Source organism: Bradyrhizobium pachyrhizi, from assembly GCF_029714545.1.
GTDB lineage: Bacteria > Pseudomonadota > Alphaproteobacteria > Rhizobiales > Xanthobacteraceae > Bradyrhizobium > Bradyrhizobium pachyrhizi.
The window spans coordinates 1,701,378-1,815,244 of record NZ_CP121667.1; the positions used below are offsets into that span (position 1 = coordinate 1,701,378).

Below are 113,867 nucleotides of genomic sequence, written 5' to 3' on the forward strand. Positions count from 1 at the left end.
GATCGGCGAGCGCGTTGAAGTGCTGCGCGAGCCCGCGTTGCGAGGGCCTGATATAATAGGGGCTGGCGATCAGATAGCCGTTGATCGGCCAGTCGGCCGTATCATCCAGCGCTTCCTTCATCCGGGCGGTCGAGGCGCCGGAGAGCCCGAGACAGACCGGCAAATGGCGGGAGCTGACACTGAGCTCGTCGAGCACGACGCTCACCAGCCCCTCCAGTTCGTCCACGCTGAGCGCCATGCCCTCGCCGGAGGTTGCGCCGAGAATGAACCCGTCGACGGGGCCGCTGGCGTAGTGCTGTACGAGACGCCGCAGCGACGTGACGTCGAGCTCGCCGTTACGGAATGGCGTGATCAGAGGCAGCCAGAGGCCCTGCAATTGCTGGTGTAGATCGGTCATGTTCCATCTCCTGGGGAAGGCAAAGCCGGAGACGGGACCAACAAAAAACCCCGTCCAGGCGGCGGGGTTTCGGGATCGGTTTGAATGCGAAGGTGATCTTATCGCGCGCGATCTCGTGTCCCCAGGAGGGGAGCTTTTTTCGACGACAGAACGGCGCACGAAGTCGTGATCATGGGACAATGATGCTGCGCTGCGAGGTTGTTGTCAATGCAGATGCTGATCGGCGCGTGCGGCGCGTTTTGCGCATGACGTGGAGGTGAAAGGGCGCGGCGATGAAAAAAAGCCGGGCTCGAGTGAGCCCGGCTTAAGGTATTGGCCACGTGAGGCCGACACAATCACCTTCCAAGAGGGATTACTGAACTTCCGCGCCACTGGAGGAGGGGGACATATGCGCGACGCGAACGCTCAGCGTGTAAGCAATATGATCCCCATCGACGGCCTGCAGCAACTATCCAGGTCGCATGTCAGTCATGCGGAGACCGGGGGCAGCACGGATATCCCTATAAACCAGCCCTATAAGGGCGGCTTAATCACGACGGCCAGCGCTGCGCCTTGCTAACCACGAAGTCGCGGAACACCTGCACCCGGGCCACCGTCTTCAGCTCTTCCGGATAGACGAAGTAGGTGTCGAGCGCGATCGAGTCGGACTCGCCGAACAGCTGCACGAGGTTGTTCTGTTCGACCAGATAGTCCGGCAGCGCGGCGATGCCGAGGCCCTGCTGGCAGGCGCGCACGAGGCCAAGGATGTTGTTGACCTTGAAGTAGGGCTCGCGCGGACCGGAGCCGTTGCGGCCGGCATCGATCAGCCAGCTGCGGTTCTGCAGATGCGCCGGCACCTGCGAGTCGCCGAGCATGATGATGCGGTGCGAGTCGAGATCATCGAGCGTGCGCGGCGTGCCGAAGCGCTTGATGTATTCCGGCGAGCAATAGGCATGGAAGCCGATCGAGAACAGCTTGCGCTGGATCAGGTCCGGCTGGGTCGGCTTGCGGGTGCGGATCGCGACGTCGGCCTCGCGCATCGAGAGGTCGAGATCCTCGTCGGTGACGATCAGCGAGATCCGGATGTCGGGATAGAGCGCGGTGAACTCGTCGAGCCGCGGGATCAGCCAGTTGATGCCGAGCGCCGGCGGCGTCGTGATCTTGAGGTCGCCGCTCGGCCGCTCGCGGCTGTCGGTGAGCTTTGCGCGGGCCGCCTGCAGCTGCATGAACACGTCATGCGCGGTGCGGAACAGGAGGTCGCCCTGTTCGGTGAGGATCAGGCCGCGGGCGTGGCGGTGAAACAGCGACACCGAGAGCTCCTGCTCCAGCGCGCTGACCTGGCGGGAGACCGCCGATTGCGACAGGCCAAGCTGTTCGCCGGCATGCGTGAAGCTGCCGGCCTCCGCCGCTGCGTGAAAGACCTTCAGCTTGTCCCAATCCATATCCGTAAATCCGTCGCGAGATCGTGCCATGATTATTCCGCCGCTGCGCGATCGCTCGCGCGAAGAGCCAGGAAGCGTTCCGCCTCGAGCGCAGCCATGCAGCCGAGGCCGGCGGCGGTGACCGCCTGCCGGAAGGTTTCATCCGCCACGTCGCCCGCGGCGAACAGGCCGGGCATCGAGGTCGCGGTGGAGTTCGGCGCCACCTCGACATAGCCCGACGGTTTCAATTTGATCTGGCCTTTGACGAGCTCCGTCGCCGGCGCATGGCCGATCGCGATGAAGACGCCGTCGGTTTTGAGGTTCGTGTGCGAGCCGGTCTTGACGTTCTTCAGCCGCACATGGGTGACCTTGTTCGGGTTCTCCGATCCGCAGATCTCGTCGATCGCCGAATCCCACACCACCTTGATCTTGGGATGCTTGAACAGCCGTTCCTGCAGGATGCGCTCGGCGCGGAAATGATCGCGGCGATGCACGATGGTGACCTGGGAGGCGTGATTGGTCAGGTACAGCGCCTCCTCGACCGCGGTGTTGCCGCCGCCGACCACCACGACGTCCTTGCCGCGGTAGAAGAAGCCATCGCAGGTCGCGCAGGCCGACACGCCGCCGCCCTGGAACTTCTCTTCCGAGGGCAGGCCGAGCCAGCGCGCCTGGGCGCCGGTGGCGAGGATCACGGTCTCGGCGAGATAGACGTCGCCGGAATCGCAGGTCAGACGAAACGGGCGCTGGCCGAGTTCCAGCTTGTTGACGAGATCGGTGACGATCTTGGTGCCGACATGGGCCGCCTGCTTCTCCATCTGCTCCATCAGCCAGGGGCCCTGGATCACATCGGCGAAGCCGGGATAGTTCTCGACGTCGGTGGTGATGGTGAGCTGCCCGCCCGGCTGGATGCCCTGGATCAGCACCGGCTCGAGCATCGCGCGTGCCGCGTAGATCGCTGCGGTGTAGCCGGCGGGGCCGGACCCGATGATGACGACCTTGGCGTGGACAGGCGCGGGCATTAGCTGATCCCTCTCTTCTGGGGACTTTGACGGGGACTTGTGTGGGAAGCACCCCGGAAGCAGGTCACGGCGGTGCTAAAAGTGTCAAATCCAAGTCTAGGATATCTGGGAAGCTATGCAAGATTTGCAATCCATGGCAGCGATTTTTCCCCGGAACTGAAGTCACATTCGCGAAATCGTGCGCTGCACGCGCAATAAAATTGCGCAACGCCGGTTGGCTGCGCTATGAGAGTTGCCGGCGGACCCGCCAAGCCTTCCAAACCCCAGGGAACTGTAGTCGCGTGTCGAAGAACCTTGACGAGATCGACCTCAAAATCCTCGCCGAGATCCAGGCCGATGGCCGAATCACCAATGTGGAACTGGCCAAACGCGTCGGTATCTCGCCGCCGCCCTGCCTGCGCAGGGTCCGGGCGCTGGAGGAGGAAGGCTACATCCAGGGATACCGCGGCCTGCTCGATCCGCGCCGCCTCGGCTACGACGTCACGGTGTTCGCCTCGGTGCATCTGTCGAGCCAAGCCGACGCCGACCTCCGCGCCTTCGAGAATTTCGTGCGCGCCGAGCCGCTGGTGCGGGAATGCTGGATGCTGTCGGGTGAAGTCGATTTCATCCTCAAATGCGTCGCCCCCGACATGGCGACGTTCCAGGATTTCGTCACCCACCTGACGGCGGCGCCGCACGTGCGCAACGTCAGGACGTCACTGGTGCTGCACAATTCGAAATACGAAGCCGCGGTGCCGCTGGGCGTGAAGGTGGCGGGCTGAGGTTTGCGCTATTCCGCAGCTTGTCTGAAGTGCGGCTCCTCATCGCGCGAAGCGCGCCAGATCGCCGTGTCTACGCTCACCGGCCCACCGCCTGCCGTTGCGAGGTAAAGACAGGCAAAGCAGAACAGGATTGCAGCTGTTCCGCCGTTGTTGAGCGGCAGAAGTACCGGCTCGCCGGTCTTCAGCATATGGCCGAGGAAGTAGGCGAAGGCCATTTCACCCGAAAGGATGAAGGCAGATATCCGCGAGAGCAGTCCGATCATCAAGAGCGCGCCGAGCACCAGTTCAAGCCAGCCCGCAGCCTGGATCAACGGCGGGATGTTAGCGAAGTACGCGAGCGCCGGAAACTTGAAGATTTTTGCAACGCCGTACTGGAACAGTAGCAGGCCGGTGATGAACCGGAACAGGCTCAAGAGATACGGCTGAAAGCTCGCCGCAAGTCGGTCCACATTCATTGCGCTCTCCACCATTAGTCCCCAGCGTCAACAATGGCGGAGCTGTTTGGTTCAAGGGGTTGCGAGATCGCGAGACCGCAACCTCCTCACAATTTCGTGGATACATGCGTGGGGCGCATCTTCGCCCTCTTCGTTGCGCGCCGGCGGAATGGAACTCGAGCTGCCTGCTGCAGGTCCGTCATGTCAGCACGCTTCTGCCGCCGGCGTGCTATGGCCTGCGCTTTCGCAAGGCCTCGAGGCCGAGCGGTCCGCCGCCTGCCGCGGCGAGGTAGAGGCAGACGAAGCAGAACAGTATCGCAAGCGTGCCGTCGCTAAGCAGCGGAAAGAAGCTGACAGGCGCGTGCTCGATGAAATAGGCGAATGCCATCTCGCCGGAGAGGATGAAGGCAACGATCCGGGTGAACAGGCCCAGCATCAGCATCCCGCCGAGCACCAGTTCGAACATGCCGGCGATACCGAACAGCGAGAACGGCGTCACCTGCGCGAACATCTCGACATGCGGAAACTTGAACAGCTTGGCGACACCGAACTGGAAGAGCAACAGCCCGGTGATGAAACGGAGAATGCTCAGCAAAACGGGCTGAGCGGTTGCGCTGAGGCGGTCCAGGTCCATGCTATCCTCCAAAATGATAATGCGCGCCGTTGCCGGCGCGCATTATGGAGAACGAGGCGACGCTGTCACGCCCTCCGCGTGCAATTCATTCGGAGCGCTATGCGGTCTTGCCTTCGCGGATCGTGTCCAGGCTCAACGGGCCGGGGCCGGCGAACATGAAATAGAGGAAGACGAAGCAGTAGACCGCGGCGAGCTCGCCTCCGTTCAGGATCGGATAGAAGCTCTTGCCCGCGTGCGCCATGAAATAGGCGACTGCCGTGAAGCCCGAGAGGATGAACGCAACCGGACGCGTAAACAGACCAAGGATGAACAGCGCGCCGCCGACAAGCTCGATCAGTCCGCCGACGCCCATCAGCGAACCGATTTCGACGTTGGCAAACATCGGAACGGTCGGAAAGTGGAGAATCTTCGCGGTGCCGTGCTGCAGCAGGCTGAGCCCGACGTAGATGCGAAGGATGCTGAGAAGGCTTGGCGAATATCGCGCAGCCAAAGTGCTGATCATGTTGCTGGGTCCCCAGATAGTTATGCTCTATAACCATTCCGGGGCCGATTCATTAACAAGTTAATCAGCGTTGCCAAGTCACAATCGTGTCAGCGACCGTGAAGAGATGTCGCATATCCCATGCAGCAAAAAAGCCGCGTTGGAAAACGCGGCTCCTTTGTAGCTCCGGCTTAGGCTAAAACTACCGCCACTCGACCTTGGTGATCTCGTAGGCCTTGGCGCCGCCCGGCGCCATCACCTCGACGGTGGTGCCCTTCTTCTTGCCGATCAGCGCGCGCGCGAGCGGCGAGGTGATGGAGATGCGGCCCTTCTTGGCGTCGGCCTCGACTTCGCCGACGATCTGCCACACCGCCTTCTTCTCGGTGTCCTCATCGATCAGCGTCACGGTCGCGCCGAACTTGATGGTGTCGCCCGACAGTTTCGAAATGTCGATGATGTCGGCGCGCGCGAGCTTGTCCTCGAGCTCGGCGATGCGGCCCTCGTTGTGCGATTGCTCTTCCTTGGCGGCGTGATACTCGGCGTTCTCCGAGAGATCGCCGTGCGAGCGCGCTTCCGCGATGTGTTCGATGATGCGCGGACGATCCACCGATTGGCGATGCTTCAACTCGTCCGTCAGCGCGGCGTATCCGCCCGCGGTCATCGGAACCTTATCCATCATCTTCGTCCTTCATCGCGCGCGCCCGGCGGCCGTGCACGAATATCCAGTTCAGCTAACGCAGGAATCAGGGCGCCAACGCGCCCGGAAGCCCAGTGATATTCGGCCCCGCTAAGGGCCGTGACAACATCCAATCGCGCGGTGAGTTCCAGCCATTCGGCTAATTGACCGCTTCGGGTCTTCAGCCCGGGCAGCGGTCAGCTTTCGGAAAAGTAACTCTGAAGCGTGCGGACCTCAAGGTCCCCGGCCCGATAGGCCCGGATTCCCCGTGCGGCCGCCACCGCGCCCGAAAGAGTGGTGTAATATGGCACTTTATGCAAGAGGGCAGCCCGCCGCAGCGAGCGGCTGTCGGCCAGCGCCTGCGGACCTTCGGTGGTATTGAAGACCAGCTGGACGTCGCCATTGGTGATGGCGTCGACGATGTGCGGACGGCCTTCGAGCACCTTGTTCACCTTTTCCGTCGGCACGCCGTTGTCGCTGAGGTAGCGCTGCGTGCCCGAAGTTGCCATCACCTTGAAGCCGAGCGAGTGCAACAGCCGCACCGCATCCGCGATGCGCATCTTGTCGTCACCGCGCACCGAGACGAACACCGTGCCCTGCCGCGGCACGCGCGTGCCGCCGCCGAGCTGGCTCTTCGCGAACGCGACCTCGAAGGAGCGGTCGATGCCCATCACTTCGCCGGTCGAACGCATCTCCGGTCCGAGCACGGTATCGACGCCGGGGAAACGCGCGAACGGGAATACCGACTCCTTCACGCCGACATGGCCGAGCTTCTTCTTCTTCAGCTTGAAGTCGGCGAGCTTTTCGCCGGCCATGATCCGCGCCGCGATCTTGGCGACCGGCGTGCCGATCACCTTGGCGACGAACGGCACGGTGCGGGATGCGCGCGGGTTGACCTCGAGCACGTAGATCTCGCCGTCCTTGATGGCGTATTGCACGTTCATCAGGCCGACGACGTCGAGCCCGAGCGCGAGCTCGCGGGTCTGCCGCTCCAGCTCCTCGATGGTCTTGGCGTCGAGCGAATGCGGCGGCAGCGAGCAGGCGGAGTCGCCGGAATGGATGCCGGCTTCCTCGATGTGCTCCATGATGCCGACGATGAAGGTGTCCTTGCCGTCGCAGAGGCAGTCGACATCGACTTCGGTCGCGTCGGACAGATAGCGGTCGAACAGCAGCGGGTTCTTGCCGAGCACGGTGTTGATCTGCCCGGTCTTGTCATTCGGGTAGCGCGCCTTGATGTCGGCGGGCACCAGCTCGGGCAGCGTTCCCAGCAGGTAGTCATTGAGCTGGTTCTCCTCGCGGATGATCTGCATCGCGCGGCCGCCGAGCACGTAGGACGGACGCACCACCAGCGGCAGGTCGAGATCGGCGGCGACCAGGCGGGCCTGCTCGACCGAATAGGCGATGCCGTTCTTCGGCTGCTTGAGACGAAGCTTGTCGAGCACGCGCTTGAAGCGGTCGCGGTCCTCGGCGAGGTCGATCGCGTCGGGCGAGGTGCCGAGGATCGGCACTTCGGCGGCTTCGAGCGCGCGGGCAAGCTTCAGCGGGGTCTGGCCGCCGAACTGCACGATCACGCCGTGCAGCGTGCCGTTCTTGCGCTCGGTCGCGATGATCTCCAGCACGTCCTCGGCGGTCAGCGGCTCGAAATACAGCCGGTCGGCGGTGTCGTAGTCGGTCGATACCGTTTCCGGGTTGCAGTTGACCATGATGGTCTCGTAGCCGGCGTCCTCGAGCGCGAAGCAGGCGTGGCAGCAGCAATAGTCGAACTCGATGCCCTGGCCGATGCGGTTCGGCCCGCCGCCGAGGATGATCACCTTCTTGCGGTCCGACGGCGCGCTTTCGTCGGCAAATTCGCCGGCGAACGGCCGCTCATAGGTCGAATACATGTAGGCGGTCGGCGAAGCGAACTCCGCCGCGCAGGTATCGATGCGCTTGAACACCGGGCGCACCCCGAGCGCGTGGCGCTTGGCGGTAACGTCGGCCTCAGTGGCCTCCGTGAGCACGGCGAGCCGCGCGTCCGAGAAGCCCATCGCCTTCAGCATCCGCATCGCGAACGCATTGGTCGGCAGGCCGCTGCTGCGGACCTTGCCTTCCATCTCGACGATGGCGCGCAGCTCGGCGAGGAACCAGGGATCGATCTTGCAGGAATTGAAGATATCCTCGTTGGACCAGCCGAGCCGCATCGCCTGCGCGACCTGCAGCAGGCGGTTCGGCGTCGGCGTGCCGAGCGCCGCACGGATCGCGTTCTTGTCGTCGCTGCGGCCGAGGCCCTCGATGTCGATCTCGTCGAGGCCGGTCAGCCCGGTCTCGAGCCCGCGCAGGGCCTTCTGCAGGCTCTCCTGGAAGGTGCGGCCGATCGCCATCACCTCGCCGACCGACTTCATCGAGGTGGTCAGGGTGGAGGAGGCGCCGGGGAATTTCTCGAACGCAAAGCGCGGAATCTTGGTGACGACGTAGTCGATCGTCGGCTCGAACGAGGCCGGCGTCGCGCCGCCGGTGATGTCGTTGGCGATCTCGTCGAGCGTGTAGCCGATCGCAAGTTTGGCGGCGACCTTGGCGATGGGGAAGCCGGTGGCCTTGGAGGCCAGCGCCGACGAGCGCGACACGCGGGGATTCATCTCGATCACGACCATGCGGCCGTCGTCCGGATTGATGCCGAACTGCACGTTGGAGCCGCCGGTCTCGACCCCGATCTCGCGCAGCACCGCAATCGATGCGTCGCGCATGATCTGGTATTCCTTGTCGGTGAGCGTCAGCGCCGGCGCGACCGTGATCGAATCGCCGGTGTGAACGCCCATCGGATCGACGTTCTCGATCGAGCAGATGATGATGCAATTGTCCTTCTTGTCGCGCACCACCTCCATCTCGAACTCTTTCCAGCCGAGAACGGATTCCTCGATCAGCACCTCGTTGGTCGGCGAGGCATCGAGGCCGCGCTCGATGATGTCGAGATATTCTTCCTTGTTGTAGGCGATGCCGCCGCCGGTGCCGCCGAGCGTGAAGGAGGGGCGGATGATCGCGGGCAGGCCGATGTCGGACAGCGCCATCAGCGCTTCGGCCAAGGCCTGCTGCTGGTAGCGCTTGCGCCGCTCGTTCTCGCCGCCTTCCCACTGCCGTTCGAAGGCTTCGAGTTCGGGGCCGGACAGCTTGGCCTGATCGGCGAGGTACTTGTCGCGGTCGGACTTCTTCAGCGCCGACGCATTGGCGAGCCGGGACCTCGGCGTCTGCAGCCCAATCTTCTCCATGGCGTCGCGAAACAGCTGGCGGTCTTCGGCCTTGTCGATGGCGTCGGCGGTGGCGCCGATCATCTCGACGTCGAACTTCTCCAGCGTACCCTGCTTGCGCAGCGACAGCGCGCAGTTCAGCGCGGTCTGGCCGCCCATGGTCGGCAGCAGCGCGAAGCCGCCGGGCACGACGTGGCGTTCCTTTTCGATGATCTTGGCGACGATTTCGGGCGTGATCGGCTCGATATAGGTCGCATCCGCCAGCTCCGGGTCGGTCATGATCGTCGCCGGGTTGGAATTGACCAGGACGATCCGATAGCCCTCTTCCTTGAGCGTCTTGCAGGCCTGCGTGCCGGAATAGTCGAACTCGCAGGCTTGGCCGATCACGATGGGACCTGCGCCGATGATCAGGATGGTGGAGATGTCGGTTCTTTTGGGCATCAGCTCTCGCGGACTGGAATTTAGGCACAAAAAAAGGGCGCGCTTCCCGCGCGTCCCTCGAGCCATGCGCTACATGTTGTAGCGCTGGAAGCGCGATCCCTCGCGCGCGGGTGGTCTTTAGACCAGTTTCCGCACCCGCGAAACCCCCAAAAACGCGCAATCAACCGCGATTCTGGGGGAAAATCCGCATTCGGCATATGCCCGGTTGGGGGTGCTCGGGATGTGGGGAGGGGCTACCGGCCCGGCTTCGCGCTGCGGGCTACGCCGCGGCAGCCTTCGCTACGAGAAGGCCTGCCGAGCCGAAGCTGCGTCAGCAGCGAAGGCTGGAGGCCCGGCCTGGATTTGAACCAGGATAAACAGTGTTGCACCACTGCCGCGTCGAAGCTTCCGCCACCGGGCCGAGCGGATCATTGCTGATTATTTCAGTGGCCGCCACGTTTACTGGTGGGTAACGTTAATAGCCGGCGCAACCTGGGATCAGTGGTGCGCCACGAACGTCATCCGCCACGGATTGTGCCCGATGTTGCGCGGCGCGCGCGTAGCGCTGAACCCGGCGGCGCCGAGCTTCGCGATCATCTCGTCCTCGCGGTAGCGCTGCAGTCCGATCCTGGTGCGCAGCTGGCGGTAGTCGGACAGTGCGGTCGAAGCCAGCCCGACCAGCGCATCGCGCAGGAAGCCGTGGGTCGCCGCAAAGCGCAGCAGGGCCACGACGTCCCTCGCCATGCCGACTTCGGGCCGCAGGATATCGCCGAGCACGAACCGGCCCGAGGGCTTCAGCAGGCGGTGGATTACGTCGAACGCGGAATCGAGCTCCTGCGGCGTCATGTATTGCGCCACCGAGTTCATCACCACGAGGTCGATCGAGTCCGCGTCCATGTGCTTCAGGTCATCGAGCGAGCGGACACGGATGCGGGTGTCGGGCGCAAAGCGCGCGACCAGACGGCCGCGTACGCCGGGCGCCGGCTCCGCCAGATAGAGCTGGGCGCAGGCATTGGCGACCTTCGCCGCCGAAAGCGCCTCGCCGCAGGCATAGTCGAGCACCACGGCATCCGGCGAAGCGATGTAGCCGATGATGTCGTTTGCGATGATCTGGAAATGCAGGTCACGGTGCAGTCGGCTCGCATAGATCGTATGCGTGGAATCGTAATAATCGATCCATTCATCCATCGCGTTTGGTATCCGGCAGAACGGGTTCCTGGCCTCAGGAACGGGTGGGCTGATGATGCGTTAGCGGTCCGGCGGCCAATGTTCAATGCGCCGAAATACGGGTTCCTAACAGGAAGGTCCAACGTGAGCAAAGCCAAGACTGACAAGATCTCGCCCGATCTCGACACGCCGAGCGACCTGCCGCAGGCTGCGGTGGACACGATCTCGGTCTCGCTCAACACGCTTCTGGCTGACGCCTTCGCGCTCTACCTGAAGACCAAGAATTTCCATTGGCATGTCAGCGGCCGGCATTTCCATGATTACCATTTGTTGCTGGACGAGCAATCGGAGGCGATCTTTGCGACCACCGACCAGCTCGCCGAGCGGGTGCGCAAGCTTGGCGGCGCGACGCTGAAGTCGATCGGCGATATCGCCAAGCATCAGACCATCAAGGACAATGACGACGATTATGTGCCGCCGCGCGAAATGCTGCGCGAGTTGATGGAAGACAACAAGCACATGGCGGCTGCGATGCGCAAGGCGCACAAGCTGGCTGACGAGCAGGAGGACTCCGGCACCGCAGGCCTGCTCGAAACCTTCATCGACGAAACCGAGCGCCGTACCTGGTTCCTGTTCGAGGCCAGCCGCCAGGAAGGCAGCAACGCGGCGTAGGCATCAGCGCTTCCACAGCCGCACCAGCGGCCCGTCCTTGCCCATCACCGGATCGGTCGCGGGGATCGCGACCAGCGGGATCGTCTTCAGCGCCATGGCGTGGTTCTCCGGCGTCGGCCGCTGCAGATCCATCGGCGGGCCCGGCGGATAGGCGCCGACCACGCAGAAATCGTCGCTCGCCGACAGGCATTGATGTCCGGTGCCGGCCGGCAGGATCGCGACGTCGCCTGCCGCGATCTCCAGCGCCCGCCCATGGTCGCCGCCGAACTGCACGCGCGCGCGGCCGCGGGCGACGCCCAGCACCTCGTGCACGATGGCGTGGTAATGCGCGAAGTCGTAGACGCCGTTGCGCCACATCGCGCCCCAGCCGTTCTTGCCGAACAACTGCTCGATGGTGGCCTCAGGATTCTTGCTGACGTCGACGATGGCCTTGTAGACCAGGAACGGCATCGGGTTGTTCGGCACCAGGCCGTCGTCCTGGAAGACGATGGTCAGGGGTTCGATATCGGTGCGGACGACCGACATGGTGGCTCTCCAGCGCTGCGAGGTGCCGTGGTCTCCAGACCAACAAACCGTCGGTCCGCAAACCGTTCCAGCTAGATTTTGAACTTCAACACGTCTTCCTTGAATTTGAGCCCGTGCCCGGGCCGCTCCGGCGCGGTGATCATGCCGTTGGCGATCTCGGGCGGGTCGACCCAGAGATCGTCGATCAGCGCCATGTTCTCGCACCAGATGCCGTTCGGAATCGAAGCCAAGAGGTGCACATTGAGTTCGGGAAACAGATGCGGCGCGATGGTGATGCCGAACGTGTCCGCGAGCGCTGCGATCTTGCGCAGGTCGGTCATGCCGCCGCGCATCGGGTCGGGTTGCAGGATTGGCAGGCAGGGATTGAGAAAGAACGGCCGCAGATCGTAGCGCGTGAAATGCGTCTCGCCGCCGACGACGCGCATGTCGAGCGCGGCCGCGATCCGCTGATAGCCGGCGAAATCATCGGCCGGCACTGGCTCCTCGAGCCAGTAGATGTCGTACTTCTCGAACTTGCGTCCCATCTCGATCGCGACATCGGCGCTCCAGCCCATGTTGACGTCGATCATGATGTCGATGTCGGGCCCGAGCGCCTCGCGCATGCGGCGCACATTGTCGAGGTCCTGCGCCGGCGTGTGGACGTGCGCGACCTGCATCTTGATCGCCTTGTAGCCCTGCTTTACGAAATGCAGCGCCTTCTCGATCATCCCGTCGCCGCCGGCGCCCCGGAAGCAGCCGGAACCATAGATCGGGATTTCCGAGCGATAGTGCCCCCACAGCCGGTGCAGCGGCAGTCCGGCCCGTTTCCCCACCGCGTCCCACAGCGCGATGTCGAGCGCCGACATGGCCATCGCGGCGATGCCGCCGCGGCCGTAGGTCATCGTCGCCGTCCACAGATCGCGCCAGATCGCCTCGATCGCGGTGGCGTCCTTGCCGATGACGCGCGGGATGATGCATTCCTCGAGACAGGCCGCGATCGACTTCATCGCCGGCTTGAACACAAACAGATAGCCCATGCCGGTGACACCGCCGGACGTCTCGACGTCGCAGATCAGAATGTCGCGCGTCGCGCCGAGCGCCGCGCCTTTCAGCCAGGGATCGTCGGCCCAGGGCAGCCGCAGCATCGTCACGCGGATGTCGCGGATGGTCATGTCTGAATGGGCTGAAATCATCGGCGTTCCCTTTCCAGGCCGGATCATGTTTGCCTGATCTCGGACAGGGAAACTCAATCACAGAGCGCCGGCCGCGATCCAGCGCGCTTCGTCATGCCTCCAATGCGCGAAAACGCGATTGCCCTCAGGTATTCTTGGGCAGCTCGAACACCAGGCAGGTCGTGGTGGCATGCGCGAGCAGCTTGCCCTTGCCGTCGGTAATCCGCGCTTCCGCGGTCGTAACCCGGCGGCCGGCGTTGAGGACATGGCCCTCGGTGCGGATTTTGCCGGTGTCCTGGCTCATGCCGCGGACGAAGGAGATCTTGAACTCCAGCGTGGTGTAGCCAAAGCCCTGCGGCAGCGTGGTCTGCACCGCAAGCCCCATCGCGGAATCCAAGAGAATCGCGGCGTAGCCGCCATGCACCGAGCCGATCGGGTTGTAGTGGCGCAGGCCCGGGATGCTGTGGATCACCACATGGCCGGTCTCGGCGGAGCAGTCGAACGGCTCGACATTCTCCATGATCGGCGGCTCCGGCAGGGTCCGGGCGAAGATGCCGCGCACGAAGTCGAGCCCGGACATCGATGCCATCACCGCCATAGAGGAGACGCCGTAGACGGGCTTTGGGGGCGCGCTGTCGGTCATGTCGGCATTTCCCGTGATCTGATGCGAAGGCGCGTTGTCCATCGGTGCTCACAGCACATAACAGTCCGTCATGCCCGGACTTGATCCGGGCATCCATCTTTCTTCAAGGGATGGAATGCCGGGTCAAGCCCGGCAATGACGATCGGGCTCTAAGCCGCGCGCTTGTTCTTCCGCATCAGATCGGCAAAGCGCTGGAACAGGTAGTGCGAGTCGCGCGGGCCGGGCGAGGCTTCCGGGTGATATTGCACCGAGAATACCGGCTTGCCCTCGAGCGCGATGCCGCAATTGGAGCCGTCGAACAGCGAGATATGGGTCTGGGTCGCACCTTTCGGCAGCGTCGCCTGGTCCACGGCAAAGCCGTGGTTCATCGAGGTGATCTCGACCTTGCCGGTGGTCTCGTCCTTGACCGGATGGTTGGCGCCGTGATGGCCCTGATGCATCTTCATGGTCTTGGCCCCGACGGCAAGGCCAAGCATCTGATGGCCGAGGCAGATGCCGAAGGTCGGCGTCCCCGACGCGATCACCTTCTGGATGACGGGCACGGCATATTTGCCGGTGGCGGCCGGATCGCCGGGGCCGTTCGACAGGAACACGCCGTCCGGCTTCATCGCCAGGATGTCTTCGGCGGCGGTCGTCGCCGGCACCACGGTCACCTTGGCGCCGACGCCGGCGAGCAGGCGCAGGATGTTGCGCTTGATGCCGTAGTCGATCGCGACCACGTTGAATTCCGGCGCGGTCTGCTGGCCGAAACCGTTGCCCCACACCCAGGGCGTCTCGTCCCAGGTGAAGCGCTGGCCGGAGGTGACCATCGGCACCAGGTCCATGCCCTCGAGGCCGGGCCATTCGCGGGCTTCTTCCTTCAGGCCGTGCAGGTCGAACTCGCCGTTTCTGGCGTGCGCGATCACCGCATTGGGCATGCCCTTGGAGCGGATCAGCGCGGTCAGCGCGCGGGTGTCGATGCCGGAGAGGCCGATGATGCCGCGCGCCTTCAACCACTGGTCGAGATGGCGGGTGGCCCGGTAGTTCGAGGGATCAGTGATCGCCGAGCGCAGGATCACGCCGCGCGCGCCGGGCGTCGCCGCCATGTTCACCGTCTCGATGTCTTCCTCGTTGGTACCGACATTGCCGATATGCGGGAAGGTGAAGGTGATGATCTGGCCGGCATAGGACGGATCGGTGAGGATCTCCTCATAGCCGGTCATCGCGGTGTTGAAGCAGACCTCGCCGACGGCGTGGCCTTCCGCGCCGAGACCGAAGCCTTCCAGCACGGTACCATCGGCGAGCACAAGGAGCGCGGTCGGTTTATGGTCCGGCCAGGCGGGAGCGTTTTCGGATGTTGTCATGAGCCCTTTAAATAGACGCCGCACCCTGCGGCGTCAAAGCGAAAGGGCACGGATTCACACGGCAATACCGGCCGATTTGACAGGCCCGAACGGCCTTTTAATCTAAAGTTCCCTGAAGCGGCCGTTTGCTTGCCGAAAATGACCCGTCCGGAGCTCCCGCATGGATAATACGATGCCGATCCTGCTCGTCCCGGGCCTCATCTGCTCGCCGCGGATTTTCGCCCCGGTCATCCCGGCGCTGTGGCGATGCGGGCCGGTGACGGTCGCCAACCATGTCAGGGACGACAATATGGGGGCCATCGCCCGCCGGATCCTGGCCGAGGCGCCGCCGCGCTTTGCGCTCGCCGGGCACTCGATGGGCGGCTACATCGCCTTCGAGATCATGCGGCAGGCGCCGGACCGGGTTGCGAAGCTGGCGCTGATGAGCACCCAGGCGCGGGCCGATACGCCGGAAGCGACCGCGCGTCGCCGCGGCATGATCGAGCGCGCCAGAAGCGGCCAATATCGCAGCGTGGTCGATGAGCTTTATCCGGGCTTCGTGCATCCGTCGCGGCAGGGCGATGCAAGCCTGCGCCGGATCGTCGACGACATGAGCGAGGACGTTGGCGCCGAGGCCTTCATCCGCCAGCAGAACGCGGTGCTCAGCCGGCCGGATTCGCGGCCGAGCATGGCCTGGATCAAGTGCCCGACCTTGGTGCTGACGTCGGATACCGACAACACCGTGCCGAATTCGCTGTCGGACGAGATGGCTAACGGCATTCCCGGCGCAAAACTTGTGGTGCTCGCCAATTGCGGTCACCTGCCGCAGCTGGAACAGCCGCAGGCCTGCGCCGATGCGCTGGTCGAATGGCTGAGGAACTAAAGCGTTTTCAAGCGAAGTGGACACCGGTTCGCGCCGGAAAACGCGGCAAACAAGAGTTGTTCTGCCGGTGCAAACTGCCTAGATGAGGGGATTGCTGGTTCAAGGACAACGAAATGCTGCGCGACGACATCAATACTGCGGTCAAGGAAGCGATGAAGGCAAAGGACGAGCGCAAGCTGTCCACGCTGCGCATGGTCAATTCGACCATCAAGAACGCCGACATCGACGCGCGCGGGCAGGGCAAGCCGCCTCTCTCCGATGCCGACCTGCTCGGCCTGCTGCAGAAGATGATCAAGCAGCGCCAGGAGTCGGTCGAGCTCTATGACAAGGGCGGCCGCGCCGAGCTCGCGGCCCAGGAGCGCGAGGAGATCGCCGTGATCTCGGCGTACCTGCCGAAGCAGATGTCCGATGACGACGTGAAGGCCGCGATCTCGGCGATCATCGCCGAGACGGGTGCCGCCGGCATCAAGGACATGGGCAAGGTGATCGGCGCGCTCAAGGCGAAATACGCCGGCCAGATGGATTTCGGCAAGGCCAGCGGCCTGGTCAAGGCGGCGCTGACGGGCTAGCCGTTCGTCCCGGCTGGCTTGCGGCGCAAAGTGCCGCGGGCCGAATTGCGGGAACCTTTCTGCTGACGGAGCATCTGACGGGCATGACCTCGCGATGACTCCGCAAAGGAAAGGCCCCGATGAACCCGATTGTGCATGCGCTGGATCGTGCTAGAGCCGCTCAAACCGAATCCGACAAGCCGACCCGGGCCGAAGTCGAGGCCGCAGTCCGCACCATGATCCGCTGGACCGGCGACGATCCCGAGCGGGATGGTCTGCTTGAAACTCCGGCGCGTGTGACGCGTTCGTTCGAGGAATTCTTTGCGGGTTACGACCAACGTCCCGCGGAGATCCTGGAAAAGACCTTCGAGGAGATCGAAGGCTACGACGAAATGATTGCTCTGCGGGGCATCCGCTTCGAGAGCCATTGCGAGCATCATATGGCGCCGATCATCGGTCAGGCCTGGGTTGCCTACATCCCGAACGGCCGCGTGGTCGGCATCAGCAAGCTGGCACGGGTGGTCGACATCTATGCCAGGCGTTTGCAGATCCAGGAGAAGATGACGGCGCAGATCGCCAACACCATCAACGACGTCTTGAAGCCTCAGGGCGTGGGCGTCATCATCAAGGCGTCGCATCACTGCATGACGACCCGCGGCGTGCACAAGCCGGATACCGATCTCGTGACCAGCCGCATGCTGGGTTGCTTTCGCGACAATGCGCTAACCCGCCAGGAATTCCTCGGCATAGCGGTTTAGAGCGTCACAGGGCGATGGAGGAATGATATGGCCGATCAGCAAGCTCCTTCCGGTCCGGATCTGACACAAGGCGTTGCCCTCTCCGACTTCACGGGCGCGATGTTGCTCGGCCATGTCGGCGACGAGGACGTGCTGCTGGTGCGCTCGGGGGCGGATATCTTCGCCATCGACGCGCATTGCAGCCATTACCACGGTCCGCTCGCCGAAGGCCTCCTTGAGGGCGAGACCGTCCATTGCCCCTGGCATCACGCCTGCTTCGATATTCGCACCGGTGAAGCGACCGCCGCGCCCGCCTTCAACGCGCTCGCTGTCTGGAAGATCGAGCGCGAGGGCGATCGCATCATCGTGCGCGAGAAGCGCGCGCAGCCGAAACTCCGCGTCAAGGGCCCGGTCGATGCGCCCGGCAGGATCGTGATTGTCGGCGGCGGCGGGGCAGGGTTCGCCGCCGCCGAGATGCTGCGGCGGCAGGACTATCGCGGCAGCATCGTCATGTTGAGCGGCGAGGCCGCGGCGCCGGTGGATCGTCCGAACCTGTCGAAGGACTTCCTCGCCGGCAGCGCGCCGGAAGACTGGCTGCCGCTGAAACCGGACGATTTCTATCGTGATGCGGCGATCGATCTCAGGCTCAGGACCGAGGTCAAGTCGATCGATACCGGCCGCCGCAATGTCATGCTCGCCGGCGGCGAAACGATTCCGTATGACCGGCTGCTGCTGGCGACCGGCGCGGAGCCGGTGCGGCTGCCGATCCCGGGCGCGGATCAGCCCCACGTTCACGTGTTGCGCACCGTCGACGATTGCCGGGCAATCATCGCCTCGGCCAGCGGAGCGCGCCGCGCGGTTGTGATCGGTGCGAGCTTCATCGGCCTCGAGGTGGCGGCCTCGCTCCGCGCGCGGGAAATCGAGGTCCACGTGGTCGGGCTGGAACAGCGGCCGATGGAGCGCGTACTCGGGCCTGAGATGGGCGATTTCGTCCGCGCGCTGCACGAAGAGCATGGTGTCGTATTCCACCTCGGCGACACGGTGACTGCGATCGAGGGCAAGCGCGCCCGCTTGAAGAGCGGGCCAGTGCTCGATGCCGATCTCGTCGTGGTCGGTGTCGGCGTGAAGCCGCGGCTGGCGCTGGCGGAAGCGGCCGGGCTCGCGATCGATCGCGGCGTGATAGTCGACGCCTATCTCGAGACCAGTGTTCCCGGCATCTACGCGGCCGGCGATATCGCGCGCTGGCCCGATCCGCACAGCGGCGAGACGATCCGGGTCGAGCATTGGGTGGTGGCGGAGCGCCAGGGCCAGACCGCCGCGCGGAATATGCTTGGGCAGCGCGAGGTGTTCGACGCGGTGCCGTTCTTCTGGAGCCAGCATTACGACGTGCCGATCAACTATGTCGGCCATGCCGAGCAGTGGGACGAGATCGCGGTGGATGGCAGCATCGCCGGCAGGGATTGCGTGCTGCGCTACAAGCGCGGCGGGCGCGTGCTCGCGGTCGCATCGATCTATCGCGACCTCGATAGCCTCAAGGCCGAGGTCGCAATGGAGCGGGCGGCCGCCTGACGGCTTTCTCCTCAAGGAAGTTCGTAGCCCGGATGCAGCGAAGCGAAATCCGGGTGAGTCTGTCCACTCGATGAGAACCGCGGATTGCGCGGAGCCTGTCATCGGGCGCGCGTTCGCGCGACCGGTTGGCTCCATCCGGGCTACGCATTGTTCATCCGGGCATCACTTTCTTCGTCGGCCCGGGCTTGTCCCGGGCATCGACGTCTTTACAATCTGCCACGGCAAGACGCGGATGGCAGGGAAAAGCCCGGCCATGACGAGGGACGGAAGCAACACACACCATGCTCAAGGAAGCCGCTACTTACGACGAGCTCTATCGCAACTTCCGCTGGGACGTTCCCGCGCGCTTCAACATGGCGACCGCGTGCTGCGACCGCCATGCCGACGGCACCGGGCGGCTCGCCCTGGTCTATGTCGACGAGGATGGCGGCACCACGCGCACCTCGTTCGATGAGGTCGCGGAGGCCTCGCGCCGCTTCGCCAATGTGCTGACCGCCGACGGCCTGGCGCGCGGCGACCGCGTCGCGGTGTTCCTGTCGCAATCGCTCGAACTGCCGGTCGCGCATCTCGCGGCGTTTCGCGCAGCGATGATCTCAATCCCGCTGTTCGCGCTGTTCGGCGAGGACGCGCTCGAATTCCGCCTGTCGAATTCTGCTGCCAAGGCCGTGATCACCGATGAAGCAGGCTGGGAGAAGATCGCGAAAATCCGCGATCGCCTGCCCGAGTTGAAGAGCGTCTATATCATCGGCGAAAAGACGCCGGCGGGGACGAAACCGTTCTGGAGCGCGATCAAGTCGGCGTCTCCGGAATTTGCGACCGTCGACACCTCGGCCGACGATCCCGCGCTGATCATCTACACCTCAGGCACCACGGGCAACCCGAAGGGCGCGCTGCACGCGCATCGCGTCGTGCTCGGCCATCTACCCAACGTCGAGATGTGCCACAACTTCCTGCCCCGGCCCGGCGACCTGATGTGGACGCCGGCCGACTGGGCCTGGATCGGCGGCCTGATCAACGGCCTGTTCGCATTCTGGTACCACGGCATCCCGATGGTCGGGCACCGCGCCCGCAAGTTCGAGCCGCAGGCGGCGATGCAGATGATGGCCGAGCTCGGCATCCGCAACGTGTTCCTGCCGCCGACCGCGCTGAAGCTGATGCGGCAGGCCGACGTGAAGAATTCCGGCGTCAGGCTGCGCAGCATCTTCACCGGCGGCGAGTCGCTCGGCGGCGAATTGCTGGATTGGGTGCGCGACACCTTCGGCATCGACGCCCATGAGGTGTTCGGTCAAACCGAGTGCAATCTCGTGATCGGCAGCAATTCCAACCTGTTTCCGATCCGTCCGGGCTCGATGGGCCGCGCCACGCCGGGCTTCGACGTCCGCATCGTCAACGAGAAGGGCGAGGAGCTGTCGCGGGGCCAGCGCGGCATCATCGGCGTGCGCCAGCCGTGCCCCTGCACCATGATCGAGTACTGGCGCAATCCGGAAGCGACCGCGAAGAAATACGCCGGCGAATTCCTGCTGACCGGCGATCTCGGCGTGCAGGATCAGGACGGCTATTTCTGGTACGTCAGCCGCGAGGACGACGTCATCACCACGGCCGGCTATCGCGTCGGCCCGTCCGAGATCGAGCACACGCTGATGAAGCATCCGGCGGTTGCGATGTCGGCGGTGGTCGGCATCCCCGATCCGATCCGCACCGAATCGATCAAGGCCTGGATCGTGCTGCGGCCGGGCTACGCGCCGGGCGATGCCTTGGCGCGCGAGATCCAGGAGTTCGTCAAGGTCCAGCTCGCCGCCCACGAGTATCCGCGCTTCGTGCAGTTCGCCGACAGCCTGCCGATGACGGCGACGGGCAAGGTGCTGCGGCGGGAGCTGAGGGCGCTGGGCTAGATTCTCTCGGGCAAGTTCGTCACGATACGCACATGCAAAAGACTGCCTCGCAGGCCCCCGGCCTGCATCGCGCCTCGCTCAGGAAGCTCCACGAACTGGATACGGCGCTGGAGCTGATGTACTACGGCTGGCGCGGGATGACGCTGGCGGCTGACCAGTATCTTGCCACGGTTGGCCTCTCGCGCCCGCACCATCGCATTCTCTACGTCATTGCGCGGCGGCCCGACATTTCGATCGGCTCGCTGATCGAGGTGCTCGGCATTTCCAAGCAGGCCCTGAACCGGCCACTTGGCCTGTTGCTGGAGCGTAAGCTCGTGGCGGCGAAGCGGTCGCCCGAGCAGCATCGTTCCAAATTGCTGCACCTGACCGCAGCAGGGCGGCGCATCGAGCAGCGCGCGTCCGACCACGAGCGCGAGGTGCTCCGTGAGGCATTCGATCGTGTCGGCGCGCCCGGCACCGCCGCATGGATGGCGGTGATGGGAGTGATCGCCGACAACAACTAGCCTTCTCAAGTCAACATAGTTGACGTAAGGATCTCGCCGTGCCAATCTGCCCCGCAGTCACGCGGGGGAGGGCAGTCGCATGGGCGAAGAGATCATGGACCGGGCGGCCGCCGGACGCTTTGTCGAGGCGTGGTGCGCGAACTGGTGCAGGGTCGATATCGACGCCGTCGTCGCGCACTTCGCCGACAATGCCGAGATGCGCAGCCCGTTGGCGCTCAAACTGACGGATGCCCCCGTGGTCACGGGGGCCGAGAATATCCGCGCCTATTGGCGCGAGGCCTATGGCAGCATCGCAAGCGCGGACCTCAAGATCCTGAACTGGAGCTGGGACGAGACGATCGCGCGCCTGACGGTGTGGTGGCAACTCGGCGACACGCGCGCCAGCGAGTTCATGGACTTCGATGGCGCCGGCCGTGTGGTGCGCAGCGAAGCATTCTACGGAAAATAGCCCATGCGATTTTTGGATGTCGTCCTGCTGCTCAACGCGCTGTGGTTTGGCGCCGCATTCGTCCAGTTCAGCATCGCCCAGCGCAACACGCTGAAGATCCTGGTCCCACGCGAGGAGCGCGGAAACCCGATTGCGCCGACCTTGTCGGCCAGCGTCGCGTTTCTCGGCGGCATCAATCTGCCGATCGGGCTGCTGTCGCTGTATTTCCTGGTCGCAAGGCCGCCGTTCTTTCAGGGCGTTGAGGCGCAGCTCGCATTGTTCCTGTTTTTCGCCGCGTGTCACTTCAGCCAGTTCGCCTACAATCTGCCTGTGCTGAAGCGAGGCGGGCGCGTCGGGGTCGCTTACTGGCCGGTGCTGAAGGGCCCGATGCTCAGGATCTTCGTCATCGACGCAACCCTGTTCGTGGCGAATCTGATCGTTGCTCTGCTGCTTGTGGCGTGAGCTACGGGTGCTGGGCGCAACCTCTCCCACCGTCGTCCCGGCGAAGGCCGGGACCCATAACCACGCCCGTTTATTGTTGCGCGACGCTGCGGCCCCGGCGAACTCTAGCCGCTGAGAGCGGTGGTAATGGGTCCCGGCTTTCGCCGGGACGACGGCGGAATCTGGGGTCGCTGTATCGCCAACCTTACGTCGGCATCGGGATTCCCAATTCCTTCAGCGCGGCCATCATGCGCGCTGGCGGCTGCATCGGGATCGCCATGGCCTTGCCGGTCTCCACGAGGCTCTTCAGACTGGAGAGGATCGCCGGCCAGCCGGTGCGGCCGCCTGCGAGAATGTCGTCGCTGATCGGACGGTCATGCGATTGCAAGAGCGTCAGCTTCACGCTGTCGCCGGCCGGCTCGATCTCCCAGGTGACGAGCGTCGGCCCGAGCTTTTCGACCAGCTGCGGCCAGTTGACGTTGAAGGTGACGGTCAGCCGCTTCAAGGGATCGCACTCGATCACCTCGCCGGAGATGTGCAGCGCGCCGTCGGGCGTCCGCACGACGTAGGCGCCGCCGATCCGAAGGTCGACCTCGACCGCGTTGCCGGAGAAATACTGCCGGCTGAATTCGGCAGTCGTCAAAGCCTGCCACACCTTCTCGGGCGTGGCGGCGATGTAGATCGCGTAGACGATTGCCGGTTTGAATTTCTCGATGTTCATGTCTGTACGCACCCGTCGATAGATTTTCATTGTCATTCGAAGCCGTCGATCCCGAGCGCGGCCGGCGGGATCGTGACCGCCTTGCCGGTCTCGAGCAGGCTCTTGAGTCCCGACAGGATCGCCGGCCAGCCCTTGGAAATGCCGTCGAGCAACTTGCTGCCCGCACCGAAGCCCTCATGGGTCACGGTCAGCTTCACGATCTTGCCGTGGGCTTCGAGCGTGAAGACCACCTTGGTTGCCGGCTCCTTGCGCATGTCCTCGTCGAGCACGTGCTTGAAGGTGTAGGCGAGGCGCCGCGGCCGGTCGGCCTCGAGGATCTCGCCGGTGTCGGTGGTCTTGCCGCCCATCACCAGCGCGAGCGGCGAGCCGACCTTCCAGTCCGATTGCAGCTCGGTGTCGAACCAGTATTGCCGCGTGAACGCGCTCTTGGTCAGCGCGTCCCACAGCTTGTCCGGCGTGGTCTCGATGTAGGTGACGTAGGCGAATTCGGGCTTAGGCATGGTAGGCCTCCCTGGCGCCGCTGGTGAGCAGGTCGGCCGGCAATTCGCGTCCGGTCTCGAGGAAGCTCTTCAGGCTTGCGATCACCATCGGCCAGCCGCCGGAGATGTCGCGCAGCGTCTTCGGGCCGAGATTGTCGTGCGTCACGGTCAGCTTGACGACCGTGCCGTGCGGTTCGATGTCGAAGGACACGCGCGAGACCTGTTCGCGCTCGGCGCCTTCCTTCACCACATCCCAGCTGTAGGCGAGCTTTTTCGAGGGATCGGCGATCAGCACCTCGCCCTGCACGCTGCGGCGGCCGTCCTTGGTGAGAGAATAAAGCGAGCCGACCTTCCAGTCGGAGCTGACGCGATAGCCGAACCAGAAGCGTTCGGTGAATTCGCTCGATGTCAACGCGTGCCACAGCTTGTCGGCGGTGGTCTCGATATAGGTGACGTAGACGTAGTCCGGTTTACTCATCACGCTTCTCCAATTGTCTTTTCAACTCACTCAGCGCGGCGAGTTTCCCGCGCTCGAACTTCCTGATCCACCGCTCGCCGATCTGATGGATCGGAACCGGGTTGAGATAGTGCAACTTCTCGCGGCCATGCCTGATCGTGGTGACGAGGTTGGCCTCCTCGAGAATCACAAGGTGCTTGGTGACGGCCTGACGCGTCATGTCGAGGCCGTCGCAGAGCTCACCGAGCGTCTGCCCGTTCTGATCGTGAAGCCGGTCAAGCAGCGTTCGCCGTGAGGCATCCGCGAGGGCTTTGAAGACTTCATCCATGGGCAGGATAATAGGCAACCAAATGGTTGCATGTCAAGAGCGTGTGTTTTGGCATCGGCGGCGCCGTGCTAGCCTCGCCGGCAGCCAACGCAGATTGGCGTGGAACATTGGGTGGTGCGCATGGGCGGTCGCGTTACGGCAGTTTGCTGCACGTTGGTTCTTGTCCTGCTCGCGAATGGTGCGAGCGCCCAGCAGAAGATCGGCGATCCGCCCGAAGCCTCCAACATGAGGCTGGTTGGAACCAACGATTTGCAGGCGCGCAGCGCCTATCAGCCGACCATCCATCATCAGGGCGACAGATGGATCGCCTATATCGGTCATCACGGCGGCACCGACGACATTCCCGATCCCGTCAACCCGATGACCGGCAAGGCCGAGCCGAACGGCACCTCGATCGTCGACGTCACCGATCCCGCGCACCCGAAATATCTGCGGCACATTCCCGGACAGGAAGGCAAATACGAATCCGGCGGCGCACAGATGGTGCGGATCTGCGACGGCAAGGATTTGCCGAAGGGCGATCGCAACGCAGTCTACATGCTGCGCACCTTCGGCAGCGAGGCGCACGAGATCTGGAACGTCGCCGATCCCGCCAATCCGGCGTTCGTCACCCGGATCGGCGGGCTGAAGGACACGCACAAGAGTTTTTGGGAATGCGGCACCGGCATCGCCTTCCTGGTGTCCGGCGCGCCGGACTGGCGCACGCGGCGCATGACGCAGGTCTATGATCTCTCCGATCCCGCGCATCCCGTGAAGATCAGGGACTTCGGCCTGCCCGGGCAGGAGCCGGGCGCGACCGGCGCGGTGCCGACCGAACTGCACGGGCCGATCTCGACCGGGCCAACGGGCAACCGCGTCTATTTCGGCTATGGCACCAACAAGGGCGGCTTCCTGCAGATCGTTGACCGCGACAAGCTGTTGAACGGACCGAAGGAGCCGACCCCGGACAATCTGAAATTCCCGGAGATCGCGCGGATGCCGCTGTCCGCCATGAACGGCGCGCATACGGTGTTTCCGCTGCCCGGTATGCCGATCGCGGAATTCGCCCATGACAAGGACGGCAAGAGCCGCGACATCGTGATGATCGTCGACGAGGCGATCCAGAACGAATGCGGCGAGGCGCGCCAGATGGTGTGGTTCGCCGACGTCACCACCGAGGCGCGGCCGATGCTGATCTCGAGCTATACGGTGCCCGAGGCCTCCGGGGCGTTCTGCGAGCGCGGCGGCCGGTTCGGCTCGCATTCGTCGAACGAGAGCATGGCGCCGGTCTACTACAAGAAGCTGGCCTTCATCGCCTTCTTCAACGCCGGCGTCCGCGCGATCGACATCCGCGATCCCTATCATCCGAAGGAAGTGGGGTACTTCATTCCCTCCATCACGGCGGCGACCGACAAGCGCTGTGTCACCATCGATGGCAAGGACCGCTGCAAGGTCGCGATCCAGACCAACAATGTCGAGACCGACGAGCGCGGCTACATCTATGCGGTCGACCGCGCCAACACCGGCCTGCATATTCTCGAACTGACCGGCGCGGCGCGCGCCACCGCCGGCCTGCCGTGAGCCCGCGATGATGCGCTCCTGGCCGGTCATCGCGGCGATGTTCCTCGTGCTCGGCGGGCTCTCCGCAGTTGCGGGCTACGAGATGGCGCCGCCGCGCGCGGCCGCGTGGCGCGAGATCGGCTGGCCGTTCCCGCGCGACGGCTGGCCTGCCGGCCGCGCCTTCCGTTGCGGCGCGGCGGAGTGCGGTGACGACGTCGAGGTCTATCTCAGGCCAAAACTCGGCTTCTGCAATTGCGACAGCGGCGTCGCCGATGACGACGAGGTCGACCGCGTCGCCGATGTCGACATGATCAGCCCGCGCTTCGTGCCGCTGAAGGCGGGCGATGTCGTCTATGTCGCGGACATGCCGGGGCGGATCAGGGTCTATGATCTCGAGATGCCCAAGGGGAAGCGCACTGCGATCGGGATCGCGGTGTCACATCGCTGCGACCTGACGGCGGTCGCGGCGCAGGGCAGGGGAGATGCCGCAGGGGTGCAGCGGGCGACGTTGAAGTTTCTGGAATCGCGAGAGATCAGAGCATGGATGATTGTGGCAATGGAGGGACATTGAGGAGTCCGTCTCTCGCATGCGAAAAAGCGGGTGGCCCAGTATTCCAGAGACGCTGATGCTTGGCTGACAGGCCGCGGCGTACTGGATACCCCGCTTTCGCGGGGTATGACAGAGATGATCAGGAGCCGCTTCCTCTTCGCCCGTCCTATGTGCATAATTCAGTTTGAACGTCAGTGAGCTCCCCATGTCCCTGCAAGCCTATTTCGCCTTCGTCGCCGCCTGCATCGCGCTGGCGCTGCTGCCCGGTCCGATCGTCACGATGGTGATCGCCAACGGGCTGCGCTACGGCACGCGCGCCGCGCTCACCAATGTGCTCGGCGCGCAGGTCGGACTTGCGATCGTGATTGGCACCGTCGCGGTCGGGTTGACCTCGCTGATGGCGACGATGGGCTACTGGTTCGACTGGGTGCGCTTTGCCGGCGCCGCCTATCTGGTCTGGCTCGGCTTCAAGCTGATCCGCTCGCCGGTCGAGGGCGTCAGCACCGACGACACGCCGCCGCCGCGCGGCGGCTTCTTCCTGCAGGGCTTTCTGGTGCTGCTTTCGAACCCGAAGGTGCTGGTGTTCTTCGGCGCCTTCATCCCGCAGTTCATGGATATGGACAAGCCGCACGTTCCGCAGGTGGCGCTGCTCGGCCTCACCTTCATGGCGACTGCTGTGCTGACCGACGCCGCCTACGCCTTGGCGGCCGGCCGCGCCCGCAAATTCTTCTCCAAGGAGCGGACCCGGCTGATGTCGCGCATATCAGGCGGCTTCATGATCGGCGGCGGCATCTGGCTGGCGCTGACCCGGGCGCGATAGACCCGCTGGGATAGCCTCAAGATCGTCGTTGACAAAGCCGCCGATTTCCAGCCTGGGCTGGCAGCGCAGACGTTTGCTCTAGCCCGGAGGCCGTCAGCCGTGCTTTGATCGGCGACGAAAATTAACCCCTCGTCTGGGGGCATGTCTTTGACCACCGATAGCTTGGATCGGCGTCTGGCAGCGGTTCTGGCGGCCGATATCGCCGGCTACAGCCGGCTGATGGGAATCGACGAGGAAGGCACTCTGGCCAAGCTGAAGTCGGTCAGGCGGGCGTTGCTGGATCCAGCGCTGGCGGCGCATCGCGGCCGTGTCGTCAAAACGACCGGCGACGGAATCCTTGTTGAATTCGCCAGCGCCGTCGACGCGGTGCGCAGTGCCGTCGAAGTGCAGCGCCGAATGGCCGATCAGAATGCTGCCGTGCCGACGGAGCAGCGGCTCGAATTCCGAATCGGAATCCACGTCGGCGACATCATCTTTGATGACAACGATATCTTTGGCGACGGCGTCAACATCGCAGCGCGCCTGGAGGGGATTGCCGAGCCGGGTGGCGTCTGCATTTCCGATGACGTGCAACGGCACATTCGCGGCAAGGTCGATGCGACCTTCGAGGACATGGGGCCGCAGATCCTGAAGAATATTGCCGAGCCTGTTCGTACATGGAGAGTTCGCGTCGGCGGCGCCTCCGCAGCGGCCGCGGTCGCGAAGCACGCGTTCACTGCTCCGGCTTCCCCACCCGCGCTTGCCGAGAAAGCCTCCATCGCGGTGCTGCCGTTCCAGAATATGAGCGGCGATCCGGAGCAGGAATACTTTGCCGACGGCGTCGTCGAGGACATCATTACCGCGCTGTCGCGCTTCAGATCGCTGTTTGTGATCGCGCGCAATTCAAGCTTCACCTACAAGGGAAAGTCCGTCGACATCAAGCAGGTCGGGCACGAGCTCGGTGTGCGATACGTGCTGGAGGGATCAGTGCGCAAGTCGAGCGGCCGCGTTCGGATCACCGCGCAACTGATCGAGGCCGGCAGCGGCACGCATCTCTGGGCGGACAGGTTCGATGGCGAACTGAGGGACGTGTTCGACCTGCAGGACCAGGTCACCGCGAATGTCGTCAGCATCATAGCTCCGAAGATCCAGCAGAGCGAAATCGAACGAACCCGAACCAAGCCGACCGACCGTCTCGATAGCTACGATCTCTTTCTGAGAGGCATTGCGGCCTATGCAGATCGCTCCAGGTGGGGCGACGCCGAACTCGGCGAGTGGTTCAACAAGGCCTGCGCGCTCGATCCCAACTATGCGGCCGCTCAGGTCATGCTGGCCTATTCGTCGCTGCTGAAACAGACCACGCGCGGCACGCCTCTCGGCGCGCAGGAGTTGGCGAAGGCGCTGCAGATCGCCGGGCTCGCCTGCGCGCTGGCCAGCGACGATCCGTTCGTGCTGGCGCGCGCGGCTCACATGTTTGCCTATCTCGGCCACGACTACGATCGCGCCGAGACCATGATCGAAGAGGCGATCTCGCTCAATTCGAACGATGCTGCGGCGTGGGGATATCGCGGCTGGATTTCGCTCATGTGCGTCGAGCCGGCACGCGCGATCGAAAGTTTTGAGCACAGACTCCGGCTCAGCCCGATCGATCCCGGGCGGGCGTCCATGTGGAACGGAATCAGTTTCGCGCATTTCATGCTCGGTCAGTATGAGCAGGGCCGTGCGGCCGCCGCCAAGGCGCTGGTGATCGGCGAAGACGCACACACGCTCAGCGCGTTGATCATGAACGAAGTCGGCTTGGGGCGCCTTGACGAGGCGCGCGTCATCGCCGGCCGCCTGCTCAAACTGCGGCCCGATTTCCGCGCGTCCTACGCGCGGCAGAATTTTCCGACCAGGGCCGTCGAATGGGGCGACCGCATGGTCGCCGTGCTGTGTGAGGCCGGCATTCCGGCGTAGAAATTCCTGGATCTATGCATTCCGGCCGCGAATGGGCGCTTGATCCTACGCCACAATCCGCTCGACCACGTCGCGCACCAGGCCCGTCAGCAGCTCGAGCTTGTATCCGGTCATCGGCAGCGGCCTGGCTCCCGAGATCGCCAGCTCGGTGGCTTGCGCGATGGTCGCCGCGTTAATCTGCTTACCCTGCAGCGCCGCCGCGGCCGCGGTCAGACGCAGCGGGACCGGAGCGATGCCGCCGGCGGTGATGTGGACCTGCTGGAACGCGCCGCCGGAGATCACCGCACGCACGCAGATCTCGACCAGCGGCCATTCCGCATGCGTCCGGCTGATGGCGCGCTTGTACAGCGCGCGCTCGCCGGCCAGCGGAACGGGGAGCTCGATCCGCTCGATGCGTTCGCCCGGTGCAAGCAGATTGTCGGCCGCGCCGTTGCTGCCGTCGCCGAGCAGCTCTGAGATCGACAAGCCGCTGCGCCGATCGGTGGTGATCTTCGAATCATAGGCGAGCAGCGCCATCGCCATCGTCGACGGATGCGGCGCGACGCATGGGCCGAGATCGAACGCGACGTGGTAGAGATGGTTGCCGGATCGCGCCGGGCAGTCGGCGCCGCCCTTCTTGAGGCAGGCGATCTGCGGATTGCGGAAATACCAGCAGCGCGAGCGCTGCGCGAGGTTGCCGCCGAGCGTCGCCATGTGCCGGATCTGCGGCGTGGCGAGGCCCTGCGCGGCTGCGGCGATGCCTGGGTAAGCCTCGGCGAGCCGCGGATCGGATGCGATCGCAGCGATCGTGGTCAGGGCGCCGATGCGGGCCGAACCGTCCGCATTCCACGTAACGCCGATCGTGTCGGGACTGGCGGCGAGATCGATGATGGCGCCGCACGACAGGCCGCTGCGGCGGCGCTCCGACAGATCGGTGCCGGCGGCGCGGAATTCGGGCGCGGAGATGACGTCTGCGGTCGCGACACTCATGCGGCATCCCTCCCTTTCAGCGCGGCGACGATGCGGTCGGGCCGGATCGGAATCTCGGTGAGGCGGACGCCGATCGCGTTGTGGATCGCGTTGGCGACGGCGGCCGAGGTCGGCACCGTCGACGCCTCGCCGATGCCGACGCTGTTGCCGAGCACATGGTCGAAGCCGGCTTCGTCGAAATGGACGTCGATCTCGGGCGTGTCGGCGATCCCGGGGATGCGGTAATCCTCCATCCCCGCGGTCAGGACGTCGCCGGTCTTCGGATCAAGCTCGCGCGCCTCATAGAGTGCGTAGCCGAGGCCCTGGATCACCGCGCCGCAGGCCTGGCTGCGCGCCAGCGCCGGCGCTGCGATCTTGCCGACCGCGATGCCGGTATGCACGTTGAGCACGCGGACATGGCCGAGCCAGGTGTCGACTTCCACCTCGATCACCTGCACCGAGCTCGGCACGCCGGCGCCGACCGCGATGTTCGAGAAGCGGCGCATCATCCAGCCGAACACCATGCCGATCAGACCGACTTCGCGCAGCGGCGAGCGGATGCCGGGCGCTGTGTTCTTGCCGTCCTCGCCGCGCGTCTCCACCACCGCGATGTCGGGCGAGCGCGCGATCAGCTCGCGCCAGGGCGCGTTCGAGCCGGGCGCCGGCTTTCGCGTGGCCTGTTCGAGCATCGCGGCCTTCAGCTTCCGCACCGCCAGCAACGTCGGCGGCATCACCGAGGCGGTGACGCGGCTGCCGCCGGAGCCGGGGCCTTCGGGCAGCGAGGAATCGCCGATCCGCACATCGATCTCACCGGGTTCGAGATCGAACTCGCGCGCGATCGCGTCGGCAAGCACGCTGCGGGTGCCGGTGCCGATGTCCTGCGTCGCCGTTCTGGCGACGATGCGGCCGCCCTTGACCGCGACCTCGACCTTCACCTTGGGCTGCCACAGATAGAGCCAGTAGCCCGTCGCGACCCCGATGCCGCGGCGATAGCGCCCGTTCTGCGTCGGCTTGCGGTTGCGCCAGATCTCGAGCCCGGATGCCCAGTCGTAGAGCCGCTGACGGTTGGGATCGGGATCCCAGCGCTTGCGCAAGGCGATCGGATCGACATTGAGGCGCAGCGCGGCCTCGTCGATCGCCTGCTCCACGGCGAACGCCATCGGCGGTCCGCCGGGGCCGCGGAAGGCGGCGCCGGGCGGCAGATTGCTGATGACGTCGAAATCCGAAAGATCCTTCGCCTCGGCCGGATAGATCAGCCGCGCCAGTCCCGCGATGGTCGAGTTGGTCGCGGCGCCGGTATCGGCATGCGCGGTGACGGAGAGCGCTTTCAGGGCACCTTGCTCGGAAGGCAGCAGCGCGACCTTCAACTCCGCGGCCGGCCGATAACCGGCGACCGAGAGTTCTTCCTGGCGATCATAGGCGACCCGCACCGGCGCTTTCGCCGCGCGCGCCAGCTCGATCGCGGCAATCGCCTCGGTCCCCAGGCTCGCCTTCGAGCCGAAGCCGCCGCCGACGTGCTCGGCGATCACGCGGACCTTGTCGTGATCGAGCTTGTAGCGCTTTGCGATCTGCTCCTTCAGGTGAAACACCTGCTGGGTCGAGGCGTGCAGGGTCAGCCGGTCGCCGTCGAAGCGCGCCACCGCGGCGTGGGGCTCGAGACAGGCATGCTGCTGCGTGGCGGTGCGGAAGGTGGCTTCGACGAGCAGTTTGTTGTGGGCCTGGCGCGCCTCGTCGACCCAGTTGCGGGCCTTTTTTGCGTGTGTCGAGAACACCGCGGTCGGCCCGCGGACGTTCTGCTTCCAGGGCGCCGGTCCGCCGGCCGCTTCCGAGACGTTGCCGGCCCGCTTGCGGCTCGCCTTGTCGAACACCACGGGCGCGTCGTCCTTGCGTCCGGCGTCGAGCCCGACCACTGCGGGCAGGTGTTCGCTGATCAACCTGATCGCGGCCAGCGCGGCAAGCGCGCTCTTACGGTCCTTTGCGGCGACCGCCGCAATAGGCTCGCCGACATAACGCACAATCCGGTCGTCGCCGAGCAGCGACACCGCGGTAACGCCGGGGAGCGCGCGCGCCGGCGCGAGATCGAGCGTGGTGATGCGCGCATGCGCCTCGCGCGAGCGCAGGATCAGGCCTTCGAGCTGGCCGTCATGATGGATGTCGACGGTATATTTCGCCGCGCCCGTCACTTTGTCGCGCGCCTCGATGCGAGGCGCCGTGACGTGATCGCCGTCGAAGCGGCCGGCGCAGGCATCCGCCACCGCACGGAAGATCCCGTCATAGGCGCCGCAGCGGCAGAGATGGCCGGACAGCGCCGCGCCGATCTCCTCGCGCGACGGCACCGCCGTTCCCCTGGTCGCGCGCCAATGGTCGCAGAACGCGGTCGCTTCCACGATGAAGCCGGGCGTGCAGAAGCCGCATTGCAGGGCGTCATGCGCCATGAACGCCTTCTGCACCGGATGCAGACCGGACGCGCCGATGGCTTCGACCGTCGTCACCGATTTGCCGGTGGCGGCGTGTGCCGGCATCAGGCAGCTTGCTACCGGCGCGCCGTCGACCAGCACGGTGCAGGCGCCGCAGACGCCGGCGCCGCACACGAGCTTGGTGCCGGTGAGCTTGAGCTGGTCGCGCACGATGTCGATCAAGAGCGCATCGAGATCATCGGGCAGGGATTCGACGCGGCCATTGACGGTCGCCGTGCTCATGGATTTCCTCCGCTTGTCCTGCGTGTCGGCCTCTTGGGGATTGCCGCCTTCTTGACGGGCGGTTTTTGCGATTTTGGCAAAGGTTTCGGCTTGGCGCCGGCGCAGAGCGTCCGCACCATGATCGCCATGTCCTTCAGGAACGCATCCGCCGGCTGCATCGCCGGATACTGCGACTTCGCTGCGTACATCGCCATCTCGACCAGCCGCGCGAATTCGGCCGGCGGGAGGTCCTGCGGCAGCGCGAGCTGCTGCTTGCGCACGATCCGCGTGATCGTCGCGACCATGCGCTCCGCATATCGCGCGGCGTAGGTCTGGTAGAGGTCGCGCGCGTGCACGAGGTGCTCGGAATACAACTCCTCGAGATGCGGCGAGCCGTCCAGCGAGCCGATCATGGTCGACATCCGCGCGGTCATGCCCGCGGCGAGGATGTCGCCGAGATCACCGCCCGCGGTCTCCGCCGCGGCAACGGCGGTCTCCTCGGCCGCGATCGCGCTCTCATGCACGCGCTCGATCACGGCGCGGAACAGCGCTTCCTTGGATTCGAAGTGGTGATAGAGCGCCTGCCGCGTCAGGCCGGCCGCCTCGGCGACCTGCTCGATCGAGGAGCGGCGAAAGCCGTGCCGGCGGAACACCAGCATGGTGGCATCGAGAATGCGGGTTTTCGGTCCCATTTGACGATTTTGACAAATATAGAAGAACTGTCAAATCGCGATTTGGTGAGGAGGCTGTGCTGGGGGCTTGATCACCATTCCGCGAGGCCCGCGCCCATGTGAACCGCCTTGCGAATGGTCGCGTCGAAGAAACGTGGAGCTCCAAAGATGACCTTCTCGTCCGGAGCTTGCGAGGATACGCACATGACCCAGGTCTTCTTCCATTGCTCGACCACGCACGGGGTGCTGATGGATCGCCGCGGCACCTCGGTGACCAGCCTCTCGGAGGCATGCGAGGCGGCGACGTGCATGATGCGATCGCTGGTCGCAACGGTCAGCCTGGAAGACTGGCGCGACTGGGTCGTGCATGTCAGCGACGAGTCCGGCGAGGAGATCGTGATCCTGTCCTTCGCATCCGTGCTCGGCAAGCCGCACTGAGAGGGCGCCATGCTGTCACCGCACGCATCATTGCTCGCTCTGCGCGACGGCTGGAACGCGATCACGACGGGCTTGCAGAATCTGATCGCGCGAATTCGCGATCCCTACCGGCCCGAGCTGCACTACATGCGCGGACCGGGTCCCAAATGGCACGCCAAGCATGCCGTGCGAGCCGCGCCGGCCGGTTGAACGCGGCGCTGTTCAGCTCTCGCTTCTCGCCGGGCGGTGCATCTCGCGCCGCCACGCCGCCGGGCTGACGCCGACCACGGCAGAAAACACCCGCGTGAAGTGGCTTTGATTGGCAAAACCGGCCGTAATCGCGATCTCGGACAGCGACAGGTCGCGCGCCGCCATCAGCTGCTTGGCCACCTTCAGGCGCTGCTGAAGCAACCATTGGTGCGGCGGCAGGCCGGTGGAGATGCGGAAGGCGCGCGAGAAATGGCCGACCGAGAGACCAAACTCGGTTGCGATCTGCTGCAACCGGATTTTCCCGCCGAGGTCGGACGCAAGCCTGTCGCAGGCCTGCTTCGCCTGCCATGCGGCAAGGCCGCCACGGGCCGGCGCGGTGATGCGCCGCAATCCGCCATAGGTCTGCGCGACATGCGCAGTGAAGGCGAGCATCATGTGATCGACGAAAAGCTGGTTCGTCTCTTCCGGCCGCTTTAACGCTTCAAGCAGCGAGGCACCGAGATGTCGGATGACGCCGTCGTCGTGGCCGATGCCGGGCTCATATGCGAGCTCATCGACGCGCGGTGCGCCGGCCTGCCTGGCGACGTCGTCCAGCGCCGAACGCGGCAGATAGAAGAAGATCGAATGGAACGGTTTGTCGATCACGTAGCGCGGATCGCGCTTCAGGTCGTACAGATAGGTCGCGCCGCGGCGGATGTTCGATTTGGTGACATACCGGCCTTGCTCCCAGCATTCGCAATCGTCGTAATCGCGAAACTTGAGGCTGACGAGGTAGGCGTCGTCGGCGGGCAGCGAGCCGGACATATCCCGCACCGGGCTGTCATTGCGGGTTTCGGTCACCGCGAGCTCGGCGCTGCGCAGCGTACGCGTGATCAGCGAGGGCGCGTCCTTCAGTTGCAAGGGCTCTCCGAGCCTTCGTCCGTAGACGCCCGCCTGTGCCATTCTCGAAAATTTCCGCCTGCGAACCCGACCGGGCCTGCCGTGACCGGCATCCTGCGCGGTGATAGCTCATTAGCGAAAATCGGCAAGGCGCCGTTCGGCGCATCACGCGATGATGAACGGCCGGCCGACTCCGCCGCGGCAATTATTTCAAAATGATTTCAAGGTGTTTTGACGGTTTGATCCGTCGGGGCCACGAAATGCCGCACCTCCGGCGCGGCGCAGAAACGGACAAAGCATGGTGGTTTCAGGAAAGACGCTCGAGCCGCGTCGCGTTTAGTACGCTCCGACAGTTCCGCGCCTCATCGGTCGACGGAGCGGCCCGCAGGGAGGGAGCGCATGAGCCTTCAAACGCGAGCACGCCTCATGAGCAAGCCTGTCCTGCACCATCCTTTGCGCGAGCCTCCGCCCGCCGCGACTGGCACTTACCAGAACACCGTCCCAGTTGCCGAAGGGCGTCCAGATGTGGAGATGGCCCGCGTGCTCGGCACCACGCCCTTTCGCATGGCTCTGGATTCATCCGGAGCGGGAATCGCCCATTGGAAGCACAAGCCGTTGCACGACGTTGTCGAGCCGATGACCCATCACGTCATCATGGCCTATAGCGGCGCGATGCAGCGGATCGAGCGGCGAACGGGACGATCGGTCGCGATCGGAACCTTCCGTCCCGGCGTCGTGATCATCATCCCCGAGGGATCAAGCTCCCGCTGGGATATCCCGAAGCCCGCTGATATCGTTGTTCTCTATCTTCCCCGCAAGACGATTCAACGCGTGGCCGACCAAGCCGGCGGCGGCGCTCCGATCGATCTGCTGGAGCGGACGGCGCATCCCGATCCGATCACATCCCGCCTGCTGCTCAGCGCGGCCGACGTCCTGGATGGCAGTGCGGCGCTGGATACGCTGTTCAGACAGCAACTGACGGACCTGCTCGCCACGCGTCTCCTGGCCGCGCATACCGGCTCTCCCACCCCGATCGGGCCGACCACGGGAGGGCTCTCGCCGACGGTGCTGCGCCGCGCCATCGAGCGGCTGCGCTCGGACAGCGACGCCGATGTCTCGCTCGCGGCGCTGGCGACCGACGCCGGCCTGTCGCGCTTTCACTTCTGCCGTGCATTCAAGGAAAGCACCGGGCTCTCGCCGCATGCCTGGCTGCGCCAGCACCGGCTCGAGCAGGCCATGAACATGCTGCGCGACACCGACGCATCCGTGGTCTCGATCGCGGCCGCGCTCGGCTACGGCTCGCAGACTGCGTTCGCCGCCGCGTTCAGGAAGCTGACCGGGGAGACCCCGAGCGACTGGCGGCGGCGTCTGCGGTAGCCGCAATCGCTCTTCAGGTCGCGCAATCGCTCTGGGGCACTCGCAAATCCAATTCGCTACATCACTGCCATCCAGAGGAGACATCATATGCGAATTGTCATCATCGGCGCCGGCTTTGCCGGCATGTATGCCGCGCTCTCCGCGGCCCGCCTGCGCGACATCAAGGGCGTCTCGCCCGAGGAGCTCGAGATCGCGCTGGTCGCGCCGGAGCCGACCCTGGTGGTGCGCCCGCGGCTCTACGAGCCGAAGCCGGAGACGCTGACCGCGCCGCTGCTCGACGTCTTCAACGCGATCGACGTCGTCTATGTGCAGGGCAGCGCCGAAGCCGTCGACACCAAGGCCCGCACCGTGCAGATCGTCACCGCCAAGGACGCGCGCAAAACGCTACCCTATGATCGCCTTGTGGTGGCAACCGGCAGCCGGCTGTTCCGTCCGAACGTGCCCGGCCTCGCCGAGCATGGCTTCAGTGTCGACAATCTTGCGGACGCGATCGCGCTCGACCGTCATCTGCACGACCTCGCTAGGCAGCCGGCATCAGCGGCGCGCGACACCGTGGTCGTTGCCGGCGGCGGCTTCACCGGCATCGAGGCGGCGACCGAGATGCCGGCGCGGCTCCGGGACATCCTCGGCAGCGACACCAAACCGCGCGTCATCATCGTCGATCGCAACGTGGCGATCGCGCCCGACATGGGCGAGGGCCCGCGCCCGATCATCGAGGACGCGATGCGCAAGCTCGGCGTCGAGGGCCGCTTCGGCGCCGGCGTCGCCGAGGTCAGCAAGTCCGGCGTCACGCTTTCCAACGGCGAGCATATCGAGGCCGCGACCGTGGTCTGGGCGGCGGGCATTCGCGCCGCACCGCTGACCGAGCAGATCCCGGCGGAACGCGACAATTTCGGCCGGCTGCTGGTCGACCGCGATCTGCGGGTGCCGTCGGTCGCTGGCGTGTTCGCCACCGGCGATGCGGCGCGTGCCGCTTGCGACGATGTCGGCAATTACGCGCTGATGTCGTGCCAGCACGCGACGCGGATGGGCGCCTTTGCCGGTAACAACGCCGCGGCCGAGCTGCTCGGTGTCCCGACCAAGCCTTATCACCAGAAGGCCTATGTCACTTGCCTCGACCTCGGCGAGGCCGGCGCGCTGTTCACCCGCGGCTGGGAGCGCAAGGTCGAGATGGTCGGCGACGTCGCCAAGAAGACCAAGCGGGAGATCAACACCGTCTGGATCTATCCGCCGCGCGCCGAGCGTGCCGCGGCGCTCGCATCCGCCGATCCGGAGCACGTCACCGAAGTCTGAGGCTCGGCTCGGCGAGAGCACCGCAACTGCGATCATCGCTTCCGCGCACGGCGTCGTTCGATCGCTGTGCGCGGAAGCGACTCGAAGTATCGCGGAGCGAAACGCAGTTTAGAATCGTCCTTAGAAACGCTCGAAAAATATGAGGCGCATTGACGCAGTTTCGCTGCGTTCACGTTGCGAGCTCGCAACACCATCGGCGATAAGCCCGACACTGGACGTGTTCTAATCACCGATCGGCTGCATACGTCTTTCATCGTGTTAGTGACGGCGAAGATGAAGGCGATGTGAGTTGACGGGGGTCGGATGTTTCGTCGCACTGCGCTGGCGGCCGGGTACATGGCCGGCAGCGGTTTGTTCGTGCTGAGTGTGGTGATGCCGCGTGAAAGCGTTGCGCAATCGGCGCTGCCGCCGGTGACGGTCGAAGCGCCGAAACAACAGCAGCAGGCGCGACGAACGCAGCCAGCGCGACGCGCGGCGCGTCCTGTACGCACGACGCCGCGATCGATCGCGAACCGGGCGCCCGCGCAGAACGTTCCAGCACCGGGTGCGGGTGGCGGCGGAGAGCGCGGCAACGGGCCGGTCACCGGCTATCTCGCCAGCCAGAGCGTCACGGCAACCAAGACCGACAGCCCGGTGCTGACGACGCCGCAGTCGATCTCGATCGTCACCCAGGATCAGATCCAGGCACAGGGTGCGCAGAACATCACCGAAGCGCTGCGCTACACGCCCGGCGTGACGATCGAAAGTTTTGGCGCCAACGCGTTCTTCGACGAGTTCAAGCTGCGGGGCTTCACCGCGCCGCGTTATCTCGACGGGCTGCGGCTGCCGACCGACACCACGACCTTCGCGGTCCCGCGCATCGAGACTTATGGTCTCGAGCGCATCGAGGTCCTGAAGGGCCCGTCATCCGGCCTGTATGGACAGTCCGATCCGGGCGGCTTGTTGAACCTGGTCAGCAAGCGGCCCACCGAGACGCCGCATTACGAGTTCGAGGGCACGTTCGGCTCGTTCGATCGCTTCCAGGGCGCCTTCGATATCGGTGGTCCCGCCGACAAGGACGGCCGGGTCCTTTACCGCATCGTCGGCCTTGGCCGCGACAGCAACAGCCAGACCGACTTCGTTCAGGACAACAAGCTGTTCATCGCGCCGAGCTTCACCTGGCGGCCGACCTACGACACCAGCTTCACCGTGCTCTCGCAGTACCAGAAGGTCGACAACAAGGGTTACCAGCAATACGTCCCGGGACAGGTGTCCTTCCTGCCCAACCCCAACGGACATATTCCCTACAGTCGTTACCTCGGCGAGCCCGGGCTGGATGGCTATCATCTCGAGCAGTTCGCGGTTGGCTACGCGTTCGAGCATCGCTTCGACAACATCTTCCAGTTCCGGCAAAACCTGCGCTACACCCAGGTCAGCAACGACCTCGCATCGGTGCGGACCGAGGGCATGGTGACGGATCGTCTGGTCGCGCGCAGCTACAACTACGTCAAGGCCAATGCCGCCAATGTCGCGCTCGACAATCAGCTGCAGGCGGATTTCGCGACCGGGCCGCTGGTCCACAAGGTGCTGGCCGGTGTCGACTACTTCGATCTGTGGGCGAATACCGACTATCGCACCACGCCGATTGCGCCGATCGATGCCTATAGTCCGGTCTACGGCACCGCCGTTCCGTCAGCCAGCTCGCTGGTGCCGTTCATTCTTCGCGACGACAGGCAGTCGCAGCTCGGCGCCTATCTGCAGGATCAGATCAAGCTCGATCGCTGGACGTTGACCATGAGCGGGCGCCAGGACTGGGTCAGCTCCGGCTTCACCAGCATGGCGTTCTATCCGCCCGCCGGGCATTATTCGCGCGACGACTCGGCGCAAACCGGGCGCATCGGCCTGAGCTACCTGTTCGATATCGGCCTCGCGCCCTATGTCAGCTACGGGACCTCGTTCACACCGAATCTCGGCGCCGACAGCGCCGGCCGGTCGTTCAGGCCGACGACGGGCGAGGGCGCGGAGGTCGGCGTCAAGTTCAAGCCGAACGGCTCGAACTTCATGGCGACGGCGGCGGCGTTCGATATCCGTCAGCAGGACGTGCTGACGGCCGATCCCCTCAATCCGCTGTTCAACGTGCAGACCGATGCCGTGCGCGTCCGCGGCTTCGAGCTCGAGCTGAAGGGCAATCTCACGCGCGAGCTCGAGATCACGGCGGGATACACTCACCTCGATCCGCGGGTGACGACGAGCTTTGCCGGCTATGCCGGCAAGTACATGATGAACACGGCGCAGGACCAGATCGCGGTCTGGGGCAAGTATACCTGGTATGACGGCGCGCTCGCGGGCCTTGGGCTCGGCCTCGGCGTGCGCTATGTCGGCGAGACCTACGGCGACAACTTCAATACCTTTGTCATTCCCTCCTATGCCTTGCTCGATGCGTCGGTCAGCTACGACTTCGCTTATCTGCGGCCGGACCTGAAGGGATGGAAGGCGCAGGTCAACGTCACCAACCTGACCGACCACTTCTACGTTGCATCCTGCCTCACCGGGCTTCCCTATTGCGGCCTCGGCAATGGCCGCACGGTGCTGGGCACCATGAAGTACACCTGGAACTAAAGCATGATCCCGAAAAGTGCGAAGCGGTTTTCGGAAAGATCATGCTTCAACAAAAGCATGATCCGGAAAAGTGCGAAGCGGTTTTCCGAAAAGATCGTGCTTCAACAAGAGGCTAAAGCTCGATGACGATCCAACCTGATCTCATCGCACTTTAGGTGACGAAATTGACTGCGACGACCAGATCCTTGCGGCGATGGGGCGCTGTCCATAAATGGACCAGCCTGATTTGCACGTTGTTCATGCTGCTGCTCTGCATCACCGGCCTGCCGCTGATCTTCCACGAGCAGATCGACGATCTGCTGCACAGCCAGGTCAAGCCGGCCGACGTGCCGCCAGGCACGCCGCCGGCCAATCTGGACCGTCTGCTCGGCAACGCGCTGGCGCAGGCGCCCGGGAAGGTCCCTCACTTCCTGATCTGGGATCGCGACGATCCGAGCGCGATGTTCGTCAGCGTCGGTCCGACCATCGATGCCGATCCGACCAACAATTTGCTGATCCGGATGGACACCCATACCGGCGCCTATCTCGATGCGCCCGATGTGACCGGCCGCTTCACCTACATCATGCTGAAGCTGCACACCGACATGTTTGCCGGACTGCCCGGCAAGCTGTTCCTCGGATTGATGGGGATCCTGTTCTGCGTCGCGATCATCTCCGGGATCGTGGTCTACGCGCCGTCGATGCGGAAGCTCCGCTTCGGCGCCTACCGCGCGCAGCGGACCCGCGTCGTGCGCTGGCTCGACGTCCATAATCTCGCGGGCATCCTGCTCGTCGCCTGGACACTGGTCGTCGGTTTCACCGGGGTCATCAACACCTGGGCCGATCTCGTCCTCAAGATGTGGCAGTTCGGCCAGCTCGCCGAAATGACCGCGCAGTACAAGGACCGGCCGGTGCCGTCGAAGCTGACCTCGCTGAATGCGGCGGTCGAAGTGGCCACCCACGCGGTGCCCGGCATGACGCCGAGCTTCGTCGCCTTCCCGGGAACCCTGTTCAGCAGCAAGAGTCACTACGCGGTGTTCCTGCACGGCGATACGCCGCTGACCTCGCGGCTGCTGAAGCCGGCGCTGATCGACGCGGAAACCGGAAAGCTGACCGATACAAGGGACATGCCCTGGTATGTGACGACCCTGTTCGTCTCGCAGCCGCTGCATTTCGGCGACTATGGCGGCATGCCGCTCAAGATCGTCTGGGCGCTGCTCGACATCCTGACCATCTTCATCCTCGTGACCGGTGTGTATCTGTGGATGCGACGCCGCAGGGCCGGCGTGAGCCAGGAACGCGCGATCGCCAACGCCGCCTCCCTCGACAACCCCGCATTATCGTCGTGACGTCAGCATGGTCTCGCATCGTTCATTGACCCAGATCTTCACCGCTCCGCTCGTCATCGCGATCGTGAGCACGGTCGGATTGATCAGCGCGCTGGTCGGCGACGGCTGGTGGGATGCGGTCTCGTGGGCCGGGCTCGGCCTGCCTGTACTACTCTACGTGCACTTCATCTGGCGGCGCCAGCCGAATTGATTGGGTTGGCCTGATCGCGCCTCGAACCGGTCGCGCATTCAGCAAAGCCGATCCAATCGGAATATGCCGATCCCTGCGGTGTCTCATCCGCGGAGATGCGCGAGAAGCCGAACCGGCAATCGAACAAGCAGTCGCGGCCGCGCAGGTGCCTGCGTGTGGCGTCGCGCCGGCATTGTAAGATGACGGGTTTTCACTCCGGGAGCCCCGCCATGCGTAGCGGGTTGACCAATGCATCCAGGTCGCCCTGTCGACGATACGGCAGCAGCCTGGCCCAGCGGGCCAAGCTAAAACTGGGGTGGCCCGCCAGCAGGTCGGTTGAGATGCTGCGCGCTTCATCTTGCCGGCCGAGATTCCAGAGCGCCGCTATGAGTGTCGACTGCGCGGTCAGCCAGAGCGGCCGCTGCCTCAGGACGCGGGAGGCTATATCGTGCGCCGCCGCGAAATCTCCGAGATGAAATCTTGCGCGCGCTTCGTCCACCATGGATTCGTTGCGCTCAATCGGGCTGAGCCGTTGGGCGTGTTCCTCGTAGAGGACGGCTTTTCGGAAATTGCCGGCGTAGCCGTGGTACATGCCCGCCATGTGATGGGCGTCAGAGCTGCTGGGAGCGAGGCTGATCGCCGTTTCTCCTGCTGCCACAGCTTCATCATGACGGTGTTGATAGATACGAACATAGCCGATCACCAGGTATGCTTCCCCAAAGCTAGGGTCGGCGGCGAGAGCCCGATCAGCGCAGCCCAGTGCGGCTTGATACGCTTCATTTTCATCCTTGATCCAACCGAAGCGCGCCTGGTCAGTCAGGGTAAGACCCAACAAGTAGAGCGCCGGCATAAACGAGGCATTGATCTCGACCGCCTGTTCAAAAAGCTTCCGCGCCTGTGCGTGGGTTTGCCTTGCGAAATTAACGTACAGGGCGCGTCCCTTTAAGACATACTCATAAGCCAGTGGACTGCCCGAGCGTTTTCTCCACACCCTTGCGCGTTCGCCGACGGTCAACTGGACTTCAAGCGCTTCGACGATCTCTTGCGTAATCCGGTCCTGGAGATCGAACACGTCGTCCAGGTCTCCGTCAAAGCGATCCGCCCAGAGATGACCGCCGTCTCGACCATCAATCAACTGCGCCGTCAACCTGATGCGATTGCCGATCTTTCGAACGCTCCCCTCCAGCAGATAACGAGCACCCAGGATCTGCCCGATTTCGCGAATGTCCCTGTTCTGCCCCTTGAATGCGAAGCTCGAGTTGCGAGCTATTACCATCAATTCCTGAATCTTTGACAGGGTCGTAAGGACGTCTTCCGCGATCCCGTCCGCGAAATACTCCTGCTCGCTGTCGCCGCTCATGTTCTGAAACGGCAGCACCGCGATGGAGGGCTTTCCCGAAAACGGGCGCACGCGATGGGATTCGGCAGGAGTCGGATGGCGCTCAGCCGAAGTTCTGGCGCCAATCTTTATGCGCCAGGCGCGGATCGGTTCAGTGATGTTTTTCAGATTCTGTTGGCCCATGTCCTCGAAGGCTGCATCGACCTTGCTCCGGATCTGCCGGTAGGCGTCGTCAGACAGGCATATGCCGCCCGGGTCCGCGATGTTCTCCAGCCGCGCGGCGATGTTGACGCCGTCGCCGAAGATGTCGTCGTTGTCGATGATGATGTCGCCGACGTGAATGCCGATGCGAAATTCGATCCGCTGCTGTTGCGGTGCGGATGCATTAAGCTCCGCCATCCTGCTCTGAACCTCTACAGAGCTGCGCACTGCATCGACGGCGCTGCCGAATTCGACCAGCATGCCGTCGCCGGTCGTTTTGACGATGCGGCCGCGATGAGCGGCGATCGTTGGATCAATGAGATTCTTTCTGGCCGCCTTGAGCCGCGCGAGCGTGCCTTCCTCGTCCGTTCCCATCAGGCGGCTGTAGCCGGCGACATCTGCCGCCAGCACTGCTGCCAGTCGCCTTTCCACTCGCTCGGGCGCCACGGACTACCCTAACTTGGAAGTTCAACCCGCCAATTAAAGCACGTCGAGCTGGCTTCGGGCTAGAGGCCAGGCCCTGGCTGACCGTTAGTCGCTAGTGTGCTGAATGCGAAGTTCGTGCGATTTCGCGGCAGCCACTTTCACGAACTTCGCATTCATAAAGCACACTAGAATCATAAGTTTGCTAGTGTCCTTATCGAATCCGAAATTCGCTCCGAAGGTGCGGCAAATGATGCGAACTTCGGATTCGGGACACTAGATCAGCGCGTCCGTGCGCAGCGTCGCCTCGATCTCGCCGAGGATGCGCGCCAGTCGCTCGGCCCACGCCGTCTCGCCGGCCTGGTCGGAGATCAGGTCCTGGCGGATCTCGATGCCCGAATTCATCAGGCCGCGCGTCTCGCCATGCACGGGGATCGTGTAGTCGGTCTCGTCGCTGACCGCATAGGGCTCGTTGTCGCCGACCACGAGATCGCCCTCGGCGCGCAGATGCTTCAACAGCAGCGGCGGCAGTACCGTGTCGCGGTGGTAGAGCGTACCGATGTGCCAGGGTCGCGCGATGCCGGCGTAGATCGGCGTGAAGCTGTGCAGCGACACCAGCACCGTCGGCAGGCCCCGACGCGCACGCGCGTCGATGATCTCGTCGATGCGTTTGTGATAGGGATCGAAGATCTGCGCGCGGCGCATCTCGGCGGCCTCGCGCGACAGGCCTTCATTGCCCGGCACCGTGGTAGCCTCGCTGATCAGCGGGATCGAGCTCGCGACATGCGGCGGACGGTTGCAGTCGATCACGAGCCGCGAATAGGGCTGCGCGATCAAATGCGCGCCGAGCCGCTCCGAGAGCCGGGTTGCGACCCCGGCGATGCCGATGTCCCAGGCGATGTGCCGCACGAGCTCGCTGTCGGGCAGGCCGAGGTCGCCGAGCGGAGAGGGAATCAGCCTGCCGTAGTGGTCGCAGGTGAACAGGAACGGCGAGCAGCCGCCGGCATTGTGTTCAAGAACCGGTGAAGCGTCGGTGCTCGCGAGCAGGAACGATGGACCACCTCCGTAATTCAAGGGCTTTTTTCCTCGACTTTGCCTATTCAGGGGGCATGCTGATCTGGAATCGGGCAGCTTTCTCTATAGATTATGCGGCCCGAAATCACGATGATTGTTTGAAGATGCCGCTGCTGACTATTCATCACAAGACCGTTTATCGCTACGCGCGCCCGGTGGCGTTCGGCGAACACCGCATCATGCTGCGCCCCCGTGACGGCCATGATCTGCGCGTGCTCGACAGCGCACTCGTGATCGATCCACAGCCGATGTCGCTGCGCTGGATCCACGACGTGTTCGGCAACAGCGTCGCGATCGCCGCCTTCGACGAGCGCGCCGATACGCTGTCCTTCGTCTCGACCGCGACGGTGGAGCACAATCCGGCCGATACGTTCGCGCTGACGCCGGACGATCCCGCCTATTTCTATCCGTTCCTCTACGACGATGAGGAATTCCCCGACCTGCAGCAGTTCATCACGCCGCAATATGGCGACCCGAACGGCGAGCTGTCGGCCTGGGCGCGGCGCTTCCTCGATGTCGAGGCGCCGACGCCGACTTTCAAGATCCTCAGCGGCATGACCCACGGCATCCGCGAGGCGTTCAGCTATCGCAAGCGCTATGAGCAGGGCACCCAACATCCGCTCGACACGCTGCGCACGCAGTCCGGCACCTGCCGCGACTATGCGCTGTTCATGATCGAGGCGCTGCGCCGGCTCGGCATCGCTGCGCGCTTCGTCTCCGGCTATCTCGCCATGCCGCCCGGCAGCGCGCATGGCTATGTCGGCGGCGGCTCGACCCATGCCTGGGTGCAGGTCTATCTGCCGAGCGCGGGCTGGATCGAGTTCGATCCGACCAACGGCATCGTCGGCACGCGCGATCTGATCCGCGTCGCGGTGGCCCGCGACCCGCGCCAGGCGATCCCGCTGCACGGCGTCTATCTCGGCGTGGCGGATGCCTTTCTCGGCATGGATGTCGACATCAACGTGGTCTCGGTCGGCGAGAATGCGGAGCAGGAGACGGCCTGACGATGCAGATCAAGGTCGGCTTCGAGATCACCTACACGGCGGCGCAGTCGACCCCGATGGTGATCATGCTGTCGATCCATCCGTCGCGCTACGCCGACATCGTCGGCACCGAGCGCCTTTCGACCGAGCCGGACGTGCCGATCGGCCTCTATCGCGACGGCTTCGGCAATGTCTGCGGGCGGCTGGTTGCCCCCAGCGGTGGCGTCACCTTCCGCGGCAGCGCGCTGGTGCGCGATTCCGGACTGCCTGACATCGTCAATCCGGCGGCGCAGCAAATGCCGGTCGAGCAATTGCCCGACGACATGCTGCTCTATCTGATGCCGAGCCGCTATTGCGAGACCGACAAGCTGACCGACGTTGCCTGGTCGCTGTTCGGCAACACACCGCAGGGCTGGGCGCGGGTGCAGGCGATCACCGATTTCGTGCACCACCACGTGACGTTCGGCTACCAGCACGCCCATCACATGAAGTCGGCGCACGACGTCTATGAAAGCCGCGCCGGCGTCTGCCGCGACTTCGCGCATCTGGCGCTCACCTTCTGCCGCTGCATGGGCATTCCGGCGCGCTACTGCACCGGCTATCTCGGCGACATCGGCGTGTCGCCGAACCCCGCGCCGATGGATTTCTCCGGCTGGTTCGAGGTCTATCTGTCCGGCCAGTGGTACACCTTCGATGCCCGCCACAACACGCCGCGGATCGGCCGCATCCTGATGGCGACCGGCCGCGACGCTGCCGACGTCGCCCTCACCACGAGCTTCGGCCGCATGACCCTGACGAAGTTCGTCGTGGTGACGGATGAAGTGGTGGCGGCCTAGCGTCCCTCGGGATTTTCTGTCATTCCGGGATGGTGCGTTAGCACCAGACCCGGAATTTCGAGATTCCGGGTCTGGTCCTTCGGACCATCCCGGAATGACAACTGAACCCATGACCGACCTTCTCTTCGTCTACGGCACGCTGATGCGCGGCTTCGACCATCCGATGGCCAAGCTGCTCGCGGGCAATGCCGAATTCCTCGGGCCGGCGCAGTGCCGCGGCCGGCTCTATTTGGTGAAGCATTATCCGGGTCTGGTCGTGTCGGACGATCCGGCCGACATCGTGCATGGTGAGCTGTTTCGCTTGCGTGAGCGCGAGGCCATGCTGCGTGAATTCGACATGTACGAAGCCTGCGGCGAAGGCTTTCCGCCGCCGACCGAATATGTCCGCGAGATGCTCGAGGTCACGCTCGCCGACGGCAGCACGCGTGAGGCGTGGACCTATCTCTACAACTGGCCGGTCACCGAGCTGCCGCGGATCGCGTCAGGAAAGTTTCTCGAGCATTAGCGCTCGGACGTAACCGCATATGAGGTCATGGCCGGGCTTGTCCCGGCCATCCACGTCTTTGTTGCAGCCAGCAAGGAAGACGTGGATGCCCGGGACAAGCCCGGGCATGACGATGAAGAGGGTACGTTACACCTCCCGCACCACGCGGATATCGACCTCGCGCTCGACATAGGTCCATTCCTCGGTCGCGCGCAGCATGCCGACCAGTTCGTCGAACAGGGTGACGTGGTCGGGGGCGAACTCGAACCAGGTCAGGAAGTCGAAGGGCATGCCGAGGTCGCGCGAATGAAACAGCTGGCGGGCGATCGCGGGGAGGAATTTCAGGGTGCCTTCGATGTGGTGCGACTTGTCCTCGAAGATCTTGCGGCGCTCCTCCTGCGTCAGCTCCCACCACGCCGCGGATTTCCTGATCGGGATCAGCGCCGCGTGCGTTGCCTCGCTGCGGCCGAGCCCGGCCTGCACGGCCAAGAGCTTCTCCCGCTCCTCCTTCTCGGTGTAGCGCAGATGGCTGGCGACGCCGGCGAGCCGCCAGGAGGTCTGCGCCGGCAGCAGCGGCAGCGCGATCGACTCGCTCGCAACGATCGACAGCGCCGCGACCTTCGGCAGCGTCTCGCCCTTCACCCGTGTGATGGACGTGACCTGCCAGCCGCCGCTCTGTCCGCCTCTGAATGTCGTGAACATGGCCTATCCAATCCCGGAAGCGGGGAGGGGGCAAGGTGGCCGCACAGGCTCTCCACCGTGGATTTGGGGGTAGCCCGCTCGACGGAGCCCTGACCGGCTAGACCTGTGAATAGCCCGGAAAAGCCCCACATTGTTCGGCATGGCGGCCCGTGCCGCTATATGGCTAACCGGTTGTCCGCGATTCGCCGCCCGAGCCCAAAATCCTGACTGATGCGTTTCACGCCCGAATTCCTCGATGAGCTGCGCGCCCGGCTTCCGGTCTCGGAAGTCGTGGGCAGGCGCGTCAAGCTCAAGAAGGCCGGCCGGGAGTGGAAGGGGCTGTCGCCGTTCCAGCAGGAGAAGACGCCGTCGTTCTTCGTCAACGACCAGAAGCAGGCCTGGTTCGACTTCTCGTCCGGGCTGAACGGCAACATCTTCGACTTCCTGATGAAGACCGAGGGCGTGACTTTCCCCGAGGCAGTGGAACGTCTCGCCGCGATGGCGGGTGTCCCGCTGCCGGCGGTGACGCCCGATGCCGCACGGCACGAGCAGCACCGCCGCACCCTGCACGACGTGATGGAACTGGCGACCAAGTTCTTTGCCGACACGCTGGCCTCACGGGGCGGCGCCAAGGCGCGCGGCTACCTCGCCGACCGCGCCATCTCGCCGGCGACCCAGCTTCAGTTCCGGATGGGCTATGCGCCGCCGGACCGCTTCGCGCTCAAGGAGCATCTCGGCGCGTTAGGCATCTCCACCGACGACATGGTGGAGGCCGGGCTTCTGGTGTCCGGCGAGGACAAGCCGGTGCCGTTCGATCGCTTCCGCGACCGCGTCATGTTCCCGATCACGGATGCCCGCGGCCGCGTCATCGCGTTCGGCGGGCGTGCGCTGGAGAAGGACGTTCCGGCAAAGTACCTGAACTCGCCGGAAACCACGCTATTTCACAAGGGCGACAATCTCTACAATCTGTTCACCGCACGGCAGGCCGCGCATGATGGCGCGCAGCTGATCGTCGTCGAGGGCTATGTCGATGTCATCGCCATGGTCACGTCGGGCTTTCCCGGCGCTGTCGCGCCGCTCGGCACTGCGCTGACCGAGAACCAGCTCGGCCTGCTCTGGAAGATGGTCGACGAGCCGATCCTCTGCTTCGACGGCGACCGCGCCGGACAGAAGGCGGCTTATCGTGCTGCCGACCTTGCGTTGCCGCAGCTCAAGCCCGGCAAGAGCCTGCGGATTGCGCTGCTGCCGGAAGGGCAGGATCCCGACGATCTCGCCCGCTCCGGCGGCCGCGGCGCGATCGAGGACGTGATCTCCGCCGCGCGTCCGCTCGCCGAAATGATCTGGTCGCGCGAGATCGAGGGCGGTAATTTCGATACGCCCGAGCGCCGCGCCGCGCTGGAGGCGCGGATCGGCGAGCTCACCAACGGCATCCGCGACGAGGTGGTGCGCCGCTATTACCGGCAGGACCTGCAGGAGCGGCTGCAGCGCAATTTTGCGCCCGAGGGCGGACGCGGCGGTTATGGCCGCGGCGGCTACGGTCGGGGCAATTTCGGCGGCGGCCGCGGCGGCGAATCACCCCGCCAGTTTGCCCCCCGGGGACTTGCCCAAAACGGCCGACAGGGAGGCCCACAGGCCGGCCGGTTCGGTGCCACCCCCGGGATTTCACGGGGTCCCTATCAGGCCGCCAGCCCCCAATTGGCCAACAGCCCGATCATGCGCGGCCAGCGCAGCGCGATCTCCCGCCGCGAGGCCCTGATCCTGCAATCCCTGATCAACCACCCCTGGCTGCTGCACGACCATCTCGAGGAGGTGGCGGCGCTGGAGCTCGCCCATCCCGAGGCCCACAAGCTCAGGGCCGCCATCATCGCCGCCTTTGCCCACGACCATCACCATTCCCCCGACGCCGAGGAGCAGGCCGAGAATATGCGCGCCGACCTCGAAGCGGGCGGATTATCCCAGATTCTTCAAAGGGTTGAGCGGGCGATCACAACCCAGGCGGTGTGGGGCGCGCAGGTCGGCGCGGCGCGCGAGGATGTTTTATCAACCTGGCGTCAACTCGTTGCCTTGCATCAGAAAACCCACGCCTTACTTAGGGAAAGAAAAGATGCGGAAGCGGCTTTGGCTGAAGACTCCAGCGAGGCCAATCTGGCATGGTTGCAGGATATCCAGGCCCGGATGGCAGAAGCCGACGGGACCGAAGCCCTGATTGAAGGGTTCGGCGAATTATCGGGCCGGTTCCAGCGTAATGTCTGATAACAAAAATGCTGCGGACGGCGCTGGTCGCACCCGCAAAAAGACTCGCCAAATCTATGGTTTGGCTGCAAAAACAGGGTTAAGCGAAACTTAATAGCCTCGCGGCTATTGCAGATTGGAAACCGTCGAGACGGATGACAGGGGTGGCGAGATATTGCGCCGCCCTTTGTGCGTCGAGAGAGTAAATCTAGATTTCGTGCGGATGCGCGTGCGTGGCGCCATTTTGCATGACCGCGTTTCGGGAGCTTAGTGAATGGCCACCAAGGCAAAGACGCTGCAGGTTAAGGACAAGGAAAAAGACGACAAGGCAGCGGATGCTCCTGAGAAGGATGCCGCTGACGCGCCGTCGCCGTTGCTCGACCTGTCGGATGCCGCGGTGAAGAAGATGATCAAGCAGGCCAAGAAGCGCGGCTTCGTGACCTTCGATCAGCTCAACGAAGTGCTGCCCTCCGATACGACCTCGCCCGAACAGATCGAAGACATCATGTCGATGCTGTCAGACATGGGCATCAACGTCACCGAGGCCGACGATAGCGAAGGCGAGGACGAGAAGGACGACGGTGACGACGAGACCGACAACGAGCTCGTCGAGGTCACGCAGAAGGCCGTCACCGAGGTCAAGAAGTCGGAGCCCGGCGAGCGCACCGACGATCCCGTGCGCATGTATCTGCGCGAGATGGGCACCGTCGAGTTGCTGTCGCGCGAAGGCGAAATCGCGATTGCAAAACGCATCGAGGCCGGCCGCGAGGCGATGATCGCGGGCCTCTGCGAAAGCCCGCTGACCTTCCAGGCCATCATCATCTGGCGCGATGAGCTCAACGAAGGAAAGATCTTCCTCCGCGACATCATCGATCTCGAAGCTACCTATGCCGGACCGGAATCGAAGGGCGGCATCAATCCGAACCTGATCGGCAACAACGGCGCCGAGGGCACCGCGGCTGAAGGCAATGGCGGCGATGCGCAGGGCAGCGCGCCGGCCCACGTCGCGCCGCCGGCAGCGCCGCCGTCGCCGACCCCGTTCCGCGCCGCGCCCGCCGGTGGCGAAGCCGCCACCGAGGAGAAGGATCCCGCCGAGGCCGCCGCCGAAGGCGACATGGACGACGACGAGTTCGAGAACCAGATGTCGCTCGCCGCCATCGAGGCCGAGCTGAAGCCGAAGGTGGTCGAGACCTTCGACAAGATCGCGTCCGAGTACAAGAAGCTGCGCCGCCTGCAGGAGCAGGACATCGCCAACCAGCTGCAGAGCGAGTCGCTGTCGCCCTCGCAGGAGCGCAAGTACAAGAAGCTGAAGGACGAGATCATCGTCGAGGTGAAGTCGCTGCGCCTCAACCAGGCCCGCATCGATTCGCTGGTCGAGCAGCTCTACGACATCAACAAGAAGCTGGTCTCGTTCGAGGGCCGCCTGCTGCGCCTCGGCGACAGTCACGGCGTCGCGCGCGAGGACTTCCTGCGCAACTACCAGGGCTCCGAGCTCGATCCGCGCTGGCTCAATCGCGTCTCCAAGCTGTCGGCCAAGGGCTGGAAGAACTTCGTCCATCACGAGAAGGACCGCATCAAGGACCTGCGCCACGAGATCCAGTCGCTGGCGGCGCTCACCGGGCTCGAGATCGGCGAATTCCGCAAGATCGTGCACGGCGTGCAGAAGGGCGAGCGCGAGGCCCGTCAGGCCAAGAAGGAGATGGTGGAAGCCAACCTCCGTCTCGTGATCTCGATCGCCAAGAAGTACACCAACCGCGGCCTGCAGTTCCTCGACCTGATCCAGGAAGGCAATATCGGCCTGATGAAGGCGGTCGATAAGTTCGAATATCGCCGCGGCTACAAGTTCTCGACCTACGCCACCTGGTGGATCCGGCAGGCGATCACCCGCTCGATCGCCGACCAGGCCCGCACCATCCGCATCCCCGTGCACATGATCGAGACGATCAACAAGATCGTCCGCACCTCGCGCCAGATGCTGAACGAGATCGGCCGCGAGCCGACCCCCGAAGAGCTCGCCGAGAAGCTCGGCATGCCGCTCGAGAAGGTCCGCAAGGTCCTCAAGATCGCCAAGGAGCCGCTGTCGCTCGAGACGCCTGTGGGCGATGAAGAGGATTCGCATCTCGGCGATTTCATCGAGGACAAGAACGCGATCCTGCCGATCGACGCCGCGATCCAGTCCAACCTGCGCGAGACCACCACGCGCGTGCTGGCCTCGCTCACCCCGCGCGAGGAGCGCGTGCTGCGCATGCGCTTCGGCATCGGCATGAACACCGACCACACGCTGGAAGAAGTCGGCCAGCAGTTCTCGGTCACCCGCGAGCGCATCCGCCAGATCGAGGCCAAGGCGCTGCGCAAGCTGAAGCACCCGTCGCGGTCGCGGAAGCTGCGGAGCTTCCTGGACAACTAATATTTCCGATTGTCATTGCCGGCCTCGACCCGGCAATCCATCGAAACAACAACGGCGGGCCTGGGCCCGCCGTTTTCATTTTGATCCGTCTCCGACGTCATTGCGAGGAGATTGCTTCGCTGCGCTCGCAATGACGTGGATAGAGTTAACTGGACGCCGCTATTTCTTCTTCGCGCCGACGCGCTCGATGGACTTGATCTCGAGCGGCGGGCGGCCGCCCTTTTCGGCGATCTCGCGGTCCTGCTCGCGCAGGAAGGCGCGCACCGGCTCGTCGCCGTCGAGCCCGCCAATGAGCTCCGACGGCACGCGGCGGTTGGAGCGCTGCGAGCCGTCTTCATAAAACACGTTGAAGAAGGCGAATTCGCCTTTGGGATTGGTCCCGGGTTTTTTCGGCATGCGCGGCTTGTCCTCGATCGGGGCGCCGCTGTCAAAGCAAATCGCCTGTGCCCGCGCGCCGGTCTGCCCTGCGCGATCGGGTTGCGTGCGGCCCTTGCGCAACGCCGGGCGCAGTTCGGCCCGGCATGCGCTCGCGGCGCCCGTCCGGTCACATCAACGACATATACGGCTCAGCCCTCGAACAGCACGAACGCCGCCCACACGCTGGCGTCGCCCGCGCCCGCGACCTTGCCGTCGCGCGCATCGCGCCTCGTCCAGCGCAGCGCATCGGAATAGGTCAGGCCCTCCGCGAGGTGCTCGTAGAAGCGCACGGTGAAGTTCGCGGTGCCCTCGTCGGCGACCGGCCACAGCGTCAGCAGTGCGCGGCGCGCGCCGGCGATGCCGAGCGCGGTCGGCAGGCCGCGCAGGCCGCTGACGAAGCTCTCGTCGCCGCGGCCGGTTTCGCAGGCCGACAGCACCAGCAAGTCGAGCCCGGACAGGTCCCAGTCCATCAATTCGAAGGCATAGAGATAGCCGTCGTTCTCGTCGCGCAGCGGAAATCGGCCGTCGCCGGCGCCCGACAGCACGATGCCGCTCTGCCACAGCGTATCGAGGCCCGACGCCGTGCTGTCGTGATAGAAGCCGTGCGTCGCCAGATGCGCGATGCGCGCCTTGCCGATCGCCGCGCGCAGCGTGCCTTCGCTGACGCCGCGCCCGGTCAGCATCTCGACCGGCGCGCCGCGGGTGCGGGCGAGTTTTGCGATCGCCTCGATCTCGGTTCGGGTCGCGGGCAGCGGCATCGGCCCCGGCTCGCCATATTCGATGCCGCCGGCGAGCAGCATCGCGCCCTGCTGATCGAGCGTCTCGCGCGCATGGATCGCGATCAGCGCATCGGGGCTGGTCAGCATCCGGATCGTGAACTTGTCCTCCAGCAGGCCGCCGCCACTGCCGGGCAGCAGCGCGAACGGCACGGCGAACAGGAAGCCGTCGGGCACGACATAGAGCGTGGTCTTGTCCTGCAGCAGCGGCTCGAGCGGCGCGAACAGCCGCGCCCGGAGATTCTGGAAGCGGCCCTTGACGTCGGGCGCGTGAGCGTCGGGATCGGGCACGGTGGCCCGCGTCGCGCGCAGCCGCGCGATCTCGGTGCGCACGCCGGCGTCGACCATCCGGCCGGGATCGCCGAGATCGATCACGCGCGGCTCGCTCGTTGCAGTCTCGACGATCGCGTAGAGCACCGTCGCCGCCAGCGGCGCACTCGCCTGGCGATCCGCCTTCCATTGCCGGGTGATGAAATAGTTGACGACGGTTTCCTGCGCCGCGAGCAGCTGCGACGGACGGATCGGGTCCTGCGGCAGCTTCATGCCGATCGCATCGAGCCGCTTCTGCAGCGCCTTCTCGGCCGCGTCCTGCCGCCCCCACACCGATCGCGCCCAGTCGTCGATATTGCCCGACGAGAACAGCTCCTGCTTTTCGCCGTTGAGCCGGAGCGCCGTGCGCAGCAGCGTCGCGGTCTCCTCGTCCTTGCCGGCCATTTGCGTCTCGAGCTGGCGCAGCGCCGTGGCGTCGGCGCCGCCGAGCGTCTTCCAGCGCAGCACGGCGGCGGCAAAGGCCGGCTGCGCTACGGCGGAGCCGGCGCCGGTGGCGAAGCGGCCGAACGCGAACAAGAGATGGTCGGCATGGGCGCGGATCGCTTCGGCGACGGCGCGATCGCCCGATGTGCCGACCTCGCGCTTCATCCAGTCGAACATCTCGCGGTCGAGCGCGGCGAAGGCCTGCACCGCGCGGGTTGGATCATCAGCGATCAGCGCGGCCGCGATGCCGAGCTTGATCTCGAAGCTGATCGGATGCTGCGCCGTGAAGGCGCGGGTCGAAATCGCCAGCGCGGTCTCGCGCAGCCGCATCCCCTTGTCCCGCTCGCCGCGCTGCTCGCGTTGGCCGGCAGCCAGCACCGCGGATTTGATGCGCAGGAAATCCGCAAAATTCGCCTCATTGGCGACGATCGCCTCCAGCCGCCCCAGATCGGCCGGCGCGATCGCGGCGTCGCCGGCGGCGAGCATGTCGGTGTAGAACAGCCAGGCGTCGGCCTGTCCGGCAAAGCTCGGATCCTTCGGCGCCATCGCGGCCGCGATCGCGCGGTGGCGGCGGAAATAGCGGCGGGCGTCGTCGAAGCGGCCGAGATTGAGGAAATCCTGGCCGGCGTTGTTGACCGTCACCAGCGTGTTGAGATGGTTCTCGCCATAATGTCTGGCGCGCTTCTCGATCGCGAACAGATCGAGCTCGAGCGCCTTCGCCGGCGCGCCGATCTCGCGCAGCATGTCGGCATAATTGTTGGCGAGCTTCCAGGTGGTGCGGTGGTCGGGCCCCAGCGCCTTCTCCGCGCGCTCGAAATTGTGCCGGCCCAAATTGGTCGCCGACGCCGCCGAGCCGTTGGCGGACAGCGCGACCGCGAGCTTGTCGCTCGCGATCAGCGATTCCTCGGAACCTTCGCCCCAATAGGCGTTGAACGCCGCGATCGCCTTCATGTAGAGCGGAACGGCTTCGGCTATCCTGGCGTGGTCGGACAGCAGGATCGCGTACATCAGCAGCACGTCGGCATTGCCGGGCGGCCTCTGCGCCGCCGCCTTGCCCTGGAACGCGCGTACGAACAGCTTTTCGGCGAGATCGTCGCGCTTGATCGCGCGCAGCGTCGCGGTCGCGTCGAAATACTGCTCCATGACGAACTGGGCGTCGTCGAGCTTGTCTGCGGCATCCAGTGCTGCAAGCAGCTGTGCATAGCCGGCGTCGACCTTGCCGCCGCGCGTCAGCGCGACGGCGTTCTTCATTTGCGCGGCGATCGCCTGCGTGCTGCCGGCGCCCTGCGCCGGCGCACGCTTGGCGGGGGCGTTCTGCGCGGCGGCGGTGTCGATCGTTGCGCTCAAAACAGCACCGAGCGCGAGCACGACACCGATCGATGCGGCAACCCTGCGCGCGCGTGTAAAATCCCCGGCGATCGTCATCGACAGCACATCCTCATCCCCAAACGCGTCATCGGATGGCGTCCCCAAATGACGGCGGCGTTGCAGCCGACGTGGCTGGCTTTAGCGGCGCGACTTTGCATGAACAAGACAGCGCGGCCGGCCGCCTGGCGGCGGAGGCGGCTTGCCCAGCCCGTGCTTCTTGGTCGCGGCGGCGGCTTCGGCGTTCATGCGTTGCGTCCGCAAATGCTGCCGTGCGGTGTGTCGCTCGCCCGGGCACCGCCGCTTGCATCCCACGGGCAGTCAAGCCAACGGATGATGTTACCGCCGGTAGGCCGGCCGGCCCGCCGTTCGCGCAGAAGCGAGGGAATGGCTGGCGGCGGGGCCGCGCACGCCGGCGCACTTTCCCGGCAGCCGTCTTTCGCATCGGCGTGCAAACGAACGACGGCCGAAAGCTGAGCTTTTTTCTGACCATCGTCACTTGCGCCATGCCGTCCGATTCGCGTATGAGGCGCATCCTTCTCTTTCTACAACCATCCCATCGAGAACCCACCGCCGATGTCCAACGCCACAATCGACGCCAACAAGGCGCTCGTGCTCGCGCATTACGACGCCGTGACCAACCGCCACGATCCCGAGGCGATCCGCGCGCAGCTGGCGCCCGACTTCTTCGACCATGCGGCGGGCAAGCGGCTGAGCGCCGAGGACGTGATCGCGCATTCGGCCGCGATGCACGAGACCTTCGCCGACCTGTCGGCGGTGGCGGAATGCCTGGTGGCCGAGCGCGACATCGTCGCCGGCCGCTTCGTCTGGCGCGGCCGGCACCGCAGCCCATGGCGCGGCATTCAACCAACCGGCCGCCACGTCGAATTCCGCGGCATGACGTTCTGGCGGATCAGGGATGGCAGGATCTCCGAGCGCTGGGCGGAGATCGATTTTGTCGGGTTGGAGCGCCAGCTCAGGGATTGAGCTTCAGCTACATGCCGATCGATGGATGGATGCGCCGTGGTCATTCAGCGTGCGAACATGGATTGAGGCGCGTAGCTGCCTGCCGAGGATGGAGCGTCGTGCCGACACTTTGACTGCCTCGTTTGCTCCATGGCATGATCGGCCAATCGAAGCAGGGGGATTTTTGCATGCTCAGGTGTCGTTTGGCGGTTGTATTCGGCGCCTTGCTGCTTGCCACCCCCTCCTACGCCGCGCGCTGCGGCGGCAGTTTTCCCGGCTTCGTCCAGTCGTTCTCGCAGGAGGCGGCGAGCGCCGGCATCCCGCAGGACGTGATCTCGGCTGCGCTCGGCGGCGTGCAGCAGGATGGCGGGGTGCTCGCCTTCGACCGGCGGCAGCGCTACACCTTCAACAAGACGTTCGAGCAGTATGTCGCAACCCGGGTTGGGCCCGGGCGCATCAATGGCGGCCGCGCGATGCTGCAGCGGCATGCCGCGCTGCTGTCGAAGATCGAGCAGCAATACGGCGTGCCGCGCCAGATCCTGGTCGCGATCTGGGGGCTCGAGACCGATTTCGGCAAGGGCGACATGGGCAAGCTGCCGGTGTTCCGCGTACTCGCGACGCTGGCGCATGATTGCCGCCGCACCGACCTGTTCCAGGGCGAGCTGCTCGCCGCGCTCAAGATCGTGCAGCGCGGCGATCTCCGTCTCAACGATATGATCGGCGCCTATGCCGGCGAGATCGGCCAGACGCAATTCTTGCCGTCGTCCTACGTCAAGTATGGCGTCGATTTCGACGGCGACGGCCATGTCGACCTGCGCCACTCGGTCGCCGACGTGCTGGCCTCGACCGCGAACCTCCTGCACACCAGCGGCTTCAAGATGGGCGCGCCCTATGGCGAGGGCACCGCGAATTTCGAGGCGATGCGCGAGTGGAACAGGGCGGTGATCTATCGCAAGACCATCGGGTATTTTGCCGATCAGCTCGTGGGGCGGTGACCGCTCTGCGGTCATCCCGATGCGCAATTGCGCATCAGGGCGCGCGCCTCGGCGCGAACCCGGGATCTCGAGCCGCATATCTGCTGTCATTCCGGGGCGCGCGTAGCGCGAGCCCGGAATCCATCGGGCCGCATCACGTGTTGAGGTATGGATTCCGGGCTCTCGCTTCGCTCGCCCCGGAATGACGGGTTGAGAGTGCGGGACATCTCATGGAAACCATAGGCAGCCAAAAAATCTGGTCGTTCTTCGACCGCCGCGGATGCCAGGTCGCGAAGAACTCGGCGGTGCGGGAGGGGCCGGGCCATCGCGTCGGCTCTTATCTGGAGCTCGCCACCAAGATCGCCGAGCTGCAATTCCTCAACCGCGATCATGTGCTGCTGTTTCGCGGCCAGGGCGCCGACTACAGGAACATCAAGCGCAACTCGTCGCTGAAGCCGACGCTGTTTCGCGGCGGCCGCGGCAATCCCGATCAGGCGACGCTGGTCGGGCGGTTCGATGCGCTGCAACGCGCCGAGCGGATCCTGATCGCCGTATACGCCGGGGAAAAGCTGCTCGGGCTCGAGCGGTTGAAGCGGCATCGCATCCTGCGCTGGTCGATCCTGCAGCATTACGAGGTCTGCACCACCCCGCTGCTCGACGTCACCCATTCGATACGGATCGCCGCCTCCTTTGCCTCGCTGGCGGAGACCGGCACCGCCTTCCTCTATGTGCTCGGCGTGCCGAATTTGAGCGGCGCGATCACCGCGAGCGCCGAGGCCGGCCTGCAGATCGTGCGCCTCTCCAGCGTCTGCCCGCCGTCTGCGGTGCGCCCGCACATCCAGGAGGGCTATCTGCTCGGCGAGTATCCGGAGATGTCCGGCACCGAGCAGAAGGAGAACTACTTTCCCTACGAGATGGATTTCGGCCGGCGGCTGGTCGCCAAATTCTCGTTCACGCCGGCGTCGTTCTGGAAGAACGACAATTTCCCGCAGGTGACGAGGAGCGCGCTCTATCCGTCGGAACGGAGCGATCCGCTGTTCCGGCTGGCGCTCGCCGTGAAGAGGCAGCTGGGCGGGTAATCCCGTGTCGCGATGACGCGCAGGTGCGACTCGCAGGCATAGTATGACCCGCGGGTCGTGCAGCATCCTCAGCGTCGTCCCGGGCTTGACCCGGCAACTGTTATGTCGGCTTGGTCTGCAGGTAGGGCTTTCTGTCGCGCATCATGGCGTTGAGGACCGTTAGGAGCTTCCTGGCGACGGCAATGAGAGCGAGCTTGGCTGGTTTGCCGACCTGTCGCAGCCGCGCGTAGAAGGCCTTGAATGGATCGGCCCGACGAACCGCGTTCAGAGCCGCCATATAGAGGGCGTCACGAACGCGCTTTCGGCCGCCGGCGATCTTGCGTTTTCCACGGAAGGCGCCGCTGTCGACGTTGAAGGGGGCAAGGCCCGCGAGCGCGGCGATCTGCTTCGCTCCAACATGTCCAAGTTCCGGCATCTTCGCGATCAGCTGCATGCAAGCCACGGGACCCACGCCCGGCAGTGAGCGCATCAACCGCGCATCGTCCGCGATCTCCGGCTCGGCCTTGGTCAATGCGTTGATATCGGCCTCGATCTCGGCGATCTCGCCATCGAGAACCTCAATGAGCCGACTGATCCGTTCGGCCATGGCGCGGTCGTCGGCCTCGCTGCGCCGGTTCTTCTCCTGCGCGCGCATGAGAACCAGTTGGTCCCGCCGTTTTGCAAGCCCTGCCAAAGCGTTGCGGGCGGGATTGGCGGCCCGCTCGGTTGCCGGCTGCATGACCCGGCCAAAGGCCGCCAGCATCCGTGCATCGATCGGATCGGTTTTGGCAAGTTGGCCGCTGGCCCGCGCAAAATCGCGAGCTCGAGCCGGATTGATCCGAGCGAAGCGGACACCGGCCTGGCTTAGGGCCTCGCGAAGCGCGAGGTCATAGGCGCCCGTGGCCTCGAAGACGACCAGCGCATCGCATCGCCAACGCGCCACCTGCTGTGTGATGGCCTGTGCCGCGTTGGCGATGCGCCTGGACACGCCGTCAGCTTCATCAAAGATATCGAGATGCTTCTTGGAGACGTCGATTCCGACATAACGAGGGGGTATGATCACGGTGCCTGTCCCTGTGATGCGAGGTCTGTTGGCGCAGCCTCGTGCAACTGTTCAGGTTGGTAATGGAACGGGCGGGAGGCCGAGCCGGCTCACGGCGTCAAGCGCCAAGGACCCAACGGCTTCCCGCCCAACCCATCCTGACAGACTTCCAAGACACAGGGACCCATAACCACAAATGTCGGTTGTCGCACGACGCTGTGGCCCCCGGCGTGTCTCACCAACCCGATCCTGTGGTTATGGGTCCCGGCTTTCGCCGGGACGACGGCTGTATGCGCGTCGCCGCCGCAGGGCCTCGGGTCGCGGCGTCGTGCGTTCGCTCACTGATCGTGCAACATCCTCGGTGTCGTCCCGGCGAAAGCCGGGACCCATAACCACAAATGTCGGTTGTTGCACGACGCTGTGGCCCCCGGCGTGTCTCACCAACCCGATCCTGTGGTATGGGTCCCGGCTTTCGCCGGGACGACGGGTGATGCGCGGGTTACTCCGCGCCATTGTGCTACTGGCTCGCCCTCGCGGCATCGCGCGCGATCCGTCGCGCCGCCGTCTTCTCCATCATCCGTTGCATGGTTTTCCAGTAGGTCGCCGGGCGGAAGCGTTGTAGCAGGTCCATGAAGTATGCGTCCTTGCCGATCAGGATGCGCGGCTGGTTCTTCTCGATGCCGGCGATGATGCGCTGTGCGGCCGCGGTCGGCGTGGTCCTGGCCAGCGCGTCGAAGCGCTCGATCGATTCGGCGCGGCGGGCATTGTCGGTGACGCCGGTGCCGGCGCGCGAGTTGCGCGCGATGCTGGTGGCGACGCCGCCGGGATGCACCACGGACAGGCGCACCGGGCTGTTCGCCACCGCAAGCTCGTGGCGCAGGCTCTCCGAGAAGCCGCGCACCGCGAACTTGGCCGCGCAATAGGCGCTCTGGCCGGGCGGGGCGATGATGCCGAAGATCGAGGAGATGTTGACGATATGTGCCTCGCGCTGCCGCGAAAGCTGCGGCAGGAAGGCGCGGGTGCCGTGCACCACGCCCCAGAAATTGATGTTGAACAGCCACTCCATCTGCGCCTGATCGAACTCGCCGAACTCGCCGAGCAGCGCGACGCCGGCATTGTTGACGACGATGTTGAGCGAGGGATGCGCCGCAACGGCGGCCTCCGCGAACGCCGTGATCTGGTCCGGCTCGCTGACGTCGAGGCGATGCACGGTGACCTTGCGCGGGCTCGCTTTCGCGATCTCCGCGGCGGCGGCCTGCAGGCCGGCCTCGTCGCGGTCGGCGATCGCCAGATCGCAGCCGCGCAGCGCCAGTTCATGCGCGAGCGCGCGGCCGATGCCGCTGGCGGCTCCGGTCACGGCAGCGGCGGATCCAGGGATCGCGGTCATGTCGGGTGAGCTCCATCTCAACGGGGGTGGTGGTTGCCAAGCGAGGAACACGGCATTTCCACGCTTTTCTCAAATTGGAACTGAACCATCCAGTGATTTTGGGCATTTAATCTATGTTACGCGCTCGAACCGAAGCATTCAAACCAAGGGAGCCACACCCATGGGACAGTCAAAGCCCTATCGTGCGAAGGCCCTGGTGGTTGAGGACGACCCGATGCAGCGCGAGATGATCGGGCTGCTGCTGGAGGAAAGCGAGTTCGACGTCATCGCCTGCGAGAGCGCCGAGGCCGCCGAACTGGTGTTGCAGGGCAACGGCGACAACGTCGTGCTGATGATGACCGACGTCGAATTGGCCGGACACATGACCGGCATCGAGCTCGCTTATGCCGCGAAGAAATACAGGCCCGATCTCGACGTGATCGTCACCTCGGGCAAGCCGCTGCGGCAGCGCCTGCCCGAAGGCGCCTTGTTCTGGGCCAAGCCCTGGGCGCCGCTGGACGTGATCCGGGTCGCCGAGATGAAGGCGTCGGAGCTTTCGCATCGCGGATGGCGCAGGTCGTCATAACGGGGTGCCGGCGCCGGCGCCGGGCGGAGGCCGGCAGCCGCTTCCGCCGTCCCCGTCGCCGTGATATTGGCGGACGATGTCCCGCCCGCCGAGGATTTGAAGTGACGGACTTGAAGTGACCTGGTCCTTTCTGCTGACGTCGCTGATCGTGGTGGCCTCGCCCGGCACCGGCGTGCTCTATACGCTCGCGGTGGCGTTGACCCGGGGAGCGCGGGCGAGCGTGGCGGCGGCGTTCGGCTGCACGCTCGGGATCGTGCCGCAGATGATCGCGGCGATGCTCGGGCTCGCGGCCATCCTGCACACCAGCGCCGTGGCGTTCGCGGCGCTGAAATGGGGCGGCGTCGTCTATCTGCTCTACATGGCCTGGCAGGCGCTGCGCGAGCGCGGCGCGCTCGCCGTCGACACCGAGATCAAGCCGCGCTCGCGCCGGCGCGTGATCGTGACCGCGATCCTGATCAACATCCTCAATCCAAAGCTGTCGATCTTCTTCCTGGCCTTCCTGCCGCAGTTCATCGCGGTCGACGAGCCGCATCCGCTGGCGCGGATGGTCGAGCTCAGCTGTGTCTTCATGGCGATGACCTTTGCGGTGTTCGCAGTCTACGGGCTGTTCGCCGCCTCGGTGCGCGACCGCGTAATCACCCGGCCGAAGGTGATGGCCTGGCTGCGGCGGAGCTTTGCCGCGGGCTTTGCCCTGCTCGGCGCCAGGCTCGCCTTCGCGGAGCGCTGACGTCGCGGCCGTCAGGCCCTGATGCAGGCAATAAAAAAGCAGGCGTTGCGCCTGCTGCCATGCGCCCCGCCAGTTCGGGGCCGATCGATGTAGGGTGGTGAATTCGAGGTTGACGTCGCTGCGACCGGTCGTCCCGGTCCGGGTGCCCGGGCAGGGCGAGAGCCGCTACCCGGGCTGGAATTCGTTACTTCTTGGCGGCCTTCTTCTTGGTGGCCTTTTTCGCCTTCGCCTTCTTCGCCTTCTTCGCTTTCTTAGCCATAGTATCCTCTCAGGGTTTCATGGATTGAACGCGACTCCGAGGCATGCTTGGCGGAGGGCCAGCCTCGCAACATCCTCGATATCAAACTCAGCAGATTCGGAGGCTGCTGCCGCGTGCTGTCACGGCGCCGTCATCGTGTTATCCACAACTGTTACGCGTTTTCGCCAGCTTTTTCGCAAAGCGTTGCGCATGTCGCGCGTCGCGGCGTCGTCGCATCCGTCATGCTTAACGATGCGCAAACGGCGGATGCGCAGATCTTCATCGATTCAAAACCACAGCGCGGATTGGCACGTTGTGGGTGACGCTCCGTTAAGCGGCGCGGCCGCATGCTGTTCCGCAAGACAACGGGGATTGTCATTTGAGGAAGCGCCCGGAGGGGGCAGACGGTCATTTCAGGAGAGGCGAGGCCGATACGGCTCTCGAACAGGGGCGATGTTGAGCGTTCCGACGCTTTGGACGGTATTCATTATCAATTTTCTCGCGCTCGGGCTGATCTGGGCCTATGTCGCGCGGAGCTATCCTGCTTTCGGCGCGGCGCGGTTCTGGACCGCGTCGGCGCTCGTCGCCTCCGCCGGCGCCAGCTGCGCGATGCTTCGCGTGATGCTGACGGACTCGCTGCTGCCGCTGCTTGCGGCGGGGACCTTGATGGTGTTCGCCGCCGGCCTTGCCGCGATGGGCATCGAGCGGTTCTACGACAAGCCCGCGACCTGGCGCGCCACGTTGCTGACCACAGCGCTGGCCTTCGCCGGTCTCGGCACCTTCATCTTCGCCTATGACAGCATGCCGATGCGCATCCTGGTCTACACCATTGCCCAGGTCACGCCGTTCGCGCTGACGCTGAAGCTGTTGCTGTCGTCCGAGAACGGCCGCGTCAGCCCCGGTGCCCGGCTCGCCGGCATCGTCGCCTCCGTGCTGATCGGCATCTATGCGCTGCGCGCCGTCGGCGCGCTGCTGCAGCCCGGCGAGTTCTCCTTCGTCCGCTTCTCTGCGGGGCAGTCGCTGGTGATCCTGCTGATGGTGTTCCTGTCGATGGCGCTCAATTTCGGCTTCCTGCTGATGGCGATCGACCGGCTGCGCAACGAGGTCGCCGACCTCGCGCTGCTCGACGATCTCACCGGCGTCGGCAACCGCCGCCATCTCCTGCAGCGGCTGACCGAGGAATGCGCGCGCTCCGACCGCAACGGCGAGGCGTTCGCGCTGCTGGTGATCGACCTCGACGGTTTCAAGGGCATCAACGACACCCACGGCCACGCCGCCGGCGACGCCTGCCTGCAGCATTTCACGCTGATGGCGCAGACGCGGCTCCGCCCGGGCGACATGCTGGCCCGCACCGGCGGCGACGAGTTCTGCATCGTGCTGCCGTCCTCGAGCCTGCGCGAGGGCGCGATGATCGCGCGCCGCGTGCTCGAGGTCTGCCGCGCCGACGCCGAGCAGTGCACCGGCAGGGACATCCCGATCGCGGTCTCGATCGGCGTCGCGCAATGGACCCGCGAGATCGGCCCGCATCCCGATCGCCTGGTCGCCGCCGCCGACCATGCGCTCTACGATGCCAAGAAGGGCGGCAAGAACGGCTACGCGACCTACGAGCCGAAGCTGCCCAAGACGGTCGAGGCGAGCCTGCGCAAGCGCGCCTGAGCGTGCTAAAGCATGATCCGGAAAAGTGCGAAGCGGTTTTCCGAAAAGATCATGCTGAATAGAGAGACGACACCGGATATTCAGTGATGATGCTTCGCCTGCTCACCGCGCTCGTTGCGCTGGTCCTGTCCGCTGCCGTGTCAGCCGAAACGCCCGATCTCGCGACCATCGCGCGATCGCAAGGAACGCCCGAGATTCCCGGCTTGAAGATGGTCTGGCTGGCGCCCTGGGGCGACGTCGCCAAATCGCATCCCTGGCGCAATATCATCGTGCACCAGACCGAGGGGCCGCAAGGCTCGGCACGATACGGCGCCGAGGCGCAGCACAAGAACCCGACCCGGCGCGGCGTCATGGTCTGGGTCGAAACCGACGGCACGGTCTATTGGGCGGTCGCCGACAACCTCGTTCCGACCCACACAGACGGCGCCGATCGCAACGACAACAAATACGTCGACAACAGCAAGACCTATCACCAGGTGAACAAGGACACGTCGATCGGCGTCGAATTCGCCGGCAATTATCCCGACGTCACGACGGGCCCGACCGACGCACAGGTCGCGGCCTGGCGGGTGCTGGTGAAGCTGCTGCGCGCGCGTTACGGCATTCCGCCGGAGCGCGTCTACGCCCACAACTGGATCGACTTCAAGGATGCCCGCTACTGCGAGGGCTGCACGCTCGCCACCATGGCGCGAGAGTGGGGCGAGTAGGGCGGCGTACTCATCAAAATCCGGGACGCCGGCGTTCGGGGACGAAGCGGCAACCCGACCCGACCTCAGGGATACCGCCTTCTGACCCGAAGCGGTCATGTGGCTGTCCCAACCCCGACTCCCACCTTAAAGGTGACAAATTTTCAGACATTGAGAAGAGCAGGCGAAAGTTTGCTGCGTGACGTCGGAGTGCACCAAGATGAGCCCTTCCGGAGCTTTGATCGCGATCCTGCCGTGCAATGACCTTGATGCGTCGGAGCGGTTCTACAATCGGCTGGGCTTTGCGCGCCCGGACGGCGAAAGGCCTGCTCCGGGAGAGCCCGACACCTATCGCATGCTGTCGAACGGGAAGGGCGGATATCTACATCTGACGGACGCGGTCGAGGGATGGCTGACGCCGGGCAGAAACCCTTTTGGGCTTTATCTTTATCTCGAGAGTGTTGATGCCGCGGCCCGCGAATTTCAGCAATCGCCCGAAGACAAGCCGTGGGGGATGTACGAATTTGCGGTCTCTGATCCAGATGAAACGCTGGTCCGTGTCGGTTGGCCAACCCGCCTCCGCACCGGAGCGCAATAATTCGTCTGCTTTTGGCCCCTAGCCGACATAGCCAAGAGCGCCTGCTTTGTCCGCTTCGTCGGATGGGTGGAGCCGGCGATCGAATGTGGACGATGGGTGTTGCAGAACAAGGACTGGCGTTAACGACGCTTGGCGATTTCCAGCTTGAGCGACATCGCTTCGAAGCTTGTTAAAATTTGCCGGATACCCCTTCCGGGCATAGCGATCAGGGGAGAGGTATGGGTAAGCGAGCCAAACGTGGAAAGACCGAGACGCTCGCGCTACCGGTGGCCGGAAGAGTTGCAATCGGCGCAGTAGCCGCTGCCGCATTGGGGTACGGTTTGCTGTCGCGCCCGGCGAGCGTCCAACCGATACGGAAGCAAGCCGCGCACCAGGCCCCGGCGCCATCGACTCCTATTCACGTAGCGGCACCGGTTCAGGTTCCAGCGCAAGCTCCGGTTCCAATCCCGGTCCCCGCGCCCCGGATCGAAACACCAAACGTCGCTGACGCTCCCGGAAAATTTGTTCGGCAGGTGGTTGACTACGTCAGTCACCAGCCGCCGGGCACCGTCGTCATCGATACCGGAAACACATTCCTCTATCTCGTTCTGAACGGCGGGCAGGCGGTGCGCTACGGCATCGGTGTCGGCCGCGAAGGTTTCACATGGTCCGGTGAACAGGTCGTGGCCCGCAAGACAGAATGGCCGGACTGGCGTCCGCCGGCAGAGATGATTTCGCGCCAGCCTTATCTGCCGCGGTTCATGGCGGGCGGCCCCGGCAATCCGCTCGGTGCCCGGGCGATGTATCTGGGCGATACCGAATACAGAATTCACGGCACCAACAAGCCCGATACGATCGGGAAGCGGGTTTCGTCCGGCTGCATCCGGCTGACCAATGACGACGTCATGGACCTCTATGATCGGGTGAAAGTCGGCGCGAAAGTGATCGTGCTTCCGGCACAAGCCGCCCATCGACCATTCCCGGGCGCGCCGCCCGACGCTGCCGTCTCATCGCAGGAACCGGCGTCGCCGTCGAGCCGGCCCTCGGCAGCCAACGCGCAACCGCAGTCATCTCGACCGAAGATGGCCGACGCCCAGTAACTCAATTCCTCTGTCCCAGATCTACAACTTGAGAAGCAGCCCCTGATCAAAATGGGCTAGGTGGCCGCACCGGAACTTGCGGCATGCCAGGCGTCGGTGCGCTGTATGAGACCGTATGATCGCGTGCGTGGGGCATTGGTAGTAGCGCGCTGCAGCAACAGCGGTTTCTTGTGGATCAAATTCGGGAAAGTCGTAGCGTCGTGAGTAGAGGCTGTGCCGCTACAGCCTTCCAGCCCCGGCAGCCCCAGCTCACCCCCTGAGCTGGGGCTTGCCCGTTCCTCGTTCGATGGTCGATCGAGATGGATGACGTCGAGTACGGCCTGATAGGTCTAGCGATCGTTTTATTCGTCGTCGGCGGGGGCGCTCTTCTGCTCGGATGATCAGCGCTACAACCCCCACACCATCGCGATGGCCAAGAGCACCAGCATGCCTTATCGCATGGTCGAGGTGTGGTGGAACGTCGGCCAAATCCGCACGACTGAGCACATCGTAAATCGGCAAATGCCCGCGGCAATTGCCATCCCGAACTAGTCCTAACCAACAGACGGGCAGGCAAATCGCGTGCGCAAAAGTAGTAGCGCGCCGCAGCATTGCGGTTGGCAGTGGATAGAAACTGGGAAAAAGGCGCAATGTAGCGTCGTGGGCGGAGGGCGGCCGCCACAGCCTCCGAAGCCGCGTCAGTTCCAGCTCAATCCGCCTTCCAGCTGGGCGCACCGGACGGGGAGGGAGATCTCATGAAGGCAGCGCTCTTGGCATTATCGCTCGTTGGTCAGCCGCCCGTACAAATTTCAGACAGTGTTCCCAACTTCGATATCAACGCGCTTTGCGCGGACGTTTCCGTTGACGATAAAGCGTCGGGACTTCCCCAGGACGCGAGTAAGTGCGTGAGTGACGAGGCGGTTGCGCGGCAGCAGCTAAACTCGATCTGGCTAACTGTCCCGGCAGGACCGCGAGAAAGTTGCGAACTCGAGGCGGGGTCAGGGCAAGTACAAAGCTATGTCGAACTCCTCATTTGCTTGAAAATGATTGACTGGGACTCGCCATCGACAGTGCCCTCTCAGAGGCCCAAGCAAGGTTCGAAAACGCCAGGCAATTGAGCGCCGTTCGAAGAATTGCGGTTGAAAGAGGCCGCCAGCTGAGGCGGCGGTAGGTCAGTTTGAGAACTGCCCCCCGAGAGATTTTCCTTGGTTAAATAACGATGTTTACCAGCTAGGACGGAACGGCCCTATTCTTGGGCTGTGAAGCGTACGGAGAGGTCACCATCATGTTGGCCGATCAAACGCACGGACCGGCAAAATGAAATGGCTCCGATCTGGCGGCCAGACCGGAGCCATACGCGCGACCAAGACAATTCAGTCTTCCGAGCGCAGGGCCGCCTCGACGCGCTGGATCAGCCGCTCCCGCATCTCAGGCATGGCCCCGCCGAGCAGGAGGAAGACGCGGACGATCGGCAAATAGGGCTGCATCGCCGCCGTCAACGCCGCAGGGGCTATGCCGGCCAGCCGCGCATACTCCGCCTGCAGAACCGAATTGACCGTGGCCCGCTCCGGATCGTCGGCATGTTCCGGGGCAAGCTCGGCAATCAGGACATGGCACTGTGCAATCTCATAGGCGGCGGGCGCACGAGCCGCGCCGAGCCAGTCGATCAGTCTCGGACCCTGCGCCGTCATGATCACGTTGCCGGGGTGAAGGTCGGAATGGCACAGCACGTCATCGGGCGCGAGGTGCTCGATCAGCGCGAGGACGCCGGTGGTGATGCGCTCCGGAAGCACGCTGCCGCCGAACCGCAATCTGGCGTCCATCGCCTCGCGCAGCGAGAGTGCGTCCGGCGGCGGTCGCGTCTTGTGGACGGCACGGCAGAGCGTCGCAAGGATTTCGCCCGCTTGTTCACGCGTGATGGCGCCGGTGCGCGTAGCCTGCGTCAGGGTCGGCCCATCGAACCGCGGCAGCACGATGCCAAAGCGGCCGTCCAGGGTGACTTCGCCGAGCACCTCCGGCGCTGGGCCGCCGGCGGCGAAGACCGCGCGGGTCATTTGCGCCTCGTGCCGGACGACCCACTGCGGGATACCTGGCCTGGACAATTTGACGACCTGACCGGGTGCCCAGGCGTGGACATCAGCGAAGACGCCTTGGCCGATCTTTTCCCCCAGCGATCCCTGCATGCCCGTTCTCCGCCGTGCAGAGGAAACACCGGCGGCGAGCAAAAAGAAACCCCTCCGTCGCGGGGCCGCCGGACACCATGATCGCCTTGTAACCTGCAGAGACCTTCGTCCACTCCGCAAACTGCGACATCAAAGAGCATCGCATGCTGCGATGTCGCACGTGGTTCAGCCCTGCCAACGTAGCCGGTTAAACCGGTACGATGCCTGCTCACCCTCTTCTGCTGTGGATCAGAACTCGGCGAGCACCCGGCTGGTCGACCGTTCGTGGAGCGGCACCAAACCGTGGGCTCGAAATTCTCTGCGCTAGCGGCAAGGCTTTGGCGAATCTCGTCCGAGGCCTTTAGCTCGGTTCAATCCAATGGGAAGGATTCGAGACGTACATGGTTCCTCGCGTCAAGAAAGCGGACAATTCAAGTCCCACACCTAAAAACGGCAAGTCGAGCACAATGACGCCCGAGCCCTTGGCTGCCTCGAATCCTCCGTACAGCGTGTGGAGTGCATTTCTCACGTTCTGAAGCAAGCCAATGGCCGTAAAGGTGTTTCGCGTATTCAGCGCGGGTGCCACGTACCTGCCGTTTTTCAAGCCATCGATGAAGTACTTGCTGTTATGGATCGATTGCAGTGCCGATTTCGAGATCAGCTTTTCGGTAAATGCGACATTGACGCCCCAGTCATTCAGGGGTTCACGGTGCAACTCATACGGAACGCTGAAACCAAAGCCGATAACGGCAACGGCCCCTCCGCTGCCTCCAAGACCAAGTCCCCACCGGCTGCTAATAATCTGGAGATCGAAGGTCTCCAAATCTCCCAGGTTCACGACGTACGCGGTCGTGCTCTCGATGCCGCCGATTAACAACTGTCCGCCGGACTTGACGCCGAAGCCAAGCCAACGCTTGAAGAATTTGCGTTCCTCCGGATAAAATTGAGGTTTCGGTTGAGGCGGCGGTGGCGGCGGTGGCGGTGGTGGATTTGGCTTAGTCCAAACTGAGATGATCACACCGCGCCAGCTTTCGTTTTCCACCCCATCCATTTCACCTGCGTACTTGGCCGCGCGTTCCCCTTTCGCCACCTCGAGCGCAACTTTGAAATTGTTGGGCACTTGCTTGCGAAGCAAATCAATTACGGCCCGCAGCCTATTATGCGACAATTCCATGTTGAAATCGTCGCTGCCGGTACGACTTGCAAGTCCTATAATTGTAAGGCTTCCTCCGCTCCTCAATTTTGGAGCGACGACACTGATCAGCCAGTTGGAATGTTCCGGCTTTATGGCGAACTTGCCGACTTCAAAGTTGAATAACTTCGCCGCAATCGTATCCGGTGCCTGCGATCCGTACTCCTGGATTTTTCCGGGTGATGCCATGCTGACTATCTCCCAACGGAGAGACCGACTGCGGAACGGGTAGAACCCGGATTGAAATATCCGCGTATCAATGGGTCGCTTTGGAGTTTATGCCGGTTCATCGTCGCCCTCGGATTTCCCGTCAGCGACTTGAAGGGTGCCGTCGAAGTCGGTGAAGGCGAAGCCATAAGACACTCCGTGGTTTTCGGCGGAATGAGCGTACGGCGGCTTGGGTTTCATCGCGATGTCGCGGCATAGCGCGGCAGTGGGCGAGCAGGGCCACGTACTCCATTAAAATCCAGGACGCCTGCTTTCGGGGACGAAGCGGAAACCCGATCCGAGTTCGGGGATATCGCGTTCTGACCCGAAGCGGTCCGGCACGCGGATGGCGCGTCGTCGCGCGCGCCATCCGCTCCTACAATCTATCTCTTGCTATCCCTTGCGAAGAAAAAAGAGCCTAGGCCTTCAGGTCCGTGATCCGCATGATCGCGACCACATTCCCATCGTTGTACGCCTGCTCTTTTGTTTCCTTGTTACAGGTCCAGACAAAATTCTTCTTGCCGGTAAAGGTCTTTCCCTCCTGTTCAAGCCGAAGCTCCCCTTCAGTGATATGGCAGATCATGGCATTCATCATCGGGGGGCCCATGGTCTTCGATCCCGGCTGCATAATGACATCGCGCATTGAGACCGTCTTAAATCCTGGGATCAGGGATGGTGTCTCGCCTTCATATTCACGCACCACGACACCTGGCCAAGGTGCCGTATCCTTGTAGCCCGTGGCTTGAGCCGCGGCGGGCTTGATCATGGCAGTCGAAACCGCTGCCAATGCGATTCCCAGTGCGGACCTTCGATCGACCTTCCTCATCGCTTTTCTCCCGACGTTACCGAACGAGCGGCCGCAAATGCAGCGCGCAAGGTTCGTGGTGAACGGTGGTGCGAAACCGAAAAAAGAACGGCCTCTAAGAGAGCGTGCCTGCCGATAGCACCAGTGCTGCTCGTTTGCCCGGACGGTGATTTCGGCACGTCCCGCTTCAAGGGCCGTGACATTCTACGCCACCTGACGCATCCGGGGAACAGGTGGCGTTGCACGAAGACACTGCAGCCTGTCGGGAAGGTCCGAAACTGGCCCGTTAGCCGACATGACCGAGTGCGCCTCGCGTGTCCGCACCCGAGGGCTGATGCGGACATTCGTCGGCAGGCGGATTGATGGCGACACGCCCCGGATCGAGGTGCGTGCCGAGGACCACTTTGCAAACAACAAAAAAGCCGGCGTTGCCGCCGGCTTTCGTGTCTGTTGGCTTTATCGCTGCGCGATCAGTGCGCGGCTTCGAGCGCGGCTTCCTGCCGGGCGATCGTGCCCTTGACGGCCGACTGCACCTTCTCGAACGCGCGGACCTCGATCTGCCGCACGCGCTCGCGCGACACGCCGAACTCGGCGGCGAGATCTTCCAGCGTCATCGGCTCATCCGCCAGACGCCGCGCCTCGAAGATGCGGCGTTCGCGCGGGTTGAGCACGCCGATCGCACCGTTCAGGGCCTGGCGGCGATGATCGAACTCCTCGCTCTCGGCCATCAGGGCTTCGGCGTTGGGCGAGTTGTCGACCAGCCAGTCCTGCCATTCGCCGGCTTCGCCGTCGTCGCGGATCGGGGCGTTGAGCGACGCGTCACCGCCGAGGCGGCGGTTCATGTCGATCACGTCCTGGTCGGTCACGCCGAGGCGCTTGGCAATCAGCTTGACCTGGTCGGGGTGGAGATCACCCTCTTCCAGGGCGGAGATCTTGCTCTTCGCCTTGCGCAGGTTGAAGAAGAGCTTCTTCTGGTTCGCGGTGGTGCCCATCTTCACGAGCGACCAGGAACGCAGAATGTACTCTTGTATTGACGCCTTGATCCACCACATGGCGTAAGTGGCGAGACGGAAGCCCTTCTCGGGCTCGAATCGCTTCACCGCCTGCATCAGGCCGACATTGCCTTCCGAGACGACCTCGGAGATTGGCAAGCCGTAGCCGCGATAGCCCATGGCGATCTTGGCCACGAGCCTGAGATGGCTGGTGACGAGCTTATGCGCCGCGTCGCGATCGTCATGCTCGCGCCAACGCTTGGCGAGCATGTACTCCTGCTGGGGTTCCAGCATCGGGAACTTGCGGATCTCGGCGAGGTATCGAGAGAGGCCGGATTCTCCATTGAGGACCGGCAACGTAGCTGTACGGGCCATTTGAGCGCCCTCCAGTGGTTCAGGCCCCCGATAGCGGCGGGCCCGGCAGGTGGCCGCTGGGTTAAAGCCGGCCATGCTGCGATATTCCGCGCTGGATATTCAGCGCAGGTGCAACATACACCAAACTGTCCGTGATAGGGAAGGATTGCTGACGTCACGTCCCCGTGTGGCAGGTATAACCTGTTGTCATAACGCGGCTTTTCCGGAAGGGGTGCGTCATACCGCCGCTTCCAGCGCCCGTTGCAGGAGAAGCAAGTCCTCCGGCAAGGGCGCTTCCCAGTGCAAAAATTCCCCGGTCCGGGGGTGCTCCAATGCCAGCAGATAGGCGTGGAGGGCCTGCCGGCCGAGGGCGGTGAGTGTGTCCTTACCTTCCGCGCCGAGCTGCCCGGCCTTGGTCTTGAAGTGGGCGCCGTAAACGCTGTCGCCGAGCAGCGGATGGCCGAGATGGGCAAGGTGCACGCGGATCTGATGGGTCCGCCCGGTCTCGAGCCGGCACGCCAAGAGCGAGGCGACCGGCTTGCCGTCGCGGCCGGCAAAGCTCGAGAGCACCTCGAAATGGGTGATCGCCTCGCGGCCGCCCTGGCGCACCGCCATCTTCTCGCGGGCGTGCGGGTGGCGATCGATCGGCGCGTCGATCGTGCCGTGGGGCCGGTTCGGCACGCCCCAGACGAACGCCATGTAGCCGCGCTCCATGGGGCCGGTGCGGCCATGGTCGGCGAACTGCGCGGTCAGCGACTGATGGGCCTGGTCGTTCTTTGCGACCACCATCAGTCCGGTGGTGTCCTTGTCGAGGCGGTGCACGATGCCCGGCCGCTTGACCCCGCCGATGCCCGACAGGCTCGAGCCGCAATGCGCGATCAGCGCGTTGACCAGCGTTCCGCTGGCGTGGCCGGCGGCGGGATGCACGACGAGACCCCTCGGCTTGTCGATGACGATGATGTCGTCATCCTCGAACACGATATCGAGCGCGATGTCCTCGCCCTGCGGCTCGGCGGGCGCGGCCTCCGGTACGTCGATTATGATCGTATCGCCCTTGGCGACATGATAAGCGGGGTCGCGGACGACGGCGTCCTTGACGGTCACGGAACCGGCGAGGATCAGCGCCTTCAGCCGGGACCGCGACAGTTCGGGACTGCGCTGCGCGAGCACGCGGTCAAGCCGGGCCGAGCCCTCGTCGCCGGCGACGACGACCTCCAGCTTCCGACCGCCATTCGAAGAGACTTGTTGCGAAGACACTTGCAAAGATAGAGCCTTGTGATGACCGACACCGCTGTGACCGAACCGACCCCCGACCAGGCCGCGCTGATCGCGCGGGTGCGGCGCATGATGCTGATCGCGGGCCTGACCTCGGCACTGGCCGTGGCCGTCGTATTGATTGCCATCGGCTACCGCCTTTATCGCAGCGAGGGAAGCCCCGTTTCCGTTTCCGACGTCACTGCTGCGCTGCCGAAAGGCGCGCGCATCGTCGCCACCGGCGTCGCCGGCGAACGATTGGTCCTCACGCTTGATGTGGGCGGTGCAACAGAGATCCGCACATTTGATGCAAAGACGCTGAAACCTGTCGGCAGGCTGAACTTCGTCAACGAGCCCTGATCGCAGCGATCGCGAAGCCGGGCAGTCGATCAACCGAAAGCTGCAGCGTATTTTTTGCGCATGCATTCGCGCATCGAGAAGGTGTGCCGCCATCTTTTCGGCCGAGTTGCACGTTCAGCTTGCGCCATGTCGCGATCCAACCCCAGCGCTTCCATCGAACAGTCTGGTGAGTCCGATCTGTCGGGCTCGTGCGCCGACCCGACGCGCCGCGCGGTGTTGACCGCGCTCGCGAGCTGCGCCTGTCTCGCCGCAATCGAGCCTGCGGCCGCCGACGATGACGAACAGCCCGGCGCCAATGATCGGCCGCAAAAAGCCGATCGGCTCGTGCGCGCCGAGGGCGACAAGGCCGGCCAGGTCATCAAGTCGGAAGATCTGACCTTGGGCGGCCCGCCCATTCGCGCCTGGCCGCAGGACCCGAACACCTCGGTCGTCCGCAAAGGTTCGCGGCTGAACGAGGTCGTGCTGGTCAAGCTCGATCCGAACGAACTCGACGATGCGACGCGCGCCCGCGCCCCTGACGGCATCGTCTGCTACTCGGTCATCTGCACGCATGCCGGATGTCCGATCACCGCCTGGTTGAAGGAAGAGCAGGGCGACAAGAACGTCCTGAAATGCCTCTGTCACAACTCCGAATACGATCCGCGGCAGAATGCGCAGGTCGTGTTCGGGCCGGCGCCACGTCGCCTCGCGGCATTGCCGCTGACGGTTGCCGACGGCGCGATCACGGTCGCAGCGCCATTCGTCGGAAAGGTGGGTGCTCAGCAGGGAGGATGAGGCCACATCGGGATTTCTGCACGACCTAAAGCATGATCCGGAAAAGTGCGATGCGGTTTTCCGAAAAGATCATGCTCAAAATAAAATTGAAAAATCAAAACAGAGCAGGGAGGTAGCATCTCATGACAAGCAAGCAGTGGTTACTGTCGAGTTGTGTCGCATTCACGTGCCTCATTTCGACCTATGCCGTCGCGGGGCCGATCGAAAACTACAGTTCGGTGACCTCAGCGCGTCTCGAAAATCCCGAACCCGGCAACTGGATGCTGTATCGCCGGACCTATGACGGACAGGGGTACAGTCCGCTCAACCAGATCAACACCTCCAACGTCAAGAACCTCAAGCCGGTCTGGACCTTCTCGACCGGCGTCATCGAGGGCCATGAGGCGCCGCCGATCGTCAACAATGGCGTGATGTTCGCCGCGACCCCGATGGGGCAGGTGATCGCACTCAACGCCAAGACCGGCGAGGAGTATTGGCGCTACAAGCGGCAGCTTCCCGACGATCTGTTCCAACTGCATCCGACCAGCCGTGGCGTCGGCCTGTGGCAGGACAAGGTCTACTTCGCCACCACCGACGACCATGTCGTCGCGCTCGATGCCAAGACCGGCAAGGTGGTCTGGGACACCAAGGTCCAGGACTACAAGAAGGGTCAATACCTGACGCTGATGCCGCTGGTGGTCGACGGCAAGGTGATCGTCGGTGGCTCCGGCGGCGAGTTCGGCGTGCGCGGCTATGTGGTCGCCTACGATGCCGAGAGCGGCAAGGAGCTCTGGCGCACCTTCACCATCCCCGGCGAGGGCGAGCCCGGGCACGAGACCTGGAGCGGCGACGACTGGAAGTCGGGCGGCGGATCGGCCTGGATGACCGGCACCTACGACAAGGACAACAAGACGATCCTCTGGGGCGTCGGCAACGCTGCGCCGTGGCCGGGCTCGGCTCACGCCGGCGACAACCTCTACACCAGCTCGGTGATCGGTCTCGATCCCGAGACCGGCAAGATCAAGAAGCACTTCCAGTATCACCAGAACGATTCCTGGGACTGGGACGAGGTCGACGCGCCGATGCTGGTCGACCTGCAGCGTGACGGACGGTCGTTCAAGAGCCTGATCCACCCGGGACGCGACGCCATCTTCTGGATACTCGAGAACAAGCCCGACAAGATCAACTACGTGTCCGGCTGGCCGTTCGTGAAGACCAATGTCTGGAAGGGCATCGAGGCCGAGACCGGCCGGCCGATCGTCGATCCCGAGCACAAGCCGGTGATCGGCAAGCGGGTCGAGTTCTGCCCGTCGCTGTGGGGTGGCAAGGATTGGCCGTCGGCGGCGTACAGCCAGAGCACCAAGCTCGTCTACGTTCCCGCCAACGAGAACTTCTGCGGCGGCTTCACCGGCGAGAAGCAGCCGCTGGTGCCCGGCCAGCTCTGGCTCGGCACCAAGCCGGAGGACATCGGACTGACGCCGGCGCCGAACGCCGATCATTTCGGCGAGTTGCAGGCGTGGGATCCGGCCACCGGCAAGAAGGTCTGGCAGCACGACTTCAAGACCTCGCAGCTGTTCGGCTCGGTGACGGCGACCGCGGGCGATCTGGTTCTCGCCGGCGGCACCAACGACCGGATGTTCCGCATCTTCAACGCCAAGACCGGCGAGCTGTTGTGGGAGCAGAAGACCAACTCCGGCATCATGGCGATGCCGATGTCCTATGAGGTCGACGGAACGCAATACATCGCGGTCCAGTCGGGCTGGGGCGTCGACGCGCAACGCATCCAGGATGCCCTGGCCGGCAAGGTCAAGGGCTTCGAGAACAACGTCCCGCAAGGCGGCGTGATCTGGGTGTTCGCGCTCGACAAGAAGTAAGGCACGTGATCCGAGCTTCGGTCCTGATTGAATCAGGACCGAAGCTCCGGCTCTCATGACGCGTTTTCTGCAAGCGAAACGTTGTTCGTTCGTTCGAAAACGCTTCTTACCAATAGGGGGCGATGCGATCGGGAAGCGGCGGATGGGGAGACCGCCGCTTCCCGGTCCGCGCTTGCGCTATTTGCCCTTGGTGTCGACCTTCCGCTTCTCGTCGTCGTTCATCTGCTTGATCGTGGGATCGCGGCTGGCCTCGCCGGTGGTCTGGCCGGTGGTCGGTGGCGGGCCGCTGCTTGGAACCGAGTTCTGGTCGGGCAGCACTCGCGCCGGACGCGTCGCCGTTGCGTTTGGCGGCGAGGCGGTTTGTGCGAGTGCAGCCTGTGTCGCAAAAAGAAAGACGCCCGCGGACAAGGCTGCCGCGAGCGTCCCGAATGTCTGAGGCGGGGTTCTCATCGATCTGCTTCCTCTAAAGCGCGATCGATGAGAACGGCCCGTCTCATCTAACGTTCCTGCGTCAGGTCTCCAGCTGCTTGCCGATCGGAAGGGCGCGGATGCGCTTTCCGGTCGCGGCAAAGATCGCGTTGATCAGTGCCGGCGCGAACGGCGGCACGCCGGGCTCGCCGACGCCGCTCGGCGGGGTGTCGGCGCCGGGCGGCACGATGTGGACGTTGGTGATCGCAGGCGACTCGTCCATCCGGATCACCGGGAAGTCGTCGAAATTGCCCTGCTGCACCTTGCCGTCCTTGAAGCTGATCTCGCCGTATTTGGCGAGGCTCAGTCCCATGATCGCGGCGCCCTCGATCTGCGAATGGATCCGTTCCGGATTGACATAGGTGCCGCAATCGATCGCGGTGTCGACCCGCGGCACCGAGAACTTGCCCTTGTCGTCGACCGCCACCTCGACGATGGTCGCGATGTAGCTGACGAACGAGCGGTGCACCGCGATGCCAAGGCCGTGGCCCTTCGGCACCTTGCGGCCCCACTCGCCCTTCTCGGCGACCAGCTCGACCACCTTGCGCAAGCGCGCGGTGTCGATCGGGTAGCTGTCATAGGGCTCGCCGTAGTTCCAGGGATCCTTCACCGAGGACAGGTTGACGATCCGCGGGCTTCCGATCAGCTCCAGCAGCATCTCCTTCTGGTCGCGGCCCGTCGCATGCGCGATTTCCCCGACCATGGATTGTACCGCGAAGGCGCGCGGGATGTTGGAGACCGAGCGGAACCAGCCGATCCGCGTGAACGCGGCCGCTTCCGGATTCTCGCACTGCAGGTTGGCGATCTCGAACGGGTTGTCGATCAGGCCCATGCCGAGTTCGAACGGCGCTTCGTGATTGGCGCCGGCGGCGAAGGTCGAGGCGATGGTCGGCGCCACGCTGCGGTGCCGCCACGCAATCACCTTGCCGCTCTTGTCGAGACCGGCCTCGATCCGTTCCACCGAGACGGTGTGCAGGAAGTCGTGATGCACGTCGTCCTCACGCGTCCACTGCACCTTGACCGGCGCGCCGAGCTCCTTCGACAGCAATGCCGCCTCGAGCGCGAAGTCGCATTTCGACTTGCGGCCAAAGCCGCCGCCGAGCAGCGTCACGTTGACGGTGACATTGTCCTCGGGGATGCCGAGCGTCTTGGCGACATCCTCGCGGGTGCCGCCGGGGCTCTGCACCGGCGCCCAGATCGTGGCCTTGTCGCCCTTGACGTCGGCCACCGCGACCGGCGGCTCCATGCTGACATGGGCGAGATGCGGCAGATAGTATTCGCCCGTTATCACCTTGTCGGCGCTCTTCAAGGCCGCATCGACGTCGCCTTCCTTGCGCACCACGAGGCCGGGCTTGCGCGCGGCTTCCTCGAGCGAGGCACGATAGGTGACGGAGTCGTATTTGGCGTTGGCGCCGTCGTCCCAGACGATCTTCAGCGCGTCGCGGCCCTTGATCGCGGCGCCCGTGTTGCGCGCGATCACGGCGACGCCGCCGAGCGGCTGGAACTTGGACGGCCACGGCCAGCCCTTCACCTCCATCACCTTCTCGACGCCCGGCACCTTCTTGGCCGCGCTGTCGTCGAACGACTTGAGCTTGCCGCCGGTGACCGGCGGACGCGCGATCACGGCGTATTTCAGGCCGGGCAGGCGGACATCGGCGCCGTAATGCGCCTTGCCGGTGGTGATGTCGTGCAGGTCGACGATCGAGACCTGGCCCTTGCCGAGATAGCGGAAGTCCTTGGGGTCCTTCAGCTTGAGGCCCTCGACGCTCGGCACCGACTCCTTCGCGGCGTCGGCAGCGAGTTCGCCGAAGCCGGCCTTGCGACCGCTCGCGCTATGCACCACCTCGTGGTTCTGCGCCTTCACCTCGGTGACCGGCACGCCCCATTTCTTGGCGGCGGCGGCTTCCAGCATCGAGCGCGCCGAGGCGCCGATCTGGCGCATCGGAATCAGATAGTGCCGCGTGCTGCGCGAGCCGTCGGTGTCCTGGTTGCCGAACTTGACCTCGTCGCCATGCGCCTGCTGGACATGGACGCGCGTCCAGTCGGCCTCCATCTCCTCGGCGACGATCAAGGGCAGGCTGGTGCGCACGCCGGTGCCCATCTCGGAGCGGTGCGCCAGGATGGTGACGATGCCGTCGGGGGCAATCGCGACGAACACGCGCGGGTCGACCACGACGCCGTGCGGCATCTTGCCGGCGCCGGTCTCATAGGCGAACGCCTGGCGCGTCATCACGGGGGCGGCGAGCACGAAAGAGCCGGCGATGCCGAGCCCCTTGAGGATGCTGCGGCGCGAAACGTTCTCGACCTTCACGTGCTTCTCGAAGCCGCGAAGCTTGCTGGGGTTGGTGCGGATATTCATGTCATACCCCCGTCGATGCGAGATGGACGGCATTCTCGATCCGCTGGTAGCAGCCGCAGCGGCAGATATTGCCCGCCATGGCTTCGCGGATCTGGTCGTGGCTGGGCTTCGGATTCTGGTCCAGCAGCGCCGCGGCCTGCATGATCTGGCCGGCCTGGCAGTAGCCGCACTGCGGCACGTTGACCTGGCGCCAGGCCTTCTGCACCGGATGGTCGCCGGTCGGATGCAGCCCCTCGATGGTGGTGACCTCGCGGCCGACGACGTCGGAGACCGAGGTGATGCAGGCGCGGACCGCCTCCTTGTCGACGATCACGGTGCAGGCGCCGCACAGCGCCTGGCCGCAGCCGAACTTGGTACCCGTGAGGCCTGCTTCGTCACGGAGATACCAGAGCAGCGAAAGATCCGGGTCGCCGTCCCAATTCTGTTCCTGGCCGTTGATTTTTAGTTTGATCATGGTCTGTCCTCGCTCTGCTTAAGCTATTGACCTGTGCGGCGCGAGGTGCGGAACGTCTTCCATGGCCTGCGACCGCGCTGATGTTTGTTGTGCCAAGATATTCGTGAGCCAAATCTGCCGTGCGCCAAGGCCGTCAAGCGCTTGCGCTTTGTTCCAAGCACTCCTCTCGCTTGTCCGGCGCCGTGCGGGGCGCAGCATGGTGAAGGGCTGCGATGTTAGCAGAGACGGACGCCGGGTGACTTCACAGCCAAGTGTTTTGCATTGCCATTTGGCGAAAGCAGGGCCGTGCACGACGACGACATGACATCTCAGGGTGGCCATCATGCAATCGCGAGGGCGGTGCCACTGTCGCGTGCAGGTGCGACGCGCTCGGGCAAGGCACGCGCGGCATTGCGCCCGGCACCGTCTTCCCCGATGCGCAATTGCGCGCCTGAGGGCATCGCGCGGCGATGAACCCGGAATCCAGACGTATGGCGCCGGATGCCCCCCCGGGGGTTCGTAAAGCATGGCTGACAAAATCCCCGCCGCAATGCACAAGGCATCTTGCGGCCGCCGGATTTCGAGGCTATTGCCTTTCGTCTCAACGCTCCCTTCGTCTAGCGGTTAGGACGCGGCCCTCTCAAGGCTGAAACAGGGGTTCGATTCCCCTAGGGAGCGCCATTTGAGCCCTCATCCGCAAACCCGGAACTGACCCGCTCGGCACGCAAAAGCGGCGATTTCGAGCACGTGCCTGCGGCTCTCGATTCAAATTGCGCGGTGCCGTGGGCCGCGATCACCGGCATGAGCGATTGCGCAGGTCTTTCGGAACGGGCTCGCGCGAGAGCGTGCCCTGGTCGTTCACCCGTGCGAGCTGATCGGCGCAGACGCGATGCCTAGACTCCGCTGCAAATCCGCTGCTATACTTTCAGTTGCTCGACCGGCGTGAAGCACGCGCCGACATTTCGTTCGATTGTCATATCGCGAAAAGGAGCTCGACGATGGCGATTACGCTGACGGTCTTGGCGAGCCTGCTGCAACTGCACGGGCCGGGTGCGACAATCGAAAGCGATCATCAGGGTATCGACGCATTGCTGAGTGGTGTGCGCGAGCAGAGCCTTCAGGAACAGGGCGCTCAGGAACAGAGCTTTCAAGAAGAGAGCTTTCAAGAACAGAGTCCTCAAGACGTACAGAGCTTGCAGTTGGGGGTGGTTTCCGAACAGCCCCAGGCAACCCAGGTCTATTTCAGGCGCGGAGCCTTTGCCAGGGGGCCCTATGCGGGCGGCTTTCGCAGGGGCGGCGGCTACTATCCGGGCGCCGGCGCATTTCGCAGGGCCGGCGGATATTATCCCGGAGCAGGCGCGTTCCGACGAGGTGGCTTCGTCAGGGGCTACTAGGCCGATCGCAGCTTGCTGGTATCCGCATGTCGGTTGACGCTTCAAATTCCGTCGCGTTCCAGGAGCAGCCGATCACGCAGTTGCTGGTCAAGGTAGCGGCGAGGTGCAACATCGATTGCTCCTATTGCTACTGGTTTCGCGATGCGGCCGTCTATGACAAGCCCAAGCTGATGAGCGCGGAGGTGCTGCAGCAGCTGTTGCTGCGCCTCGAACAGCACGTCGCCAGATACTCCCTCGTCGACTTTCCCGTGATCCTGCACGGCGGTGAGCCGCTGCTTTGGGGCGTCGATAATTTTCACCGTTTTGCGGAGGGCTGCGAGGGCATTTCATCCCGGACCGGCTGTGAGATCCCCATCGCGGTGACGACAAACGGCGTCCTGATTGACGACGAATGGCTCGACTGCTTCGAGGCCCGCAATATTTCGGTGGCGATCAGTATCGATGGGCCGGCACATATTCACGACGCTCACCGCAAGACGTTTCAGGGTACCGGCACCCATGCCGCCGTGGAACGCGCCGCCCGCATGCTGGTATCGCGCGACATTGGCGTGATCGCCCTCGCAGTCTGCAACCCGGCCTACGCGCCGCAGGAGTATGCGGATTTTTTCGCGGCGTGCGGCATCGCCAACTACGACATCATGATTCCCGACGCGACGGTGGACGAGAAGCCGTCGTCCATTGCCCCGTTCTATAACGGTCTTTTCGATCTGTGGCTGGAAGCCAATCGCACGACGCCGACATCGAATGTCCGCATCATTTCCGACATGGTCGCTGCCCTGATCGGCAACAACGCGCCGACCGAAGGCGTGGGCCACAAGCCGGTCGAGCTTTGCACGGTCATGACCGACGGCACGGTGGAGGCCCACGACGTGTTGCGAATTGCGGGTGACGGCTTCACCAACACGAGGTTCAACATCTTCGATCACGCGATCGACGACGTCAGGAACGAGCCGCGCTGGAAAGCCGCACGCGATGCTTCAGTCAATCTTTGCGAGAAATGCCGGCAGTGCAAGTTCATGAACGCCTGCGGCGGAGGCTACCTTCCGCACCGCTTCTCCACGAAGAACGGTTTCGACAATCCGTCGGTTTATTGCGACGATCTCTATTCGATGTTCGAGAATATGCAATCCGTGCTGGAACGTCATCTCTACGTCCGCAAGCAGGACGGGGAACGGATTGGCGTGCGCAACGCAGCGGCGGGCGGTTAGGCAATTCGGATCAATCGGCAGCTCCGCTCTTGTAGATGACGCGACACGCGCGGTATCGTTCCATTGCGAGCAAAGCCCGACTGTCTCAAGACCACCGTCGAAACACCAGGCTGGCGTTGACGCCGCCAAATCCGAAGCCGTTCGAGATCGCGTGTTCGATTGTCATTCGCCGCGCAACGTTCGCGACGAGGTCGATGCCCTGCGCCGCGGAATCGGCGTTCTCCAGATTGAGCGTGGGCGGCGCGACCTGATCGCGCAGCGCCAGGATGGTGAAGATCGCCTCGATGCCGCCGGCGGCGCCGAGCAGATGTCCGGTCGCCGACTTGGTCGCGCTGACGGCAATTCCTCCCTCGCGCCCGAACACGCGCTTGATCGCCTCGAGCTCGGAGAGATCGCCGACCGGCGTCGATGTCGAATGCGCGTTGAGATGCTGGATCTGGTCGGGCCGCAACCCGGCCTGCTGCAGCGCCGCCTCCATCGCGCGCCGGGCGCCGTCGCCATCCTCCGGGCCTGCGGTGATGTGATAGGCGTCCGCCGTCGTGCCGTAGCCGACGAGCTCGGCGATCGGCTTCGCGCCGCGCAGCAAGGCATGTTCGAGCTCCTCGATGACGAGCACGCCTGCGCCTTCGCCCATCACGAAGCCGTCGCGGTCGCGGTCGAACGGCCGCGACGCCCGCGCCGGCGTGTCGTTGAACGACGTCGACAACGCCCGCGCCGCCGCAAAGCCGCCGAGGCTCACGGGATCGATGCAGGCTTCCGCGCCGCCGCAGATCGCGACGTCGGCTTCGCCGGATCTGATCAGGCGCGCGCCGTCGCCGATCGCTTGAACGCTGGCGGCGCAGGCGGTCACCGGCGCGCCGATCGGACCCTTGTAGCCGTAGCGGATGGTGACGTGCCCGGCCGCGAGATTGGCCAGGAAGGATGGAATGGTGAACGGCGACAGCCGGCGCAGGCCGCTCTTCTCCGCGGTGCGCACGGCGTCCGCGATCGCGGGAAACCCGCCGATCCCGGATGCGATCACGGTGGCGGTGCGCTGCTGCGCACGCGCCTCGGCCGGCATCCAGCCGGCCTGCGCCACGGCCTCGGCCGCTGCGAGCAGCGCGAACAGGATGAACCGGTCCATCTTCTTCTGGTCCTTGCGCGGGGCCGCGGAATCGGGATCGAACCCGCCCTCGGCATCCCCGGCCTTGTCAGGAACCTGTCCTGCGACGCGCCCCGGCAGCGCGGCCGCCCACTCGGGCAACGCCGTAAGCCCGGAATGCCCCGCAAGCAGCCTCGACCACACGAGTTCAGTGCCACAGCCCAGCGGAGACACCGTCCCCAGGCCCGTCACAACAATTCGACGCATGGTTCTCCTGTCGCGCCCTTGGTGCGAACCGGCATGGCCGGGATTCGAACTTGCCCGGGCGTCGGGTCGTTATATGATGATTGTCATCTATTATCTCGACCGGCCGGCCGTCAAGGGATTGACTTCGCTCTCAGCGCTCCGTTCGCCTGGCGGTGGCGACGCGGCCGTCTCAAGGCTGGAACAAGGGGTTCGAACGCCAACCGGCACTCATCTGCGAACGCGGACTGACCGTTTCGCGTCGCGAATACCGCCGCTTCGAGCCCATCCCTGCTCCCCTCGATCCGGATCGCGGTCGTCGACCTCGACTACGCTGATGAGCGACTGCAACTAGCCAGCAACGATCACGCCGGGACGACGATATGGTCCGGCGCAATGCCCGCCTGGTGACGCTCATGCATCGCGGTATAGGCGGCCTCGACATGCCGGGTGAAACGTTTGGTATCGAACAACGGTGCCGTCAGCCGGTTGGCCGCCATCCTGGTTTTGAGCGCCGCGAGCTTTTCGGGATGGGTCGCAAGATCGACCGCCATGCGCTCATAAGCCTCCGGCGATTCCGCAATAAGCTCGGGCAGGCCGATCGCATGGAGCAAGCTCGCCGCGACCCGGCTGGCAAACGTGTCGCCGAGAATGGTCAGCACCGGCAGGCCGGCCCATAGCGCATCGCTGGCGGTCGTGTGGGCATTGTAGGGAGTGCTGTCGAGGAACAGGCCGGCGAGGCGATGGCGTGCGAGATGGTCGGGTAACGACATACGCGGTGCGAACACAAGGCGCTCCGCAGCGACGCCACGCGCGACCGCCTCCTTGCGCAAATTTGCGGCAGATTCGGCATTGGCTTCGAGGAGCCACAACATGCTGCCTTCGACCCGGCCGAGAATCCTCATCCACCGGTCGAACATGTCAGGCGTGATCTTGTAGTTGTTGTTGAAGCAGCAGAACACGAAGCCCGTCGGCGCCAGCCCCACGTCGCCGCGCGTGAACAAGCGATCGGCAATGACACGTTTGTCGTCGTTGGCCTGATAGCTGTTGGGCAGGGCGACCACCTTTTCGCTGTAGAATTCGCGATGATGATCCGGGATCACGGTACGATCGGCGATGATGTAGTCGATGAACGGGGCGCCGAGTGTTCCCGGATAGCCCAGATAATTGACCTGGATGGGGGCAGGCCGGCGGCCAAGGACTCTGGTGCGGGATCCCCCGGTAAAGCCTTTCAGATCAACCAGGATGTCGATTTCCGATCGTCTGATCAGGTCGGCGACCTCATCGTCGTTGATGTCCCGGACCTCGACAAATCGATCGAACGACGCCTCCAGCCGTCGACGCATCTCCGAGGGGTCGTTGGGCGACCATGAGATTGCCACCGTCTCGAATTTCGACCGGTCGTGGCACTCGAACATCCCTGCCATCAAGAGCGATGTCGCGTGGTTGCAGAAATCCGACGAGAAATAGCCGACGCGAATTCGATCGTGATGGTAGCGCTCGCCCCGCCAGCGCTGGCTTGCAGACGGCGGATGATTCTTCGCGGTCCATCGCGTGGCGCATAGCAGTTGATCGGCGGTCGATGAAGGAACGCTACAAAACAGAAATGGCGGCGTCGTCGCGTTGCGATTCCTGATCGACTCGATAAGTCGGTCGCACTCGGCGTCAAGGTCGGCCCAGTCGCACATGTGGGATTTGGCGTGCAGACGATAGCCTTCGATGTCGGCCTGGTCCGGTTTGAGCGCGACGGCCTTGTCATAGGCGGCGAGTGCCTCGTGGTAGCGCGCCAGAGTGGATAGAACCTTGCCGCGGTTGGCGTGGGCAGCCGCATCGTCGCCCTTGTGCTGGATCGACTTGTCGATGCTGGCGAGCGCCGCCTCATGATGCCTGAGCCTGAACAGCGCCGAGCCGCGGTTGTTGTAGGCCTCGGCATAGTCGGGCCGCAACGTGATCGCTCTGTCGTAACTCGCGATTGCCTCTTCGAGACGATCCAGTTCGATCAGCACGTTGCCGCGATTGTAGCACGCGCCGGCAATTCCCGGGGCCTGGTCGTAGCTCGCGAGCGCATCATCGAACCTCTTGAGGTCGTTGAGCACGTTGCCACGATCGTTGTGTGCGCCGGCATCGTTGGGCTTGAGCGCAATCGCCTTGTCCAGGCTCGCCAGCGCTTCCTCGGGCCGCTCCAGCTTTCTCAGCGCGGTGCCCCTGTTTCGATGGGCATCTGCATGGTCGGGTACGAGCGCGATCACGCGATCGTAGCTTGCGAGCGCCTCCTCGTGGCGCCCGAGGTCCGCAAGCGTGATTGCGCGATTGTAGAGAGCCGGCGCAAGGTTTTGCTTGATCGCGACCGCCCTGTCGAAGCTCGCGAGCGCTTCGTCGAAGCGACGCAACGCGCGCAGCGCATTGCCGAGGTTGCTGTGCGCGTCCGCGACGTTGCCGTTGAGCCTGATCGCTCGCCGGATCAGGTCGACGCCGCGCTCGCTGCGGCCGGTCTGCGCGGAAATCAGGCCCAACAGATGCAGTGCATCGAAGTTGTTGGGCTGCTGTCGGAGCATGTCTTCATAGATCTTTTCTGCCGCCGCCAACTGACCCCGCTGATGCAGCGCGACAGCCTGCGCGAAGGCGCGCTGCAAGGCGGTCGAACTGGATCTTTGAAATTCACCTGTTTCGGGCATCAGACGTCTTCACGCGCTCCGTGTCCGGGTCCTGGCCTCACGCTGGCAGACATGTCGCATCCTGTGCCCACGATAAGGATCGCCCGTCTATTAAAGGTTGAAAACTGGCAGATCGTCCTCGATTGCGCAACGGCCTCCAGGAACAGCTCCGCGAATAGTCGGGCTGAAGCGGATGGTCCTCGATCTGCCCTGCGGCTGCCTCGTCGGCCGCAGCCGAACCGTGGACGGTCACGACGGAAGCGGGGGCATCGTCTGGAGCATCAAAGTCGCAGTCACGATGCGCCTGCCATTCTAGCTCGAACACGCGTCGTTGCTGAGCAGCGGCGTCGGGTTCTCTGTCGAATTTTCCCCGCCGCGATACCATGGCTTGAAACGAAACCCGGTTCTCGCATACGACCATGGCGCGGTCAGGGATCGGGCGCTGCCCTCCGTCGTATATTCTGAAGCGACGCCAGGGTCTGGATTGTAGAGCGAGAAGACTCCGCGCCAGCTGCCGTCCGGCTGCTCCTGGGCATCATGTAGGCTCGGACGCTCCGGGCCCATACACCACCTGCGCAGGGCCGATTCCGCCGGGGCCGGAAGCGTCCGACTGAACGGCGATTCCCCGCGGCATCCAGGCTCTTTCGTTCGTCGACGTCGAGAGCCGCACCTGAAACCAGCCCGCCGTATAGCGTATAGGCTGACGCGTAAAGATGCCGGCTATGTGCATTCGGGGTGTCTCGCGTCCGCCAGTTGACCAAGCGGAACGCGCGATTGGTAACGCACCCCATATTTGTGGACTTGAGATTTTAAGTCTGGTACCCCACGCCAAACTGGTGTGGACCAAGCGCAATGTGGAAGCCGTTAATCGCCTGCCTGATGACGTTTTTCGTCTCTCTTCCAATGTCCGTCGCCTCTGCTCAGACGACAAAAGCGCTCGACGTTGCGCGGAGCAACATCGTCGCCGCGCCTCGCGGCGAACGATTGCTGATGCTTCTGAACCTGCAGCCGGATCGCGACAAGCTGCGCGCGCTGTCCGCAGATGAAATCAATTCGACCTTGGTCGAAACAGGCAAGCGTTACGCCACGGAGCTGTTGAACGACGAGCGCTATCGGAGCTACGCGACCGTCGAGGTCATCTTCGCGTTCGTGACCAGCATGGATGAATACGCGCGCCCCAATTACGGGGGGATGGTCAAGATCGGAACGGTGTCCTTCAAGCGCGAAGGGGCCGATATCAGCGTGACCGCGACCAACCTCGACCCGAAGACCATCCGCTAATTCAATCTCAAAGGACCGATCAATTGGCGGAGCTCCCATCCAGAAGGTTGCGCTCACGGACGGCGCGGACGGTCACCGTTCTGCTGGTCGCTGCGGCTGCCGCCGTCGCTGTGGTCGGTCCGCTCGTCTACCCAAAGCTGCGTTACTACGCGGGCGTCCTGAGGGCGATGCCAGGGGAGCAGTTGCGGCAGTCTGCCGTGCTCGCCAACCTCCAGGCGGAGCATGCGAAGCAGACCTCTGAACTGGCCGCCATTCACGCAGCACAGTTAAAACAAAGCGCGGAGATCAAGAGCGAGATCCTGGACCTTCAAGATCGTCTTGCAGACTTGAATACGGATACCGCAGACTCCGCATCAGCGAATTCCAGTCAGGGAAGCCCGGATCAGCTCGGTGAATGGGCGTTCTTGAACGACATCGATGTCTATCAAAAGGCCGGCCTCATCGAGGTCTACGGCGGCACGCTGACGCAAAAACGGACCGGTCCGATCGGCGTGAAATCCGCGGTCCTGACCACGAGCGCTCGTAAGTCGTGGCTGGCCTGGTCGCCGGACAACACCCCCGCGATCAACGCCAAGCAGATCGAGCTCGAACTCGACGGCGACACGATCCGGGCCGGAACCCTCACCGTCGGACTGATCCTCGATGATTACACATTCACCGGATGGTCGCTGCGTCTGGGGGCGGACATGCCGGTGGATCCCGCCCTCAAGCCGGCAGATGTTCCGTCCGACCTCGCCGAAGCCGTCGGGAAAGCCGGCACGCTCAAGCAACTGCGGGGCGCCGGCAGCCGCCGCTACGTCGCGACCTTGCCAAGATCGCTGAAAGCAGCGCTCGCCGGCACCTCGGGACGCAGCGTCAGGTCATGGGTCATCATTCTGGATGGCGCCGGGCCAGGCGAGCTGGCAATTCGGCGCCTCGCCTTGACCGCATCGGATGTCGCGGGATCCGACGCCGCGCCCTCGAACATATCCGGGAAGGTCGTCGGTGGATTGGCCGCCGCCGGCAAGCGCATCGAGCTTATCCTCGAGGACAACCAGACGCGATCGACCGAGCTCGGGCTCGACGGAAGCTTTGCATTTTCGGAAGTCCCGACGCGCCTCGCCGCATCGTTGCGGTATCGGTTCGAAGGCCAGGACTATTACGCCTCGCTCGGACGCTGGTTTCGCCCGCTGGCCGGTGCCATGGTCGTCGATGTTCCGGTCCGCCCGGAGTTCGATAACCCCGGCCGCAAGGAACCGAACGCCGCGGAGACGGACATCAAGTCCGAGTTCGACACGGACGACCAGAAAATGTCGATCTTTCGATACGCGAAGCACCGCCGCACGGTATGGCCGGGTGGCCCGGGATATCCGCGGGAGTTTGCCGGCCGGGCCTTCGCCAACAATTTCGGACACCTCGACCGCGATCGCGCATTTGACAACCGCGACCGCTGCCTGCGTATCGCCGCGGTCGGCGGAAGCACCTTCGTTGCATTGCAGGTCAAGGCCTACGAGAAGTTCAACGTGGTGCTCGAAGGCGAGCTCGGACGGCGCCTCGGTCGCTGCGTCGAAGTCATTTCCGCCGGGCGCGACAATGGCGATCTTGCAGCCAACTACCGTGTCATCCGCGACTACATCATGAAATTCAGCCCCGACGTCGTTCTCATCGAACAGATGAGCGGGCTTGCCACCCAGATGGACGCGAGGATCCTGAAGAGCACGCTCGGATGGAGCTACGAACACAACGTGCTCGACGACTTCTATTTCGATGCCAATGGCGCGTTGACGTTCCGGCCATGGGATTCGAGCTGGGCGCTCGACGCAGTCGCCCCGACCAACGAGCAGCTGATCAATGGCCTCGGCATATTTGAAAGCTTCAGCATTCCGTATGCGGATTTCGCGCCGGAGGCCAAGGCATCGTTCGATCTGTTCGCGGCGATCGCGAACAAGCTGAAGGACGATTATCCAAACACGCGGTTCGTCCTGACGACCGGTCATGATCAGGCCGTCTGCCATGGCAGCAACAGTTGCGACGGCAAGTTCGCGATGCCGGATGGCCGTAGCGTGCGCAAGGGCACCGCGCAATTGCTCGAGAACTTCGCCAGGCTTTGCGAGCAGGCATCGATCGACTGTCTGCAGCCCCCGGTGCCGCCGGTGGAAGAGCACCTGACCTATCAGCATGATGCCCATTATTCGGTGCGCGGACATCAGTGGCTGGCGCGTCATTTCGCCGACCAGCTCGCCGCGTTGCTGTCCAGGGCGGGTCTTGGAAGCGGCAACTGATGCGCCGGATGCTGGCCATTTGCCTTGTCTTGATCGCGGCCGGCGCATCATCCTTTGCCGCGCAATCTCTAGCAGCGGATATCCGCCCGCTGCCTTACCCGTTCGGCAGTATGATCACGTTCTCGAGTGACGTCGACTATCAGACGCCTTGGCAGGGACATTCGATCCACCGGTACCTGAACGAAGAGCTCGGACTTCCGATCACGGACAGCTTCTGGATCAGCAGCTCGACCGGCGGCGACAACGTCAGCGCGCTGTTCAAATCCTACGCGGGTCTCAGCACGCAGCCGTCGCGTGTCGGGGAGCACTCGGTTTTCGGCTTGCTGCTGCGACAATGGCATCGCGGGAACATCGATACGATCCATTCATGGGCCGACGACATGCTGCCGCAGTTCCGCCGCGTGACGACGGATCCGTTGCCGCTCTCGGCTGGCGGAATCTCGCTGGACCTGAAGGGGGCCGGGCAGTGGACGCACGCGTTCGAAGCGTTTGGCGGCAAGGACGCGCGCGGATACCAGCAGTTGAGGATGTTCTTCGACCGGGATCCGCCGAATGATTTGGTCGTCGAGGCGCAATTCGCCGACGACGCCACCTATGTGTTTCCCAGGGAAACGACGGCACGCTTTCGGATGAGCGCAGGCAAGGCGCCGTCCGCCGGGCCGACCTCGGTCACCGTCATCCTGAATGAACCACGGCCGATCGGCGTCATGCCGGCGCGGGACGGGCCGTTTCCGGCGCTGACCGGGCTGCGCATCAAGTCGGGTTCGTGCGGCGCTTCATGTGCCGTCAACCTGGTCGCGATCGAGCGCGACAACTTCAGCCGCTGGTCGGTGTTGGCCGAGAAGAACATGGTCGATTTTCTCAACATCCGCCCGTCTTCGTTCACCTCGCATGGCGGCATGAGCTATCACCCTTCATTCGAGGGACCGGGACCGCACTACAAGCCGGACTACAAGCTTGGCGCGGACGTCCGGCAGGAGTCGATGGGGCTGGCGGGAGCGCCCGGCACTCATGGCTATTACGCCGATATCTTGAAGCAGATGGGATTCCGCAGCGTCACGTCGATCTGGAACGGTGACGAAAGCGAGACGTGGTCATTCCAGCGCGGCGTCGCCCCGCTGGTTTCGGTCTATCCGGGATTCTACGCGCTTGCGAAGACCCACGTGAATTTTGGCGAGGCCGGAGATCCGATTGACGCTTCGAAAGCCGTGCTCGTGAAACTCGACCCCCGGCTCGAAGACTTCGATCTCGAGGCCTATGTCTGCACAGTGAGCGTCTATTGCCGCTCATCCTCACAGGGCGCCACCGCGGGCGGCCAGATTGCGCTAGGCCGGCATCTGATCGCAAAGGGCGCCTCGGTTCAGTACCATTGGTATACCCATTTCGGCACGGTCTACATGGACCCGACGTTCACCGCGACACCCGAAGCGCCATTCCCTGCGGTGACCATGGAGGAGTTTCGCAACCTCGCAGGCGACTACTACAATCCAAGCGGTGAACTGCCGGAAGCAAAGCGCGTGTGGGTGCCGCCAAGCGCCGTCTGGTCGAACTACCGGATCGTGCATTCTCAGATCGCAGAGCACGTTTCGGTGAATCCGGAGACATCCGCGGTCGCCATCTCATCGTTCGTCGACCAGGTCCTGCAAGAGAAGTTACCCGACCCGAACTCCGGTACCCGCGATCTGCACGGCATCACGATCTACGTCCCGAGCTCCGATCGCGCGACCGTTTCGCTCGACGGCAAGCCGATCACGTCCTTTACGCGAAACCCCGCGGACGCAACCGGCCGGGAGAGCGTCACGATCGTCGACGACAACACCCCGACGACGTTCTTCAACCGGCTGCCGCTGGAAAGATCCGGCGAAACGCGTGTCGCGGGCGGAACGTATAATTGGCAGAGCTCGACCGGTGAGGGGGCCGAGGCGCCGCCCGGCTATGCCAGGCTCACTGCGACGTCGCGTGAAACCTCGCTCACATTCGCGCCGGGCGACCTGAAGCTTTTCAACGTCACGCATCTGTCCTGGTCCTATCGCATGCGAAGGGACGACGGCAGGGCTGCGAAGGGCAGGCTGTCGATTGTCTGGCGTACAGCAGCGGGCGCGACGGTTTCGATCGCCGAAGGTGTCGGCAGCCGGCCGCCGGATGATGCCGACACCGGACGATGGACCAAGCCATTCGAGCGGGACGGCAAATGGCACGCTGTCACCGTCGCGCAGCACGATTTTCTCTGGAAGCCAGGATTTGATAAATGGCGAGTTCTGCCGCTGGCCCTTGGAAAGATCCGCTCTGTCGAGATCAAGCTGATCGACACAGAGGCGGGAGACATCCTTGAGATAGGCGCAATGCAAGGTCTTAGACCGACCGGAAATGCAGTTGCTCCAGACCAAAGCTTGCTTATTGCAGGGCAAGTCGTTGCACCATCAGGCCGGCCGCAGCAAGGCGTCGAGATCAGACTGCACAATGAGGATGGATCGACGCGCACCACCGCGACGGATGCGGGCGGTTATTACATTCTCGGCAAGGTCAAGCGGGATTCGCTCGTCTCGGTGAGCGCCCGGGCCGCATCCGGTCCGTGCTTTCCGAAGCGCGGTGCGGAGCTGGAGCTCCGACAGGACGAGGCCGAGCTCGACTTTGATCTATCCGCCTGCACGAAGAAACAAAGTCTTGCGATCCGGCAATAGCCGGGCCATTGCAAGAGGAAACGCCCGCTCTCGATGCGTGAGCCTACAGGCGCTGTCGTTTCGGCTGTATCCGGAACGCCTCGGCCGCGAGATTTGCCAGGAAGGATGGAATCGTGAACGGCGACAACCGGCACAGACCGGCGCGCGGCACGCGCCGCTGATGCGGGTTTTGGCGCCTCAACACGGGCTCGCCAGCATCGGGCCGGTACTTCTGATCTGATCGTTCATGCCTGGGCGCCCCGCATCAGCGGAGTTCTGCCGTCGCCTTGCGCCGAAGCCTTCGGCGCATTCCGCGCCGCGGAGGCCGGGTTGTTGTCGGAGACGATCACGCTCGCATGCTGGGTGACGTTGCCGACAATGGCGTTGCCGCCGTCCTTCACCTTCACGATCTGCACGGTGATGGCGGGCTCGCCATGGCTTCGGTGGCGGTTCAGCGCGTCGATCTGGGCGGGAAAGGTGCGGGCGAGCCGCCGGCCGGTCGCATCCGGCCATCGCGACGCATTCATCCGGGCGTTAGGCGAGAACTTGCCGCGGTCGCGCCCCGGCAACGGGCCACCCGCCTGTGCTTCCGAAGCAGGTGGCCCGCTCTTCGAGGGGCGCGATTGGAGAGCCAATCCAGCCTTTCTCGCCCCCACATTAGACGGCAAGCCCAACAGGCCGGCAATGGAGAGAGAGGATTACTTCCTCAGTCGGATGCAATGAGCCCATAGCGTTGGCGCCGGCAGCTTACAGGACTAGTCCGGACGGTCTGCCCGTAGATTTACCATGATCCGGAATTCCAACTGCTCGGCGCCGGAGCGCGCGCTAGGTTGATGGCGCGGGGGCGGCGCCTTGAGGTCAGGAGGCCGCAATGGAGCGTTTGTATTTGGGCATCGCCGTTACCAGCACTTACGCGCTGGTCACCATTGCGCTGATCATGGCCTTCGTGCACTGACCGCCGGGAATCCGGATCTTTGCTGGCGGGGCCGCAACCGGGCGCGTTGTCGTCTTCGGCACGCGGCGATGTCCGCAATCAGCAGCCTTTCACTGCGTCAGCGGGTTTAATTGTCATGCCCAGACCTGTAGCGATAACCCTGATGAGTTTGGCCGTTGCAACGCTCACGGCGTTCGGCATCGCCGCCGCCCTTGTGATCCATTAGCGAGGATGGGCCACCGGGGTTTCACGCCCGGCGGCCCATTGGTCGTTGAGGTGTGTGGGCGAACGACCATCAGTTCGGCTTTGATCTACTTCTTCATGTGGTCCTTCGGCATCGTCTCATGCTTCATGGCGCTGCCGCTACCACTGCCTTCCTTCGACTTCGGATCGTTCATCGTCGCGCCCGGGTTTGCCGCACCGGGGCTGCTGGATGCACCTTGACCAGTGGTTGCAGCGGGAGAGTTGCCACCGCCTCCACCGGCACCGCCGCCTGCACCCCCACCACCGCCTTGAGCGCTCGCTGCTGCGATTGACCCGAATATGAATGCCGTTGCCAGTGCGATCTTCGCAATTTTCATTTGAACGTTTCCTTTGCTCTCGAGCTGGTGCAACACGCCTCGAAGATCGGCGTTCCTAAATGCCGTTTTTTGCGCGCGGCCATTTGCGGAACGCAATCACTTCATCCCCTCCAGCATCCTCCGCACGTCTCCCAGCAACGCCCGTATCTGCCGCCGCTCGGCGATCGCTTCCCGAGTGAACCGGCCGTGCTTGCGCGCATTCCGGTTCGCTCGTGGCGCGCCGGATCCCTTTGCGCCGCCGTGCATGCGGCAGCGCGTCTTGCCGCGCACCGCCGGCGCGCGGCACGCGCTGCCCGAGCGGGTCCTGGCGCCGCAACGCCGGCTGGCCAGCATAGGGCCGGTCGTTTGGATGTGGCCGCTCATGCCTGGGCGTCCCGCCCGACATCGGCGGAATTCCGCCGTCGCCGCGAGCCCACGGCCTTCGGCGCATTCCGCGCCGCGGATGCCGGGCTGTTGTCGGACACGATCACGCGCGCATGCTGCGTGACGTTGCCGACGATGGCGTTGCCGCCGTCCTCGACGTTGACGTTCTGCACGGTGATGGCGGGCTCACCATGGCTGCGGTGGCGGTTCAGCGCGTCGATCTGGGCAGGGAAGGTGCGGGCGAGCCGGCCCAATGCGCGCGCGGCGCTGTCGTGCTGGGCGAGGTCCTTGGCATGCGCGAGGTGATGGGCACATCGCATCGCCATCACATGAACCGACACCATCTGCGCCACCAGCATCGCCTCGACGGAATCCCGCGGACCGATGCTTCTCACCATCGCGATCATGAAGGCGAGGTTGACCTCGCAGGGCTTGCCGCCGCTCACGCTGGCCTTGACCAATTGCCGCAGGATGCCGTCCATCGCGTCGCGGTCGGCGACCCCCAGTGCGTTCGCCATCAGCTGTGCGCCGAGCTCGGGATCAGGATGGTCGATGCGGAAGCCGTGCGAGGAGAATTTGATCCGCGGGGCTGCGGCGGCCTGGGTCTGGCCGGTTGCGGCGGCCATCGTCGGCACGGCGATGTCGGGTGCAGTATCCATGTCGGGTATTCCCTGGATTGCGCGCGGCCAGCGCGCAGACGATCGCTCGCTGCGGCAGCCGGTGCGATGTCGATTGTGGGGAGGGTTTGGGCGGCAAGCGCCATCCGCGCGCCGGCTGTTGCGGGCGAGGGGGGCGGTTACACGATTTCGGAATATTGGAAGTGTGCCGCTGATTTGCCCGACGTGTCAAGTCGCCATTCGAGCGCCGCCGGCCGCCGGCTCCTTTGCATGGGGTTGTTTTCGATATTTTGGCGGCGCGGCCCCGGTCGGGAGTTCCGCCGCCGTCGCCCGCAGTCATGCCGGCAAGGCACGGTGCGATCCGTGTTAGCGGGTACCGTGCGCCGATTGGATCATTATACTGACCGGGACGTTGCGACAGGCGTGGCGCGGGCGCCGGCTTGGGATGAACCGGCCTGGGATGAAGGAGCATCGATGAGCGAGACCATTGGCCACCCCGATCCCGGCCTCGATTTGTCCGACGGGTTCAAGCCGCACACCTCGCATTGGGGCGTGTTCTCGGCGCGGCTCGGCAAGGCGGGTCTCGAAGTCAGGCCCTATGCCGCTGATCCCGATCCGAACCGCATCATCAACAATTTCCCCGGCGCGCTGCGCCACCAGGCACGTGTCGCGAGGCCTGCGATCCGCCGCGGCTGGCTCGAGCGGGGGCCCGGTCCGGATGACCGCCGCGGCCGCGACGAGTTCGCCTCGGTGAGCTGGGAGCAGGCGCTCGATCTGCTCGGCGGCGAGCTGACGCGGATCCGCGACACGATCGGCCCCGGCGCGGTGTTCGGCGGCTCCTACGGCTGGTCCAGCGCGGGCCGCTTCCACCACGCGCAGAGCCAGGTGCACCGCTTCCTCAACATCGCCATGGGCGGCTATGTCCGTTCGGTGAACACCTACTCCTCGGGCGCGTCCTCGGTGCTGCTGCCGCAGATCCTGACCGGCTACGAGGACATCACCAAGCGCAACGTCACCTGGGAGCAGATTGCAGCCGACACCGACATCGTGCTGGCGTTCGGCGGCATGGCGCTGAAGAACTCGATGGTGGCCGGCGGCTCGATCAGCAAGCATGTCGAGCGCGGCGCGATGGAGGCCGCGCAGCGGCGCGGCTGCGCGTTCGTCCTGGTCAGTCCATTGCGTGACGATCTGCCCGTCGAGGCCGGCGCCGAATGGCTGACGGCCACACCCGGCACCGACACCGCGCTGATGCTCGGCATCGTCCATACGCTCGTCCGCGAAGGCCTGCACGATCAGGCCTTCCTCGATCGCTACACCGAGGGCTGGCCGGTGTTTTTGCGCTATCTGACCGGCGAGAGCGACGGAGTGCCCAAGAGCGCCGAATGGGCCGCGGCGATCTGCGGCATCGATGCCGGCACCATCAAGACGCTCGCGCGCCGGCTCGCCGGCCGCAGAGCGCTGATCACCGTGTCGCATTCGCTGCAGCGCGCCGAGCATGGCGAGCAGCCGGTGTGGATGGGCATGGTGCTGGCGGCGGCGCTCGGCCAGATCGGCCTGCCCGGCGGCGGCTACGCCTATTCGCTCGGCGCGATCGGCTATTACGGCCGCCGCGTCAATGCGGTGCCCGGACCGACGCTCGGGCAGGGCCGCAACGGCGTCGCCGACTTCATTCCGGTGGCGCGCATCGCCGACATGCTGCTCAATCCCGGCACCAGCTATCGCTACAATGGCGAGACGCGGACCTATCCGGATATCCGCCTCGTCTACTGGGCCGGCGGCAATCCGTTCCACCATCACCAGGACCTCAACCGCCTGCGCAAGGCGTTTGCGCAGCTCGACACGTTGGTGGTGCATGAGCTCGCCTGGACCGCCACCGCCCGCCACGCCGACATCGTGCTGCCCTCGACCATGACGCTGGAGCGCGAGGACATCGGCTATTCCAGCAACGATCCGCTGATGGTCGCGATGCACCGGATCGCCGAGCCGTTCGGCCTTGCGCGCGACGACTACGAGATCTTCGCCGATCTCGCCGAGCGGCTTGGCGCCCGCGAGCCCTTCACCGAGGGGCGCACGTCGCGAGAGTGGCTGGAACATCTCTATGAGCCGACCCGCAAGGCGCTCGCCGCGCGCGGGCTCGAAGCCCCGAGCTTCGAGGAGTTCTGGGCGCGCGGCAGCCTGGTGGTGCCGCAGCATCTCGACGACGGCGGCTCGCTGCGCCGTTTTCGCGAGGACCCGGTCGCGCGGCCGCTGCCGACGCCGAGCGGCCGCATCGAGATCTTCTCGCAGAAGATCGCAGGTCACGGCGATGCCGACTGTCCGGGCCATCCGGTCTGGCTCGAGAAGACCGACACGCCGACGCCGGGCGCGCCGTGCTTCCTCGTCGCCAACCAGCCGGTGACGCGCCTGCACAGCCAGCTCGATTTCGGCGGCCATTCACTAGACGCCAAGCACCGCGGCCGCGAGGTCGCGCGCATGAATCCGCGCGACGCCAAGCCGCGCGGCATTGCCGACGGCGACATCATCCGCATCTTCAACGCGCGCGGCGCCTGCCTCGCCGCGGTGCATGTCACCGACGGCATCGCGCCCGGCGTGGTCCAGCTGCCGACCGGCGCCTGGTACGATCCGATGGATCCCGAGGAGGAGGCGCCGCTCTGCGTGCACGGCAATCCGAACGTGCTGACGCGTGACATCGGCACGTCATCCTTCGCGCAGGGCTGCACCGGCCAGCTCACCAGCGTCGAGGTCGAACGTTTCAACGGCAATCTGCCGCCGATCCGGGCGTTCGATCCGGCGTAATTTCACGTGGGATCACGAACAAATCATCTGATGGCGCTGGATGGCGCCCACGCGTTCGGCTACGGCATCACGAGATCGCCCCTGAGTTCTGGATTTGCCGAGATGCCCCTGAAAACCCTGTTTCATCTTGCCGTCGCTGCGACCGTTGCGCTCGGTTCGTCCAACGCATTGGCGCAATCGGCCGCCGAGCCGGCCTATGGACCGGAGCTGCAGGGCTTCGACTATCCCTATCCCGTGGAGCATTATCGCTTCAGCTCGCAGGGGCAGGAGCTCGACATGGCCTATCTCGACGTCAAGCCGGCGACGCCGAACGGCCAGACCGCGGTGCTGCTGCACGGCAAGAATTTCTGTGCCGCGACCTGGGACGGCACCATCAAGGCGCTCAGCGGCGCCGGCTATCGCGTGATCGCGATCGACCAGATCGGCTTCTGCAAGTCCAGCAAGCCGGAGCGCTATCAGTTCACCTTCCAGCAACTCGCCGGCAACAGCCGCGCGCTGCTCGCCTCGCTCGGCATCGCGCATTCGATCATGGTCGGCCACTCGACCGGCGGGATGCTGGCGATGCGCTACGCCCTGATGTATCCGGAGGCCACCGACCGCCTGGTTCTGGTCGATCCGATCGGGCTCGAAGACTGGAAGGCCAAGGGCGTGCCGTGGCTCAGCCTCGACGGCTGGATGCAGCGCGAGACGCGCGTCACCGCGGACAGCATCCGCGCCTATGAGCGCGCCACCTATTACGCCGACACCTGGGATGCGTCCTACGAGACGTGGGTGCAGATGCTGGCCGGCATGTATCGCGGCCCGGGCCGCGCCGCCGTGGCATCGAGCTCGGCGCGGCTCTACGACATGATCGCGACCCAGCCGGTGTTCTACGAGTTCGAGCAGATCAAGCCGCCGACGCTGCTCTTTGTCGGCGACAAGGACACCACCGCGATCGGCAAGGACACCGCATCGCCGGAGATTCGCAAGACGCTCGGCAATTATCCGGTGCTCGGCAAGGAGGCCGCGAAGCGGATCCCGCATGCGCAGCTGATCGAATTCCCCGACCTCGGCCATTCGCCGCAGATCCAGGCGCCGGCGCGCTTCCACGAGGCGCTGCTCGGCTGGCTGCAGCATCCGGAGACCGGCGCGACGCTGGTCAAGTAGGGACGGCGAGACACGCGGGCGACATCATGACGACAGCGGAACTGGTCAGCGTGTTCACGGTCGATGGGCAGGGCGGCAATCCCTGTCCGATCGTGGTGGATGCAAGCGGCATGAGCGCATCCGAGATGCAGGACATTGCGCGCCGCCATGGTCACGAGTCCGGCTTCGTGTTGCCGGCACAGAGCGACGATTTCGACGCCACGTTCCGCTTCTTCGTTCCGAATCACGAAATGGAAATGTGCGGCCACGCGACCATCGGCGCGCTCTGGCTGCTTGCACGCCATGGAAGGCTGCCGGGCGACACCATCCGGATCTCGACGCGCAGCGGTCCGGTCACCGGCTTCATCAGCCGTGATCGTCACGGCGAGCCCAGTGTCGAGATCACCCAGCCGGCCGGGAAGACCGTTCCGCTGACTGCAGGTCAACGCGATGACGTGCTGCGGGCGCTCGCGGTCGGGCCGGAAGCGATCGACGCGGTGACATCGTGCAATGCCGTCACATCGCGGATCAAGACACTCGTTCCGATGCGCTCCCCCGAAGCGCTGAATGCGCTTGATCCCGCGATAGGGGACGTCGAGGCGGTCTGCGGCCGGATCGGATCGACCGGGCTCTATCCATTCGCCGTGATCGACCGAAAGGCGCGCCTGTTCGAGGCCCGGCAATTCCCGCGCTCCTCCGGCTATCGCGAGGATGCCGCGACCGGCATTGCGGCCGCCGCGCTGGCGTTCGGCCTGCTCGACTATGGCCTGGTCGCTCCTGATGACGACGAGATCCGAATCCTGCAGGGCAGGGCGATGGGGCGGCTGTCGGAGATCCGCGTCCGCATCGGCTTCGCCGGCGGCCGTCCCGTCGGCTGCCTGCTTGGCGGCAATGTCGCGCTGATGGCTGCGCCGTCAGGCTGAGTAGCCGCCAGCGCGAGGCGCCGGCTTCGTAAACAGCATCCAGGTCTAATCAGCGGCGCGCTTGGCTCGCTCCTGCGCCTTGGCGTGCACCGGTGATGATTTCCGCGCACCGGGGCCCGGATGCACGTGGACCGCCTTCGCGCTCAGCGGCTCGCCGCATTCCGAACAGACCATGACGGGATCGAACATCTTCTTGCAGGTCTTGTGTTCGTGCAGCATCGGCCGGCCGCGCGAATCGACCATGTGGACGTTGCCCCAGTGCACGATCGACATGATGATCGGATAGAGGTCGAGCCCCTTCTGCGTCAGGATGTATTCGTAGCGCTTCGGCGCTTCCTGATAGGGTATCTTGCGCAGCACGCCGAACCGCACCAGCTTCTTCAGCCGGTCGGCGAGCAAATGCCGCGTGATCCCGAGCGAGGCCTGGAAGTCATCGAACCTGCGAATGCGCAGGAAACATTCGCGCAGGACCAGCAGGCTCCAGCGGTCGCCGATGACAGCCACCGTGCGGGCCACCGAGCACGGCTCCTCCTCGAGGGTATCCCATTTCATCAGCATCTCCTGCGGTCTGCGCCGACATCACCGATTAAATTCTAAAACAGAACTAACGTAATTTCAATAGGATGCGTCGCTTGGAGCCGTGACTTAGTCATTGGATGACAAATATCATATTGACAGTTCTAAAACAGAACTTAAGGTCCCCGCTCGATCAACGCGGCGGCTGACGGCCGCTGGCACTCAAAGGGAAGGGCGTTCCATGGCTGCTCCGCTCAAGGTCGAATTCCATTTCGATTTTGGAAGTCCGAACGCCTATCTGGCGGAACTGGCGCTGCCCGACATCGAGAAGCGTACCGGCGTGAAATTCGACTACATCCCGGTGCTGCTCGGCGGCGTCTACAAGGCGACCGGCAACATGTCGCCCGGCGAATCGCTGCGCGGCATCAAGAACAAGCCCGAATACAACGTGCTCGAGACCGAGCGCTTCCTGCGCCGCTACAACATCACGACGTTCAAGACCAACTCGTTCTTTCCAGTCAACACGCTGATGCTAATGCGCGGCGTCGTCGCTGCCGATTTCGAAGGGCTGTTCGAGCCGTACTTTCGCGCCGCCTATCACCACATGTGGTCCGAGCCCAAGAAGATGGACGATCCGCAGGTGTTCCGCGAAGCGTTCCTGTCTTCCGGCCTCGATATCGACCGCATCATCGCCCGCGCCCAGCAGGACGAGGTGAAGAAGAAGCTGATCGACAACACCAGCAACGCGGTGGCGCGCGGCTCGTTCGGCTCGCCGACCTTCTTTGTCGGTGACGAGATCTTTTTCGGCAAGGACAAGCTGCGCGAGATCGAGGAGGAGATCGTCGCGCAGCTGGCTGCGCCGCAGCGCAGGACCGCCTGAGCGGGAAAATTCCTCAAGACAACAAATCAAGCCCAAAAAGCTGCCACAGGGAGGTTTCAGTGCAGGCGTCGACCCAAGTTGTTGAACAAGTTGCTGAAGGAAGTGTGGAAGGCTTGCCGAACCGCATCCACGAGGTGATCGATCACCACGTCGGGGCGACGCCGGATCAGCCGGCGCTGATCGACGACAAGATGCGGCTGACCTACCGCGAGCTCGATCGGACGGTCGGTCGCGTCGCCGAGGCGTTGCGGGCACTCGGCATCCGTGCCGGCGACCGCATGATGATCGTGAGCGAGAATTCGATTCCGCTAGCCTGCCTGCTGCTGGCGGCGAGCCGGCTCGATGTCTGGTCCATCGTGGTCAATCCGCGGCTGTCGCCGCGTGAGCTCGACCAGATCAGGGATCACAGCGGCGCCCGCCGCGTGCTGCTGACCGCCGAGGTCTCGCAGGAGGCGGCTACGCATGCCGCGCGTTACGAGGCCGCCGTGCAGGATGTCGGCCCGCTCCGCGGCATCGCCGTCACCGGCCTGAACCTGGCAACCGTGGCGGAGCCGGTCGAGGCCGACGGCGCCAACCAGGTCGCGGTCCTCATCTACACCTCCGGCACCACCGGCACCCCGAAGGGCGTGATGTTGACCCATCGCAATCTGTTGTTCAGCGCCCGGGCGACGGCAAGCTTCCGAAAGATGGCGGCCGATGACGTGCAGTATTGCGTGCTGCCGATCTCGCATATCGTCGGCATCTCGTTGCTGACCATGACCCTGATGATCGGCGCCACCGTGCGTCTGGTGGCGAAATACGATCCGGCCGCGCTGGTCAAGGCGATGACTGAAGAGGGCATCACAATCCTGAACGGCGTGCCCGCGACCTATCAGCGTCTGCTCGAATACCGGCGCAATGCCGGCCTGCCGAAGCTCGATCGCGGCCGGTTGCGGGTGATCTCGGTGGCCGGCGCACCGCTCGACCTCGATCTCAAATCGCGGGTCGAGCAGGAGCTCGGGCTGCCGCTGCTCAACGGCTACGGCATCACCGAATGCTCGCCGGGCATCTCCGGCGTCCGGCCCGACAATCCGCGTGCGGATCATGCGGTCGGCACCGTCATGCCGGGCCTCGAGGCAAAACTGGTCGGCCGTGACCTCAAGCCGGTTGCGGCAGGGGAAGTCGGTGAGCTTCACGTCCGCGGTCCGAACGTGATGCGCGGCTATTACCGCGCGCCCGATTTGACCGCCAAGGCGATCGATCCCGATGGCTGGTTCAACACCGGGGATTTGGCCCGCTTCGAGAATGATGCGCTCTATATCGTCGGGCGGACCAAGGAGATGATCATCCGCTCCGGGTTCAACGTCTATCCGGCCGAGATCGAGGCGGTGCTGAGCACGCACGACGCCGTGGTGCAGTGCGCGGTGGTCGGCCGGCCGGTCGAGGGCAATGAGGAGGTGGTCGCCTTCGTGCAGCTGATCAAGGGCTCGACCGCCACCGCGCAGGACCTGATGGCCCATATTGCCCCGCAACTCACCTCGTACAAGCGTCCGTCGGAGATTATCCTGATGGACGCGCTGCCCGCGACATCGACGGGCAAGCTGCTGAAGCACAAGCTGGCGGAGTCGCTGCGCGGCTGAGGCCGCGCCGCCGCCGCAAGCCAGTTCACTCAAACGGGACCGGAGTACACCATGCAGAAGAGAAACAGGACGGTTGCGGTCATTGGTGCCGGTGATTTCATCGGCGGCGAGATTGCCAAGAAGTTCGCCTCCGAAGGCTTTACGATCTTCGCCGGCCGTCGCAACGGCGACAAGCTGGCGCCGCTGGTCAAGGAGATCGAGGCCGCCGGCGGCGAGATCCACGCCCGCTCGCTCGATGCGCGCAAGGAAGAGGAGATCACGGCCTTCCTCAACGACGCCGACAAGCATGCGCCGCTCGAGGTCTGCATCTTCAATATCGGCGCCAACGTCAATTTCCCGATCCTCGAGACCACCGAGCGGGTGTTCCGCAAGGTCTGGGAAATGGCCTGCTACTCCGGCTTCCTCGCCGGGCGCGAGGCGGCGCGGCTGATGATGCCGCGCGGCGAGGGCAACATCTTCTTCACCGGCGCCACCGCGTCGCTCCGCGGCGGCAGCGGCTATGCCGCCTTTGCCAGCGCCAAGTTCGGCCTGCGCGCCGTGGCACAGGCGATGGCCCGCGAGCTCGGACCGAAGAACATCCATGTCGCGCATCTGATCATCGATTCCGGCGTCGATACCGAATGGGTCCGGCAGCGCCGCATCGAGGCGCTCGGCCCGAATGCGCTCGACAATCCCGATCTCTTGATGCCGCCGGCATCGGTCGCGGGCGCCTATTGGCAGCTCTATCAGCAGCCGAAGAGCGCCTGGACCTTCGAGCTGGAAATCCGGCCCTTCGGCGAGAAGTGGTAGGGAGCCGGTCAGATGGAGCTCGCGCTATCCCCTGAAGATGCGGCGTTCCGCGATGAGGTTCGCGCCTTCATCAAGGACAACTACCCGGCGGAGATGCGCGTCGCCAATCCGGAGACCGATCTCTCCAAGGAGCAGATGCTGCTGTGGCATCGCATCCTACACGACAAGGGCTGGATCGCGCCGCTCTGGCCGAAGGAATACGGCGGGCCCGGCTGGTCGATCACCCGCCGCTTCATCTTCGAGCAGGAGACGACGCGCGCCGGCACGATGCCGCCGCTGGCGTTCAGCGTCACCATGGTCGGCCCGGTCATCTACACGTTCGGCAACGACGCGCAGAAAAGGAAATTCCTGCCGCGTATCCTGTCCGCCGAGGACTGGTGGTGTCAGGGCTATTCGGAGCCGGGCTCCGGCTCCGACCTCGCTACCGTCCGCACCAAGGCGGTGCGCGACGGCGACCATTACATCGTCAACGGCCACAAGACCTGGACCACGTTGGCGCAGCACGCCGACTGGATCTTCTGCCTGGTGCGCACCGATCCCACGGCCAAGCCGCAGTCCGGCATCTCGTTCCTCTTGATCGACATGAAGTCGCCGGGCGTCACCGTGCGCCCGATCATCACCATTGACGGCTCGCACGTGGTCAACGACGTCTTCCTGGAGAACGTCCGCGTCCCCGCCGAGAACCTGATCGGCGAGGAGAACAAGGGCTGGACCTACGCCAAATTCCTGCTCGGCAATGAGCGCACCAGCATGGCCGGCATCGGCCGCTCGACACGCTATATCGAGCGGTTGAAGAAGATCGTGAAGGCGGAGATCCCGGAAGACGATCCGGCACATCTGGAATTCATCAGGGATATCGCCCGTGTCGAGCTCGACGTGCTGGCGCTGGAGGCGACCGAGCTTCGCGTCGTCGCCCAGATGGCGCGCGGCATAGACCCGGGACCGGCGGCCTCGCTGTTCAAGATCCGCGGCACCGAAATCTTCCAGGATATCACCGAGCTGACGCATCGGGCGATCGGCAATTACGGGCTTGCGATCCGCGAGCATCCCGTCAGCGCCAATCACTTCATGCCGGGCCCGGACTACGGCCACACCGCGTCGGAGAAATACCTCAACTCGCGCAAGCTCTCGATCTACGGCGGATCGAACGAGATCCAGCGCAACATCATCGCCAAGGCGGTGCTTGGTCTCTAGAGCATGATCCGGAAAAGTGTGAAGCGGTTTTCCGAGGAGATCATGCTCAAACAAGGAGCTAAGGCGCATTTCATCGCGCATTAGCGGCAACGAGGATCGGATGGATATCCAGTTCACGGAAGAGCAGGAATTGTTGCGGTCCAGCGTCCAGCGGCTGCTGCGCGATCAGTATGATTTCGACGCCCGCCGCAAGATCGTCGCGAGCGAGGAGGGGTTTGGCCGCAAGCAATGGGCTGAATTCGCCGAGCTCGGTCTTCTCGCGGCGCCGTTCTCGGAAGCGGTCGGCGGGCTCGGCGGCGGGCCACTGTCGACCATGATCATCATGCAGGAGTTCGGCCGCCATCTCGTGGTCGAGCCGTTCGTCGAGACGGTCGTCGTTGCGGGTGGCTTGATCGAGCAGGCAGGTTCCGACGCGCAGAGGCAAGCGTTCATTGCCGACATCATCGCAGGCACGAAACTTTGGGCGCTGGCCTGGACCGAGAAAGGTTCGCGCTTCGACCTCGCGACCGTCACCACCACGGCACGCCGCGACGGCGACGGCTACGTCCTCACCGGCGAGAAGACGGCGGTGATGGCCGCGCCATGGGCGGATCATCTGATCGTCTCCGCGCGCACCTCGGGTCATCGTCACGATCGCGGTGGCGTCAGCCTGTTCGTGGTCGATCGTCGCGCCGCCAATCTCGACCTGCAAAGCTTCAGGACGATCGATGGTCGGAGGGCGGCCGAGATCAGCCTGCGCGGCGTGCAGGCGGAATTGCTGGGCAGCGAAGGCGAGGGCGTCGCCGCGCTGGAAGCCTGCCGCAACCGCGCCATCGGCGCGCTCTGCGCCGAGGCGGTCGGCGCGATCGGCGAACTGAACGCCGCGACGCTGGACTATTCCAAGACGCGAAAGCAGTTCGGCGTCACGATCGGCAGCTTCCAGGTGCTGCAGCACCGGATGGTCGACATGTTCATCGCGCATCAGGAGGCGTTGTCGCTGATGCAGCATCTCAGCCTCAGTCTCAGCGAGGATGAGGCCGGAGTCTCCCGGCTGGCCGCCGGCGCAAAATCCAAGATCGGTTATGCCGGGAAGTTCGTCGCCGACCAGGCGGTGCAGCTGCATGGCGGCATGGGCATGACCGACGAGCTCAATGTCGGCCACTACTTCAAGCGGATTTCCTCCATCAACATCCAGTTCGGCGATCCCGCCTATCACGTGCTGCGCTATGCGCAGCTCGACGCGGCCGCCTGATTCAGAGAGGCAAGCATGTCACAAGATGCAGTCATCGTCTCCACCGCGCGCACCGGCGTCGGCAAGGCCTATCGCGGCGCGCTGAACAACACCGACGGCCCGACTTTGGCCGGCCATGTGATGGCCGAGGCGGTGAAGCGCGCCGGCATCGCGCCCGGCGAGGTCGAGGATGTGGTGATGGGCTGCGCCATGCAGCAGGGCACCATGGTGATGAATGTCGCGCGTAAGGGCGCCATCCGCGCCGGGCTGCCGGTGACGGTCGCCGGGACCACCATCGACCGGCAATGCGCCTCCGGCCTGCAGGCGATCGCGGTCGCCGCGCGCTCGGTGATATCAGACGGCGTCGAGATCGCGATCGGCGGTGGCATCGAATCGATCAGCCTGGTGCAGAACGAGCACATGAACAGGTTCCATGCCGTCGACGACGAACTGATGGCGATGAAGCCCGAGATGTACATGTCGATGCTGGAGACGGCGGAAGTCGTCGCCGAGCGCTATGGGATCGGCCGCGACAAGCAGGATGAATATAGCCTCGAATGCCAGCGCCGCGTCGGCGCCGCGCTGCAGGGCGGCCGCTTCAACGACGAGATCGTGCCGATCACGACCAAAATGGCCGTGGTCAACAGGGACACCAAGGAGGTCAGCTATCAGCAGGTGACGCTGGCCAAGGATGAGGGGCCGCGGCCGGATACCACGGCGGATGGGCTCGCCAAGATCAAGCCGGTGTTCGAGGGCAAGACCATCAGCGCCGGCAACGCCAGCCAGCTCTCGGATGGCGCCTCGGCCTGCGTGATCATGAGCGACAAGATCGCCGCGCAGAAGGGCCTGAAGCCGCTCGGCATCTTCCGCGGCTTCGTCGCCGCCGGCGTCGAGCCGGACGAGATGGGCGTCGGCCCGGTTGCCGCGATCCCGCGACTCCTCAAGCGACATAACCTCAAGATCGACGACATCGATCTCTGGGAGCTCAACGAGGCCTACGCGGTGCAGGTGATCTATTGCCGCGACAAGCTCGGCATCGATCCGGACAAGCTGAACGTCAACGGCGGCTCGATCGCGATCGGCCATCCCTACGGCATGACCGGCGCGCGGCTCACCGGCCACCTCTTGATCGAGGGCCGGCGGCGCAAGGCGAAATACGGCGTGGTGACCATGTGCATCGGCGGCGGCATGGGCGCTGCCGGCCTGTTCGAGATCGTCCACTGAGCGGAAACGCGGGAGAAACTTGTGAAGACAGCAATCACTGAACTGTTCGGTATCCAACATCCGATCATCCAGGGCGGCATGCACTTTGTCGGCTTCGCCGAGATGGCGGCGGCGGTGTCCAACGCCGGCGGCCTCGGCATCATCACCGGCCTGACGCAGAAGACACCGGAGCTGCTGGCGAAGGAGATCGCGCGCTGCCGCGACATGACGGACAAGCCGATCGGCGTGAACCTCACCTTCCTGCCGAGCTTCACCGCGCCGCCCTATCCCGAATACATCGCGGCGATCCGCGAGGGCGGCGTCAAGGCGGTGGAAACCGCGGGCCGCAGCCCGGAGCAGTACATGCCTGCGCTGAAGGCGGCCGGCATCAAGGTGATTCACAAATGCACCTCGGTGCGGCATTCGCTGAAGGCCGAGAAGATCGGCTGCGACGCGGTCAGCGTCGACGGCTTCGAGTGCGGCGGTCACCCCGGCGAGGATGACATCCCGAACATGATCCTGCTGCCGCGCGCGGCCGACGAATTGAAGATCCCGTTCGTCGCCTCGGGCGGCATGGCGGATGCACGCAGCCTTGTCGCGGCGCTTTCGATGGGCGCTGCCGGCATGAACATGGGCACCCGCTTCATCGCGACCAAGGAAGCGCCGGTTCATTCTAATGTGAAGCAGGCGCTGCTCGACGCCGACGAACTCGACACCCGTCTCGTGATGCGCGCGCTGCGCAACACCGAGCGGGTGCTGAAGAACAAGGGCGTCGATGAGCTGCTCGAGATCGAGCGCGAGAAGGGCGCCAGGCTGAAGATCGAGGATATCCATGAGCAGGTCGCCGGCGTCTATCCGAAGGTGATGATCGACGGCGAGATGGACGCCGGCGCCTGGAGCTGCGGCATGGTGGTCGGCTTGATCCACGACATCCCGACCGTCAAGGAGCTGATCGACCGTATCATGGTTGAAGCCGAAGCCATCATCCGGCAGCGGTTGACCGGCTTCCTCGACGGCAAGTTCGAAACCACGCCGGCCCGCGCGGTCGCCTGACGGGAGAGTGCCATGACCGAGCATGTCAAGGTTGAGATCGCCGCCGGCGTCATGACGCTGACCTTGCAGCGGCCCGAGAAGAAGAACGCGCTGACCGGCGCCATGTATAACGCGATGTCGCAGGCGCTGAAGCAGGCTGAGACCGACCCGGCCGTCCGCGTCGTCCTGTTCCAGGGCGACGGCGACAGCTTTACCGCGGGCAACGACCTCGCCGACTTTGCGAGCCAGGCGCGCGGCGAAAGCGAAGTCGATAGCCCCGCGCATCGCTTTATCGAAACCATCAGCAAGGTCGGCAAGCCGCTGGTCGCGGCCGTGCAGGGCAATGCGGTCGGCGTCGGCACCACCATGCTGCTGCATTGCGACCTGGTCTATCTCGCCGAGAACGCCCGGCTGATCACGCCCTTCGTCAACCTCGCTCTGGTTCCGGAAGCGGCGTCGAGCTGGCTGCTGCCGCTGCGGATCGGGCACGCGCGCGCCTATGCGATGTTCGCGCTCGGCGAGCCGATGGATGCGCAGGGCGCGCTGGCATCGGGCCTCGCCAATGCTGTGGTGCCGCAGGCCGATCTGCGCCAGAGGGCGCATGACGCGGCGATCGCGCTGACCAGGCGACCGGCGGGTTCGCTCGGCATGACCAAGAAGCTGATGCGTGAGCAGCAACGGATCGCGGCGCAGATCGCCGAGGAAGGCGTGCTGTTCAAGGAGAGGTTGACGACGCCCGAGGCGCGCGAGGCCTTTGCTGCCTTCGCGGAACGGCGTCAACCTGATTTCACCAAGCTGTCGGCCTGACCGGCGGCGTAACTCACGGACACATCGAGGGAGTGAACAGCATGGGCGTCACCGGCAGCCATCAATATCCCGCCATGGAATCCGTGATCTACGGCAAGCCGGCGGCCGAGGCTCTGCGCGAGGAGGCCGAGCGGCTGGGCGCCAAGCGCGTCTATCTGATCGCCAGCCGGACGTTGAACACCACGACCGACGAGATCGAGAAAATCCGTCAAGCACTCGGCGATCGTCATGCCGCGACCTTTGACGGCGTGCCGCAGCATACGACGCGGGACGTTGTGACGCGGATCGCGCGGCAGGCCAGCGAGGCCAGGGCGGACCTCGTCGTCGCGATCGGCGGCGGCTCGGTGGTCGATGCGGCGAAGATCGTGCTGATGTGCATCGAGCACGCGATCTTCGAGCCGGCCGGGCTCGACGGCTTCGAGACCACGCCGGAACGGCGCTTCGGGCCGTTCCGCTCGCCGAAGGTCCGGATGATCGCGATTCCCAGCACGCTGTCCGGTGGCGAATACAATTCCGGCGCGCTGGTCACCGATAGCAGCCGCAAGCTGAAGCAGATCTTCAACCACCCGATGATGATGCCGCGCAGCATCATTCTCGATCCCGCGATCACGAAATACACGCCGGAGAAGCTCTGGCTCGGCTCCGGGACGCGGGCGATGGATCACGGCATCGAGGCGATCTGCTCCAGCCGCCCCAACGTGCTGGTCGATGCAGTGTGCCAGCAGGGGCTGCGCTATCTGCACGATGGTCTGCTGCGCACCAAGGCCCACCCCGACGACGCGGCGGCGCGGCTGAGCTGCCAACTCGGCTCCTGGCTGTCGGCGTTCGGATTGCAGTCGCGGGTGCCGATGGGCGCCAGCCACGCCATCGGCCATGTGCTCGGCGGCACCTGCGACGTGCCGCATTATTTCTGCACGGCGGTGATGATGCCGAGCGTGCTCCGCTACAATCGCCCGGCGACGGAGGCCGCCCAGCAATCGATCGCCGCCGCGCTCGGCGCACCGGGGCGCGACGCCGGCGAGGCGTTTGCGGCGTTCATCGCGGAGCTAGGCCTGCCGCGGCGGCTTGCCGATGTCGGCGTCGGCGAAGACCGCTTCGAGCTGATCGGCCGGAACGCCATGCTGTCGATCTTCACGCGGGCCAACCCGCAGCCGATCCGCGAGCCCGGCGACGTCGTCAAGATCCTGAAGCTCGCCGCCTGAGGCATCAGCACCGGAGCAGCCGCCATGGCCGCCTTGCGCATCTTCTCCTATCTGCCGAACCCGCGCGTCTGGAAGGCGACCATCGCGGCGCGGTTCTGCGGTGTCGATGTCGAGGTCAGGGGTGCCTCGGGCAAGGAGCTGCGGGACTGGTTTTGGGACTATAATGCCCGCCCGCTGGCGGAGCACGAGCGCGCCTCGCTGTCGTCGCTGGCGCGCACCGGGCGGGTCGGACTGACCGGCGCGCAGCTCTTCAAGACCGATGCGTTCATGGCGGCACAGCCGTTCGGCAATGTGCCGGCGGCGTTCGGCGCCGACGGCAAGGTCGGGATCTTCGAATCGAACAGCATCATGCGCGCGGTGGCGCGGCTCGGCGCGGCAGCATTCCCGCTCTACGGGCGCGACGCCTATGAGGCGTCGCGGATCGACAGTTTTCTCGATGTCAGCCTGGTGTTCGCGCGGGACTCGCAAATCTATCTGCTGGCGCTCTCGGGCGGCACCGTCGATGCGGCGATTCATGCGCGGGCCAAGGATGCGTTCGCGATCTATGCGTCCGGCATCGAGCAGGCGCTGTCGCCGCGGCGGGAGGCGCTGGTCGGGAACGGTGTCTCGATTGCCGACATCTGCTTTGCCGCCGAACTCGCGCTGTTCATGAATGAACATGCGCGGACCGAGCAGCTGCAAAAGCAGGGATTGACGAAAATCCTGCACCCGGGCGCGCAGGATGAGTATCCGTTGATGTTTGCTCACTTTGACCGCCTGATCGCGCATGAGCACGTCAGACCGGACCTCAAGCCTTACGTCGAGAAGCTGCTGTCGAAGGCGGCCGCCTGACCATGAAGGCCATCGGCCGCAACGCGGAGGGTTGATCGCATGACTGCACCTGTCTGTCTGATATCCGGCGTTGGGCCCGGCACCGGTTCGGCGCTCGCCAGGAGATTCACCGAGGGCGGCTATCGCGTCGCGATTCTCGCCAGGAACGAGACGCGCCTCGCCGCGCTTGAGCAGCAGCTGCCGGGCGCAAAGGCCTATCGCTGCGATGTGTCCGATCCCGCGCAGGTCGAGGCGGTGGCCTCGGCCGTGGAGCGCGATCTCGGTAATCCCGCCGTGGTCATACACAACGCCGTCGGCGGGGCGTTCGGCACCTTCCGCGAGATCGATTCGGAGATTCTCAATCGCAACTTCCAGGTCAACACGATGGGACTGTTGTACCTGGCGCGGCGGTTCGCCCCGGCGATGATCGCTGCCGGCAAGGGCGCCATCGTCGCGACCGGCAACACCTCGGCATTGCGCGGCAAGGCCGGCTTCGCGGGGTTCGCACCGACCAAGGCGGCGCAGCGGATTCTCGCCGAGGCGATGGCCCGCGATCTTGGGCCGCAGGGCGTTCACGTCGCCTATCTCGTGATCGATGCCGTGATCGATCTGGAGTGGACGCGGAAGCGCTGGCCGGATCGGCCGGACGATTTCTTCATCAAGCCGAAAGCGATCGCCGACGAGGTCTGGCACGTCGCCCATCAGGATCGCAGCGCGTGGTCATTCAATGTCGAGATCAGACCGTTCGGCGAAGCCTGGTAGGCGCCGCGCGCCGGTCGCAAGAGTTGGTCAATTCATAAAAGCTCAGGGGGAATTTCATGTTGTTGAAGACGTTTGCCGTATCCGTTGCGATGCTTGCGGCGCTTGCCGCAGCTCCAGTCCGCGCCGAAACACCAGGGGTCTCGGAGTCGGAGGTCAAGGTCGGTGCGACGTTCCCGTTCAGCGGGCCGGCATCGCCGCTCAGCAACACCGGCAAGGGCCTGATCGCCTACGTCCATTCCGTCAACGACCGCGGCGGCATCAACGGCCGCAAGATCAACCTCATCACCTATGACGATGCCTACACGCCGCCCAAGGCCGTGGAGCAGACCCGCAAGCTGATCGAGAGCGACGAGGTGGCGTTCCTGTTCAGCCCGCTCGGCACGCCCGGCATCGGCGCGACCGTCAAATACGTCACCGCGAAGAAGGTGCCGCATCTGTTCGTCGTCAGCGGCGCGACGAAGTTTGCGAACTTCACCGAGTTTCCGCTGACCACCACGGGGCTGCCGAGCTACAACACCGAAGGGAAGATCTATGCAAAATACGTCACGCAGACGGCGCCCGATGCGAAGATCGCGATCCTCTACCAGAACGACGATCTCGGCCGCGATTTCGTGGCCGCGTTCAAGGAAGTGCTGAAGGCCGATTTCGACAGGAAGGTGGTGACGTCTCCCTATGAGGTCACCGAGCCGACCATTGAATCCCGCGTGGTGACGCTAAAGGCGTCGGGTGCGCAGGCGTTCCTGATCGCCGGCACGCCGAAATTCGCGGCCCAGGCGATCAAGAAGGCGAACGAGATCGGATGGTCGCCGCTGACCATCGTCAACTACGTGTCGAGCTCGGTTTCCGCGACCATCGTGCCGGCGGGGGCGGACAAGGCGGTGGGCGTTGTGGTGGCGACCATCACCAAGGACCCGAACGACAGGAAGTGGGCCGACGATCCCGGCATGAAATGGTATCGCGCCCATTTTGAGAAGTATCTTCCCGGCGCCGATATCGGCGACAACAATTATCTGTTTGGCACCCAGCAGGGCCAGATTCTGGAGCAGGTGCTGAAGCAGTGCGGCGACGACCTGTCGCGCGAGAACATCGTCAAGCAGGCGCGCAACATCAAGGGGCTCGTGCTGCCGACGCTGATGCCGGGCATCACCATCAACACAGGTCCCGACAACAGCATGGCCTATACGCAGCTTCAGCTGCAACGCTGGACGGGAAGCTCATGGGAGCAGTTCGGCGGCGTACTGAGTGCCGACCTGAACTGAACCGGGTCGACCGAGGCGCTAGTGGAGCCGACGTGCGATCGGCTTCGCCAGCGTGTTTTGCCATTCCCGCTGCGCCGACTGGTCGCTTGACCGCAGGCTATTCAGCAAGGCTGTGGTCTTCGGCTGAACCCGCGAGCCGTCGATCACCTCGAGCCGGCCGCAGCGGTTGAGCGTGTGCAGCTTGCGTCCGGTCCACAGCGGCCCGGGTTGGAGCAGATGGCGCACGGCCTGCCGGTAGGTCGTCGGCGACAGTTCGAGCACTTCCGCAAGTCCGAGCGCCGCGCCGTATCCGTTGCTGCAGTCCTGCACCGGCCGCCACAGCTTGCCGTTGATGGTCACGAAATTGCCGGCCGGCCGCGTCGTCGCGCGATCCATCAGGATCGGATTGCTTGCATGCGGACGCCAGGGGCCGAACAACTGCTCGGCGTAATAGATCGCCAGCGTGTCGGAATATCCGCCGGTGCCGTCGCGCCAGGCTCCGAACATGTAGTAGCGGCCGTCATGCTGCGTGATGGTCGCGTCGGCGAGTTCGAGCCCTGACAGCAGCGTGCCTTGCCGTTCCCACTTGTCGGGAAAGCGAACGCATTTGTAGATCGGGACATCCCGATGCGCGGTGCTTTCCGGGATCATCCACAGCTCGCCGTTGTTCTCGATCAGGAACGGGTAGGACAGGTGCCAGGGCTCTTCGAGCACCGGCAGCACCGTGCCGACCGGACCCTTGCCGTCGAATTCGATCGCGGAGATGATGCCCTTGCCGGTGCGGTGGTCGAGGTCTTCGAAGAACACGAAGGTCCTGCCCTGCCACTTCACCGGGACGGGATCGGCGTAGAAGTGATTGCCGGGATCGCCTAGCACGTTCCAGGCAGATCCCGACAAGTCACCGGTCCGCCAGACATCAGCGTCGTCGGCGTAGCGCCATCCGACATGCCAATGCGGCGCGTAGCAGCAGAGACGGTAGATTTCCTTGGCGATCGAGGTCGCGACGCCGCGCAGGACAAAGGGCG

General features: G+C 64.4%; 102 protein-coding genes and 2 tRNA genes (2 of these 104 cut by a window edge). 59 read left to right on the forward strand and 45 right to left on the reverse strand.

Annotated features, from left to right (window positions below; translation table 11 throughout):
• From QA639_RS07755 to trxB, 3 genes are all read right to left on the reverse strand, one after another.
• Positions 1-397 carry the start of a 4-hydroxy-tetrahydrodipicolinate synthase family protein gene (locus QA639_RS07755; RefSeq protein WP_283089474.1) on the reverse strand. It extends 518 nt beyond the left edge of the window, so 397 of the gene's 915 nt are visible here — the first part of the coding sequence; its start codon is at positions 395-397; its stop codon lies off the left edge, out of view.
• Positions 398-927: 530 nt separating this feature from the next.
• Positions 928-1,848, reverse strand: a complete 921-nt coding sequence (locus tag QA639_RS07760) for a LysR family transcriptional regulator (RefSeq protein ID WP_026192264.1) — start codon at positions 1,846-1,848, stop codon at positions 928-930.
• Positions 1,849-1,850: 2 nt separating this feature from the next.
• Positions 1,851-2,816, reverse strand: coding sequence for a thioredoxin-disulfide reductase (trxB, locus tag QA639_RS07765; protein WP_283089475.1), 966 nt, complete (start codon positions 2,814-2,816; stop codon positions 1,851-1,853).
• A gap of 281 nt (positions 2,817-3,097) precedes the next feature.
• Between trxB and QA639_RS07770 the strand changes: the two genes are divergently transcribed.
• Positions 3,098-3,577, forward strand: a complete 480-nt coding sequence (locus tag QA639_RS07770; RefSeq protein ID WP_028333106.1) for an Lrp/AsnC family transcriptional regulator — start codon at positions 3,098-3,100, stop codon at positions 3,575-3,577.
• Positions 3,578-3,585: 8 nt separating this feature from the next.
• On the opposite strand, the gene QA639_RS07775 is transcribed toward QA639_RS07770, so the two are convergent.
• From QA639_RS07775 to QA639_RS07805, 7 genes are all read right to left on the reverse strand, one after another.
• Positions 3,586-4,047 carry a DoxX family protein gene (locus QA639_RS07775; RefSeq protein ID WP_152977538.1) on the reverse strand — a complete coding sequence of 154 codons (462 nt, stop codon included), beginning with the start codon at positions 4,045-4,047 and terminating at the stop codon, positions 3,586-3,588.
• A 193-nt stretch (positions 4,048-4,240) separates the two neighbouring features.
• Positions 4,241-4,645, reverse strand: coding sequence for a DoxX family protein (locus QA639_RS07780; protein ID WP_152977537.1), 405 nt, complete (start codon positions 4,643-4,645; stop codon positions 4,241-4,243).
• Between the two features lie 97 nt (positions 4,646-4,742).
• Positions 4,743-5,147 (reverse strand): DoxX family protein, encoded by a 405-nt coding sequence (locus QA639_RS07785; protein ID WP_050384184.1) that lies wholly within the window; start codon positions 5,145-5,147, stop codon positions 4,743-4,745.
• A gap of 181 nt (positions 5,148-5,328) precedes the next feature.
• Positions 5,329-5,802 carry a transcription elongation factor GreA gene (greA, locus tag QA639_RS07790; RefSeq protein WP_018269816.1) on the reverse strand — a complete coding sequence of 158 codons (474 nt, stop codon included), beginning with the start codon at positions 5,800-5,802 and terminating at the stop codon, positions 5,329-5,331.
• Between the two features lie 197 nt (positions 5,803-5,999).
• Positions 6,000-9,464: a carbamoyl-phosphate synthase large subunit gene (carB, locus tag QA639_RS07795; protein WP_157346802.1), complete on the reverse strand. Its 3,465-nt coding sequence runs from the start codon at positions 9,462-9,464 to the stop codon at positions 6,000-6,002.
• 324 nt (positions 9,465-9,788) lie between these two features.
• A tRNA-OTHER gene (locus QA639_RS07800) sits at positions 9,789-9,864 on the reverse strand.
• A 77-nt stretch (positions 9,865-9,941) separates the two neighbouring features.
• Positions 9,942-10,631, reverse strand: a complete 690-nt coding sequence (locus tag QA639_RS07805) for a class I SAM-dependent methyltransferase (protein WP_283089476.1) — start codon at positions 10,629-10,631, stop codon at positions 9,942-9,944.
• 123 nt (positions 10,632-10,754) lie between these two features.
• Between QA639_RS07805 and QA639_RS07810 the strand changes: the two genes are divergently transcribed.
• Positions 10,755-11,282: a Dps family protein gene (locus tag QA639_RS07810; RefSeq protein WP_028333111.1), complete on the forward strand. Its 528-nt coding sequence runs from the start codon at positions 10,755-10,757 to the stop codon at positions 11,280-11,282.
• A 3-nt stretch (positions 11,283-11,285) separates the two neighbouring features.
• Here QA639_RS07810 and QA639_RS07815 read toward each other — a convergent pair whose 3' ends face one another.
• The 4 genes from QA639_RS07815 to carA form a co-directional block, all read right to left on the reverse strand.
• Positions 11,286-11,807, reverse strand: coding sequence for a hypothetical protein (locus QA639_RS07815; RefSeq protein WP_283089477.1), 522 nt, complete (start codon positions 11,805-11,807; stop codon positions 11,286-11,288).
• A gap of 71 nt (positions 11,808-11,878) precedes the next feature.
• The gene (locus tag QA639_RS07820; protein WP_080666992.1) at positions 11,879-12,979 is read right to left on the reverse strand and encodes a mandelate racemase/muconate lactonizing enzyme family protein; all 1,101 of its coding nucleotides are present in this window, start codon (positions 12,977-12,979) and stop codon (positions 11,879-11,881) included.
• A gap of 124 nt (positions 12,980-13,103) precedes the next feature.
• Positions 13,104-13,601: a PaaI family thioesterase gene (locus QA639_RS07825; RefSeq protein ID WP_283090555.1), complete on the reverse strand. Its 498-nt coding sequence runs from the start codon at positions 13,599-13,601 to the stop codon at positions 13,104-13,106.
• A 149-nt stretch (positions 13,602-13,750) separates the two neighbouring features.
• On the reverse strand, positions 13,751-14,944 hold the full coding sequence (gene carA / locus QA639_RS07830) for a glutamine-hydrolyzing carbamoyl-phosphate synthase small subunit (protein WP_283089478.1): 1,194 nt from the start codon (positions 14,942-14,944) through the stop codon (positions 13,751-13,753).
• A 160-nt stretch (positions 14,945-15,104) separates the two neighbouring features.
• Between carA and QA639_RS07835 the strand changes: the two genes are divergently transcribed.
• From QA639_RS07835 to QA639_RS07870, 8 genes are all read left to right on the forward strand, one after another.
• Positions 15,105-15,806, forward strand: coding sequence for an alpha/beta fold hydrolase (locus tag QA639_RS07835; RefSeq protein WP_283089479.1), 702 nt, complete (start codon positions 15,105-15,107; stop codon positions 15,804-15,806).
• A gap of 113 nt (positions 15,807-15,919) precedes the next feature.
• On the forward strand, positions 15,920-16,375 hold the full coding sequence (locus QA639_RS07840) for a GatB/YqeY domain-containing protein (RefSeq protein ID WP_028333117.1): 456 nt from the start codon (positions 15,920-15,922) through the stop codon (positions 16,373-16,375).
• Positions 16,376-16,494: 119 nt separating this feature from the next.
• On the forward strand, positions 16,495-17,112 hold the full coding sequence (folE, locus tag QA639_RS07845; RefSeq protein WP_283089480.1) for a GTP cyclohydrolase I FolE: 618 nt from the start codon (positions 16,495-16,497) through the stop codon (positions 17,110-17,112).
• Between the two features lie 27 nt (positions 17,113-17,139).
• Positions 17,140-18,660 carry an FAD-dependent oxidoreductase gene (locus QA639_RS07850; RefSeq protein ID WP_283089481.1) on the forward strand — a complete coding sequence of 507 codons (1,521 nt, stop codon included), beginning with the start codon at positions 17,140-17,142 and terminating at the stop codon, positions 18,658-18,660.
• 281 nt (positions 18,661-18,941) lie between these two features.
• On the forward strand, positions 18,942-20,552 hold the full coding sequence (locus QA639_RS07855; protein ID WP_283089482.1) for an acyl-CoA synthetase: 1,611 nt from the start codon (positions 18,942-18,944) through the stop codon (positions 20,550-20,552).
• A 32-nt stretch (positions 20,553-20,584) separates the two neighbouring features.
• Positions 20,585-21,055 (forward strand): MarR family winged helix-turn-helix transcriptional regulator, encoded by a 471-nt coding sequence (locus QA639_RS07860; protein WP_157346786.1) that lies wholly within the window; start codon positions 20,585-20,587, stop codon positions 21,053-21,055.
• Positions 21,056-21,134: 79 nt separating this feature from the next.
• Positions 21,135-21,503, forward strand: a complete 369-nt coding sequence (locus QA639_RS07865) for a nuclear transport factor 2 family protein (protein WP_283089483.1) — start codon at positions 21,135-21,137, stop codon at positions 21,501-21,503.
• 3 nt (positions 21,504-21,506) lie between these two features.
• Positions 21,507-21,944: a hypothetical protein gene (locus QA639_RS07870; protein WP_283089484.1), complete on the forward strand. Its 438-nt coding sequence runs from the start codon at positions 21,507-21,509 to the stop codon at positions 21,942-21,944.
• Positions 21,945-22,128: 184 nt separating this feature from the next.
• Here QA639_RS07870 and QA639_RS07875 read toward each other — a convergent pair whose 3' ends face one another.
• From QA639_RS07875 to QA639_RS07890, 4 genes are read right to left on the reverse strand one after another with little or no spacing between them, the layout of a single operon-like run.
• Entirely contained in the window at positions 22,129-22,644 is a 516-nt protein-coding gene (locus QA639_RS07875; protein ID WP_283089485.1) for an SRPBCC family protein, read from the reverse strand.
• Positions 22,645-22,676: 32 nt separating this feature from the next.
• Positions 22,677-23,144 (reverse strand): SRPBCC family protein, encoded by a 468-nt coding sequence (locus QA639_RS07880; protein WP_057018077.1) that lies wholly within the window; start codon positions 23,142-23,144, stop codon positions 22,677-22,679.
• The gene (locus QA639_RS07885) at positions 23,137-23,601 is read right to left on the reverse strand and encodes an SRPBCC family protein (protein WP_283089486.1); all 465 of its coding nucleotides are present in this window, start codon (positions 23,599-23,601) and stop codon (positions 23,137-23,139) included. Before QA639_RS07885 ends, QA639_RS07880 begins: the two co-directional genes overlap by 8 nt.
• Positions 23,594-23,908 (reverse strand): ArsR/SmtB family transcription factor, encoded by a 315-nt coding sequence (locus QA639_RS07890; RefSeq protein WP_028333124.1) that lies wholly within the window; start codon positions 23,906-23,908, stop codon positions 23,594-23,596. Before QA639_RS07890 ends, QA639_RS07885 begins: the two co-directional genes overlap by 8 nt.
• A 120-nt stretch (positions 23,909-24,028) precedes the next feature.
• Here QA639_RS07890 and QA639_RS07895 point away from each other — a divergent pair, with 120 nt between their 5' ends.
• The 4 genes from QA639_RS07895 to QA639_RS07910 all read left to right on the forward strand — a co-directional run bounded on the left by QA639_RS07895 (position 24,029) and on the right by QA639_RS07910 (position 28,752).
• Complete coding sequence (locus QA639_RS07895) at positions 24,029-25,468, forward strand: LVIVD repeat-containing protein (protein ID WP_428841144.1); 1,440 nt, start codon at positions 24,029-24,031, stop codon at positions 25,466-25,468.
• A 7-nt stretch (positions 25,469-25,475) separates the two neighbouring features.
• Positions 25,476-26,018, forward strand: a complete 543-nt coding sequence (locus QA639_RS07900) for a hypothetical protein (protein ID WP_283089488.1) — start codon at positions 25,476-25,478, stop codon at positions 26,016-26,018.
• Positions 26,019-26,202: 184 nt separating this feature from the next.
• On the forward strand, positions 26,203-26,817 hold the full coding sequence (locus QA639_RS07905) for a LysE family translocator (RefSeq protein ID WP_168855228.1): 615 nt from the start codon (positions 26,203-26,205) through the stop codon (positions 26,815-26,817).
• A 219-nt stretch (positions 26,818-27,036) separates the two neighbouring features.
• On the forward strand, positions 27,037-28,752 hold the full coding sequence (locus QA639_RS07910) for an adenylate/guanylate cyclase domain-containing protein (RefSeq protein ID WP_283090556.1): 1,716 nt from the start codon (positions 27,037-27,039) through the stop codon (positions 28,750-28,752).
• Positions 28,753-28,797: 45 nt separating this feature from the next.
• Here the strand turns inward: QA639_RS07910 and QA639_RS07915 are convergent, their stop codons facing one another.
• Genes QA639_RS07915 through QA639_RS07925 form a run of 3 tightly spaced genes read right to left on the reverse strand, consistent with a single transcriptional unit; the run spans position 28,798 to position 33,070 of the window.
• Entirely contained in the window at positions 28,798-29,721 is a 924-nt protein-coding gene (locus QA639_RS07915; RefSeq protein WP_157346774.1) for an FAD binding domain-containing protein, read from the reverse strand.
• Positions 29,718-32,399 (reverse strand): molybdopterin-dependent oxidoreductase, encoded by a 2,682-nt coding sequence (locus QA639_RS07920; protein ID WP_283089489.1) that lies wholly within the window; start codon positions 32,397-32,399, stop codon positions 29,718-29,720. Before QA639_RS07920 ends, QA639_RS07915 begins: the two co-directional genes overlap by 4 nt.
• A complete protein-coding gene (locus QA639_RS07925) occupies positions 32,396-33,070 on the reverse strand; it encodes a TetR/AcrR family transcriptional regulator (RefSeq protein WP_157346770.1) in 675 nt (224 codons plus the stop codon). The genes QA639_RS07920 and QA639_RS07925 overlap by 4 nt, the downstream gene beginning before the upstream one ends.
• 183 nt (positions 33,071-33,253) lie before the next feature.
• Between QA639_RS07925 and QA639_RS07930 the strand changes: the two genes are divergently transcribed.
• Both QA639_RS07930 and QA639_RS07935 read left to right on the forward strand, forming a co-directional pair.
• Positions 33,254-33,487: a DUF6894 family protein gene (locus QA639_RS07930; protein ID WP_028333132.1), complete on the forward strand. Its 234-nt coding sequence runs from the start codon at positions 33,254-33,256 to the stop codon at positions 33,485-33,487.
• A gap of 9 nt (positions 33,488-33,496) precedes the next feature.
• Positions 33,497-33,676: a hypothetical protein gene (locus tag QA639_RS07935; RefSeq protein WP_157346768.1), complete on the forward strand. Its 180-nt coding sequence runs from the start codon at positions 33,497-33,499 to the stop codon at positions 33,674-33,676.
• Between the two features lie 12 nt (positions 33,677-33,688).
• Here the strand turns inward: QA639_RS07935 and QA639_RS07940 are convergent, their stop codons facing one another.
• Entirely contained in the window at positions 33,689-34,618 is a 930-nt protein-coding gene (locus tag QA639_RS07940) for a helix-turn-helix domain-containing protein (RefSeq protein WP_157346766.1), read from the reverse strand.
• A 363-nt stretch (positions 34,619-34,981) separates the two neighbouring features.
• Here QA639_RS07940 and QA639_RS07945 point away from each other — a divergent pair, with 363 nt between their 5' ends.
• From QA639_RS07945 to QA639_RS07965, 5 genes are all read left to right on the forward strand, one after another.
• Positions 34,982-35,932 carry a helix-turn-helix domain-containing protein gene (locus QA639_RS07945; protein WP_283089490.1) on the forward strand — a complete coding sequence of 317 codons (951 nt, stop codon included), beginning with the start codon at positions 34,982-34,984 and terminating at the stop codon, positions 35,930-35,932.
• 87 nt (positions 35,933-36,019) lie between these two features.
• Positions 36,020-37,225, forward strand: coding sequence for an NAD(P)/FAD-dependent oxidoreductase (locus tag QA639_RS07950; protein WP_157346762.1), 1,206 nt, complete (start codon positions 36,020-36,022; stop codon positions 37,223-37,225).
• 336 nt (positions 37,226-37,561) lie between these two features.
• On the forward strand, positions 37,562-39,823 hold the full coding sequence (locus QA639_RS07955) for a TonB-dependent siderophore receptor (protein WP_157346893.1): 2,262 nt from the start codon (positions 37,562-37,564) through the stop codon (positions 39,821-39,823).
• A 239-nt stretch (positions 39,824-40,062) separates the two neighbouring features.
• Entirely contained in the window at positions 40,063-41,151 is a 1,089-nt protein-coding gene (locus tag QA639_RS07960) for a PepSY-associated TM helix domain-containing protein (protein WP_244978685.1), read from the forward strand.
• Between the two features lie 7 nt (positions 41,152-41,158).
• Positions 41,159-41,341, forward strand: a complete 183-nt coding sequence (locus QA639_RS07965) for a hypothetical protein (protein ID WP_050384161.1) — start codon at positions 41,159-41,161, stop codon at positions 41,339-41,341.
• A gap of 190 nt (positions 41,342-41,531) precedes the next feature.
• Here QA639_RS07965 and QA639_RS07970 read toward each other — a convergent pair whose 3' ends face one another.
• A complete protein-coding gene (locus tag QA639_RS07970) occupies positions 41,532-43,271 on the reverse strand; it encodes an adenylate/guanylate cyclase domain-containing protein (protein WP_244481920.1) in 1,740 nt (579 codons plus the stop codon).
• A gap of 288 nt (positions 43,272-43,559) precedes the next feature.
• Positions 43,560-44,357 (reverse strand): N-formylglutamate amidohydrolase, encoded by a 798-nt coding sequence (locus QA639_RS07975; RefSeq protein ID WP_157346758.1) that lies wholly within the window; start codon positions 44,355-44,357, stop codon positions 43,560-43,562.
• Between the two features lie 104 nt (positions 44,358-44,461).
• Between QA639_RS07975 and QA639_RS07980 the strand changes: the two genes are divergently transcribed.
• From QA639_RS07980 to QA639_RS07990, 3 genes are all read left to right on the forward strand, one after another.
• Complete coding sequence (locus QA639_RS07980) at positions 44,462-45,361, forward strand: transglutaminase family protein (protein WP_157346757.1); 900 nt, start codon at positions 44,462-44,464, stop codon at positions 45,359-45,361.
• A 2-nt stretch (positions 45,362-45,363) separates the two neighbouring features.
• Positions 45,364-46,176 (forward strand): transglutaminase-like domain-containing protein, encoded by an 813-nt coding sequence (locus QA639_RS07985; protein ID WP_157346755.1) that lies wholly within the window; start codon positions 45,364-45,366, stop codon positions 46,174-46,176.
• Between the two features lie 109 nt (positions 46,177-46,285).
• A complete protein-coding gene (locus QA639_RS07990) occupies positions 46,286-46,681 on the forward strand; it encodes a gamma-glutamylcyclotransferase family protein (protein WP_028333144.1) in 396 nt (131 codons plus the stop codon).
• A 126-nt stretch (positions 46,682-46,807) separates the two neighbouring features.
• Here the strand turns inward: QA639_RS07990 and QA639_RS07995 are convergent, their stop codons facing one another.
• The gene (locus QA639_RS07995; RefSeq protein ID WP_028333145.1) at positions 46,808-47,362 is read right to left on the reverse strand and encodes a chlorite dismutase family protein; all 555 of its coding nucleotides are present in this window, start codon (positions 47,360-47,362) and stop codon (positions 46,808-46,810) included.
• Between the two features lie 210 nt (positions 47,363-47,572).
• Here QA639_RS07995 and dnaG point away from each other — a divergent pair, with 210 nt between their 5' ends.
• Both dnaG and rpoD read left to right on the forward strand, forming a co-directional pair.
• Positions 47,573-49,594: a DNA primase gene (dnaG, locus tag QA639_RS08000; RefSeq protein WP_157346753.1), complete on the forward strand. Its 2,022-nt coding sequence runs from the start codon at positions 47,573-47,575 to the stop codon at positions 49,592-49,594.
• 253 nt (positions 49,595-49,847) lie between these two features.
• Positions 49,848-51,980 (forward strand): RNA polymerase sigma factor RpoD, encoded by a 2,133-nt coding sequence (gene rpoD / locus QA639_RS08005; protein WP_157346751.1) that lies wholly within the window; start codon positions 49,848-49,850, stop codon positions 51,978-51,980.
• Positions 51,981-52,139: 159 nt separating this feature from the next.
• On the opposite strand, the gene QA639_RS08010 is transcribed toward rpoD, so the two are convergent.
• A complete protein-coding gene (locus QA639_RS08010; protein ID WP_026192271.1) occupies positions 52,140-52,376 on the reverse strand; it encodes a hypothetical protein in 237 nt (78 codons plus the stop codon).
• Positions 52,377-52,546: 170 nt separating this feature from the next.
• The gene (locus QA639_RS08015) at positions 52,547-55,351 is read right to left on the reverse strand and encodes a CHAT domain-containing protein (protein WP_283089491.1); all 2,805 of its coding nucleotides are present in this window, start codon (positions 55,349-55,351) and stop codon (positions 52,547-52,549) included.
• Between the two features lie 516 nt (positions 55,352-55,867).
• On the opposite strand from QA639_RS08015, the gene QA639_RS08020 reads away from it, so the two are divergent.
• The 3 genes from QA639_RS08020 (at position 55,868) to QA639_RS08030 (ending at position 58,310) form a co-directional block, all read left to right on the forward strand.
• On the forward strand, positions 55,868-56,278 hold the full coding sequence (locus tag QA639_RS08020; protein WP_157346747.1) for an ester cyclase: 411 nt from the start codon (positions 55,868-55,870) through the stop codon (positions 56,276-56,278).
• Between the two features lie 167 nt (positions 56,279-56,445).
• Positions 56,446-57,252 carry a lytic murein transglycosylase gene (locus QA639_RS08025; RefSeq protein WP_283089492.1) on the forward strand — a complete coding sequence of 269 codons (807 nt, stop codon included), beginning with the start codon at positions 56,446-56,448 and terminating at the stop codon, positions 57,250-57,252.
• A gap of 209 nt (positions 57,253-57,461) precedes the next feature.
• Positions 57,462-58,310, forward strand: coding sequence for an FRG domain-containing protein (locus QA639_RS08030; protein WP_283089493.1), 849 nt, complete (start codon positions 57,462-57,464; stop codon positions 58,308-58,310).
• A 100-nt stretch (positions 58,311-58,410) separates the two neighbouring features.
• Here QA639_RS08030 and QA639_RS08035 read toward each other — a convergent pair whose 3' ends face one another.
• Complete coding sequence (locus QA639_RS08035) at positions 58,411-59,352, reverse strand: IS110 family RNA-guided transposase (RefSeq protein WP_283089494.1); 942 nt, start codon at positions 59,350-59,352, stop codon at positions 58,411-58,413.
• Between the two features lie 496 nt (positions 59,353-59,848).
• Positions 59,849-60,718 carry an SDR family NAD(P)-dependent oxidoreductase gene (locus QA639_RS08040; RefSeq protein WP_092087469.1) on the reverse strand — a complete coding sequence of 290 codons (870 nt, stop codon included), beginning with the start codon at positions 60,716-60,718 and terminating at the stop codon, positions 59,849-59,851.
• 160 nt (positions 60,719-60,878) lie between these two features.
• On the opposite strand from QA639_RS08040, the gene QA639_RS08045 reads away from it, so the two are divergent.
• The 6 genes from QA639_RS08045 to QA639_RS08070 all read left to right on the forward strand — a co-directional run bounded on the left by QA639_RS08045 (position 60,879) and on the right by QA639_RS08070 (position 66,267).
• The gene (locus QA639_RS08045) at positions 60,879-61,283 is read left to right on the forward strand and encodes a response regulator (protein ID WP_028333151.1); all 405 of its coding nucleotides are present in this window, start codon (positions 60,879-60,881) and stop codon (positions 61,281-61,283) included.
• Between the two features lie 115 nt (positions 61,284-61,398).
• Positions 61,399-62,010: a LysE family translocator gene (locus QA639_RS08050; RefSeq protein WP_028333152.1), complete on the forward strand. Its 612-nt coding sequence runs from the start codon at positions 61,399-61,401 to the stop codon at positions 62,008-62,010.
• Between the two features lie 691 nt (positions 62,011-62,701).
• Positions 62,702-63,904 (forward strand): GGDEF domain-containing protein, encoded by a 1,203-nt coding sequence (locus QA639_RS08055; protein WP_157348932.1) that lies wholly within the window; start codon positions 62,702-62,704, stop codon positions 63,902-63,904.
• An 86-nt stretch (positions 63,905-63,990) separates the two neighbouring features.
• Positions 63,991-64,611: a peptidoglycan recognition protein family protein gene (locus tag QA639_RS08060; protein ID WP_157348931.1), complete on the forward strand. Its 621-nt coding sequence runs from the start codon at positions 63,991-63,993 to the stop codon at positions 64,609-64,611.
• Positions 64,612-64,810: 199 nt separating this feature from the next.
• Positions 64,811-65,188: a VOC family protein gene (locus QA639_RS08065; protein ID WP_028333155.1), complete on the forward strand. Its 378-nt coding sequence runs from the start codon at positions 64,811-64,813 to the stop codon at positions 65,186-65,188.
• 218 nt (positions 65,189-65,406) lie between these two features.
• A complete protein-coding gene (locus QA639_RS08070; RefSeq protein ID WP_028333156.1) occupies positions 65,407-66,267 on the forward strand; it encodes a L,D-transpeptidase in 861 nt (286 codons plus the stop codon).
• A gap of 1,352 nt (positions 66,268-67,619) precedes the next feature.
• On the opposite strand, the gene QA639_RS08075 is transcribed toward QA639_RS08070, so the two are convergent.
• The 5 genes from QA639_RS08075 to QA639_RS08095 all read right to left on the reverse strand — a co-directional run bounded on the left by QA639_RS08075 (position 67,620) and on the right by QA639_RS08095 (position 73,215).
• Positions 67,620-68,471, reverse strand: coding sequence for an aminoglycoside phosphotransferase family protein (locus QA639_RS08075; RefSeq protein WP_283089495.1), 852 nt, complete (start codon positions 68,469-68,471; stop codon positions 67,620-67,622).
• A gap of 298 nt (positions 68,472-68,769) precedes the next feature.
• The gene (locus tag QA639_RS08080; RefSeq protein WP_152977468.1) at positions 68,770-69,789 is read right to left on the reverse strand and encodes an OmpA family protein; all 1,020 of its coding nucleotides are present in this window, start codon (positions 69,787-69,789) and stop codon (positions 68,770-68,772) included.
• A 436-nt stretch (positions 69,790-70,225) separates the two neighbouring features.
• On the reverse strand, positions 70,226-70,633 hold the full coding sequence (locus tag QA639_RS08085) for a hypothetical protein (RefSeq protein WP_028333159.1): 408 nt from the start codon (positions 70,631-70,633) through the stop codon (positions 70,226-70,228).
• Positions 70,634-71,082: 449 nt separating this feature from the next.
• Positions 71,083-71,979 (reverse strand): RNA polymerase sigma factor RpoH, encoded by an 897-nt coding sequence (rpoH, locus tag QA639_RS08090; protein ID WP_024581019.1) that lies wholly within the window; start codon positions 71,977-71,979, stop codon positions 71,083-71,085.
• 216 nt (positions 71,980-72,195) lie between these two features.
• Positions 72,196-73,215, reverse strand: a complete 1,020-nt coding sequence (locus tag QA639_RS08095) for an RluA family pseudouridine synthase (RefSeq protein WP_283089496.1) — start codon at positions 73,213-73,215, stop codon at positions 72,196-72,198.
• 21 nt (positions 73,216-73,236) lie between these two features.
• Here QA639_RS08095 and QA639_RS08100 point away from each other — a divergent pair, with 21 nt between their 5' ends.
• From QA639_RS08100 to QA639_RS08110, 3 genes are all read left to right on the forward strand, one after another.
• Positions 73,237-73,572, forward strand: coding sequence for a hypothetical protein (locus QA639_RS08100; protein WP_157346586.1), 336 nt, complete (start codon positions 73,237-73,239; stop codon positions 73,570-73,572).
• Positions 73,573-73,698: 126 nt separating this feature from the next.
• Positions 73,699-74,346, forward strand: a complete 648-nt coding sequence (locus QA639_RS08105) for a QcrA and Rieske domain-containing protein (protein ID WP_157346588.1) — start codon at positions 73,699-73,701, stop codon at positions 74,344-74,346.
• Between the two features lie 122 nt (positions 74,347-74,468).
• On the forward strand, positions 74,469-76,199 hold the full coding sequence (locus QA639_RS08110) for a methanol/ethanol family PQQ-dependent dehydrogenase (protein WP_028333163.1): 1,731 nt from the start codon (positions 74,469-74,471) through the stop codon (positions 76,197-76,199).
• A gap of 177 nt (positions 76,200-76,376) precedes the next feature.
• Here the strand turns inward: QA639_RS08110 and QA639_RS08115 are convergent, their stop codons facing one another.
• From QA639_RS08115 to QA639_RS08125, 3 genes are all read right to left on the reverse strand, one after another.
• The gene (locus QA639_RS08115; protein WP_283089497.1) at positions 76,377-76,649 is read right to left on the reverse strand and encodes a hypothetical protein; all 273 of its coding nucleotides are present in this window, start codon (positions 76,647-76,649) and stop codon (positions 76,377-76,379) included.
• Between the two features lie 61 nt (positions 76,650-76,710).
• Complete coding sequence (locus tag QA639_RS08120; protein ID WP_283089498.1) at positions 76,711-79,026, reverse strand: xanthine dehydrogenase family protein molybdopterin-binding subunit; 2,316 nt, start codon at positions 79,024-79,026, stop codon at positions 76,711-76,713.
• A gap of 1 nt (position 79,027) precedes the next feature.
• The gene (locus QA639_RS08125) at positions 79,028-79,480 is read right to left on the reverse strand and encodes a (2Fe-2S)-binding protein (RefSeq protein ID WP_028333166.1); all 453 of its coding nucleotides are present in this window, start codon (positions 79,478-79,480) and stop codon (positions 79,028-79,030) included.
• Positions 79,481-80,065: 585 nt separating this feature from the next.
• Between QA639_RS08125 and QA639_RS08130 the strand changes: the two genes are divergently transcribed.
• From QA639_RS08130 to QA639_RS08140, 3 genes are all read left to right on the forward strand, one after another.
• Positions 80,066-80,140, forward strand: a tRNA-Glu gene (locus tag QA639_RS08130).
• A 317-nt stretch (positions 80,141-80,457) separates the two neighbouring features.
• The gene (locus QA639_RS08135) at positions 80,458-80,853 is read left to right on the forward strand and encodes a hypothetical protein (protein ID WP_157346615.1); all 396 of its coding nucleotides are present in this window, start codon (positions 80,458-80,460) and stop codon (positions 80,851-80,853) included.
• A gap of 26 nt (positions 80,854-80,879) precedes the next feature.
• Complete coding sequence (locus tag QA639_RS08140) at positions 80,880-82,061, forward strand: radical SAM protein (protein WP_028334848.1); 1,182 nt, start codon at positions 80,880-80,882, stop codon at positions 82,059-82,061.
• Positions 82,062-82,146: 85 nt separating this feature from the next.
• Here QA639_RS08140 and fabF read toward each other — a convergent pair whose 3' ends face one another.
• Both fabF and QA639_RS08150 read right to left on the reverse strand, forming a co-directional pair.
• Positions 82,147-83,409, reverse strand: a complete 1,263-nt coding sequence (gene fabF, locus QA639_RS08145) for a beta-ketoacyl-ACP synthase II (protein WP_157346617.1) — start codon at positions 83,407-83,409, stop codon at positions 82,147-82,149.
• A gap of 341 nt (positions 83,410-83,750) precedes the next feature.
• The gene (locus QA639_RS08150) at positions 83,751-86,060 is read right to left on the reverse strand and encodes a tetratricopeptide repeat protein (protein ID WP_157346619.1); all 2,310 of its coding nucleotides are present in this window, start codon (positions 86,058-86,060) and stop codon (positions 83,751-83,753) included.
• An 831-nt stretch (positions 86,061-86,891) separates the two neighbouring features.
• Here QA639_RS08150 and QA639_RS08155 point away from each other — a divergent pair.
• The 3 genes from QA639_RS08155 to QA639_RS08165 are packed head-to-tail and all read left to right on the forward strand — an operon-like array spanning position 86,892 to position 92,262.
• A complete protein-coding gene (locus QA639_RS08155) occupies positions 86,892-87,320 on the forward strand; it encodes a hypothetical protein (protein WP_157346621.1) in 429 nt (142 codons plus the stop codon).
• Positions 87,321-87,343: 23 nt separating this feature from the next.
• On the forward strand, positions 87,344-89,581 hold the full coding sequence (locus QA639_RS08160; protein WP_283089499.1) for a hypothetical protein: 2,238 nt from the start codon (positions 87,344-87,346) through the stop codon (positions 89,579-89,581).
• Positions 89,581-92,262, forward strand: a complete 2,682-nt coding sequence (locus QA639_RS08165; protein WP_157346624.1) for a carboxypeptidase-like regulatory domain-containing protein — start codon at positions 89,581-89,583, stop codon at positions 92,260-92,262. Before QA639_RS08160 ends, QA639_RS08165 begins: the two co-directional genes overlap by 1 nt.
• A gap of 224 nt (positions 92,263-92,486) precedes the next feature.
• Here QA639_RS08165 and QA639_RS08170 read toward each other — a convergent pair whose 3' ends face one another.
• The 4 genes from QA639_RS08170 to QA639_RS08185 all read right to left on the reverse strand — a co-directional run bounded on the left by QA639_RS08170 (position 92,487) and on the right by QA639_RS08185 (position 94,778).
• Positions 92,487-92,876, reverse strand: a complete 390-nt coding sequence (locus QA639_RS08170) for a hypothetical protein (protein WP_283089500.1) — start codon at positions 92,874-92,876, stop codon at positions 92,487-92,489.
• 610 nt (positions 92,877-93,486) lie between these two features.
• Positions 93,487-93,756, reverse strand: coding sequence for a hypothetical protein (locus QA639_RS08175; protein WP_157346628.1), 270 nt, complete (start codon positions 93,754-93,756; stop codon positions 93,487-93,489).
• A 96-nt stretch (positions 93,757-93,852) separates the two neighbouring features.
• Complete coding sequence (locus tag QA639_RS08180; RefSeq protein ID WP_050386813.1) at positions 93,853-94,119, reverse strand: HGGxSTG domain-containing protein; 267 nt, start codon at positions 94,117-94,119, stop codon at positions 93,853-93,855.
• Entirely contained in the window at positions 94,116-94,778 is a 663-nt protein-coding gene (locus QA639_RS08185) for a hypothetical protein (RefSeq protein WP_157346630.1), read from the reverse strand. The genes QA639_RS08180 and QA639_RS08185 overlap by 4 nt, the downstream gene beginning before the upstream one ends.
• Before the next feature lie 432 nt (positions 94,779-95,210).
• Between QA639_RS08185 and QA639_RS08190 the strand changes: the two genes are divergently transcribed.
• The 3 genes from QA639_RS08190 to QA639_RS08200 all read left to right on the forward strand — a co-directional run bounded on the left by QA639_RS08190 (position 95,211) and on the right by QA639_RS08200 (position 99,580).
• Positions 95,211-97,532: a molybdopterin guanine dinucleotide-containing S/N-oxide reductase gene (locus QA639_RS08190; RefSeq protein ID WP_283089501.1), complete on the forward strand. Its 2,322-nt coding sequence runs from the start codon at positions 95,211-95,213 to the stop codon at positions 97,530-97,532.
• A gap of 102 nt (positions 97,533-97,634) precedes the next feature.
• On the forward strand, positions 97,635-98,678 hold the full coding sequence (locus QA639_RS08195; protein WP_283089502.1) for an alpha/beta fold hydrolase: 1,044 nt from the start codon (positions 97,635-97,637) through the stop codon (positions 98,676-98,678).
• 26 nt (positions 98,679-98,704) lie between these two features.
• Positions 98,705-99,580, forward strand: coding sequence for a PhzF family phenazine biosynthesis protein (locus tag QA639_RS08200; protein ID WP_283089503.1), 876 nt, complete (start codon positions 98,705-98,707; stop codon positions 99,578-99,580).
• 45 nt (positions 99,581-99,625) lie between these two features.
• Here QA639_RS08200 and QA639_RS08205 read toward each other — a convergent pair whose 3' ends face one another.
• Positions 99,626-100,132 carry a winged helix-turn-helix transcriptional regulator gene (locus QA639_RS08205; RefSeq protein WP_283089504.1) on the reverse strand — a complete coding sequence of 169 codons (507 nt, stop codon included), beginning with the start codon at positions 100,130-100,132 and terminating at the stop codon, positions 99,626-99,628.
• A 205-nt stretch (positions 100,133-100,337) separates the two neighbouring features.
• On the opposite strand from QA639_RS08205, the gene QA639_RS08210 reads away from it, so the two are divergent.
• From QA639_RS08210 to QA639_RS08265, 12 genes are all read left to right on the forward strand, one after another.
• Complete coding sequence (locus tag QA639_RS08210; protein ID WP_283089505.1) at positions 100,338-100,976, forward strand: 2-hydroxychromene-2-carboxylate isomerase; 639 nt, start codon at positions 100,338-100,340, stop codon at positions 100,974-100,976.
• 104 nt (positions 100,977-101,080) lie between these two features.
• A complete protein-coding gene (locus tag QA639_RS08215) occupies positions 101,081-102,595 on the forward strand; it encodes a class I adenylate-forming enzyme family protein (protein WP_028334863.1) in 1,515 nt (504 codons plus the stop codon).
• A gap of 51 nt (positions 102,596-102,646) precedes the next feature.
• Positions 102,647-103,384, forward strand: a complete 738-nt coding sequence (locus QA639_RS08220; RefSeq protein ID WP_016845326.1) for an SDR family oxidoreductase — start codon at positions 102,647-102,649, stop codon at positions 103,382-103,384.
• 12 nt (positions 103,385-103,396) lie between these two features.
• Complete coding sequence (locus QA639_RS08225) at positions 103,397-104,578, forward strand: acyl-CoA dehydrogenase family protein (protein WP_283089506.1); 1,182 nt, start codon at positions 103,397-103,399, stop codon at positions 104,576-104,578.
• 100 nt (positions 104,579-104,678) lie between these two features.
• A complete protein-coding gene (locus QA639_RS08230) occupies positions 104,679-105,809 on the forward strand; it encodes an acyl-CoA dehydrogenase family protein (protein ID WP_283089507.1) in 1,131 nt (376 codons plus the stop codon).
• A gap of 15 nt (positions 105,810-105,824) precedes the next feature.
• The gene (locus QA639_RS08235) at positions 105,825-107,012 is read left to right on the forward strand and encodes an acetyl-CoA C-acyltransferase (RefSeq protein WP_028334867.1); all 1,188 of its coding nucleotides are present in this window, start codon (positions 105,825-105,827) and stop codon (positions 107,010-107,012) included.
• A gap of 21 nt (positions 107,013-107,033) precedes the next feature.
• Positions 107,034-108,044, forward strand: coding sequence for an NAD(P)H-dependent flavin oxidoreductase (locus tag QA639_RS08240; protein ID WP_028334868.1), 1,011 nt, complete (start codon positions 107,034-107,036; stop codon positions 108,042-108,044).
• 12 nt (positions 108,045-108,056) lie between these two features.
• Positions 108,057-108,830 (forward strand): enoyl-CoA hydratase-related protein, encoded by a 774-nt coding sequence (locus QA639_RS08245; protein WP_283089508.1) that lies wholly within the window; start codon positions 108,057-108,059, stop codon positions 108,828-108,830.
• A 41-nt stretch (positions 108,831-108,871) separates the two neighbouring features.
• Positions 108,872-110,032, forward strand: a complete 1,161-nt coding sequence (locus tag QA639_RS08250; protein ID WP_283089509.1) for an iron-containing alcohol dehydrogenase — start codon at positions 108,872-108,874, stop codon at positions 110,030-110,032.
• 24 nt (positions 110,033-110,056) lie between these two features.
• Positions 110,057-110,863, forward strand: coding sequence for a glutathione S-transferase family protein (locus QA639_RS08255; protein WP_283089510.1), 807 nt, complete (start codon positions 110,057-110,059; stop codon positions 110,861-110,863).
• 39 nt (positions 110,864-110,902) lie between these two features.
• Positions 110,903-111,604 carry an SDR family NAD(P)-dependent oxidoreductase gene (locus QA639_RS08260; RefSeq protein ID WP_283089511.1) on the forward strand — a complete coding sequence of 234 codons (702 nt, stop codon included), beginning with the start codon at positions 110,903-110,905 and terminating at the stop codon, positions 111,602-111,604.
• Between the two features lie 56 nt (positions 111,605-111,660).
• The gene (locus tag QA639_RS08265; RefSeq protein ID WP_283089512.1) at positions 111,661-112,863 is read left to right on the forward strand and encodes an ABC transporter substrate-binding protein; all 1,203 of its coding nucleotides are present in this window, start codon (positions 111,661-111,663) and stop codon (positions 112,861-112,863) included.
• Between the two features lie 18 nt (positions 112,864-112,881).
• On the opposite strand, the gene QA639_RS08270 is transcribed toward QA639_RS08265, so the two are convergent.
• On the reverse strand, positions 112,882-113,867 hold the 3' portion of the coding sequence (locus tag QA639_RS08270) for a glucosamine inositolphosphorylceramide transferase family protein (RefSeq protein WP_283089513.1). 568 nt of this gene lie beyond the right edge of the window; 986 of the gene's 1,554 nt are visible here — the last part of the coding sequence; its start codon lies off the right edge, out of view; the stop codon is at positions 112,882-112,884.

Excerpts from the sequence above, each read along its gene's own strand:
- QA639_RS07760 (WP_026192264.1), bottom strand. The coding sequence starts at position 1,848 with ATGGCACGATCTCGCGACGGATTTACGGATATGGATTGGGACAAGCTG.
- trxB (WP_283089475.1), bottom strand. The coding sequence starts at position 2,816 with ATGCCCGCGCCTGTCCACGCCAAGGTCGTCATCATCGGGTCCGGCCCC.
- QA639_RS07775 (WP_152977538.1), bottom strand. The coding sequence starts at position 4,047 with ATGGTGGAGAGCGCAATGAATGTGGACCGACTTGCGGCGAGCTTTCAG.
- QA639_RS07780 (WP_152977537.1), bottom strand. The coding sequence starts at position 4,645 with ATGGACCTGGACCGCCTCAGCGCAACCGCTCAGCCCGTTTTGCTGAGC.
- QA639_RS07785 (WP_050384184.1), bottom strand. The coding sequence starts at position 5,147 with ATGATCAGCACTTTGGCTGCGCGATATTCGCCAAGCCTTCTCAGCATC.
- greA (WP_018269816.1), bottom strand. The coding sequence starts at position 5,802 with ATGGATAAGGTTCCGATGACCGCGGGCGGATACGCCGCGCTGACGGAC.
- carB (WP_157346802.1), bottom strand. The coding sequence starts at position 9,464 with ATGCCCAAAAGAACCGACATCTCCACCATCCTGATCATCGGCGCAGGT.
- QA639_RS07805 (WP_283089476.1), bottom strand. The coding sequence starts at position 10,631 with ATGGATGAATGGATCGATTATTACGATTCCACGCATACGATCTATGCG.
- QA639_RS07815 (WP_283089477.1), bottom strand. The coding sequence starts at position 11,807 with ATGTCGGTCGTCCGCACCGATATCGAACCCCTGACCATCGTCTTCCAG.
- QA639_RS07820 (WP_080666992.1), bottom strand. The coding sequence starts at position 12,979 with ATGATTTCAGCCCATTCAGACATGACCATCCGCGACATCCGCGTGACG.
- QA639_RS07825 (WP_283090555.1), bottom strand. The coding sequence starts at position 13,601 with ATGACCGACAGCGCGCCCCCAAAGCCCGTCTACGGCGTCTCCTCTATG.
- carA (WP_283089478.1), bottom strand. The coding sequence starts at position 14,944 with ATGACAACATCCGAAAACGCTCCCGCCTGGCCGGACCATAAACCGACC.
- QA639_RS07835 (WP_283089479.1), top strand. The coding sequence starts at position 15,105 with ATGGATAATACGATGCCGATCCTGCTCGTCCCGGGCCTCATCTGCTCG.
- QA639_RS07840 (WP_028333117.1), top strand. The coding sequence starts at position 15,920 with ATGCTGCGCGACGACATCAATACTGCGGTCAAGGAAGCGATGAAGGCA.
- folE (WP_283089480.1), top strand. The coding sequence starts at position 16,495 with ATGAACCCGATTGTGCATGCGCTGGATCGTGCTAGAGCCGCTCAAACC.
- QA639_RS07850 (WP_283089481.1), top strand. The coding sequence starts at position 17,140 with ATGGCCGATCAGCAAGCTCCTTCCGGTCCGGATCTGACACAAGGCGTT.
- QA639_RS07855 (WP_283089482.1), top strand. The coding sequence starts at position 18,942 with ATGCTCAAGGAAGCCGCTACTTACGACGAGCTCTATCGCAACTTCCGC.
- QA639_RS07860 (WP_157346786.1), top strand. The coding sequence starts at position 20,585 with ATGCAAAAGACTGCCTCGCAGGCCCCCGGCCTGCATCGCGCCTCGCTC.
- QA639_RS07865 (WP_283089483.1), top strand. The coding sequence starts at position 21,135 with ATGGGCGAAGAGATCATGGACCGGGCGGCCGCCGGACGCTTTGTCGAG.
- QA639_RS07870 (WP_283089484.1), top strand. The coding sequence starts at position 21,507 with ATGCGATTTTTGGATGTCGTCCTGCTGCTCAACGCGCTGTGGTTTGGC.
- QA639_RS07875 (WP_283089485.1), bottom strand. The coding sequence starts at position 22,644 with ATGAACATCGAGAAATTCAAACCGGCAATCGTCTACGCGATCTACATC.
- QA639_RS07880 (WP_057018077.1), bottom strand. The coding sequence starts at position 23,144 with ATGCCTAAGCCCGAATTCGCCTACGTCACCTACATCGAGACCACGCCG.
- QA639_RS07885 (WP_283089486.1), bottom strand. The coding sequence starts at position 23,601 with ATGAGTAAACCGGACTACGTCTACGTCACCTATATCGAGACCACCGCC.
- QA639_RS07890 (WP_028333124.1), bottom strand. The coding sequence starts at position 23,908 with ATGGATGAAGTCTTCAAAGCCCTCGCGGATGCCTCACGGCGAACGCTG.
- QA639_RS07895 (WP_428841144.1), top strand. The coding sequence starts at position 24,029 with ATGGGCGGTCGCGTTACGGCAGTTTGCTGCACGTTGGTTCTTGTCCTG.
- QA639_RS07900 (WP_283089488.1), top strand. The coding sequence starts at position 25,476 with ATGATGCGCTCCTGGCCGGTCATCGCGGCGATGTTCCTCGTGCTCGGC.
- QA639_RS07905 (WP_168855228.1), top strand. The coding sequence starts at position 26,203 with ATGTCCCTGCAAGCCTATTTCGCCTTCGTCGCCGCCTGCATCGCGCTG.
- QA639_RS07910 (WP_283090556.1), top strand. The coding sequence starts at position 27,037 with ATGGGAATCGACGAGGAAGGCACTCTGGCCAAGCTGAAGTCGGTCAGG.
- QA639_RS07915 (WP_157346774.1), bottom strand. The coding sequence starts at position 29,721 with ATGAGTGTCGCGACCGCAGACGTCATCTCCGCGCCCGAATTCCGCGCC.
- QA639_RS07920 (WP_283089489.1), bottom strand. The coding sequence starts at position 32,399 with ATGAGCACGGCGACCGTCAATGGCCGCGTCGAATCCCTGCCCGATGAT.
- QA639_RS07925 (WP_157346770.1), bottom strand. The coding sequence starts at position 33,070 with ATGGGACCGAAAACCCGCATTCTCGATGCCACCATGCTGGTGTTCCGC.
- QA639_RS07930 (WP_028333132.1), top strand. The coding sequence starts at position 33,254 with ATGACCCAGGTCTTCTTCCATTGCTCGACCACGCACGGGGTGCTGATG.
- QA639_RS07935 (WP_157346768.1), top strand. The coding sequence starts at position 33,497 with ATGCTGTCACCGCACGCATCATTGCTCGCTCTGCGCGACGGCTGGAAC.
- QA639_RS07940 (WP_157346766.1), bottom strand. The coding sequence starts at position 34,618 with ATGGCACAGGCGGGCGTCTACGGACGAAGGCTCGGAGAGCCCTTGCAA.
- QA639_RS07945 (WP_283089490.1), top strand. The coding sequence starts at position 34,982 with ATGAGCAAGCCTGTCCTGCACCATCCTTTGCGCGAGCCTCCGCCCGCC.
- QA639_RS07950 (WP_157346762.1), top strand. The coding sequence starts at position 36,020 with ATGCGAATTGTCATCATCGGCGCCGGCTTTGCCGGCATGTATGCCGCG.
- QA639_RS07955 (WP_157346893.1), top strand. The coding sequence starts at position 37,562 with ATGGCCGGCAGCGGTTTGTTCGTGCTGAGTGTGGTGATGCCGCGTGAA.
- QA639_RS07960 (WP_244978685.1), top strand. The coding sequence starts at position 40,063 with ATGCTGCTGCTCTGCATCACCGGCCTGCCGCTGATCTTCCACGAGCAG.
- QA639_RS07965 (WP_050384161.1), top strand. The coding sequence starts at position 41,159 with ATGGTCTCGCATCGTTCATTGACCCAGATCTTCACCGCTCCGCTCGTC.
- QA639_RS07980 (WP_157346757.1), top strand. The coding sequence starts at position 44,462 with ATGCCGCTGCTGACTATTCATCACAAGACCGTTTATCGCTACGCGCGC.
- QA639_RS07985 (WP_157346755.1), top strand. The coding sequence starts at position 45,364 with ATGCAGATCAAGGTCGGCTTCGAGATCACCTACACGGCGGCGCAGTCG.
- QA639_RS07990 (WP_028333144.1), top strand. The coding sequence starts at position 46,286 with ATGACCGACCTTCTCTTCGTCTACGGCACGCTGATGCGCGGCTTCGAC.
- QA639_RS07995 (WP_028333145.1), bottom strand. The coding sequence starts at position 47,362 with ATGTTCACGACATTCAGAGGCGGACAGAGCGGCGGCTGGCAGGTCACG.
- dnaG (WP_157346753.1), top strand. The coding sequence starts at position 47,573 with ATGCGTTTCACGCCCGAATTCCTCGATGAGCTGCGCGCCCGGCTTCCG.
- rpoD (WP_157346751.1), top strand. The coding sequence starts at position 49,848 with ATGGCCACCAAGGCAAAGACGCTGCAGGTTAAGGACAAGGAAAAAGAC.
- QA639_RS08010 (WP_026192271.1), bottom strand. The coding sequence starts at position 52,376 with ATGCCGAAAAAACCCGGGACCAATCCCAAAGGCGAATTCGCCTTCTTC.
- QA639_RS08015 (WP_283089491.1), bottom strand. The coding sequence starts at position 55,351 with ATGACGATCGCCGGGGATTTTACACGCGCGCGCAGGGTTGCCGCATCG.
- QA639_RS08020 (WP_157346747.1), top strand. The coding sequence starts at position 55,868 with ATGTCCAACGCCACAATCGACGCCAACAAGGCGCTCGTGCTCGCGCAT.
- QA639_RS08025 (WP_283089492.1), top strand. The coding sequence starts at position 56,446 with ATGCTCAGGTGTCGTTTGGCGGTTGTATTCGGCGCCTTGCTGCTTGCC.
- QA639_RS08030 (WP_283089493.1), top strand. The coding sequence starts at position 57,462 with ATGGAAACCATAGGCAGCCAAAAAATCTGGTCGTTCTTCGACCGCCGC.
- QA639_RS08040 (WP_092087469.1), bottom strand. The coding sequence starts at position 60,718 with ATGACCGCGATCCCTGGATCCGCCGCTGCCGTGACCGGAGCCGCCAGC.
- QA639_RS08045 (WP_028333151.1), top strand. The coding sequence starts at position 60,879 with ATGGGACAGTCAAAGCCCTATCGTGCGAAGGCCCTGGTGGTTGAGGAC.
- QA639_RS08055 (WP_157348932.1), top strand. The coding sequence starts at position 62,702 with ATGTTGAGCGTTCCGACGCTTTGGACGGTATTCATTATCAATTTTCTC.
- QA639_RS08060 (WP_157348931.1), top strand. The coding sequence starts at position 63,991 with ATGATGCTTCGCCTGCTCACCGCGCTCGTTGCGCTGGTCCTGTCCGCT.
- QA639_RS08065 (WP_028333155.1), top strand. The coding sequence starts at position 64,811 with ATGAGCCCTTCCGGAGCTTTGATCGCGATCCTGCCGTGCAATGACCTT.
- QA639_RS08070 (WP_028333156.1), top strand. The coding sequence starts at position 65,407 with ATGGGTAAGCGAGCCAAACGTGGAAAGACCGAGACGCTCGCGCTACCG.
- QA639_RS08080 (WP_152977468.1), bottom strand. The coding sequence starts at position 69,789 with ATGGCATCACCCGGAAAAATCCAGGAGTACGGATCGCAGGCACCGGAT.
- QA639_RS08085 (WP_028333159.1), bottom strand. The coding sequence starts at position 70,633 with ATGAGGAAGGTCGATCGAAGGTCCGCACTGGGAATCGCATTGGCAGCG.
- rpoH (WP_024581019.1), bottom strand. The coding sequence starts at position 71,979 with ATGGCCCGTACAGCTACGTTGCCGGTCCTCAATGGAGAATCCGGCCTC.
- QA639_RS08100 (WP_157346586.1), top strand. The coding sequence starts at position 73,237 with ATGACCGACACCGCTGTGACCGAACCGACCCCCGACCAGGCCGCGCTG.
- QA639_RS08105 (WP_157346588.1), top strand. The coding sequence starts at position 73,699 with ATGTCGCGATCCAACCCCAGCGCTTCCATCGAACAGTCTGGTGAGTCC.
- QA639_RS08110 (WP_028333163.1), top strand. The coding sequence starts at position 74,469 with ATGACAAGCAAGCAGTGGTTACTGTCGAGTTGTGTCGCATTCACGTGC.
- QA639_RS08115 (WP_283089497.1), bottom strand. The coding sequence starts at position 76,649 with ATGAGAACCCCGCCTCAGACATTCGGGACGCTCGCGGCAGCCTTGTCC.
- QA639_RS08120 (WP_283089498.1), bottom strand. The coding sequence starts at position 79,026 with ATGAATATCCGCACCAACCCCAGCAAGCTTCGCGGCTTCGAGAAGCAC.
- QA639_RS08125 (WP_028333166.1), bottom strand. The coding sequence starts at position 79,480 with ATGATCAAACTAAAAATCAACGGCCAGGAACAGAATTGGGACGGCGAC.
- QA639_RS08135 (WP_157346615.1), top strand. The coding sequence starts at position 80,458 with ATGGCGATTACGCTGACGGTCTTGGCGAGCCTGCTGCAACTGCACGGG.
- QA639_RS08140 (WP_028334848.1), top strand. The coding sequence starts at position 80,880 with ATGTCGGTTGACGCTTCAAATTCCGTCGCGTTCCAGGAGCAGCCGATC.
- fabF (WP_157346617.1), bottom strand. The coding sequence starts at position 83,409 with ATGCGTCGAATTGTTGTGACGGGCCTGGGGACGGTGTCTCCGCTGGGC.
- QA639_RS08150 (WP_157346619.1), bottom strand. The coding sequence starts at position 86,060 with ATGCCCGAAACAGGTGAATTTCAAAGATCCAGTTCGACCGCCTTGCAG.
- QA639_RS08155 (WP_157346621.1), top strand. The coding sequence starts at position 86,892 with ATGTGGAAGCCGTTAATCGCCTGCCTGATGACGTTTTTCGTCTCTCTT.
- QA639_RS08165 (WP_157346624.1), top strand. The coding sequence starts at position 89,581 with ATGCGCCGGATGCTGGCCATTTGCCTTGTCTTGATCGCGGCCGGCGCA.
- QA639_RS08175 (WP_157346628.1), bottom strand. The coding sequence starts at position 93,756 with ATGAAAATTGCGAAGATCGCACTGGCAACGGCATTCATATTCGGGTCA.
- QA639_RS08180 (WP_050386813.1), bottom strand. The coding sequence starts at position 94,119 with ATGAGCGGCCACATCCAAACGACCGGCCCTATGCTGGCCAGCCGGCGT.
- QA639_RS08185 (WP_157346630.1), bottom strand. The coding sequence starts at position 94,778 with ATGGATACTGCACCCGACATCGCCGTGCCGACGATGGCCGCCGCAACC.
- QA639_RS08190 (WP_283089501.1), top strand. The coding sequence starts at position 95,211 with ATGAGCGAGACCATTGGCCACCCCGATCCCGGCCTCGATTTGTCCGAC.
- QA639_RS08195 (WP_283089502.1), top strand. The coding sequence starts at position 97,635 with ATGCCCCTGAAAACCCTGTTTCATCTTGCCGTCGCTGCGACCGTTGCG.
- QA639_RS08200 (WP_283089503.1), top strand. The coding sequence starts at position 98,705 with ATGACGACAGCGGAACTGGTCAGCGTGTTCACGGTCGATGGGCAGGGC.
- QA639_RS08205 (WP_283089504.1), bottom strand. The coding sequence starts at position 100,132 with ATGAAATGGGATACCCTCGAGGAGGAGCCGTGCTCGGTGGCCCGCACG.
- QA639_RS08210 (WP_283089505.1), top strand. The coding sequence starts at position 100,338 with ATGGCTGCTCCGCTCAAGGTCGAATTCCATTTCGATTTTGGAAGTCCG.
- QA639_RS08220 (WP_016845326.1), top strand. The coding sequence starts at position 102,647 with ATGCAGAAGAGAAACAGGACGGTTGCGGTCATTGGTGCCGGTGATTTC.
- QA639_RS08225 (WP_283089506.1), top strand. The coding sequence starts at position 103,397 with ATGGAGCTCGCGCTATCCCCTGAAGATGCGGCGTTCCGCGATGAGGTT.
- QA639_RS08230 (WP_283089507.1), top strand. The coding sequence starts at position 104,679 with ATGGATATCCAGTTCACGGAAGAGCAGGAATTGTTGCGGTCCAGCGTC.
- QA639_RS08235 (WP_028334867.1), top strand. The coding sequence starts at position 105,825 with ATGTCACAAGATGCAGTCATCGTCTCCACCGCGCGCACCGGCGTCGGC.
- QA639_RS08245 (WP_283089508.1), top strand. The coding sequence starts at position 108,057 with ATGACCGAGCATGTCAAGGTTGAGATCGCCGCCGGCGTCATGACGCTG.
- QA639_RS08250 (WP_283089509.1), top strand. The coding sequence starts at position 108,872 with ATGGGCGTCACCGGCAGCCATCAATATCCCGCCATGGAATCCGTGATC.
- QA639_RS08255 (WP_283089510.1), top strand. The coding sequence starts at position 110,057 with ATGGCCGCCTTGCGCATCTTCTCCTATCTGCCGAACCCGCGCGTCTGG.
- QA639_RS08260 (WP_283089511.1), top strand. The coding sequence starts at position 110,903 with ATGACTGCACCTGTCTGTCTGATATCCGGCGTTGGGCCCGGCACCGGT.
- QA639_RS08265 (WP_283089512.1), top strand. The coding sequence starts at position 111,661 with ATGTTGTTGAAGACGTTTGCCGTATCCGTTGCGATGCTTGCGGCGCTT.